The 115,343-nt window shown below is 45.0% G+C and carries 95 protein-coding genes, 2 tRNA genes, 3 rRNA genes and 1 pseudogene (2 of these 101 cut by a window edge); 58 read left to right on the top strand and 43 right to left on the bottom strand.

Features of this window, described 5'->3' with window-relative positions; genetic code table 11:
• The 12 genes in view from DX060_RS06445 to phnC are tightly spaced (at most 38 nt apart) and all read right to left on the bottom strand, a layout consistent with a single transcriptional unit that may run on beyond the window.
• Positions 1–894 carry the 5' portion of an MBL fold metallo-hydrolase gene (locus DX060_RS06445; protein WP_115011686.1) on the bottom strand. The gene continues 825 nt to the left of window position 1, outside the view, so only the first 894 of its 1,719 coding nucleotides appear in the window; the start codon lies at positions 892–894; the stop codon falls past the left edge of the window.
• Positions 895–2,043, bottom strand: a complete 1,149-nt coding sequence (locus DX060_RS06440; protein ID WP_115011685.1) for an alpha-D-ribose 1-methylphosphonate 5-triphosphate diphosphatase — start codon at positions 2,041–2,043, stop codon at positions 895–897.
• Positions 2,040–2,726: a phosphonate C-P lyase system protein PhnL gene (phnL, locus tag DX060_RS06435; RefSeq protein ID WP_115011684.1), complete on the bottom strand. Its 687-nt coding sequence runs from the start codon at positions 2,724–2,726 to the stop codon at positions 2,040–2,042. Before phnL ends, DX060_RS06440 begins: the two co-directional genes overlap by 4 nt.
• Before the next feature lie 10 nt (positions 2,727–2,736).
• Entirely contained in the window at positions 2,737–3,597 is an 861-nt protein-coding gene (locus DX060_RS06430; RefSeq protein ID WP_115011683.1) for an ATP-binding cassette domain-containing protein, read from the bottom strand.
• On the bottom strand, positions 3,594–4,424 hold the full coding sequence (locus DX060_RS06425) for an alpha-D-ribose 1-methylphosphonate 5-phosphate C-P-lyase PhnJ (RefSeq protein WP_115011682.1): 831 nt from the start codon (positions 4,422–4,424) through the stop codon (positions 3,594–3,596). Before DX060_RS06425 ends, DX060_RS06430 begins: the two co-directional genes overlap by 4 nt.
• A 24-nt stretch (positions 4,425–4,448) precedes the next feature.
• Complete coding sequence (locus DX060_RS06420) at positions 4,449–5,519, bottom strand: carbon-phosphorus lyase complex subunit PhnI (protein ID WP_115011681.1); 1,071 nt, start codon at positions 5,517–5,519, stop codon at positions 4,449–4,451.
• Positions 5,519–6,058, bottom strand: a complete 540-nt coding sequence (locus DX060_RS06415; protein WP_115011680.1) for a phosphonate C-P lyase system protein PhnH — start codon at positions 6,056–6,058, stop codon at positions 5,519–5,521. The genes DX060_RS06420 and DX060_RS06415 overlap by 1 nt, the downstream gene beginning before the upstream one ends.
• Positions 6,059–6,096: 38 nt before the next feature.
• The gene (locus tag DX060_RS06410; RefSeq protein WP_115011679.1) at positions 6,097–6,552 is read right to left on the bottom strand and encodes a phosphonate C-P lyase system protein PhnG; all 456 of its coding nucleotides are present in this window, start codon (positions 6,550–6,552) and stop codon (positions 6,097–6,099) included.
• Positions 6,553–6,561: 9 nt separating this feature from the next.
• On the bottom strand, positions 6,562–7,464 hold the full coding sequence (gene phnE, locus DX060_RS06405; RefSeq protein ID WP_115011678.1) for a phosphonate ABC transporter, permease protein PhnE: 903 nt from the start codon (positions 7,462–7,464) through the stop codon (positions 6,562–6,564).
• On the bottom strand, positions 7,461–8,312 hold the full coding sequence (phnD, locus tag DX060_RS06400) for a phosphonate ABC transporter substrate-binding protein (protein ID WP_115011677.1): 852 nt from the start codon (positions 8,310–8,312) through the stop codon (positions 7,461–7,463). The genes phnE and phnD overlap by 4 nt, the downstream gene beginning before the upstream one ends.
• 3 nt (positions 8,313–8,315) lie before the next feature.
• Positions 8,316–9,230 (bottom strand): hypothetical protein, encoded by a 915-nt coding sequence (locus DX060_RS06395; RefSeq protein ID WP_147278786.1) that lies wholly within the window; start codon positions 9,228–9,230, stop codon positions 8,316–8,318.
• A gap of 5 nt (positions 9,231–9,235) precedes the next feature.
• A complete protein-coding gene (gene phnC, locus DX060_RS06390; RefSeq protein WP_258552227.1) occupies positions 9,236–9,991 on the bottom strand; it encodes a phosphonate ABC transporter ATP-binding protein in 756 nt (251 codons plus the stop codon).
• Positions 9,992–10,141: 150 nt separating this feature from the next.
• Here phnC and DX060_RS06385 point away from each other — a divergent pair, with 150 nt between their 5' ends.
• The 6 genes from DX060_RS06385 to DX060_RS06355 all read left to right on the top strand — a co-directional run bounded on the left by DX060_RS06385 (position 10,142) and on the right by DX060_RS06355 (position 18,453).
• On the top strand, positions 10,142–11,071 hold the full coding sequence (locus DX060_RS06385) for a helix-turn-helix transcriptional regulator (protein WP_181814220.1): 930 nt from the start codon (positions 10,142–10,144) through the stop codon (positions 11,069–11,071).
• A 267-nt stretch (positions 11,072–11,338) separates the two neighbouring features.
• Positions 11,339–13,036: a dynamin family protein gene (locus DX060_RS06375; RefSeq protein WP_115011673.1), complete on the top strand. Its 1,698-nt coding sequence runs from the start codon at positions 11,339–11,341 to the stop codon at positions 13,034–13,036.
• Between the two features lie 9 nt (positions 13,037–13,045).
• Positions 13,046–15,283, top strand: coding sequence for a dynamin family protein (locus DX060_RS06370; protein ID WP_115011672.1), 2,238 nt, complete (start codon positions 13,046–13,048; stop codon positions 15,281–15,283).
• A 38-nt stretch (positions 15,284–15,321) separates the two neighbouring features.
• Positions 15,322–16,803 (top strand): dynamin family protein, encoded by a 1,482-nt coding sequence (locus tag DX060_RS06365; protein ID WP_115011671.1) that lies wholly within the window; start codon positions 15,322–15,324, stop codon positions 16,801–16,803.
• A 114-nt stretch (positions 16,804–16,917) separates the two neighbouring features.
• Positions 16,918–17,136: a hypothetical protein gene (locus tag DX060_RS06360; RefSeq protein ID WP_115011670.1), complete on the top strand. Its 219-nt coding sequence runs from the start codon at positions 16,918–16,920 to the stop codon at positions 17,134–17,136.
• Between the two features lie 18 nt (positions 17,137–17,154).
• On the top strand, positions 17,155–18,453 hold the full coding sequence (locus DX060_RS06355) for a hypothetical protein (RefSeq protein ID WP_115011669.1): 1,299 nt from the start codon (positions 17,155–17,157) through the stop codon (positions 18,451–18,453).
• A 17-nt stretch (positions 18,454–18,470) separates the two neighbouring features.
• Here DX060_RS06355 and DX060_RS12010 read toward each other — a convergent pair whose 3' ends face one another.
• On the bottom strand, positions 18,471–18,599 hold the full coding sequence (locus DX060_RS12010) for a hypothetical protein (protein ID WP_258552226.1): 129 nt from the start codon (positions 18,597–18,599) through the stop codon (positions 18,471–18,473).
• 30 nt (positions 18,600–18,629) lie between these two features.
• On the opposite strand from DX060_RS12010, the gene DX060_RS06350 reads away from it, so the two are divergent.
• From DX060_RS06350 to DX060_RS11355, 11 genes are all read left to right on the top strand, one after another.
• Entirely contained in the window at positions 18,630–20,105 is a 1,476-nt protein-coding gene (locus tag DX060_RS06350; RefSeq protein ID WP_115011668.1) for a hypothetical protein, read from the top strand.
• A 106-nt stretch (positions 20,106–20,211) separates the two neighbouring features.
• Entirely contained in the window at positions 20,212–20,880 is a 669-nt protein-coding gene (locus DX060_RS06345; protein WP_115011667.1) for a hypothetical protein, read from the top strand.
• Positions 20,871–21,404 (top strand): hypothetical protein, encoded by a 534-nt coding sequence (locus tag DX060_RS06340; protein ID WP_115011666.1) that lies wholly within the window; start codon positions 20,871–20,873, stop codon positions 21,402–21,404. Before DX060_RS06345 ends, DX060_RS06340 begins: the two co-directional genes overlap by 10 nt.
• Positions 21,379–22,227 carry a hypothetical protein gene (locus DX060_RS06335; protein WP_115011665.1) on the top strand — a complete coding sequence of 283 codons (849 nt, stop codon included), beginning with the start codon at positions 21,379–21,381 and terminating at the stop codon, positions 22,225–22,227. The genes DX060_RS06340 and DX060_RS06335 overlap by 26 nt, the downstream gene beginning before the upstream one ends.
• A gap of 273 nt (positions 22,228–22,500) precedes the next feature.
• A complete protein-coding gene (locus DX060_RS06330) occupies positions 22,501–22,797 on the top strand; it encodes a hypothetical protein (protein WP_115011664.1) in 297 nt (98 codons plus the stop codon).
• Between the two features lie 19 nt (positions 22,798–22,816).
• On the top strand, positions 22,817–23,056 hold the full coding sequence (locus DX060_RS06325; RefSeq protein ID WP_115011663.1) for a hypothetical protein: 240 nt from the start codon (positions 22,817–22,819) through the stop codon (positions 23,054–23,056).
• Positions 23,053–23,256: a hypothetical protein gene (locus tag DX060_RS06320; protein ID WP_115011662.1), complete on the top strand. Its 204-nt coding sequence runs from the start codon at positions 23,053–23,055 to the stop codon at positions 23,254–23,256. Before DX060_RS06325 ends, DX060_RS06320 begins: the two co-directional genes overlap by 4 nt.
• Positions 23,257–23,315: 59 nt before the next feature.
• Positions 23,316–24,563, top strand: coding sequence for an HP0729 family protein (locus DX060_RS06315; protein WP_258552225.1), 1,248 nt, complete (start codon positions 23,316–23,318; stop codon positions 24,561–24,563).
• Between the two features lie 310 nt (positions 24,564–24,873).
• On the top strand, positions 24,874–25,707 hold the full coding sequence (locus DX060_RS06310; protein WP_115011661.1) for a flagellar hook-basal body protein: 834 nt from the start codon (positions 24,874–24,876) through the stop codon (positions 25,705–25,707).
• A gap of 42 nt (positions 25,708–25,749) precedes the next feature.
• Positions 25,750–26,439, top strand: coding sequence for an MBL fold metallo-hydrolase (locus DX060_RS06305; protein ID WP_115011660.1), 690 nt, complete (start codon positions 25,750–25,752; stop codon positions 26,437–26,439).
• A gap of 226 nt (positions 26,440–26,665) precedes the next feature.
• On the top strand, positions 26,666–26,842 hold the full coding sequence (locus DX060_RS11355; protein ID WP_181814219.1) for a hypothetical protein: 177 nt from the start codon (positions 26,666–26,668) through the stop codon (positions 26,840–26,842).
• A gap of 389 nt (positions 26,843–27,231) precedes the next feature.
• Here the strand turns inward: DX060_RS11355 and rrf are convergent.
• The 6 genes from rrf to yaaA form a co-directional block, all read right to left on the bottom strand.
• Positions 27,232–27,347: ribosomal RNA gene (gene rrf, locus DX060_RS06300) — 5S ribosomal RNA — on the bottom strand.
• A gap of 311 nt (positions 27,348–27,658) precedes the next feature.
• Positions 27,659–30,713 (bottom strand): 23S ribosomal RNA (locus DX060_RS06295).
• A gap of 238 nt (positions 30,714–30,951) precedes the next feature.
• Positions 30,952–31,027 (bottom strand) — tRNA-Ala (locus DX060_RS06290).
• Between the two features lie 4 nt (positions 31,028–31,031).
• Positions 31,032–31,108, bottom strand: a tRNA-Ile gene (locus DX060_RS06285).
• A gap of 103 nt (positions 31,109–31,211) precedes the next feature.
• Positions 31,212–32,943, bottom strand: a 16S ribosomal RNA gene (locus DX060_RS06280).
• The 16S, 23S and 5S rRNA genes sit together here with 2 tRNA genes alongside, the layout of an rRNA operon.
• 582 nt (positions 32,944–33,525) lie before the next feature.
• On the bottom strand, positions 33,526–34,251 hold the full coding sequence (gene yaaA / locus DX060_RS06275) for a peroxide stress protein YaaA (RefSeq protein ID WP_181814218.1): 726 nt from the start codon (positions 34,249–34,251) through the stop codon (positions 33,526–33,528).
• 54 nt (positions 34,252–34,305) lie between these two features.
• On the opposite strand from yaaA, the gene DX060_RS06270 reads away from it, so the two are divergent.
• Positions 34,306–34,833, top strand: coding sequence for a DUF4149 domain-containing protein (locus DX060_RS06270; protein WP_115011658.1), 528 nt, complete (start codon positions 34,306–34,308; stop codon positions 34,831–34,833).
• Positions 34,834–35,261: 428 nt separating this feature from the next.
• Here DX060_RS06270 and DX060_RS11350 read toward each other — a convergent pair whose 3' ends face one another.
• Entirely contained in the window at positions 35,262–35,435 is a 174-nt protein-coding gene (locus tag DX060_RS11350) for a hypothetical protein (protein WP_181814217.1), read from the bottom strand.
• A 320-nt stretch (positions 35,436–35,755) separates the two neighbouring features.
• On the opposite strand from DX060_RS11350, the gene DX060_RS06260 reads away from it, so the two are divergent.
• Positions 35,756–39,523, top strand: coding sequence for an autotransporter outer membrane beta-barrel domain-containing protein (locus tag DX060_RS06260; RefSeq protein ID WP_115011656.1), 3,768 nt, complete (start codon positions 35,756–35,758; stop codon positions 39,521–39,523).
• A gap of 533 nt (positions 39,524–40,056) precedes the next feature.
• Here the strand turns inward: DX060_RS06260 and DX060_RS06255 are convergent.
• The 6 genes from DX060_RS06255 to DX060_RS06230 all read right to left on the bottom strand — a co-directional run bounded on the left by DX060_RS06255 (position 40,057) and on the right by DX060_RS06230 (position 45,755).
• Entirely contained in the window at positions 40,057–40,404 is a 348-nt protein-coding gene (locus tag DX060_RS06255; RefSeq protein ID WP_115011655.1) for a hypothetical protein, read from the bottom strand.
• A gap of 13 nt (positions 40,405–40,417) precedes the next feature.
• Positions 40,418–41,725: an RNA polymerase factor sigma-54 gene (locus DX060_RS06250; RefSeq protein WP_115011654.1), complete on the bottom strand. Its 1,308-nt coding sequence runs from the start codon at positions 41,723–41,725 to the stop codon at positions 40,418–40,420.
• A gap of 8 nt (positions 41,726–41,733) precedes the next feature.
• Complete coding sequence (gene lptB, locus DX060_RS06245) at positions 41,734–42,450, bottom strand: LPS export ABC transporter ATP-binding protein (RefSeq protein ID WP_115012328.1); 717 nt, start codon at positions 42,448–42,450, stop codon at positions 41,734–41,736.
• A 111-nt stretch (positions 42,451–42,561) separates the two neighbouring features.
• The gene (tsaE, locus tag DX060_RS06240) at positions 42,562–43,011 is read right to left on the bottom strand and encodes a tRNA (adenosine(37)-N6)-threonylcarbamoyltransferase complex ATPase subunit type 1 TsaE (RefSeq protein ID WP_258552224.1); all 450 of its coding nucleotides are present in this window, start codon (positions 43,009–43,011) and stop codon (positions 42,562–42,564) included.
• Complete coding sequence (locus DX060_RS06235; protein WP_115011653.1) at positions 43,008–45,251, bottom strand: DNA polymerase III subunit gamma/tau; 2,244 nt, start codon at positions 45,249–45,251, stop codon at positions 43,008–43,010. Before DX060_RS06235 ends, tsaE begins: the two co-directional genes overlap by 4 nt.
• Before the next feature lie 39 nt (positions 45,252–45,290).
• A complete protein-coding gene (locus DX060_RS06230; protein ID WP_408938835.1) occupies positions 45,291–45,755 on the bottom strand; it encodes a c-type cytochrome in 465 nt (154 codons plus the stop codon).
• Between the two features lie 75 nt (positions 45,756–45,830).
• On the opposite strand from DX060_RS06230, the gene folD reads away from it, so the two are divergent.
• The 9 genes and pseudogenes from folD to ychF all read left to right on the top strand — a co-directional run bounded on the left by folD (position 45,831) and on the right by ychF (position 53,060).
• Positions 45,831–46,685: a bifunctional methylenetetrahydrofolate dehydrogenase/methenyltetrahydrofolate cyclohydrolase FolD gene (gene folD / locus DX060_RS06225; protein WP_115011652.1), complete on the top strand. Its 855-nt coding sequence runs from the start codon at positions 45,831–45,833 to the stop codon at positions 46,683–46,685.
• Between the two features lie 9 nt (positions 46,686–46,694).
• A pseudogene (gene lepB / locus DX060_RS06220) lies at positions 46,695–47,597 on the top strand (signal peptidase I); the annotation flags it as partial.
• Positions 47,598–47,690: 93 nt separating this feature from the next.
• Positions 47,691–48,362, top strand: a complete 672-nt coding sequence (locus DX060_RS06215; protein WP_115012325.1) for a site-2 protease family protein — start codon at positions 47,691–47,693, stop codon at positions 48,360–48,362.
• Positions 48,363–48,373: 11 nt separating this feature from the next.
• Positions 48,374–48,805 (top strand): ribose 5-phosphate isomerase B, encoded by a 432-nt coding sequence (rpiB, locus tag DX060_RS06210; protein WP_115011650.1) that lies wholly within the window; start codon positions 48,374–48,376, stop codon positions 48,803–48,805.
• Between the two features lies 1 nt (position 48,806).
• Complete coding sequence (locus DX060_RS06205; RefSeq protein ID WP_115011649.1) at positions 48,807–49,145, top strand: hypothetical protein; 339 nt, start codon at positions 48,807–48,809, stop codon at positions 49,143–49,145.
• Positions 49,146–49,180: 35 nt separating this feature from the next.
• Entirely contained in the window at positions 49,181–49,741 is a 561-nt protein-coding gene (gene apt / locus DX060_RS06200; protein WP_115011648.1) for an adenine phosphoribosyltransferase, read from the top strand.
• Positions 49,742–49,824: 83 nt separating this feature from the next.
• On the top strand, positions 49,825–50,475 hold the full coding sequence (locus DX060_RS06195; protein WP_258552317.1) for a DedA family protein: 651 nt from the start codon (positions 49,825–49,827) through the stop codon (positions 50,473–50,475).
• Positions 50,475–51,959, top strand: a complete 1,485-nt coding sequence (locus DX060_RS06190) for a leucyl aminopeptidase (RefSeq protein WP_115011646.1) — start codon at positions 50,475–50,477, stop codon at positions 51,957–51,959. The genes DX060_RS06195 and DX060_RS06190 overlap by 1 nt, the downstream gene beginning before the upstream one ends.
• Positions 51,960–53,060 carry a redox-regulated ATPase YchF gene (ychF, locus tag DX060_RS06185; RefSeq protein ID WP_115011645.1) on the top strand — a complete coding sequence of 367 codons (1,101 nt, stop codon included), beginning with the start codon at positions 51,960–51,962 and terminating at the stop codon, positions 53,058–53,060.
• 126 nt (positions 53,061–53,186) lie between these two features.
• On the opposite strand, the gene DX060_RS06180 is transcribed toward ychF, so the two are convergent.
• Complete coding sequence (locus tag DX060_RS06180) at positions 53,187–56,621, bottom strand: proline dehydrogenase family protein (RefSeq protein WP_181814216.1); 3,435 nt, start codon at positions 56,619–56,621, stop codon at positions 53,187–53,189.
• Between the two features lie 10 nt (positions 56,622–56,631).
• Positions 56,632–58,116 (bottom strand): sodium-dependent transporter, encoded by a 1,485-nt coding sequence (locus tag DX060_RS06175; protein WP_115011643.1) that lies wholly within the window; start codon positions 58,114–58,116, stop codon positions 56,632–56,634.
• A gap of 109 nt (positions 58,117–58,225) precedes the next feature.
• Between DX060_RS06175 and DX060_RS06170 the strand changes: the two genes are divergently transcribed.
• The 6 genes from DX060_RS06170 to DX060_RS06145 all read left to right on the top strand — a co-directional run bounded on the left by DX060_RS06170 (position 58,226) and on the right by DX060_RS06145 (position 62,625).
• The gene (locus DX060_RS06170) at positions 58,226–59,299 is read left to right on the top strand and encodes a tyrosine-type recombinase/integrase (protein ID WP_115011642.1); all 1,074 of its coding nucleotides are present in this window, start codon (positions 58,226–58,228) and stop codon (positions 59,297–59,299) included.
• Positions 59,300–59,356: 57 nt separating this feature from the next.
• Complete coding sequence (gene ybeY / locus DX060_RS06165; RefSeq protein ID WP_115011641.1) at positions 59,357–59,998, top strand: rRNA maturation RNase YbeY; 642 nt, start codon at positions 59,357–59,359, stop codon at positions 59,996–59,998.
• Between the two features lie 252 nt (positions 59,999–60,250).
• Complete coding sequence (locus tag DX060_RS06155) at positions 60,251–61,444, top strand: acetate/propionate family kinase (protein WP_115011639.1); 1,194 nt, start codon at positions 60,251–60,253, stop codon at positions 61,442–61,444.
• A gap of 34 nt (positions 61,445–61,478) precedes the next feature.
• Positions 61,479–62,072 (top strand): isochorismatase family protein, encoded by a 594-nt coding sequence (locus DX060_RS06150; RefSeq protein ID WP_115011638.1) that lies wholly within the window; start codon positions 61,479–61,481, stop codon positions 62,070–62,072.
• Positions 62,073–62,290: 218 nt separating this feature from the next.
• A complete protein-coding gene (locus DX060_RS11345) occupies positions 62,291–62,431 on the top strand; it encodes a hypothetical protein (protein WP_181814215.1) in 141 nt (46 codons plus the stop codon).
• Positions 62,407–62,625: a hypothetical protein gene (locus DX060_RS06145; protein ID WP_115011637.1), complete on the top strand. Its 219-nt coding sequence runs from the start codon at positions 62,407–62,409 to the stop codon at positions 62,623–62,625. Before DX060_RS11345 ends, DX060_RS06145 begins: the two co-directional genes overlap by 25 nt.
• A gap of 23 nt (positions 62,626–62,648) precedes the next feature.
• Here the strand turns inward: DX060_RS06145 and DX060_RS06140 are convergent, their stop codons facing one another.
• The 3 genes from DX060_RS06140 to DX060_RS06130 all read right to left on the bottom strand — a co-directional run bounded on the left by DX060_RS06140 (position 62,649) and on the right by DX060_RS06130 (position 67,531).
• Positions 62,649–65,057: a TonB-dependent receptor domain-containing protein gene (locus DX060_RS06140; protein WP_115011636.1), complete on the bottom strand. Its 2,409-nt coding sequence runs from the start codon at positions 65,055–65,057 to the stop codon at positions 62,649–62,651.
• Between the two features lie 330 nt (positions 65,058–65,387).
• Complete coding sequence (locus DX060_RS06135) at positions 65,388–66,458, bottom strand: Cj0069 family protein (protein WP_115011635.1); 1,071 nt, start codon at positions 66,456–66,458, stop codon at positions 65,388–65,390.
• A gap of 83 nt (positions 66,459–66,541) precedes the next feature.
• Positions 66,542–67,531, bottom strand: a complete 990-nt coding sequence (locus tag DX060_RS06130; protein ID WP_115011634.1) for a hypothetical protein — start codon at positions 67,529–67,531, stop codon at positions 66,542–66,544.
• Between the two features lie 77 nt (positions 67,532–67,608).
• Between DX060_RS06130 and hemB the strand changes: the two genes are divergently transcribed.
• Both hemB and DX060_RS06120 read left to right on the top strand, forming a co-directional pair.
• On the top strand, positions 67,609–68,628 hold the full coding sequence (gene hemB / locus DX060_RS06125) for a porphobilinogen synthase (RefSeq protein WP_115011633.1): 1,020 nt from the start codon (positions 67,609–67,611) through the stop codon (positions 68,626–68,628).
• Positions 68,619–69,386 carry a pseudouridine synthase gene (locus tag DX060_RS06120; RefSeq protein ID WP_115011632.1) on the top strand — a complete coding sequence of 256 codons (768 nt, stop codon included), beginning with the start codon at positions 68,619–68,621 and terminating at the stop codon, positions 69,384–69,386. Before hemB ends, DX060_RS06120 begins: the two co-directional genes overlap by 10 nt.
• 261 nt (positions 69,387–69,647) lie before the next feature.
• Here the strand turns inward: DX060_RS06120 and DX060_RS06115 are convergent, their stop codons facing one another.
• Positions 69,648–71,315 carry a cation:proton antiporter domain-containing protein gene (locus DX060_RS06115; RefSeq protein WP_258552223.1) on the bottom strand — a complete coding sequence of 556 codons (1,668 nt, stop codon included), beginning with the start codon at positions 71,313–71,315 and terminating at the stop codon, positions 69,648–69,650.
• A 232-nt stretch (positions 71,316–71,547) separates the two neighbouring features.
• Between DX060_RS06115 and cheP the strand changes: the two genes are divergently transcribed.
• Both cheP and DX060_RS06105 read left to right on the top strand, forming a co-directional pair.
• Entirely contained in the window at positions 71,548–72,399 is an 852-nt protein-coding gene (cheP, locus tag DX060_RS06110) for a cheVAW transcriptional regulator CheP (protein WP_115011631.1), read from the top strand.
• Positions 72,335–73,327 (top strand): hypothetical protein, encoded by a 993-nt coding sequence (locus DX060_RS06105; RefSeq protein ID WP_181814213.1) that lies wholly within the window; start codon positions 72,335–72,337, stop codon positions 73,325–73,327. Before cheP ends, DX060_RS06105 begins: the two co-directional genes overlap by 65 nt.
• Before the next feature lie 123 nt (positions 73,328–73,450).
• On the opposite strand, the gene DX060_RS06100 is transcribed toward DX060_RS06105, so the two are convergent.
• The 5 genes from DX060_RS06100 to DX060_RS06080 form a co-directional block, all read right to left on the bottom strand.
• Positions 73,451–75,415 (bottom strand): methyl-accepting chemotaxis protein, encoded by a 1,965-nt coding sequence (locus DX060_RS06100; protein ID WP_115011629.1) that lies wholly within the window; start codon positions 75,413–75,415, stop codon positions 73,451–73,453.
• A gap of 368 nt (positions 75,416–75,783) precedes the next feature.
• On the bottom strand, positions 75,784–76,437 hold the full coding sequence (locus tag DX060_RS06095) for a response regulator (RefSeq protein ID WP_115011628.1): 654 nt from the start codon (positions 76,435–76,437) through the stop codon (positions 75,784–75,786).
• Positions 76,437–77,960, bottom strand: a complete 1,524-nt coding sequence (locus DX060_RS06090) for a sensor histidine kinase (RefSeq protein ID WP_115011627.1) — start codon at positions 77,958–77,960, stop codon at positions 76,437–76,439. Before DX060_RS06090 ends, DX060_RS06095 begins: the two co-directional genes overlap by 1 nt.
• Positions 77,953–79,404 carry a hypothetical protein gene (locus tag DX060_RS06085; RefSeq protein WP_115011626.1) on the bottom strand — a complete coding sequence of 484 codons (1,452 nt, stop codon included), beginning with the start codon at positions 79,402–79,404 and terminating at the stop codon, positions 77,953–77,955. Before DX060_RS06085 ends, DX060_RS06090 begins: the two co-directional genes overlap by 8 nt.
• Positions 79,405–79,413: 9 nt before the next feature.
• On the bottom strand, positions 79,414–82,632 hold the full coding sequence (locus tag DX060_RS06080; RefSeq protein WP_115011625.1) for a UvrD-helicase domain-containing protein: 3,219 nt from the start codon (positions 82,630–82,632) through the stop codon (positions 79,414–79,416).
• A gap of 118 nt (positions 82,633–82,750) precedes the next feature.
• On the opposite strand from DX060_RS06080, the gene DX060_RS06075 reads away from it, so the two are divergent.
• The 6 genes from DX060_RS06075 (at position 82,751) to dapE (ending at position 91,109) form a co-directional block, all read left to right on the top strand.
• Entirely contained in the window at positions 82,751–83,593 is an 843-nt protein-coding gene (locus DX060_RS06075; protein WP_115011624.1) for a hypothetical protein, read from the top strand.
• A 65-nt stretch (positions 83,594–83,658) separates the two neighbouring features.
• Positions 83,659–85,377 (top strand): OmpP1/FadL family transporter, encoded by a 1,719-nt coding sequence (locus DX060_RS06070; protein ID WP_115012324.1) that lies wholly within the window; start codon positions 83,659–83,661, stop codon positions 85,375–85,377.
• A gap of 47 nt (positions 85,378–85,424) precedes the next feature.
• A complete protein-coding gene (locus DX060_RS06065; protein ID WP_115011623.1) occupies positions 85,425–86,054 on the top strand; it encodes an ABC transporter C-terminal domain-containing protein in 630 nt (209 codons plus the stop codon).
• Positions 86,055–86,123: 69 nt separating this feature from the next.
• Positions 86,124–87,296, top strand: coding sequence for a pyridoxal phosphate-dependent aminotransferase (locus DX060_RS06060; protein WP_115011622.1), 1,173 nt, complete (start codon positions 86,124–86,126; stop codon positions 87,294–87,296).
• A 2-nt stretch (positions 87,297–87,298) separates the two neighbouring features.
• Positions 87,299–89,818, top strand: a complete 2,520-nt coding sequence (gene mnmG / locus DX060_RS12005; protein ID WP_258552221.1) for a tRNA uridine-5-carboxymethylaminomethyl(34) synthesis enzyme MnmG — start codon at positions 87,299–87,301, stop codon at positions 89,816–89,818.
• Positions 89,819–89,945: 127 nt separating this feature from the next.
• A complete protein-coding gene (gene dapE, locus DX060_RS06045) occupies positions 89,946–91,109 on the top strand; it encodes a succinyl-diaminopimelate desuccinylase (RefSeq protein ID WP_115011621.1) in 1,164 nt (387 codons plus the stop codon).
• Between the two features lie 122 nt (positions 91,110–91,231).
• Here dapE and DX060_RS06040 read toward each other — a convergent pair whose 3' ends face one another.
• Positions 91,232–92,401 carry a DUF354 domain-containing protein gene (locus DX060_RS06040; protein ID WP_258552220.1) on the bottom strand — a complete coding sequence of 390 codons (1,170 nt, stop codon included), beginning with the start codon at positions 92,399–92,401 and terminating at the stop codon, positions 91,232–91,234.
• A gap of 153 nt (positions 92,402–92,554) precedes the next feature.
• On the opposite strand from DX060_RS06040, the gene DX060_RS06035 reads away from it, so the two are divergent.
• A complete protein-coding gene (locus tag DX060_RS06035; protein WP_115011620.1) occupies positions 92,555–94,420 on the top strand; it encodes a hypothetical protein in 1,866 nt (621 codons plus the stop codon).
• 160 nt (positions 94,421–94,580) lie between these two features.
• Here DX060_RS06035 and DX060_RS06030 read toward each other — a convergent pair whose 3' ends face one another.
• Both DX060_RS06030 and DX060_RS06025 read right to left on the bottom strand, forming a co-directional pair.
• On the bottom strand, positions 94,581–95,399 hold the full coding sequence (locus tag DX060_RS06030) for a glycosyltransferase (protein ID WP_181814212.1): 819 nt from the start codon (positions 95,397–95,399) through the stop codon (positions 94,581–94,583).
• A gap of 124 nt (positions 95,400–95,523) precedes the next feature.
• Entirely contained in the window at positions 95,524–96,777 is a 1,254-nt protein-coding gene (locus DX060_RS06025) for a glycosyltransferase family 2 protein (protein WP_258552219.1), read from the bottom strand.
• Positions 96,778–97,123: 346 nt separating this feature from the next.
• On the opposite strand from DX060_RS06025, the gene DX060_RS12000 reads away from it, so the two are divergent.
• Positions 97,124–97,249, top strand: a complete 126-nt coding sequence (locus DX060_RS12000; RefSeq protein ID WP_258552218.1) for a hypothetical protein — start codon at positions 97,124–97,126, stop codon at positions 97,247–97,249.
• On the opposite strand, the gene gmd is transcribed toward DX060_RS12000, so the two are convergent.
• Complete coding sequence (gmd, locus tag DX060_RS06020) at positions 97,237–98,346, bottom strand: GDP-mannose 4,6-dehydratase (RefSeq protein ID WP_115011618.1); 1,110 nt, start codon at positions 98,344–98,346, stop codon at positions 97,237–97,239. The two genes, DX060_RS12000 and gmd, sit on opposite strands and share 13 nt — an antisense overlap.
• A gap of 327 nt (positions 98,347–98,673) precedes the next feature.
• On the opposite strand from gmd, the gene purD reads away from it, so the two are divergent.
• From purD to DX060_RS06000, 4 genes are all read left to right on the top strand, one after another.
• The gene (purD, locus tag DX060_RS06015; RefSeq protein ID WP_115011617.1) at positions 98,674–100,023 is read left to right on the top strand and encodes a phosphoribosylamine--glycine ligase; all 1,350 of its coding nucleotides are present in this window, start codon (positions 98,674–98,676) and stop codon (positions 100,021–100,023) included.
• A 1-nt stretch (position 100,024) separates the two neighbouring features.
• Positions 100,025–100,573 (top strand): RDD family protein, encoded by a 549-nt coding sequence (locus DX060_RS06010; RefSeq protein WP_115011616.1) that lies wholly within the window; start codon positions 100,025–100,027, stop codon positions 100,571–100,573.
• Between the two features lie 15 nt (positions 100,574–100,588).
• Complete coding sequence (locus DX060_RS06005; protein ID WP_115011615.1) at positions 100,589–103,162, top strand: LPS-assembly protein LptD; 2,574 nt, start codon at positions 100,589–100,591, stop codon at positions 103,160–103,162.
• Between the two features lie 64 nt (positions 103,163–103,226).
• Positions 103,227–103,940, top strand: coding sequence for a YebC/PmpR family DNA-binding transcriptional regulator (locus tag DX060_RS06000; protein WP_115011614.1), 714 nt, complete (start codon positions 103,227–103,229; stop codon positions 103,938–103,940).
• Between the two features lie 25 nt (positions 103,941–103,965).
• Here DX060_RS06000 and DX060_RS10860 read toward each other — a convergent pair whose 3' ends face one another.
• Positions 103,966–104,166, bottom strand: a complete 201-nt coding sequence (locus tag DX060_RS10860; RefSeq protein ID WP_147278785.1) for a hypothetical protein — start codon at positions 104,164–104,166, stop codon at positions 103,966–103,968.
• On the opposite strand from DX060_RS10860, the gene pheA reads away from it, so the two are divergent.
• Together pheA and DX060_RS05990 are read left to right on the top strand one after the other, a co-directional pair.
• A complete protein-coding gene (pheA, locus tag DX060_RS05995; protein ID WP_115011613.1) occupies positions 104,160–105,260 on the top strand; it encodes a chorismate mutase in 1,101 nt (366 codons plus the stop codon). The genes DX060_RS10860 and pheA overlap by 7 nt on opposite strands.
• Before the next feature lie 26 nt (positions 105,261–105,286).
• Positions 105,287–106,234, top strand: coding sequence for a DUF2156 domain-containing protein (locus DX060_RS05990; RefSeq protein WP_115011612.1), 948 nt, complete (start codon positions 105,287–105,289; stop codon positions 106,232–106,234).
• 323 nt (positions 106,235–106,557) lie between these two features.
• Here DX060_RS05990 and DX060_RS10855 read toward each other — a convergent pair whose 3' ends face one another.
• Entirely contained in the window at positions 106,558–106,809 is a 252-nt protein-coding gene (locus DX060_RS10855; protein ID WP_147278784.1) for a hypothetical protein, read from the bottom strand.
• A gap of 49 nt (positions 106,810–106,858) precedes the next feature.
• On the opposite strand from DX060_RS10855, the gene DX060_RS12385 reads away from it, so the two are divergent.
• The 6 genes from DX060_RS12385 to DX060_RS05955 form a co-directional block, all read left to right on the top strand.
• The gene (locus DX060_RS12385; protein WP_115011610.1) at positions 106,859–109,306 is read left to right on the top strand and encodes an aminotransferase class I/II-fold pyridoxal phosphate-dependent enzyme; all 2,448 of its coding nucleotides are present in this window, start codon (positions 106,859–106,861) and stop codon (positions 109,304–109,306) included.
• 117 nt (positions 109,307–109,423) lie between these two features.
• Entirely contained in the window at positions 109,424–111,412 is a 1,989-nt protein-coding gene (locus DX060_RS05975) for a methyl-accepting chemotaxis protein (protein ID WP_115011609.1), read from the top strand.
• 108 nt (positions 111,413–111,520) lie between these two features.
• Positions 111,521–112,432 carry a UbiA prenyltransferase family protein gene (locus DX060_RS05970; RefSeq protein ID WP_115011608.1) on the top strand — a complete coding sequence of 304 codons (912 nt, stop codon included), beginning with the start codon at positions 111,521–111,523 and terminating at the stop codon, positions 112,430–112,432.
• A gap of 2 nt (positions 112,433–112,434) precedes the next feature.
• A complete protein-coding gene (locus DX060_RS05965) occupies positions 112,435–113,889 on the top strand; it encodes an ArnT family glycosyltransferase (protein WP_115011607.1) in 1,455 nt (484 codons plus the stop codon).
• Positions 113,882–114,346 carry a hypothetical protein gene (locus tag DX060_RS05960; RefSeq protein WP_115011606.1) on the top strand — a complete coding sequence of 155 codons (465 nt, stop codon included), beginning with the start codon at positions 113,882–113,884 and terminating at the stop codon, positions 114,344–114,346. Before DX060_RS05965 ends, DX060_RS05960 begins: the two co-directional genes overlap by 8 nt.
• A gap of 2 nt (positions 114,347–114,348) precedes the next feature.
• Positions 114,349–115,343: the 5' portion of an ArnT family glycosyltransferase gene (locus DX060_RS05955; protein ID WP_115011605.1), read on the top strand. 232 nt of this gene lie beyond the right edge of the window; the window shows 995 of its 1,227 coding nt (coding positions 1–995); the start codon lies at positions 114,349–114,351; its stop codon lies off the right edge, out of view.

The raw sequence follows: 115,343 nt of genomic DNA, 5'->3' as shown, positions 1-115,343 counted from the left end.
GTTGTGAAAAATCCTAGAATCCACTTTTTGTAATTCTGCGTTTTTATCAAACACGATTTCAGCCCGTTCATTTTGCGATTTATCAAAAGTGGATTCTAGGGCGGTGGTAGATTTTTGTATGGATTGCCACGCCGACAAGTCGGCTCGCAATGACGATAAAAAAGCTTCATCACTAGAATCCACTTTTTTATTTGCGGTGGATTTTTCACACTCGGCTTGAATTTCTTCTTCAAGGATTCTAGGAATTGCGGTGGGGTTTTCAATGTCGGCGGTTTTTTCACTTGCAGTGGTTTTATTTTCAGCTTGTTCTGTAAAGCCGCTGCGGGATTCTAGCCCGTAAGCCGAATCCCCCACGCCAGAATCCACAATGCGTTCAACAAGACAAATAAACTCTTCCGCACTCTCTTCTATCGGCTTTACATTTTCAAAGCGATAAAGATTCTTCGCATAAGTCTTTTTGCCTGCATTTTCTAGTCTTTTTGCAATTTGGGCTTTGTCTTCTCGCCCTCTTTGCTCTAAGCGGTGTTGCAAAATATGCAGCGGCACAAAGACTTCTATCACGCTGACATTGTCGCAATAGGCTTCAAAGTCCTTTATAGCGGAGCGAGAGATAGAGATGATGTTAATGCCATCTTTGTGTAAGCAATGCTTGGCAATGCCGTAATTATGGCTATTTGCCCTCCATTTGCTGATGAAAAAGTCTTGTAAAATCTCAAAGCTCTGTGTGTCAATGTAGAAATTTGCTTCGTTTTGGTCTGGGATTCTATCAATATAGCGGGGGATAAAATGCACCTTTGGCTTCTTTTCACTACATTGCGTGAAATACGCTTTTGCAGCCTTTAGTAAGCTATCTTTACCCGCTCCACTTGCCCCCACAATAAGAATGCAGTGCATTTAGGCTATCTTGCTTAATTGTGCTAGGCTGCTATACACACTTCTGCCATTTTTGATACATACGCACACTTCAGGGATATAGCTATCATCAATGACTAAAATATCTGCTTTAAAGCCCTCTTTTAGCTCGCCTCTATCGTGTAGCCCCACGCTTCTTGCTGGTGTTGTAGTAACCATAGCAAAGGCTTGTGTTAATGGGATATGTGGATTATTTTTCGCAATCTCAAAGACTGCTAAAAGCATAGAGTTGGGGTGATAATCTGAGCAAAGATAGCTACAAGCCCCCTCTTTAATCAAATCTTGCGCACTCACATTGCCGCTTTGGCTGCCGCCACGCACGACATTTGGTGCACCCATACCTGTGATACTGCCCTTACTTAACGCATATTGTGCGACTTCTAGGCTTAAAGGAAATTCTGAGATATGAATGCCTAGACTAAGCAAGGTATCAAGCTTTTGTTTGCAGTCATCATCGTGGCTTAACAGGGCGATGTTTTTTGCCTTTGCTCTTTGTAGTAGCTTTTTTAATGCTTCCCAATCTTTTGCCTGCCCCCTTTTATCAAGTAGCTCTTGCACACTTTGCTCACTCCAGCCGTGGTGTTTGCGATAGTAGTTTGCTAGAGATTCTATGCTTTTAAACTGCCCTTGCCCCGGCGTGTGATCCATAATAGATAAAATATGCACGAGATTATTATCAAGGCAGTAGTAAAGCTCTTCTAAAGATTCTAGGGAGCTAATCTCAAATCGTGCGTGGATACAATTATCTACTAAAAAGAGATTGTTTGCCTGCATAGAGCTAAGAGTTTCAATCTGCTCTCTTGCTAATTTTGCGTTTCTATGCTTGTTTGGATTCTCTTCAAAGCCTATGGCGTGATACATTGTTGTAATCCCTGCCATTGCGAGTTTTCTATCTAAATTTCTACAAGCAAATTCTAGTGGAAAATGCGCGTTTGGACGCGGCTCGATCTCTTTTTCTAACGCATCAGAATGCAAATCCACAATGCCAGGTGTAACTAGCAAATCGCCCATATCAAGAGCCTTGCTATCACTGCCATATTCTGTGATATTTGCGATAATGCCATTTTCTATATGCAAACTTGCGGGGATAAACTCACCATTTATTAAAACTCTTTTACTCTGCAAAATCATTGTGCTACTCCCATAGTATAAATTGTGTCGCTTATAGCTTCCATACTCTCTTTATCGTGGAAAATACCTATCATACTAATGCCCTCTTGCTTTAATATGCGAAGTTTCTCTAAAACTTTTTGGCGATTGTCCTTATCAAGTGAAGCGGTAGGCTCATCAAGTAAAAGCAGCTTTTTAGGGGCGATAATGCCCTTTGCGATATTGACCCTTTGCTGCTCTCCACCGCTAAAAGTAAGTGGAGATAAATCAAACAGCGACTCTTTAATCCCAAAAAAACTCAGCATTTCTTTTGCTCTATCTTTTGCCTTTGTCTCACTCTCACCTTGTAAAATAAGCGGATTTGCCACGATATTTACCGCAGAAACCCTAGGCAGCACTTGCAAAAACTGCGATACATAGCCGATGTGAGATTCTCTTAAAGATAGAATCTCACTATCGCTAGAATCTGTGATAGAGGCGATAAATGTGCCATTATCATAGAGATTTATGCTCCCACTACTTGGCAAATATGAGCGATATAGCACCTTTAAGATAGATGATTTTCCACTCCCACTCTTACCTGCGATAGATAAAAACTGCCCCTTTTGTAGCGTGAAGCTGACATTATGAAAGCCGCTTACTTCAATGCCACCGCGTGTGTGGGCGATGAAATGTTTGCTTAGATTCTTTACTTCTAAAACCATCTTTACTCCCTTACAAAATGCTTGAGACTAAAAGCTGTGTATAGGCGTGCTGCGGGTCTTGCAAGATTTGATCGCTTAAGCCCTGCTCTACAATCTGCCCATTTTTCATCACAATACATAAATCTGTCAAATGTTTAATCACGCCTAAATCGTGGCTTACCACAATCATCGCAAAGCCGATGTGCTTTTGCAGGGCTTTGATTAAATCAAGGATTTTAGCCTGCACGGATAGATCAAGCCCCGTTGTTGGCTCATCAAGCAATAGAATCTTTGGGTGTGCAGCTAGGGCTTTGGCGATTTGGATTCGCTGCTGCTGTCCGCCGCTAAAGGCATCTGGGTAGTCATCAATGCGTTCTTTGGGGATTTCAGTCTGCTCTAGGAAAGATAATGCCCCACTTCGTATATCCTCATAATTTTTACAACCACTCATAATGATTTTTTCAGCGATATTGCCCCCGGCACTAAAGTAGTAGTTCAGCCCTAGTCGCGGGTTTTGATAAATCATAGATAAAATCTTATTTCGCAATAAAGAGAGTTCGCTTAAGTTGGATTCTAAGATATTTTTACTGCCATTGTAAAAATCTTGTAAAAATATCTCGCCACTACTTGCCTTGACATCTTGATAGAGTAGCTGCAAAAGTGTGCTTTTGCCACTGCCACTCTCGCCTACAATGCCTAGCACTTCACCATTTTTAAGACTAAGATTGACATTATTTACCCCCACGACACTGCCACACATAGAGCAAATTGATGAATGAAAATTTGCTCCACTTAAATCTAGGCAATGTCCGCACTCTCCCTTAGCCCCGCTAAAAATCTTGCTAAGATTTTTGATATTTACGACATTTTCCACACTTGCGACATTTTTCATAATGCCCCCTTTTGCTCTAAAGTCTTATCACAATAGGAAGTATCACTGCAAAAATACTGCTTCTTGCCTTGTGCGTCTAAAATCACATCAAGGAATACATCTCCCCTGCCACATCTCCCACACACATTCCCACCAAAACTCTCCACTCTAAATTCTCTATCTTCAAACTTCAGCGGCTCTACTTGTGTATAAGGCGGGATCGCATAGATCTTTTTCTCTCTCCCTGCGCCAAAAAGCTGCAATGCCTTGGCATTATGGAGCTTTGGCGTGTCATAGCGTGGGATAGGGCTAGGGTCCATCGCATAGCGATTATTCACAATCACAGGATAGCGGTTTGAGATCCTGCTATCACCAAGCACAGCGGTATCTTCATAGAGTAGCACCCATAGCTTTGCATAATCGGCGTGTGCGTGCATTTGCTTTGCTTTAGCAGTATCGGATTCTACGATTTCTAGCACATCAGGTGTAGGCACTTGAAAGATGAGAATCTGCCCTTCTTCTAGGCTTTCTTCTGGGATTCTATGACGGGTTTGTATGAGTGTAGCCTTTTTGGTATCAGTAGTCGTGCTTATATCAGTGGTCGCACAGATGAAGTTTTTGAGATTGATAGCATTCACGCTCTCATCACTGCCTTGGTCGATAACTTTTAGCGTGTCGCTTTCGTTGATTAAAGAGAGTGTAAGCTGCAGCCCACCTGTCCCCCAGCCCTTTGCCATAGGCATTTCCCTTGAGGCAAAAGAGACTAAATAGCCCGGAATGGCAATAGCCTTTAAAATACTTCTGCGGATTTCCTTTTTTGCTTCTTCATCTAAAAACGCATATTGCATAGTGTGTCCTTTTGTGCTTTAGTTTTAAGCTTGTGCTGTGTTTTGCTCTTTAGATTCTCTAAATCTTTTAGCGTTTTCAAATACCTGTAAAATCGCTTGGAATGTTACATAATGCGGCAGTTTGTAGTGATTGCTAAAGCCCATAGAATCCACGCCATCAATATGGTGCAAAATCATCTCACAGCTTGAGGCAAAATGCGTGGCATTCTCTCTGTGTTTCACCGCATAGAGATTTAAATCTAAAATCCCCATACAAATTGCCTTTGTTTCATTAAATCCAAAGCAAAAGCCAAAGCCTGTGTTTAGCTTCACACTGCCATCAAACTGCTTTTCCACTTCGCCTACGCATTCTACTGCACTCACTTCTATCTCGCCTACGATGACTTCTTTTTGCGTTAAGGGGTGAGTAAATTTCACCTCCACACTGCCTAGACGCAAATCTCCAATGGTTGGGTGTATATCGCCATAGCCTCGCATAGAAGTATAAGCAAAGCCTAGCATTGAGCCACTCTCGCCCCTTGCCATTGCCTGCATCATCGCACTGCGTGAGTAAGGTGGATTAGGAAAAACGCGTGTAATATCATCAGTTTTCGCATCTCTAGGCTGCGATTTGATAAAGCCTAGCTCCCTCAAAGGCTCAAGGGCGGATCGCATTTTTTTATCTTCTCCGCTTGTTTGCATATCTTCATCTTCGCATAAATGTAGCTTTATCTCCTGTAAGAGTTTTATTTGATAGTCATTGCTTGGTCCTAGAATCTGCCCACCTTCTATGTCTTTAAAGGCTGATGAGATTCTCCGCACAAGTCGCATATCATTAGTATCAATACACTTCGCATTGCCTATCCTTTGACACGAGCTTCTATGAGCGCGTAAGAAAAAGGCAGCATTCAGCGTATCGCCACTAGATTTCACTAATGCTTTTGCCGCTAACTTCTTGCTATATAAACTACCTTCGCCCATCACTCTATCCACGCCCAAACGCATAGATTTTAGAATCTGCTCTAGCTCTATTGTCTCATCTATAAAATCTTTGTCAAAAAGTTTTAGAGCATTTTTAATGGCGTTTTCACCGCCTTTTATCGCTACAAATCCCATTACAAAGCCTCCAAAATTGTCGTGCGAGATAGGGCTGTAATCTCACCTGTTTGTGTGTGTAGAAAGTAAATCTCAAAGCCCATAGGAAAATGTGTATTATGTGTGAGAAAGTCTTTTACCAATTCATTTGAGAGTGGGTAACTCTGCTCTATACTCCCATTTACTCCCGCACCTTGCAGTTTGTAGGGGTAAAGTGGGGCATTAGAATCATAGCAGTAAATCACGCTCGCACTAAATTCTGGATCTTTAAAGCTGCCCTTTTTCACATTTTCTAGTAGCTTAGAATCTAGGCTATCTGTGAAGATATAATCTGCATTGTGTGTGTTTTCATTTTTAGCATTACACAAAGAGTGCAGCACCCAAAAGTCTTCTTTTGTTAGGTTTATATAGCTTACTTCTGCGTATAAAAGCACACTCGCACAAGCAAGGATATAAGAGTCAAAAGCCTTTTGCAACGCGTGCGTGCTACCTGGCATTGCTAGGGCGTTGCACAGGACCCTAAAATTATGGCGATTAAGATAATCTAAATCTTTTTGCATTTGCTTCCTTTCACTTATTTAAATTTCACTTATTCAAACTACATAAGCTCAAAATTGACACGCGTTTTATCAACTTCGTGGTTTTTACGCATTTGTGCTTGTTTTTGTTTCTCTTGTGTGTTTAGAGCAAGGGCTTGGATCTCTTGTGTGATAGAATCTTGTAGGCTTAATTCTAAGCTTAGTCCATAATAGGCATCAATAATAGCAATAGATAAAGAATAGCTAGGATTATCATCAAGTACCATAGCAAAGCCTTGTGCCTTTTTACTAGGATCACTTTTATCAAGCAGGGCTACAAGGCTTGTCGTTACTAGCACTTCCCCTGCATAAAACTCCCCGCCGCTAATGGGGTCTTTGACCGGCAGCATTAGTGTTTGCTGCGTGGGATTTTGTAAAATCTCAAGTGTAAAATGCTCTTGAATTTTGCCAACTAGATTCTCTAGCTCATCTTGCAAGGCACTTTGTAAAATGAAGTTTAACTGCTCTCTTTGCATACATATCCTTTACATATATTTTTTGCGGATTATCGCACTAAGCTTATCCACGATAAACACAACGCCTACGATGATGATTAAAATCGTGCAGACACTGCCATTCTCAAAGCCCCTTATCTTGTCAAAGAGATAAAAGCCAATGCCCCCAGCCCCCACAAAGCCAAGTATAGAAGCAGAGCGGACATCACTTTCAAAGCGATAAAGTATCATAGAAACATAATGGGGCATTACTTGAGGCAAGATACCATACACTAGCACCTTAAAAAAGCCTATCCCCATACTCTCTAATGCCTTTATCGGTCCGCTATCAATATTTTCATTCCCTTCACTTAAAAGCTTTGCTAATGTGCCTGTGGTGTGAATCGCAAGGGCTAGAATCCCAGCCATAGGTCCTAATCCCACTGCCGATACAAAAATCAACGCCCAAATGATTTCATTGATAGAGCGGCAGATATTGGCAAAAAGCGTGGCACTAAAATATAGCCCCCTTTTTAGCAAAGTAAAAAATACGCCCTGCTGTGGGAACATAATGTCTAAAATATTGCGGGAGCAAAACCACGAGAGCGGCACAGCTAAAATGACAGAAATAAGCAGCGCAATCACTGCCATCTCTAAAGTCTCTAGCATTGCAAAAAGATAGGTCGCTATCTCACTAGAATCTAAACTAGGCTTAAAATATGAGCTATTGGCAATTTCTTCACTACCTGATAAATAGCCTATCATTCCCTCCCAGCCTTGCAGCAACGCACTAAAGCTCATCTGCGTATCTATCCAGCTTTGCGCGATGATATACAGCACAAGCAAGGATAGAATGATATTTTGTGCTTTAAAGGGTGAAGACTTTCTTTTAAGCTCGTGTATATCAAGCTTTTTGGATTCTAGTGTTTTAGAATCTTTTAGAGTTTCACTCATTTTTTGCCTTTTGCTTTTACAAGCTCTCGCACCGCGTCATAATCACTATCCTTAGCCGCTACAAAGCCACCAAGCTTCGCTGCTTTTAATAGCTCTTTTTTGTCATTTAGGGCTAAAAGTGATTGCTGAATCTTTTGCTTTAAATCCTGCGGTAAATCTCCGTGAGCGGCAATGGCTGCACCGACAATGAGATCTGAAGTCCATATCACATTAAAGTCATCTTCCTTCCAGCCCTTGCCTAAGCCTTTTTGGAAGTCTAGGTCATTTGTCGCTGCTGCATCAAGTCTGCCAGCTTTCACGCTTAAAATAGACGCTTCGTGTCCGCCAGAGTAAATCACTTTTGAGAAATATTTCTGCGGATCAATGCCTTGCTTTTTGAGATACACGCTTGGCACAAGTGTCCCTGAAGTAGAGTTTGGGTCAGTGAAAGCCCAAGTTTTGCCCTTTAAGCTTTGCAGCGTTGTGAGATTGCTGCTCTTTTTGGTAATAATAATGCCGTGATAGCCCGGCACTCCCTTATCATTTAGCTCGGTTACTAATGCTTGTGCCTTTGCCCTAGCGGCTGCTTGCACATAGGATTCTGGTCCAAAGTAGGCAATATCTATATGCTTATACTGCATACCTGTAATCACTGCGGCATAATCGCCCACAAACTTGAGATTAACCTTAATCCCCAAATCCCGCTCCAAATGCTTTGCCACTGGTCGCCACATAGCTTCCATTGAGCTAGATCCTGCCACTGGGATAACAGCTAGATTAAGCTGCTTTATCTCTTTAGCGTAAGCCGATATGCTAAAGAGCATACAAACAACAAGTCCTGTGATAAATGTAGAGAATGTCTTTTTCATAAGCTATCCTTTCAAGTTTTTCGATTCAGCTTTCGGGCTAGAATCGTGGATTTCATCGCCGCGCTTCGTCGATAGACACCCTAGTCTTATCTCCTTGCGCGGCTTGAAAACAAGCGAAGCGGTGCAAGGCGAAGCCGCAGCAGGTTTCTTTAGTAAAAACCCCAATTCTAGCCTCGAAATCTTGGAATCGCTTGGGCATCGTTGATACTCCTTTAAAAATCCTGCCGCCTGCGGCGTTTTTAAGCCTTGAGCGTTTTCCCTAGAATCCACTTTTTTATTTGCGGTGGATTTTTCTGTCATTGCGAGACACTGCGTAGCAGTGGCGTGGCAAAACAAGGGATACCGCTCGGCGTTAGCCGATGTTTCTTTAGAATCCATAGATTCTGTGGCAGCAAAAATGGCGGTGTTATGAAAAATCCTAGAATCCACTTTTTGTAATTCTGCGTTTTTATCAAACACGATTTCAGCCCGTTCATTTTGCGATTTATCAAAAGTGGATTCTAGGGCGGTGGTAGATTTTTGTATGGATTGCCGCGCGGACAAGTCCGCTCGCAATGACGCTAAAAAAGCTTCATCACTAGAATCCACTTTCACCGCTGCCCACGACTCACCTACACTTTGGGCGTTTTTATCAAAAGCGGATTCTGGGTTTTTTACATTTTCGGCGTTTTCCCTAGAATCCACTTTTTTATTTGCGGTGGATTTTTCACACAAAGCGCGATCATCTTCTTCAAGGATTCTAGGAGTTCTAAAGAAACCTGCTGCGGCTTCGCCTTGCACCGCTGTCGCTTGTTTTGCGGTGGGGCTTTCGTAGTTTTTAGCAAATTTTAGGGCAGAGCAAGAGTCTGCGGTTGCCCTAAAATTTGCTAAATCTGCGGAATGATTACCCAAAGCCGAATCCCCTTTAGAAAAAGCCAAATCCCTCACGCTAGCACCTCTTCACTATGATATATCCTATCAATCGCTTTTGAATCCAAATCCTTTGGCTTCCCATCAAACACAAGCTGCCCACCATTTACGCCAATAATACGGCTGCAATATTCTTTGGCATACTCTAAATGGTGTAAGTTTGTGATGACATTGACACCATAGGTTTCATTGACTTTTTTTAGGATCTCCATAACCTTTGTAGCACTTTTCACATCAAGGGCTGAAATTGGCTCATCGGCTAAAATAATCTTGGGATTTCCCATTAACGCCCTTGCGATAGCTACTCTCTGCCGCTGCCCGCCGCTTAGCTCATCACATCGTTTGAGTGAATATTTTTCAATATCCACAATCTCCATAAATTCCTTTGCTTTTTTGATCTCTTTGTCTTTGTAGTAGCGGATAAAGGCTCGCGGCATAGGCAGATCTTTTAGCATACCGCTAATGACATTATCTAGCACACTTAGCCTATCTACAAGGCAGTATCCCTGAAAGATGATGCCGATTTCTTGGCGGATTTGTGTAAGCTCCTTTTTCTTTAGCTTTTTCATATCGTGCTTTAGCACAGTAAAATGCCCATTAAAGACCTTAATCCCCCCAGCGATACTCATCAAAAGTGTGCTTTTCCCCGCTCCACTAGGACCGATGATCCCCACAAACTCACCTTTTTTAATTTTCAGGTTGAAGTGTTTTAGAATCTTTTCCTTGCGATAGCCAAGCGTCAAGTCTTTCATATCAATCATCGCGTGCATTGCTGTCCTTATGAGCTTAAAGCAGTTGTGGTGATATTATGCGTAGCGTATGTAAAATGCACAGATATTTCTGTAAGTCTTTGGTAAAACTCGTTTTTCACGCGTGCAGGCTGTGCTACAATGCCGCTTCATCTAGGCAGGAGGACGCTAATGAGCTATGATACAAAGACAATGCGGATCGTGCGGATTTTCCACGCGCTTGTAAATGGCGAGCATATCTCTATGAGAGAATGCGCTAAGGAATTTAATGTCGATTTGCGCACGATCCAGCGCGATATAAACCAGCGGCTAGGCTTCCTGCCAATCCAAAAAGACAAGGAGGGCAAATGCTTTTTGCAAGCAGAGTCCCTAGGCAAGCTTGGGTTTAAGGATATTAGAGAGTTTGCTAGAGTGAGTGGGATTTGGGGGCTTTTTCCAAGTCTTGATGATAAGTTTATCGGCGATTTGCTCCATATCCCGCTGCCAGATTATTGGGATAATCACAGCAAAGACCCCGCCCCGATAGCCTCCAAATCAAGCCCCTTTGCTATCAAAAATCAAGGCTTTGAAGATATTTCCTCGCATAAAGATATGTTTATGCTGCTTGCTAGAGCGATTTTGAAGCAGCACACCATACACTTTAGCTACAAATCCACACCGCGCCAAGCCAATCCCTACCGCCTGCTTAATAATAATGGTATATGGTATTTGCTCGCTGATGAGAGCGGCACGCTAAAGCACTTCACCTTTACTCATATCAAGCATTTGCGCCTAGAAGAAGCGCGCTTCAAACCTAGCCCAGCGATAGAATCCATCGTAGAAAAAAGCTCTGCAAAGTGGGTGAATCCCCACGCCAAATCCGCCACCTTGCAGATCCAAAACACCGCCAAAGAATACTTTATGCGCAAAGCCTTCATCTCCAATATCCGCCTAGATAGCCACGATGCCACGCATTTTTATATCACTTGCGAGTATAGCTATGATGATGAGATCTTAAATCTAGCGAAAATGTTTTTGCCCTTTATCATAATCCTAGAGCCAGCGCATTTGCAAAAGCAGCTTAATCAAATCTTGCAAGAGTATCTATCTACTACTTATTAAAGTGGATTCTAGCCCCCTCTCCACTAAATGACACCTGTCCTAGCCCACACGCACCTGCGCTGTGCTAGCAAGCTCCTAGGATCCATAGCCACAATACCTATCCAAGCAGCACAGCTAGCAATGCGCCACCACCTGACTGAGCACTTTTTCTATTTTTTAAGCTGTTTTTTTTTTTTGATTAGAATCGCTGCCTTGCGATCAATGCTGACACAATCTGTCATCTAGGCGCAGTAATATCGCACTTCATTTTAATCCTAAGGAGAGTTTATGCTACCAGTCCAAGCAAAATATGTGGAGTTTCTGCAATCATTGAAAGATGAGCTACAAAAATTAAGTGCGCTAGATATAGAGTCCTTTGGCATTGATAATGCCATTGCTAATATCACTAGCACAGAGCTGCTTATCCCTGTGATTGGCGGCTTTAGCGCGGGGAAATCAAGCCTGCTTAATTCCTTCTTGCAAGAAGAGATTTTAAGTGTCGCTGTAACGCCAGAGACCGCCCTAGCTACCGAGCTGCATTACAGCACGCAGGAGTATGTAGAAGCCATTACGCCAAGTGGGCAGAGCGTGAGATTTGAAAAATCGCAAATGGAGCAGCTGAAAAATAAGGCGAGTGAATTTAGCTATGCCAAGCTCTATCTCAATAAGCAGTGCTTAAAGGATATAGAGCCTTTGGTGCTTGTGGATATGCCCGGCTTTGAGTCCCCACTCGCCTCGCATAATAAAGCTATCTTTGAATACATTAGAAGAGGCGTGTATTTTGTGATACTCCAAAGTGTAGAGCACGGCAATATCACCGCAAGCGTTAGGAGAGAGATAGACAATCTCCTTACCTTTGAGCGTAAATTTAGCTTCTTTTTAAGCAAGAGTAATCTTAAGCCACAAAGCGAGCTAGATGAGATAAGGAGCTTTATCCAAGAGCAGTTGAGTGATTATTTTGACTATGAAGGGCAGGTGGAGTGTATCGGCAAAGATGGTGGCACAAGCCTAGCTAAAATCATTAGCACGCTTAATCCCAATGCGATTGTAGAGGATCTCTATCTCACAGGGCTAAAAGATCGCTTCAGCCAGATTAAGCAAACGATCAATACACATATCACCGCCCTTAGCCAAGACAAAGAGCAAAATGCCAAAGATATACAAGATCTAAAAAATGGGCTACAAAAGCTCGAGCAAGAGAGGGATAGCTTAATCGCACAAGTGCAAGAGAGATATGGCGATACCAATATCAATAAAATCATCAATGGTGTCAATAATGCACTCAATCGCGGACTTAATGAAATAGCACAAAGCTATATGAGCGGCGGCGATAGCGCGCTTGATTCTACGATTAACTCCATTGTGAAAACTACGCTTTCTCAAGAAGTAAAAACAAGTATGGAGCATATTGGCGAAGATGTGATCCACGCCTTTGGCAAGCAGCTTGAAGATAGCCTATCAATTATGCAAAGGCTCTCGCTAGGTGATACGATTTGCAATGTGATTGATGTCAAAAAGATAGGTAGCACGGCTACGACCCTATTCACAAATGCGACAGAATCTATGGCGAAATATGGCGGCATAGTCGGTGCGATAGGAAAAATAGGCGTGTTTATAGCACCTATTATCAATCCACTGCTTACAGCGATAGTATCGCTGCTGCCAACTCTTGTGCAGCTACTCTTTGGCGACACAGAGCAAAAGAAGCTTGAGAGTGTGAAAAATGCCCTGCTTACGCAAGTATTCCCACAAATTTTAGCCGAGCTTAGAGCCAAGCTTCCACCAGAGCTACAAGAGCAAACCACCAAGCTTATAGAATCCATTAGCCAAGAGTTTGAAGAGCAAATCGCGCAAAAATTACAGGCGATAGAGTCCGCTCAAGGTGAGCTAGAGGGCAAGAAGCAAGAGATAGAGCAGATGATAGCGACATATAAAGAGGCACTAGATTCTATCACTGCACTTGCAAATACCGCACTATACGCATAGGGAGCAACAATGGATACAAATCAAACAATAATACATAAGCTAGAATCCATAGATAGCATTGTGGCAAAAAATTTTGACAGACTTGAAAAGAGTGCTAGAGATAGCAAACGCGAGCTAGATCTTGGCACAGGAGCAGAGCTACAAGCAGAGATTGCTAAGATCAGCAATACAGAGCGATTGATGAAAATAGGCATTGTCGGGCGTGTGAAAGCCGGAAAATCATCGCTACTTAATGCCATAGTCTTTGATGGCAAAAATATCCTGCCAAAAGCAGCTACGCCTATGACTGCAGCACTCACAGAGCTAAAATGGGGGCAGAGCTATGGGGCGGAGATAGAGTTTTTCACCCCGCAAGATGTAGAAAATATCAAAAAAGAAGCCCAGCAGTATGACAGAGAGCTAGAGAGTGCCACAAAAGCTGAGATAGAAAACGCGAAGTCAAGGCTTCAATCTAAGTTGCTACCAGAAGCAGAGATAGAGAGCAAAGCGCGCCAAAAAGTAGAGCGCGAAATGTCAAAAAGCCCCCTTGCTGCGAGCAAAGATCAATACGCTAGAATCCAAGCTTGCGGTATCAATACTGCGGATTTACAAGCAAAAGAAATCACCTTTGATAGCCTTGAGATTTTGCAAAGCCAGCTTGAAGACTATGTAGGGGCTGATGGCAGATATATGCCTTTAACCAAAAGTGTGAAAATAAGCCTGCCGCTAGAATCCTTGCAAAATGTGGAGATTGTGGATACGCCCGGTGTGAATGACCCAGTAGTCTCAAGGGAAGAGCGCACAAGAAAGATCCTCAAAGAATGCGATGTTATCTTTATCGTCTCACCTGCTGGGCAGTTTATGAGCAGTGAAGATATGGAGCTTATGGATAGGATCACGCAGAAAAACGGCATACGAGAGCTATTTGTAGTCGCCTCTAAGGTGGATAGTGAGCTACACGGCAGTGAGAGAGATCGCGCAGGCGGCGTGATGACTAAGGCGTTAGATAATCTCAAAAATAGCTTAGGCACACATCTAAGCGATACGCTACAAAAGCTCAAAGCCGATAGACCAGAGATAGGCACAGCCTATGATAGCCTTATTACGCAAAAGCAAGAGCGAGTGCTGCATTCTGCTGGCATTGCCTTTAGTATCAAGGCAAATTTAGGCGATACCCACGATGAGAGCAAGCTTGATGAGAGTGAGGCACACGCACTCAAGCTTTTAAGAGAATCCTACCCTGATAATTTCTCTAGCCAAGCAAGCCTAGAGGCAAATCTCGATCTAATCTCTAATATCAAGACCATAGAATCCAAGCTTGCAGATGTGGCTATGCGTAAAGAAGAGATTGCTAGGGAGAAGATTGAGAGCTTCCTAGCGCAAAAAGCAGTCAATATTGATAAATATGCTAGCGATCTTATTCAAAATGTCAGCGATCATATCAAAGAGATAGAAGAAACAGATGTAGAGCAGCTAAAGCAGCAGCAAAAGCAAATCGCAAGGCTAAAAGATAATGCCATTAGCGATATTGATGAGTGCTTTGAAGATTTGCGGAGGGATTTTATCAATGAGCTTGAAAATGCCTTGCATAATGAGCTAGCGCAGTATTTTAGCAAGGCAAGAAATGCGACCAATGATGCAGAAGGCACAGAAACAGAAACCTGTGAAGTTAGCACTTCAAAATGGATTAAACCTTGGACTTGGGGTAGCTCTCGCACAGAGACTAGGACTTATACCACCGTGCGCGCTGGAGCGGTTAGATCTTCGCTTGATGATTTAGTAGCTATGGTAGAAAATAGCATACGCGATATGGGGCATAAAAGCATAAGAAGCTTTAAAGCCGAGCTTAATGGAAATCTTATCCGCACGCTGCGTGAGAGTGTGGAGCAAAATGGCGGCAGTGATGATGATATAAATATCAATAAGCTACGCTCAATCCTAAGGGGCATTATCAATGCTCTGCAATTCCCCGATATGACATATAGTGATAAGCCACTGCCTAGCGGAAGCGGGACGCTGAAAGACTACTCGGCAGAACGCTTCCTAGAAGAGGCACAAGAGTTTATCCAAAGCTTGCAGAAAACCACGCGAAGCGATATAAAAGAGCATTGCAAGCAAATGGCAAACAAGCTTGCAAACATCAATATAGGCAATGAGCTTTTTAGCGAGCTTCAAGCGCAGATCGCCCAGCTTGCTAAGGATATAGACTATAAGGCACTAGCTCTAAGTGAGCTTCAAGCGATCAAAAAACAATTACAGGAGATCTAAAATGGCACAAATTGATACATTGCAAAAGGTGGCAGTATATGATAGATAAGGAAGATATTGATTCATTGCTCACGCAAGCGGGGAAATTTTTCAACTTTAGTCGCGGTAAAGATATAGCCACATTGCGAGAGAGTATCTATCAAATGCTTGATGAGAGTGAGCTACTGCGACATATTGATGATAAAAACACAAAGCTACAATTTATCGGCAATACACTTAATGCTTCAAGTATAGATAATGAAATTTTTGGGAAGTTTGTATCGCTGGTAGAAAACGACTATGCGGCATTTGCTAATTCTGTAAGCTTAAAAGAAGAGGTGGAGGCTTATACCAAGCTACTCACCCTGCAAAAAGAGCTAGCCAGACTACTCTCACTCAAAGCCATTGCCAATAAATCTACCATAGCCGTGGGTGGGGGATTTAGCGCAGGGAAAAGCCAGTTTGTCTCTAGCTTTTTTGGGGATAATACCATTGCCCTGCCTATTGGCGTTACGCCTGTAACGGCGATCGCAAGCTACATTGTCCATGGAGATAGGCACATCATCAAAGGCTATACTTATCAAAATGGCGTTATAGATGTGCCGCTTGATTTATATGCGAATTTGAGCCATAACTTTATCAAAGAGCTTGGATTTAATCTAAAAAATATCCTACCTATGATGGTTATGGAGACGCCAATCCCAGCATACCAGCATATTTGCTTTATCGACACGCCCGGCTACAATCCTTCAGACTCTGGCTTTAGCGGTAAAGACAAGGATACTGCTAGTGAATACCTAGCAAATGCCAATGCGCTAATTTGGCTTATATCTGCTCAAGCTGGGACATTTCCTGCTTCGGATTTGGAGTTTTTAGACTCGCTAGATTTAGAGGGCAAAAAGCTCTATATCCTGCTAAACAAAGCCGATCTAAAGCCACAAAGTGAGCTTGAATCGATCCTTGATCATATACAAGAAGTGCTAGATGATAATTATATGGAGTATGAGGGCATAAGTGCCTATGACTCTAGGAATAAAAAGGAGCTAGCCCACCGCAAGCTTTCACTGCACGATTTCTTGCACTCTGTGGATAAGGACATCATCTCAAAAGAGCAGCTGAAAAATGAGCTAAATGGTGTGTTTGCTATGTATGAAAATGCCCTTGAAGCCGATAAACAAAGAGCAAAACAGATACGAAGTGTCATCACCTCTTTGGAGCTTGATATTTTGGAGAGTGGAGTGGATTTTGATGAGAGCAAAAAGGCGGATATAAAAGCGAAGTCAAAAGACAGCAAGAAAGAGTCGCAAAATCCACAAGACACTAAAAAACAAAATAAAGGTAAAAAGAAGAAAAATCCACAAGAAAGCGATGAGACAGATGAGACAGAGCTTATGAGCGAGCGTATCGCGCTGCGTTTTGAAGAGCTGCGAGAATTTGTGGGGGTAGCCGAGCTTGATAAGCAGATAAAAGAGCTGCATACGCTAAAGGGCAAAATGCAAGAAGCCCTTGATGAGTTGATCGCAGAGATTTTTGCAAGCTAGGCTGATCTTACCTCCTAGAATCCACTTTTTAACCCGCTGCCAGCGACTCTCTTATTTTCAAACTTTTTAATTTTTTAAACTTTTTCTTGTCATTGCGAGCCTTGCCCGCAAGGCGTGGCAAAGCGCAGCTTCTTTGGTAATCCATATCAAAAAGTGGATTCTAGTAAAGCCTATTTTGCTAGCGCAGAAGCTACGCTTGCCACGCAATCGCCACCGCGCTTGCTCACAATGACAGCAAACGCCGCTAACGCGGACTCAAATGAGCGGCGCAATGACAAAACCTGTCATAGCCCTTTTATACAATACCACCACGCAGAGTTTGCTCTGCGATGACATTACAAGGAGTAGCAAATGGAAGTAAATTGGAAAAATGTAGGGCTAGGCATAGCTGGTCTAGGTGGCTTGGGATATTTGGCGTATAAATACTACAACGCTAAGGAAGAGGAGAAAGAAGAGTATGCCTTCAAAAGGGCACAGAGAGCCAAAAAGCGCGCAAAAGAGGAGGCAAAACAAGAGCTTTTACAAGAGCGGCTGATCGAAGAGATAGAAGCACCCTTTGCGCGATATTGTGCGGATATGGGGGGCTTTAGTTTTGGGGCAGGGTTTTTGGAGCTTAGGGACAAGCTAGAGCAAGCAAGCCAAGAGAGTGGAAAAGTGGATTCTAGCGATGGAGAAACTCTAAGCAGCTCACAGGCGGAAGGATTTGCCGATGAAGCAAGCAGCGATACCAACGCAGGCGGCAGGATTGGCGAAAAAGTGGATTCTAGCACCGCAGAAACTCTAAGCGAGTTAGCACAGGATTCTAGGATTTGCGATGAGAAATCGGGGCTTTCAAGCGATTGGCAAGGGATTTACCTTAGCGGTAATGACCGCAGACAATCGCGTAGAATCCACGATTTATCGCGCAAAGCCGAATCCACCAGAAACGCTAAATTATCCCAAAAAATGCGTGAGATAAATGCGTATATTGAAAGCTTCTCCCCCACCCAAGATGAGCTACTAAAGGTGCTTTCACTAGGGCAGGAGATGTTTGATCACATAAGTAAGGCGAAGCCTTTTGCGCAATTTACGCAAGCAAGTAAGTCGAGTGGGGAGACCACACAGGAAGCGGAGAGCGAGCAAAACACGCCAAGCGATATGGCAAAGGAGCTTATCAGTCTCTATGCTGCAGTCATCACAAGCTTAAGCGGCGATAAGGAGCAAATTGTATGGGGTGGGGGCTGCATATTCCCAATAATCCCTAGCCCCATCTACGACAAATTGAGCGATACCAAGTGGCGACATCAATGGCTTTTCAACACAGGGCTGACACTGCCGCTGCAAGTGTGTATGATGAAGCATTTGCAGAGTGTTTTTGGCATAGAGCCTGCGAATTTCACCATCGCGCTAAGCAAGCTAGCAAAGGACGCGGCGTATAAATACCGCATAATCGGGTTAGATAAGGAAGCCCAGCCTAGTCCGGCTAGCTTTTTTGGCTTCTTTAATGTCCCCACACACCAAAGCCCAGAGTCGCCACTAAGTGGGGTGTATGGGCATATCTTGCGCGATATTGGTAGAGAGTATAGCAGGCTACTAGTAGAATCTAATGGCGATAAAGCCAAGCTAGAATCCAGTATAGAAGCGTGGGATAGCGCAGCACTCACTCTCTAAGCTTCCTTGAGCTTTGTCTAAGTGGATTCTAGCGATAGATTTTTACCACATTGCAAGCCACTGCTAGTGTAGTGGCGATAGCCTAGAATCCACTTTTTATAGCTGCGATTTTTACAGGCTTTAAAGGGTGCTTTATCTACTGCCATTGTTAGAGATATTGATAAGAAGGAGTCTATATGAGTGAGAAAGAGATTTTTGACTTTATCCACAAGCAAGTAAATGCACTATCACCGCTACTTTTTGAGTGTGATAAACAAAAGCTACAAGAGAGTAAAAGGCTCTTTGACACATTTGTAAGCACCTTGAGTGAGCAAACTAGAGAGCAAACCACGCAAAAAGACATTTTTACAATCGCTCTTTGCGCCCTTTGCAGCCAGAGTCATAAGGCTAAAGCCACCCTGCTAGAAGCACTTAGAATCCACTTTAAAGAGCCCTCTAAGCGCAAGCAGCAAGAGCAATTTATCAGTAGATACACTCATTTGCAAGAGCGTATAAAAGCGATGAAAGCACTAATGCAAAAAGCGCGCAAACAGCTAGAAGACATTCGCCTAGAGCTTGAGAATCTTACACAGCAATATATTTTAGAATGCGCTAGATTCTGGGGGAAGATGAAGTCATCTCTAGGCTTGAGTAAAACAAAAAAACTCATCATAAACACAGCGTGCAAGCAAGCCAGAGCACAGCGCGCGCTCTTATCCTTTGCGCAAATAGACATATACACCCAAGCAAGAAGAGTAGCACTCCCTGAGCTTATGCGCATTTGCGATGGGGCAAATATCACACTAGATTCTACACAAGAGACTGCCACTTATAGCACTACGCTTAATGGCAAAAATCTGCAGCTTATCGATATACCAAGCTTTATAGACGAAAAGAATCTAAGCAAAGAGACTGCACGCGCCTTGCAGCAAGCGCATTGTGTTTTACTCATAGTGAGCGATATTATTACAGATAGCACGCTAAAGGCGATCAAGCAAGGGCTAAATAAGCAATCACAAGTCTATGTGCTGCTTGATAAATCTGCTACCTCCAATACACTAAAGCCAATAGCCAATGGCACAAGCCCACAGGAAAAAGCAGTGATACAAAAGCTCAAAGACTCCCTTGCGCAAAGCTATGCTGGAGCTAGGAGTATCTACACACTGCCCGCACTGCTCTCGCAAGCCTCTTGCCTAATCGCAAGCCACGATCTAAATGCCGCCACACAGGGCAGAGATAATCTCCCTACACAAGAGATACAAGATCATTTTCTCTCCCCTTACAAAGATAGCTGCAACGATAGCAAGCCCTGCCAAAAGCAGCGATTAAGCGATGACTCTGGGTTTAGTGATTTGGCTGCTTTTTTGGCAAGTATTATAGATTCTAGGGCAAGCACACAGCAAGCTTGCGATAATGCCTACGCGCTTTTACAGGAGCTTGCCAAGGTGGTAGATAAGATCGCTAGCAATTATGAAGAGTTTTATATTGTATCAACCCACAGCGCACTTGATCAATCCTTTCTCCCACTACAAGAGGTCGATCGACTCTCGCGTATGATCTCTTATGGTTTGATAGCTCCTATCACACAAATACAAGAGCAAATACACAGCACAATAAGCAGCTATGCAAAGCAGCTACCCCCTAGCCCCACTCTCACAGCAAATAGCACTTAGGCTGGATTTTGGCGACTTTTGCCTAGCTTTAAGCTGTTTTTTTTTTTTTTGATTTAATGCCATCTCGCTTACTACAAGCAAATATTACATATCACAAGGAGACACAATGCCATTACCATTTATATTAGGAGGGATAGCGTTACTAGGAGCAATATGGGGTGGGAAAAAGATCTATGACCACCTTGATGAAAAAGCAGAAGCAGAGAGACAAGAGCAGGAGCGGAGAAATAAGTTTAATTTTGTCGGTTATGAGCGAGTTATTTGGCTGCAAGGCAAAGCTCTAGCTGGCAAAGATACGATGCTGCACATCATTCAAGGAGATGGATTTAAAAAATCTTATCCCACAACACACGGAGTAAATGAAAATTATGAAGCACAAATAGCAAATGAGAAATGGAAGCTCATCAATACCGGCGGAAGCTCTGCCAACAATGGCGAAAAAGAACAATGGCGCAACGAGAGACTAAAGACATTGCCACAAGAAGCTAAAAAGAAAGTATTGTGGCTCTATGTCTTTGATATGCAAGACTACGACAAAGACCACATAAAAGCAAATCACAGCACTTCTAAAGATTATGTTATCCCTACCTTTATCGCAGTGGGGACACATTTAGACAAGCTGCGAGCTGCTGGGCTAGACTCTAAGATAAAGCAGATACAAAGTGAGCTACAAGAGCTTGGTATCCACTATTTCTCCTATGATTTGTCAAAAAACCCTAGAGAAGAAATCATACAGATGATTCAATCAGTGCAAAAGGTGCAGCAATGGTTATAGCAACAATACAATCAAAAGAAACAGGTGGTAATTGCCACAATATCACCGCTGTAAATGGAGTGATAGTAGATAGCGATACAGCCCAGAGCTATGTCAATAAGCTCTATGCCCTTATACGCGATGTGCCTTCACATCTTGATACCGAAGAGATTTTGCCCCTTGCAGGGTATATGCTCTGTGTGCAATACCACCCCGAGAGAGATGAAGCAGGCAGGATCCGCCCAGCCCTTGTGCTATGGAGTGATGATGAGAGTCTAGAGTCTATCAAGCCTACCTTGCAGGCTATGGGGCTAGAAATCGCGCGATTTAGTGAGCTATATAGAGAGTATCAAGCAGCAGTGCAAGCAAGGGCTAAGGCACAAGCAAGGGCTAAGCAAAATAAGCGAGTGCTACTTGCAGCAGGCGTGGTGATTGTAATCGCGCTTGCTTATCAAGCCCTACGCCCAAGCACCCCTACCCAAGCACCCGCCCAACAAACATCAATCAAAGGAGAACACAATGAAGAAAATAATGCTAGTCGATAAAGTTACAGAAATAAGAATAAATGAAGAAAACCCAAGCACAAAGGCTATCATCTCCAATAATGGAGAGTTTGACATAGTAGCAAGTTATGAGCAGCTAGATGGCTACTATGTCAAGCCTTTTAGAGGAAATGCTAAAGGCAAGCTCGTGCCAATGGCTCAATATATCGCCCTGCAAGGTGGCGAATTTATCAAGCCCCTTGTCCCCTCAGAGCTATATGAAAATGTGTATTTTGAAGCAGAGAGCTTTGGGCAGCAGTATTGGGAAGAGTATGAAGCGATAGTAAAGCAATTTATCCTAAAGCTAGGCAATGGCTCAAGCTGGAAAGTATGCTATAGCAAAGAGGAGTTTGAAAGCTATAAAAAAGAGCAAAAAACACGCGCAGAAATTGACGGGAGATATAAGGTTGTTGGAGGTGAAGTCAAGGTGGATTCTAGCGATAAGCAAAGCCAAGAGAGTGCTAAATCTCACAGCAAAGAAGTGAATATGGCAAGCTTCCAGCCTAAATGCAGTGTCGATGAGATAGAGCGGTGGCTAGAGCAGGAGAAAATCAATGTAGAAGCCCCGCCAAATCAACTACAAATCATCATCAAAGAGTTTTTAGAGCGCGGCTGCCTCCAATATCGCTATGAAGAAAAAGAGAGCATTTCTATCAGTATTTCTGCCACGCAAACATCTATGTTCAATATGCAACTTAAATTAAACACCCTACCACTAAGCCTACAAGCAAGCCTTGAACGCTCTATCCAAGAAGCCAGCACACAAAGCACCAAAACAGAAGTCTATCTCTGTATCGAGTGCAAGCACGATGGCATAGAAAAGTAGCGATCCAAGCGACAAAACCTGTCATCACTCTTTGCTACAATGCCGCCTAGAATCCACTTTTAGACTTTGGCTTGTAGATTACAGAAGCTTGCGCTTGCCACGCGGATTTCACTCCGCGCGATGATACTCTGTCATCGCGAGCTTTGCGATAAGCAAGCGTGGCGATCCAATCCGCACAAATGGATTCTAGTGTGAAAGAATTGCCACGACTCTACTAGCGCAGAATCTCACGATGACAAAAAGTAGATTCTATCTCGTATGCAAGGAGTTACAATGCTATCCCTACTCAAAGAGCTACTCAAATTTCTATGGAGCCACCCAAGCTCTTGCGCCAAGCTCGGCAAGCTCATCTATGATCTAAGCGATGACTTCCCCAAGCTAAAATCCAGCAACACAGAGCAAAAAGTGGATTCTAGTGTGGCGATCGCCCAAAAGATCCTAGACTTTGCCAAAAGCGACCCGCAAGCCTTGCAGGACTCTGTGCAAGCCATTGAATCCCTGCTTGCTAGATACCGCACAGACCCAAGCTTTAGAGAGAAGATCATCAATCTAGCGAGCAAAAAGAGCTAGCAAGAAGCAAGGAGAGATTATGGCATTGATCTTGCTTGTATCGGCTATCATAGCCACCATTGTGTTGATATTTCAAGCGACTTTGACAATAGCCGTTATCACCATAGTCGCGCTGCTTTCAGTAAGCTATTTGGGCTTTGAAGCAATCTGGCTTTGGTATAATGGCACTCCGCATAGCACAGCGTGGTTTATAGCAGGCTGGTTTGTCGCGGCATTTTGGCTCTATGTCATCTACAAATTTCTAAGGAGAGAGCGATGATACCCCCTAGACCTAGGACTTATGTCTGTCAAAAATGCGGTTATATCAAGCACCACGCGCCCAAAAGCGATATGATCCGAGCAGAAGATATGCGTGCGGGGAGCTGCCCCAAATGCCACCTGCCGATGAAGCCCCATAGCAACCCTGTGAGTGCTGGGCTAGACTCTTTGCGCACACTAGGCAAAAAGATCTTTAAATAGCTGCGTGTGTAGCCTGCTTTGCGTAAATGTATCCTAGAATCCACACCTAAAGGCGTATAATGACTCACCCCACAAACCCCACCGCCCTACTCATACTCTACAACCCTTACTATGAAAGCAGCGTCATACAATCCCACCTAGAAATCCTAAAATCCCACGGCAGTGTCGCCTTTGGCAAGATTAAGTCCAAAATGCGCGCCCAAGAGCCAAAAGCCCAAGCAGAGCCTAGCGCGCCAGCGCAAATCCTAGAGCCGCCTAGCACCGCCTTTGCCAGCACCCAGTGGGAGCAGCTTATCACTAGCACTTCTAGGGAGAGTCCTTTGCAGCTCTTTTTAAGCGACTATGCCAATCTCTATGCCTGCAAAGTTACTGCCATATCCCGCGATCAAGTCGCTAAAGCCCCTGCCTACTATGAGCAAAAGGGGCTTGAAGTGGAGCTGTGGTTTGTAGTGAGTGATATGCGCGAGCTATTTCGCAATGACTTTGCCTCCGTGCGCGATAGCTTCCTAGCAGATTGCACTACCTTGCACAATAACCGCACCTTTGCCATCTATGGCAACGACTACACCTACCCGCTTTTCATCACACTAAAGTCCAATCAAAACTACTTCGCCCAAGAGCAAGCCCACTACCACAATATGTTTAAGACTCCTGAGCAAATCCAAGTGCGCCAGCGGCTTATCGACTATATCTTTGGCAGTAAGCTTGCTGGCACACTGCTGCCAGATACGATGGACAATCTCATAAACGCCGAGATAGAATACCTTGCCAACAGAGAAAATCCACTCTATGACTGCACAGGCATTGTCCTACTCTATGCTAAATCAATGGAGCAAGAGATTATGCGATTTTACCGCGCACTTTTTGCGACCCTAGTGGCATACCAAAGCACACTTGCCAATGTAGAATCCCCCTTATCCCAGCTTACTTACAGCGTGCAAGAGATAGAATCCAGCGTGCAAGAGTGGCTTGAAGACAGGGCGAAAAGGGCTCCAGCCCTTGGCACGACAAAGCACCTATTGCAGCACGCCAAGTCTCTCTTAGACTCGTGGCGATATGATCAAAATTGCAAGCTAAAAGGCGCGAAAAATAGCTTCTATAATGGCGACAAAAAGCGCGATCTATGCAGCTTTACTACTATTAAATTGCAGTCATTTATCAAATCTCTCCAAGCGATCCGCAACCCAGCCGCCCACGCCACGCAAGCTAGCATTGAGCAAGCTAGCACCTTGCGCGAGCAGATCCTAGGCATAGGGCGACAAAGCGTGCTTGTAGGCTTGCTACTATGGCAAGAAGCCTTAGCCTAGCTTGATAGGGCTTTAGTCTTAGATTGCAACTTCTTGCATAGGTTTGCTTTGTCATCGCAAGCCTTGTGCTATGCTACCCTTATTGTCATTGCGAGCAAGCAGGGTAGCGATGCGTGGCGATCCATAATTTTGCGCTAGCAAAATAATCTTTACTAGAATCCACTTTTTATTGTGTCTTTTATGGATTGCCACGCTTTGTCTTGCGCCAAAGCTCGCAATGACAGAAAAAGCGTTTAGGTTAAAAAGTGGATTCTAGGTGGAATACTACTTGCTTAGATTCTACAAACACTTTCAGCCCTAAGGATAGGATATGATAAATGGCTACTACTCTGCCACAGGCGGTATGATCACGCAGTTTAACCGCCTTGATGTCATCTCAAACAATCTTGCCAATCTCAACACCAATGGCTTTAAGCGCGATGATGTAGTCATCGGCGATTTCTTGCGACTCTACAAGCAGACTCAAGATACCTTGCCGCTAAAAGACCACACCCGCGCCGCCGCCCAATACCAAAACCGCAATCTAAACCGCGTGCCAATCATCAGCGAGGAATACACAGAGTTTGCAAGCGGCGCGATCGCCCAGACAGAAAACCCATTAGACTTCGCCCTGCAAAAGCCCAATGCCTACTTCGCTATACAAACACCAGATGGCGTGCGCTACACACGCGATGGGAGCTTCACTATTGATAATGAAGGCTATCTTAGCACCAAGCAAGGCTTCCGCGTGCTATCTCGCGTGGGTATCGATGGAGAAGGCGGGATCATCATAGGGCAAGGTATGCAAGTAGAAGCGGATAAAAATGGCAATCTCTTCTTCCGCTCTGGTGCTAATGAAGAGCAAAATGCCCCGGTAGATGGCGGTGCGCTAGCGATTGTGAGCTTTGATAATCCAAAATACCTCCAAAAAGTAGGGGACAATCTTTATAGCTACCCACAAGAGCGCATAGAAGATCGCGTGATGTCTATCAATGATGGCTCTCTTGCGCAAGGATTTATCGAAAAAAGCAATGTCAATGCGATCAAAGAAATGACCGCGCTTATTGAGACAAATCGCTTAGTGGATATGTATTCTAAAGCTATGCGCACCTTTGTCGATGACTTTGCGCCTGAGGCTATTGGCAAGCTTGCGGTTCGGGCTTAGGTGATAAAGCGTAATGTGTAGCAGTCGTGTAAGGAGTAGGCTATGAGTGTGCAAGAAAAAAAAGTGCTCAAAAGATTTCCGCATTTATGCAAGGCATTTGGTCCTTATGAGACAAACTGCTATATCGTGCAAACGCCACAGGGGGAGTTTATCATCGACCCAGGTATGGGAAGTGCGCAGTGGGTGCTAGAATCTAGCAAAAATCCTTTGGCGATCTTGCTTACACACGGGCATTTTGATCATATCTTTGATGTAGCCAAGCTTAAAGCCGCTCGCCCAGAGATCCCGCTGTATTGCCCTAGAGATGATGGCTTTATGCTGGAGAGCGATTGCTTTGAGACAGGGCTTACTCCCTATGAGTTTAGCGCAAATGATGTGCTTGTGAGCTGCGATAAGGGTAGAAGTGAGTTTGTGCTAGGTGGGGTGGAGATTTACTACTTGCATTTCCCCGGGCATACGCCGGGCTGCTCGGTGGTGTGCCTAAGAGATAGCACAGGTAGAATCTCTAGTATGTATAGTGGGGACTTTGTCTTTAAGCGCAGTATCGGGCGGTATGATTTTCCATACTCAAGCCCTAGTGATATGCGCGACTCCTTGCAGAGATTTAGTGCGCTGGGGGAGTTTGGGGGGCTTGGTGATGATGGCGATATAGAAATTTTCCCCGGACACGGAGATAGCACATATCTTAGCTATGAGCAAGGCAATGTCGCTCTATGGCTCCCTAGGATCTAGGCTAGCATTTGCCCTAGCGGATTTTCGTGGCGATCATAGAATCCACTTTTTACATTTATTGCGTTTTGCTGCCGTATTTTAAAGAAACCTGTTTCACTTTGTCTGCACCGCTGCGTTTTCTAAAGAAACCTGCTTCGGCTTCGCCTCGCACCGCTTCGCTTGTTTTCTAAAGAAACATCGGCTTGCGCCGAGCGGTGTCCCTTGTTTTCTAAAGAAACTTCGCGTTGTGGATTCTAGCCTTAATGCCTATTTTCTGTCATCGCGAGCCGTGTGCCAACACGGCGTGGCGATCCACTCTCTCCACCAGAATCCACTTTTAAAGGAGTTTGACTTTCAAAGTCTGTTTTACTTCAAAAAGCTTGGTTTGCTTCACAAAGTCCGTTTTACTACCGCACGATTCTAAGGATTGTGGCGGGGCTTTCAAAAGTGGATTCTAGGAAAACACCCAAACTCCGTCATCGCGAGCTTTGCTAGCGCAAAGCACGGCGATCCATAGCACAACCAGAATCTAGCTTGAAAAATGGATTCTAATATTGCCGCGCCTTTTTCAAGACTTTAGATGACAGAGTGGGAGTGCGTTACAATGCTTTGCCTTGTGCCAAAGCTCGCAATGACAAGTCAAAGCTGAAAAACTCGACAGGATTACAAAAGTGGATTCTAGGCATTCATAAAAAGTATTTATGAAGCAAGCCCACACCAACAAACTAAAAATATAATGAGTAATAAGAGCTATCTAACACTAAGTAAAAACAATAAGTAAAACACAAGAAGTCAAAAGAAGAATCTCCCTTATCCCTGCATCGACCTACATTCCCACACCTGAAAGATGCAGTATCATCGGCGAAGAGAAGCTTAACTGCCAGGTTCGGAATGGAGCTGGGTGTTGCCTTCTCTCTATAAACACAAGGAAAAGGGAAATAAAGACAATATCACTAGGGAGTAGAATCCACTTTAGACACTTTGGACATCTTGCTAGAATCCACTTTTAAAAGTGGATTCTAGGGCGGAGACTCTTAGCAATACTAAGTCCTAATGGCTCTAGTGGATTCTAGACTAGAATCCACTTTTTGCACATCGCCTAGCATTTGCCTCATCACTAAATCGGCGTGTATATTACACTTGCGATTGTCCTTATTTCCATTTTCCTAAGGGAGTCAAAGTCAATAGCCTATAATAAATACCCATACACTCAATAAGGCAGTGTCTCTTAGAATCATATAAACATAAGCCAAACGGTCTATTAGTAGTAGTCAGCTGAACATATTACTATGCTTACACATCTACCCTATCAAGCAGCTAGTCTTGCTGCGACCTTCAGGGAAAGTTCATCTTGGAGTTGGCTTCCCGCTTAGATGCTTTCAGCGGTTATCACATCCACGCGTAGCTACAGAGCGATGCTCTTGGCAGAACAACTCTTACACCAGTGGCGTGTCCATCCCGGTCCTCTCGTACTAGGGACAGCTCTCCTCAACTTTCCTACGCCCACGGCAGATAGGGACCGAACTGTCTCACGACGTTCTGAACCCAGCTCGCGTACCGCTTTAAATGGCGAACAGCCATACCCTTGGGACCTGCTCCAGCCCCAGGATGCGATGAGCCGACATCGAGGTGCCAAACCTCCCCGTCGATGTGAGCTCTTGGGGGAGATCAGCCTGTTATCCCCGGGGTACCTTTTATCCTTTGAGCGATGACCCTTCCACACAGAATCACCGGATCACTATGACCGACTTTCGTCTCTGCTCGACTTGTTTGTCTTACAGTCAGGCTGGCTTATGCCATTACACTCTACTTGCGATTTCCAACCGCAATGAGCCAACCTTTGCAAGCCTCCGTTACTTTTTAGGAGGCGACCGCCCCAGTCAAACTACCCACCAGGCATTGTCCTGCTAGAGGATAACTCTAGCCAGTTAGCAGACAGAAACATTAAGGGTGGTATCTCAAGGATGGCTCCATCTCCACCAGAGTGAAGACTTCAAAGCCTCCCACCTATCCTGCGCATAATGCTCCCATCGGCAGTGCCAAGCTGTAGTAAAGGTCCACGGGGTCTTTCCGTCTTGCCGCGGGTAGGAGGAATTTTCACCTCCACTACAATTTCACTGAATCCCTGGTTGAGACAGCTCCCATCTCGTTACGCCATTCATGCAGGTCGGTATTTAACCGACAAGGAATTTCGCTACCTTAGGACCGTTATAGTTACGGCCGCCGTTTACTCGGGCTTCAATTCAACGCTTCGCATTACTGCTAACGAATCCTCTTAACCTTCGAGCACCGGGCAGGCGTCACACCTTATACTTCCTCTTACGAGTTTGCAAAGTGCTGTGTTTTTGGTAAACAGTCGGGAGGGACTCTTTGCTGAGACCTACTTGCGTAGGCACACCTTATCGCGAACTTACGGTGCTAGTTTGCAGAGTTCCTTAACCAGAGTTCTTTCACGCGCCTTAGAATACTCATCTCATCTACCTGTGTCGGTTTGCGGTACGGGCAATATAAGCTAAACTTAGAAACTTTTCTTGGCACGACGGTATCAGTGATTCTCTCTTCCATCCGAAGACTTCAAAGAGCCTGTCAAGTTTCGAATACAGGGGCGGATTTGCCTATCCCCCAATCTACGCTCTTCGACCAACACTTCCATCCGTTGGCTCACCTAACCCTATGCGTCCTTCCATCGCACACTTATATTGGTATAGGAATATTAACCTATTTTCCATCGACTACCCATTTCTGACTTGTCTTAGGACCCGACTAACCCTACGATGACGAGCATCGCGTAGGAAACCTTAGACTTTCGGCGAAGTGGATTCTCACCACTTTTATCGCTACTCATTCCTGCATGCTCACTTCGCATCGCTCCAGCACTCCTTACCGGTATACCTTCAACGCTGATACGAACGCTCTTCTACCACTGCACAAAGTGCAATCTACAACTTCGGTGTCTATCTTAGCCCCGTTATATTTTCTGCGCAGAATCACTAGACCAGTGAGCTGTTACGCTTTCTTTAAAGGATGGCTGCTTCTAAGCCAACCTCCTGGTTGTCTGAGTAACTCCACATCATTTTCCACTTAGAATAGAACTTTGGGACCTTAGTTGGTAGTCTGGGTTGTTCCCCTTTAGACGATTGATTTTATCACCCACCGCCTGACTCCCAAGATACGGCAATAGGTATTCGAAGTTTGACAGGGGTTGGTACCGCGGTGAGCAGCCCTAGCCCAATCAGAGCTCTACCCCCTATTGCTATTACTTGAGGCTATACCTAAATATATTTCGAAGAGAACCAGCTATCACCAAGTTTGTTTGGCCTTTCACCCCTATCCACAGCTCATCCCAACCCGTTTCAATGGGTACGAGTTCAGTCCTCCATAAGTTGTTACACTTACTTCAACTTGGCCATGGATAGATCACTTGGCTTCGGGTCTGCAGCATCTGACTAAATCGCCCTTTCAGACTCGCTTTCGCTACGGCTACGCGTTTGCTTAACCTTGCCAGATACCACAACTCGCAGGATCATTATGCAAAAGGCAGTCCATCACCCTTGTGAGCCTCACTAAGAAATTAGGCTAAATTCGCCTTGTGGCAAGATTTGCGGGAGTTTGAAAAAATCTTGTGCGACAGACCTTAAGTCTAGTCTCCGCGATTTTTTCTGCACAACCCACAAATCTTGCTCACAATGCTAGAATTTCTTGGTATTCCCTTTAATTCCTTAATGAGACCCACAATAGGGCTCTGAATGATTGTAGGCAAATGGTTTCAGGTTCTATTTCACTCCGCTCACTGCGGTTCTTTTCACCTTTCCCTCACGGTACTTGTTCGCTATCGGTAAGAGAGTAGTATTTAGGGTTGGAGAGTGGTCTCCCCATCTTCAGTCCGGATTTCTCGTGTCCTGACCTACTCTGGATCCTGCTACCTAACAACAACCTTTCGCATACGGGACTATCACCCTCTATGATGTATTTTTCCAAATACTTCTGCTAGATTGTTGTAGTGGATATTGCAGTCCTAAACCCCAGTAGCAAGCTACTGGTTTGCCCTGTTCCCCGTTCGCTCGCCGCTACTAGGAGAATCTCTGTTGATTTCTTTTCCTCTAGCTACTGAGATGTTTCACTTCGCTAGGTTCGCTCCATATAGGTAATGCGCATCGCTACGCATTGGGTTGCCCCATTCGGAAATCTACGGATCAAAGCCTCTTGACAGCTCCCCGTAGCTTATCGCAGTCTAGCGCGTCCTTCATCGCCTCTCTCTTCCAAGGCATCCACCATTTGCCCTTAAAAGCTTATGTATAGAAACTAAGCCTTTGCTCTTAGTTTCAGCTTTTGGTAGTGCATATGTATTCTAAAGACACTGCCTTATTGAATGTATGTTGCCATCATTCTCTAAGACGAATGTATCGTAGTATTTACTATCTAGGCTATTGACAATGAATTGTTAAATAACATTTAGACAAAAGTCTAATAAGAATCCTAAGCTAGAACTCTTATTAAACTTTATACTAAAAATGCAAAGTTAGTCTATCTTGGTGGTGGAGAATAGCGGGATCGAACCGCTGACCTCCTGCGTGCAAAGCAGGCGCTCTCCCAGCTGAGCTAATTCCCCACAATGGTGGGCTTAAGAGGACTTGAACCTCTGACCTCACCCTTATCAGGGGTGCGCTCTAACCACCTGAGCTATAAGCCCATAAACCTTAGTGGCATAATCTCTGACAACTAAGCAAGAATCTTTACATACTACTGCAAAAGCGTGGATAGGATAGAAACAAATCTACCTATCATATCTCTAGAAAGGAGGTGATCCAACCGCAGGTTCACCTACGGTTACCTTGTTACGACTTCACCCCAGTCGCTGCATCCGCCGTGGGCGGTAACCAATTTAGTATCCCGACTTAAGGCGAATACAACTCCCATGGTGTGACGGGCGGTGAGTACAAGACCCGGGAACGTATTCACCGTGACATTGCTGATTCACGATTACTAGCGATTCCAGCTTTATGTAGTCGAGTTGCAGACTACAATCCGAACTGAGAGACATTTTAGAGATTTGCTCCACCTCGCGGTATTGCGTCTCATTGTATGCCCCATTGTAGCACGTGTGTAGCCCTAGGCGTAAGGGCCATGATGACTTGACGTCGTCCTCACCTTCCTCCTCCTTACGAAGGCAGTCTCCTTAGAGTGCTCAGCCGAACTGCTAGCAACTAAGGACGAGGGTTGCGCTCGTTGCGGGACTTAACCCAACATCTCACGACACGAGCTGACGACAGCCGTGCAGCACCTGTTTTCAAGGTCTAGCAAGCTAGACACTCCACTATCTCTAGCGGATTCTATCAATGTCAAGCCTAGGTAAGGTTCTTCGCGTATCTTCGAATTAAACCACATGCTCCACCGCTTGTGCGGGTCCCCGTCTATTCCTTTGAGTTTTAATCTTGCGACCGTACTCCCCAGGCGGAATGCTTAATGCGTTAGCTGCATTACTGCCCTGACAAGCAGGGCAACAACTAGCATTCATCGTTTAGGGCGTGGACTACCAGGGTATCTAATCCTGTTTGCTCCCCACGCTTTCGCGCATCAGCGTCAGTAATGTTCCAGCAGGTCGCCTTCGCAATGAGTATTCCTCTTGATCTCTACGGATTTTACCCCTACACCAAGAATTCCACCTACCTCTCCCATACTCTAGAAAAGTAGTTTCAAATGCAGTTCTGTAGTTAAGCTACAGGATTTCACATCTGACTTACTTTCCCGCCTACGCGCTCTTTACGCCCAGTGATTCCGAGTAACGCTTGCACCCTCCGTATTACCGCGGCTGCTGGCACGGAGTTAGCCGGTGCTTATTCGTAAGATACCGTCATAATCTTCTCTTACAAAAGGAGTTTACAATCCTAAAACCTTCATCCTCCACGCGGCGTTGCTGCTTCAGGGTTTCCCCCATTGAGCAATATTCCCTACTGCTGCCTCCCGTAGGAGTCTGGACCGTGTCTCAGTTCCAGTGTGTCCGATCACCCTCTCAGGCCGGATACCCGTCATAGCCTTGGTGAGCCATTACCTCACCAACAAGCTGATAGGACATAGGCTGATCCTTTAGCGAGAGCACTCAATAAAAAATTCATCTTAAATTCAGCTTTTGGAGTATTTTTGCGGATTCTACAAACAATGCTTCAGTCATTACCGCTTAAGGCAACTCCTTCGCATTGTGCTTGAAAACTACAAAAATACTCTCAAAATCTTAGAATTTACACTTTCTCATAGATTTCAATCCATTACAGACCTCTATGGCAAAAGTGGATTCTAGTTAGATTACAAGAGAATTCTTTATTGAGTGCTACTTTCCCCCGTAGGGAGTATCCAGTATTAATCACCGTTTCCAGTGGCTATCCCAGACTAAAGGGCACATAACCTATGCATTACTCACCCGTGCGCCACTAATCCACTTCTAGCAAGCTAGAAGCTTCATCGTTCGACTTGCATGTATTAGGCACGCCGCCAGCGTTCACTCTGAGCCAGGATCAAACTCTCCATAAGAATTATGGAAGTTTGTATCTATCAAATCAATAGTAGCAAACTCTCCATAAAAATATCCGCACTGCATTAGATCGCTTAATAGCCACCCAAACGCTAGCAGATATGGAAAAATTTGTCCCAATCTCTTTATAAATCACAAAGACTTACTCTAGCTTCTAAACATAATAAATAGTCTAGAAACAAGACATAGTCGAAGTTGTATAACATAAACAATGTTTAGTCAAAAGAGATTTAAGTCTAAATCTAAAAAAAGCAAAAATGCCTTTGCAGATTCCTTAAATCTTCTTGCTTAGATGTCAAAGATCACTGCCAATTCTTATCTAAGGTAAGATAAAAACCAAGCAAAAGAACACCCAGATCCAAAAACAAAGACCTAAACAATATCACGATCTAAACCATACGATAATCATATGATAAAGGCTGAGATAAGAAAGCTAAATGCTATGAATTTTGGGAAGCAGAATATTACAAATTCATTACTTAAATATAACTGAAGCGAGTGGAAAAATATGTGGGAGAGATGGGGGGAGTAGAGCAAGATATTCTCTATCAATCATTTTGCGCTCTTCTTTTACACTCTTCTTAGGGTGTGCAGTAGGTGCAATGTGTATCAAGATACTGCCTAAGCATATTGTGGCGACTTTTCACATCTTGTATGCTGGCACATAGCGCAAGCTCTCGCAAAGCTAGTCCGCGATGAAGCTTTGCTTGGTGGCTCACTTTGCTAGGGAGATTCAATACATAATGCCCTAGCTTAATAGGATATGCCTTGCTATATATCTGCGCACGCAAATCCACAATCACGCCATCTTGCTCTGTGGCTAAAAGCTTATCGATCTCTTCTTCTTGGGCTTGATACAATGCACGCAATGACAAGAGCTTGGATTTGTAGTTTTGATTGAGATGATAAAAAGGCAGCCTATCGCTTGCCCGCACCAGCCCAAAAAGATTGCTCATAATCAGCACAGACCCCAGCACAAACTCTTTCGCCCTAGAATCCATCTCCGCAAAATTCAGTGCCTTATAGGCTACACCATTATATAGCTCTATGGCACAGACCCTAGGAGAGTCCAAAATCTCACCACAACGCCGCAAGCTCTCTAGGCTCACCGATTTTGTGCCAAAGACCTTGCACAGCTCTGCATCACTTGCATTTTGCAAGATAGATAAATACGCGTGTATATTGGCATTTCTAGCGGCTTGCCCACCCCACATCACATCATCTATCAGCCTAGTATCACCCCCGCTACTCTCCCCCAAAACCACTGGATCCTGCTTGCTCTCACTCGGGCTTAGAAGTATTTTCATTTTGTAACTCTTTTTGTGTATGATTGCGCCCATTATATCGCATAAGGAATTATTATGAGAGTTTTTGCTTCCTGCATTACAAGTCTTTATCTGCTTGCTTTAGGGATCACTATCGGCGGGATCATCGCTTGCGGTGCGCTTAGTGCGCCTGTGATCTTTAATGCCTCCTCCTATCTCGCCGCCCTTGAGATCACAGATATGACCCGCTATGCCTCAGGGATTTTGATGACAGAGATTTTTGTCCGCTTTAATTACTTACTAAACGCTATGGCGATCTTTATCCTTGTTTATGAGCTGCTTGTGTTTAATATCTCATCAAAGAAGTCGTTGTTTCTCCTAGGGATTGGGATTTTTAGCGTGGTGCTTATCTTTCTTTTCACGATGTATTACACCCCGGCGATCATTGCCGCCCAAGCTGATGGCGCAGCCGCCACTGCCACGGAAGAGTTTGAGAGTATCCACACGCAAAGTGAGATGGTGTTTCAAATCCTGCTAATCTCGCTTAGTGCGTCATTTCTATGGCGTGTCTATTTGCTGCGCTTCAGCCTCCCAGCCCCCACAACCAAATCTCGCAAAAAGTAGCCCCCACTCCGTCATTGCGAGACACTGCGCTAGCAAGTCGTGGCAAAACAAGCGCAGCGAAGTTTCTTTAGTAATCCACAGATTCTGCGCTAGCAGAATCTATCTTTTCAATCGCGCCACAAGGCGCAACCGATTCTCGCCCGCTTCGTGGTGCGCGAGCGCGGGAGTAAGGCGGGCAGTAGTGTCCCGCCTCCGCGCGAGTGCTAGAAGCGGAAGTGCGAGGCTCTCCCCTTGATTGCAAAAAGAAAAAGCGGTCGCTGTTTCTAAAGAAGCTACGCTTTCTTTTTGGGTTAAGGGGAGCGGGGTGGGGATAAACCTTTTTCTAAAGAAACATCGGCTTTCGCCGAGCGGTGTCCCTTGTTTTCTTTTTGCGGCAGTGCTGGAGCAAGTTTCTTGCGCTGAGGGAGACTGAATCGTAGAGAGAGCTTTCACACTAGAATCCACTTTTTCAAAAAGTGGATTCTAGCAATAACGCCCTTTTTATAGTCATTGCGAGCGGTGCTTGCACCGTGTGGCAAAGCAAGGCGTAGCCGCAGCTTCTTTAGTAATCCATAAATACACAACAAACACAAAAAGTGGATTCTAAGCGAAATATCTCCCACACCTACTCCACCACCCTGCAAACTTTACCCCACTTTTACAATAACTACATATTTTTTACACACCTTTTACAAACTCTCCCAAACAATGCGCAAATTTATAATTAAATCATAAAAAGCCGTTTTTTTTTTTTTTTGATTTTGGCTACAATGTGGCTCTCATATTTTGACTATTTTTATCCAAGGAGATACTATGCAAACAGCTTCTAACGCTCATAATACCCATATAATCGGGGGGGGGGGGGAATAATCTCTCTTTAAATACTCCTAGTCAATCCGCTTTAGATTCTAGGGACACTACCCTTTCTCCGTCATCGCGAGACTTGCGCCAGCAAGTCGTGGTGATCCACAAATCCACGCAAGTGGATTCTAGCAATGACTATTCTGCTAGCGCAGAATGTATGGATTGCCACGCCACTGCTGCCGCAGTGTCTCACAACGACAGAAAGCCTACTCGCTTAAGCCTAAGCCTAGCGTGCTTTTTCGCCCTTAGCTCTATGGCAGCGGCAAGCACACCTACCATACCAGAAAATGACCCAAATAATTTCACTATTATGGACAATAGGAATGCGTATCAGGTTGTAAGGAAACAACACGGACAAGAAGGAATACTACGATCAACGCTTAAGGCATGGGGCGGTTCTAGCGGGCAGTGGCGAGACACTTCTGGTATATCTCACTATGATTATTACACATTTGCCTTTAAATACAGAGATGGAGGGCTACCCGGTGGTGTCAATTTATTGTTTAATGATGGCACAAAGTTTGATTACTATTCAGTTCATTATAAAAGAGAGGGCGGAGGTGGTAGTAGCCCTTGGGTGAATATGAATACAAGAGATAAATATTACAGTAATCACGGCAACTCAAATATTACTATCGGCACTTTTGATCTTAAAGGCGATGTGAAGTTTGAAATCAAACTAGGTGGCACAAGTAATATCACTACCTTAAACAATGAAGCCGAGCGTTTAAACATAAAAGTTAATAATGAAAATAATGATAAACTAAATATCACTACATTTAATCAAACCACTGCAAACGGCGACTCCCAAATTTTCAAAAATGTCAGCATAGAGAATTTCAATCTCTATGCTGGTAAATCCTATCAACGCGGTGGAAATATTACTAACCTAAACATTACAGGCGGTAGCTTTTATCAAGGCTATACAGATAATCTTACAGCAGGCGAGCACGATGGCACAATAGAAACAATCACTCTCCAAGATGGCATATTTCAGCAGGGCAAAGGCAGTGTAACTACACTCAATCAAAGTGGTGGTGGTGCTATCCAGCAAGGTGGCACAATTACCAATCTCAATCTCTCCGGCGGCACATTCACCCACAATGGCGGCACACTTAGCAATGTAGTGCTAAAAGCTGGTGGCAGTGGCTCTACATTTGTCAATGGCACAGATTCTGCCTTTGATAACATCACTCAAGAGGGTGGCAATCACACTATCATCGGTAAGGTTGCTAAATTTACTCTAGCGAGTGGTTCCTTTACCAACAACGGCTCTATCACCACACTCACTACCAACACCACCACAAAACAAGCTAGAAGTGGCACAAACTTCTACGCTGCCCAAGCCGCTGCTACCAACCACATCACTAACAACGGCACCATTGATAAACTAGAGCTCACCAAAGACGCTGATAGCGTAACCAATAATGCTGTGTATAACACAGGCGGTGGCTTAGCAAGTGGTATCATCAAAGAGCTAAGCGTAACAAAAGGCAGTGCCACCATCAACACCCTAAATGGTGTAGGACAAGGGACAGCAGGTAATGTAGAGCCTCATACACTCTCTAATATCAACATCACTAAAGACGCTAAACTCACCGTTGATACCCTAAGCGTAGGACTCAAAGGCAACCAAGCTATAGAGAGAGTAACGATAAATAACGATACAAGCACTCAAGGAACCAACAAAGAATTTGCCGTCAATAAAATCCAAGTAACCTACCTTGATGGCAACTTTGACCCTGCAAAAAGCATTAGCAAGAATCTTACAGACTATGTAACATCTGGTAGCCATAGCTATGTAGATGGAGCTAGCAAGCCCACCTTTGAATCAAGCCCAGAGCTCCAAGGTATAGGGGTGAAGTTTAATCCCGATGGCACCCCTATCTTTGATGTAGAAGCTTCTGTGGCTGCAAGTATGACAAGCGTAGTCGTGCGCCAATCTATGCGACGAAAAATGCTTATAGACACCTATCTCGCAGAACAAAACAGAAGAAGTTTGAAAAACAAAGAGCGCAGAACCAAGCAACGCATAGAAGCAGCCACCCTAGGAGATGCAAGAGCCCAGTATCAAAAAGACCTAGCCAAATACAAGCTAGACTTAGCCAAATGGGATAAACTCGCTAGCACCAAAGAAAACAAAGCTTTGATCGCTAAATACGAGCAAGAAGACAAAGCCTACCAAGCCGCCAAAGCTCAATACGACAAAGACAAAAAAGCCTATGAAGACAATCGCAAAAACCTAGAGCTACTCTCTAAAGCGCAAAAGATCAAAGCTCCCATAGAGCCTAAAGCTCCTGTAATGCCAAACCTAAAGCCAAGTGATAAACACTACAAAAAAGCTATGGCTAACTATGACAAAGCACAAAAAGCCTATGAAAAAGCAATGAGCAACTATGAGCAAGAGCTTAGAATCTATACAGAGGAGAACAACAAGCTAGAGACAATAGCAAGAGCAAGCAACCTCAAAGCGCCCATAGCTCCTAAAGCTCCTATAAGACCAAACCTCAAACCAAACCATAAAGACTATAAGCGAGTAATGGCAGCCTATGAGTCAAACCAAAGAGCCTACCAAGCAGCCCTCAAACAATATGAGCTTGATAAAAAGAGCTATGAAGAGAAGAGAAAGCGTCTAGAAGTGCTTGCAAAAACTAGTAAGTTTAATGCCAACCTCAAAGCTCCCACAGAGCCTAAAGCTCCTATGCGCCCAAATCTCAAGCCAAACCACAAAGACTATAAAAAAGCTATGAGCAAATACGAGCAAGAGCGCAAAGACTATCTAAAAGCCTTTAAGCAATACGAGCAAGATAAAAAAAGCTATGAGAGAGAGTATCAAAAGCTTATAGCCCTAGCTGATGCCCAGAGCAATAAGCTAAAAGCCCCTATACAGCCTAAAGCTCCTACTAAGCCTAAAATCCTAGCCAGCAAGCCAGAAATGCCACAAGAGCCAAAGCTTGGAGAGATAAGTGCAGAGCTACTAGCTAAGCATAAAGTCCAAGGGGATTTCTTTATCCGTGCCTATGGTGGGACAGGCTCACATAAAGCAACCAATGGCGCACAAACAAGCTCTTGGAGTGTGGGCACACTCTTTGGCTCGACTTGGGATCTAGCTCTTGGACAAACAAGTGGGAATATCGGCTTCTATGGTGGGTATGAGTATATCTACAATGGCTATAAGCAAGCCCATATCGATGCCCAAGGACACACAGGCTTCCTAGGGCTTAGATTCTCCCATATCTTTGCTAAGACTAAGCTAGCAGGATTCTACTATATGGCTGATGTCAATGGTGGCTATACAGATATATCTGTAGGGCAGGATATGAATGGTATGCGATTTGGCGCAAATGTGGGGAATATCAACTTTGGCTCTTCTATCCGCCTAGGCTCATCTATCTATATGGCTGGGGCTAAATCTATGCTTTTCCCATCAATTGGAGTAGGAGTAGAGGGCGGCTATCTAGGAGACTTTGAGATGAGGACACAACGCTCTGGTGAGCTACGCTATGGAGGACTAAGCCAAGGCTATGCAGTTACCTATGCCCAAGCAAACTTAAACTACTACCAAGAGTATGGCAAAAGGCTCTCTACTACACTAGGTGGTGGATTTAGGTATCTAATGAATACAGATATAAACATTATGCCAACACTTAATGGCAAGGCTTATACCATTGATGAAAAGACAGGTAGAGCAGCAGCAGTGCATGTAGCTCCATTTTTCTACCAAGGCACATTTATGGTAAATTACCACACAGACAAAGCAGGGAACTTCTCTGCTGGCTATGTGGTAGTAGGTGGGGAGCTTGGGATTACGCATAATGCTTCTGTAAGGTGGCATTATTTCTTTTAACCCATAGCGATTCAGCTTTGGGTATCCATAGTGGCGATTTTAAGGATTTTAGGGGAACCGCAGACCTCTAGTCTAGCTCCACCCTAAAATCCTTAAAAAGCCCCACTAGCAACACCGCAATTCTTAGAATCGTTTTACTCTCAAACTAACTTCAATCCTAGAATCCATTTTTTACACCTTTGGCATTTAACCCTAGAATCCACTTTTTGTAATCCTACCGCCGCGACTCTCTTAGTTTTTCAAGCTTTTTAATTTCAAGCTTTTTTCTCGTCATTGCGAGCGGACTTGTCCGCGCGGCAATCCATTAAAAATAAAGCGCAATTCTTTAGTAATCCACAAAAAACAAAACCAAAATCCTAGAATCCACTTTTTTAATTTTTCCCCTTACATTTTTAACATTTTCCTAGAATCCACTTTTTGATTGTGGATTGCCACGATTTGCCACGCAAATCTCGCAATGACAGAATTTGGGCTTCACTCCTAGAATCCACTTTTTCAAATAACGCTCTTTTTCTTAATCAATCATTCCCCTGTCATTGCGAGCGGATTGAAAATCCGCGTGGCAATCCATAAAAACACAAAAAGTGGATTCTAGTGGGAGAGTGGATCGCCACGCAATCGCTACCGCGCTTGCTCGCGATGACAAAAAATAGGCGTAAGGTGTAAAAAGTGGATTCTAGTATGGATCGCCACGCCGATACATCGGCTCGCGATGACAGAGGGGGTAGCGTAGCGCAAGGCTCGTAATGATAGAAAAGGCTATGGATATTAAGAAACTTCGCTTTGCCACGACTTGCTAGCGCAAGGCTCGCGATGATAAAATGGGCGATTTCTCCCTCACTCGCTTGCGATATAAAGGGGCTTGAAAGTCTTATATCCACCTATCCACTATGCCTACACGCTCATTTCATAGAGTCTTTTTCTCTCGCTTGAGCTGGCGATATTAAGCTGCTGGCGGTATTTGGTGATGGTGCGGCGCACGATTTTTAGCCCAAATCGCTCCTCAATCATCGATAAAATCTTCACATCACTTAAGGGCTTTTTCTTGTTCTCGCTCTTGATAATCTCTAGCAAAAAGTCCTTGATAGAAGCATTGCTCACATCGCCATCAATCGCCGTGGTAAAAAAGCTCTTAATCGCAAACACGCCGCGCGAGCATTCTAGGTATTTGTTGGAAATCGCGCGCGAAATGGTGCTTGGCGCGTAGCCTAGCTCCTGGGCAATGTCTTTAAGCTTCATAGGCTTCATCTCCCCACCGGTAAAAAAGTCATATTGATAATCCACAATCATAAGCCCTACCTTTTTGATCGTGGCTTTTCTCATCTCAAGCGCGTCAATGAGATCCTTTGCCTCTTTGACTTTAGATTTTATATATGCTTGACTATCATCTTGGGCACGAGCAAACTGCCGATCAAGCCGCTGCTGGTCTAGCATATTTCTATCCAAGGTGATGATGGGATAGCACTCATCATTTGTGCGCACAATGATATTGCCTTCTTCTTCAAAGATAAAAATATCAGGGATTTTGTAGGACTCTTCGTGGGCAAAATCTAGGGCGGGAGGGTTTTTAAAACTGCGTATAACGCGCATAGCTTCGTTGTATTTGGGGTGCTTCCTAAAAGTGTGATGCATATCAAGCTTGGTGATGATCTGCGCACAAAGCTCATAAGTCGCATTATCCACCTCGCTTGCCTCTAGCTGGAAGCAAAAGCTCTCTACCACATCTCTTGCCCCCACTCCGCGCGGCTCTAGGAAGCAAAATCGCTTGCGCACGCTCTCGTATTCTTCCACGCTTACTTCTAGCCGTTTAGCTGCTAGCTCGCTATCTTCTTGGAAGTAGCCCTCCGCGCTAATGCCCTCGATAATGTCAAAAGCGATCATCGCACTAAGCTCTGTGGGGAAGAGTGGGGGGCAGATCTGGCGGTAGAGATTGTCATACAAACTATCTTGGGCTATGGTTAGCTGCTCGATTTTATCACTGCTACTAGCTCTTGTGCTTTGCGGCAGTCTGCGAAATGCCGAGCTAAAGTCCTTGCTTAAAGGCGACTGCAATGCTATGAAAGGGTTTTCTTTCACATATTCTTTTAAAATATCTTCTACTTCAAACAAATCACTCTGCAAAATCGGCAGCCAGCTTTTGAGCGTTGTAGAGAGCTTGCCCTTAACGCTTTGCCGAAATCTTGTCCCACCAGCTACTGCCACGCCCTATCCTATGCCTTAAAATGCTCACCTAAATAATACTTCCTAACAAGCGCATTACCATAAATCTCTTCAGCATTGCCGCTTGCAAGCAAGGTGCCAGACTTTATCACATACGCGCGATCACACACAGAGAGTGTCTCGCGGACATTGTGGTCCGTGATAAGCACACCTATGCCCATATCTGTCAGCGTAGAAATGATCTTTTGTATATCAATCACCGCGATAGGATCAACGCCAGCAAATGGCTCATCAAGCAGGATAAACTTCGGCTCTTTGATAAGTGCGCGTGCGATCTCTACGCGCCGCCTTTCACCACCAGATAGACTAAGCCCCTTCCTCGCGCGAATAGGCTCGATATTAAATGCTTCTAGCATTTGCTCGATTTTATGCTCTCTTGCTTTAGCTGTGCGAAAAGTCGCTTCCGCGGCAAGGGCGAGATTATCCTCTACGCTTAAATCCTTAAAAATACTTGATTCTTGCGGTAGATAGCCTATGCCCATATTAGATCGCTTATGTAGGGGGTAGTTTGCTAGATTTTTACCATCAAGTAGCACTTCTCCGCTACTTGGCTGCAACAAGCCGCAAATCATATAAAAAGTCGTGGTCTTGCCTGCCCCATTTGGTCCAAGCAGCCCCACTACCTCCCCGCTTCTTACTTCAATGGAGACATCATTGACGATTTTTGTTTTTTTGATATGTTTGGCAAGGTGCTTGGCTTCTAGGATATGCTGCGCAAATCCACCCTGTGCTATATCTTGTGTAGGCACGCTTCCCCTTTGAGTTGGCTTTGGTATCGGCTTTGGGGCATTGTATAATCTCTTGTCTTAAACTTCAAACTACACAGAGATTTCATACACTCTCTCATCGCTTCTCGTGGTGCTTAGAATCCTTACTAGCACGCATTCAAAGCCGCATTCTAGCAGCAAAGGCAGTAGCTCCTCCCCCCACTCAATACAATGCACCCCACTCTCACTAAGCCAGTCTAAAAGCCCAAGCTGTAGCACTTCTTCATTTGTGCGGCGATACAAATCATAGTGATACATTCCGCCATAGTCGTGCATTAGGCTAAAGGTGGGCGAAGTAGCTTGCACACTAGAATCCACTTTTATAGATCCTACGCTAGAGTGTCTTAGGCTAGCAAGGAGGGCTTGTGTAAGTGTCGTTTTCCCGCTGCCTACCGCACCACTTAGGATAATCACATCTTTGCCCAAGCTTAGAATCTCTTGTACCACGGATCCTAGCTCACTGCACTTGGCGCGACACTGCATATAGGGCTGCAACATCATTTTGAGCTTGCTTCTATAATCATACTTTTCGCGCCAAAATGCTGCTTGATCCCGCCAATTAGGGCTTGATTATTGTGCTTAAATGCCTCTGTGATAGGGTCTGCAATAGGGTCGTTTGTAGGCGTGTCGCTAGGCGCGGTGGCTTCTTGTGGTGTGGCAGAGTCTTTAGAGGCACTTGTATTGTGGCTGGGGCTTGTGGTGTGGCAGCTTTCTTGTGTAGTCTTGGAGGTAGTAGAATCCACTTTTTGCTCCATAGCAAAGCTTGCAGGGAGATTTAGCGGCACTTCTTCTCTCTCCCAAGGCACCTCATCACACACAGCCTCGCTAATATGATCTGGTCTTATCTCGTGTGTGCTATACAAGATAAGATCACTAGGCTTTAGCTTTTTAGGCTCTTTGCTAGAATCTAGCTCTTGTGTGGCATTGCTCGCTTGCGTGGTATCACTAGCTACACTAGGGCTAGACTCTTGGGCTGGCTTAGGGGCTTGGCTAGATTCTGGTGTGCTTGCGTTTTTAATGACAATTGGCGTGTGGCTTTGAGGGGCAAATATATCTTGCACAAATCCACGGATAAGCCCAAAATGCTGGCGCAACAACGCCCTATCCTGCTCATCTCCACTACTTTGCCAAATCAATGTCCCACTCTGGCTTGGCTCACTTGCTGGGATAAACTGCTCAAACACAATGGATCGCCGAAATGCTTCGCCAAGCTCATAGGAGCGATCGGCGATTTTGCTTACAAGCTGGTGGAATGCCTGCTGATACATTTGGGGGTGCTTGGGGCTTGGACTAGAATCCACTTTTTGCGTTTCTAGCGTTGGCTTTGCCGCCTGCGGCGTTTTTACACTTTCAGCGGTTTCCCTAGAATCCACTTTTTCTAAAGAAACATCGCTTTGCTTGCTTTGTAATTCTGCGTTTTTATCAAAAGTGGATTCTAGGGATTGCGTTTTTGTGGATTGCCACGAAAATCCTTGCGGATTTTCTCGCAATGACGATGAAAAAGCTTCATTACTAGAATCCACTTTTTTACTAGCAGTGTTGTTTTCTGTCATTGCGAGCGGTGCTTGCACCGCGTGGCAATCCATAGATTCTGCGGAAGCAGAATCCACTTTTTCTAAAGAAGCTACGCTTTGCTTGCTTTGTAATTCTGCATTTTTATCAAAAGTGGATTCTAGAGCAATACTAGATTCTAGGTTTTTGATCGCTTCACTAATCTCTTGCAGCTTCATCGCCTCGCGCATTTTTAGACTCATTAGCAATAGCACAAACGCCCCATCTGGGTTAAGATTTAGCAAGCTCTTTGCCTGACTCAAAATCCCCAAAAATCGATCGATCACAAGCAGAGAAAACTCCTTGCTCCCGCCTAGCAACATATCTTTAAGAAAGAGCAGCATCTCATCGATAATCATCTCGCACTCATACTCGCCCAAAATCTCTAGCGCACGCACCACGCCCTGCTCATCATCGTGCATAATACTAGAGAAAAAATCGCGCAAACTCTTAGGATCAACAATGCCTAGCATTTGCGTTACTTGATCGATTGTCAAATATTTATCACAATAATTTATCGCTTGATCTGTGAGAGTGAGCGTATCTCGCAAGCTGCCCCCACCACTACGCGCGATAATATCAAGCGCGCCCTTTTCATAGCCCACGCCCTCTTTTTCTAAAATCATCTCCAAATGCGCGATAATGGCTTTGTGGGGGATTTTTTTAAAGCGGAAGTGCTGCGTGCGGCTTAGAATCGTAGCAGGGAGCTTGAGCGGATCAGTGGTCGCTAGGATAAATTTCACATACGCTGGGGGCTCTTCAAGTGTCTTTAGCAGGGCATTAAATGCTTCTTTTGTGAGCATATGCACCTCATCGATGATAAAAATCTTATACCTAGACATTGTGGGGACATATTTTGTCTGCTCAATCAAATCACGGATACTATCAATGCTTCTGTTTGAAGCAGCGTCCATTTCGATGATGTCGATGTTTTTCCCATCGAGTGTAGCCACACAAGTCGCGCACTCGCCACAAGGCGTGCTTGTCGGTCCTTTTTCACACTCTAGTGCGCGCGCAAAGATTCTAGCCGAGCTTGTCTTCCCGCTCCCACGCAAGCCACTAAACAAATACGCATGCACAATGCGATCTTTATCCAATGCCATAGAAAGCGTTTGCGAAATCGTCTCCTGCCCTACTAGATCGCTAAATACCTTTGGGCGATATTTCAATGCTAATGCCAATGACCCCATAACTCTCCTTTTTTACTGCGACTTTATCTCGCATATTTGCTAGCGAAATGTCTTATTGCGCGATGTGATGTAGAGATAAATCGCATTGATTTCTTCATCTGTGAGATTGTATTTAGGCATTACGCCGCTATCTTTACTAAGGGCGACTTTGAATGTCTCAAAGGCAAGATTATTGATCCGAGGGACGATGATATGCCGCTGCTTGCCCTTATGGACATAAGAAGCCAGCAGAGTCTCCTCGCCGTCTTTGCCGTGGCATTTTACGCAGCCAATGCCGCGCGGATTTTCATAGAGATTTGCGCCATATTCTTGCGGTGTGATGAAGCCATCTGCATCTTGAGTAGAATCCTGACTGCTATCTTGCACGCTAGATTCTACCTCTTGTGCGATGGATTCTAAAGCGGTTTGTGTGCTAGCAGATCCCGCGCTAGAATCCGCTAGGGCTAGAGTATGCCACGCCAAGAGCAAGGCACAAGCACGATAGAGATTTTTCATAGCAATCATTCTGCCTTTTAAGATTTTTCAAGTATAATAGCACACTTTTTCAAATCCGCCTCGCTCGGCATATAAAGGCATTTAATGACGCTTCTTGATGGCAAATCTCTCTCTGCTCATATCCAAGCAACCATACAATCCCAAGTGATGAACCTACCCAGAGCACCAAAGCTTGTCGTGATTCTCGTGGGCAATGATGCGCCATCGCTTGCGTATGTTACGATGAAAGCCAAAGCCTGCAAAAATGTCGGGATTGATGGCAGTGTGCTAAATCTCCCAGAATCCACACAAGAAAGCGAGCTACTAGCACATATCCGCACATTAAACACCGATGGTAATGTCGATGGGATCTTGGTGCAGCTCCCACTGCCAAAGCATATTGATACCGCTAAAATCCTAGAATCCATCACCCCAGAAAAAGATGTCGATGGCTTCCACCCGCTCAATGTCGGTAGAATCCAGACAAATACGCAAGTGGATTCTAGCTTCGCCCCTGCGACTCCGCTAGGCGTTATGCGGCTTTTAGAGCATTACAAAATCAACCCTAAAGGCAAAAATGTCGCCATCATCGGCGCGAGTAATATCGTCGGCAAGCCGCTTGCCGCGCTTATGCATAATGCTAATGCGACTATTAGTCTCTGCCATATCTACACACAAGATCTTAGCCTTTATACCAAACGCGCGGACATTGTATGTGTGGGCGTGGGCAAGCAAAATCTCTTGCGCGCAGAGATGATCCAAGAAGGCGCAGTGGTGATTGACATAGGCATAAACCGCCTAGAATCCGGCAAGCTTGTAGGCGATGTGGATTTTGACAATGTCGCTAAAAAGGCTAGCTTCATCACGCCTGTGCCCGGAGGTGTAGGACCTATGACTATCGCAAGTCTCTTAGAAAACACGCTAAAAGCCTATCGCTTGCGCACACTATCTCAACAATAAGGATTTATGATGAAAACTCTTTTTGCTACTTTAATGCGCTTTGTCTCCAGCTGGACAGGGACAATTATCATCGTGCTGTTGTTGATATTTTTTATCGCTCAAGCCTTTGTGATCCCCTCTCGCTCGATGGTCGGCACACTCTTTGAAGGAGATTTTTTGTTTGTCAAAAAATTTAGCTATGGTATCCCTATCCCTAGAATCCCGTGGGTAGAGCTACCCGTCTTCCCCGATCTTAAAGATAATGGACACATTATCGAAGGGCAACGCCCCAAACGAGGCGATATTGTGATCTTTATCCCACCACATAGCCCCAAGCAATACTATGTCAAGCGCACTTTCGCGGTAGGAGGCGATGAAGTAGTCTTCACGCCAAATGGGCTATATCTGCACCCAAAAGAGGGTAATGATTATGTGCTAGAGCATTATAAAGGCGAAAATCTCATAGAAGTGCAGGGCAAACTTTTTGTCTTTGATCCGTATTTTGCCACGCATTTTGGGGTCAATAATGATGGCGGGCATTCGGCGTTTTTTGAGATGAGCGCACTCTATCAAGGTGCTTTGCTTGCCAATAGATCGCCCTATCAATACACACCAAAAACGCGCGGAATCGCTATGGAGCCCATAATCCAAAATGGACAAATAGGCTTTTTCTACAAGAAAATCGCTGAAGATGAGTTTTTTATGATCGGGGATAATCGCAATAATAGTGAAGACTCGCGATTTTGGGGCAGTGTGCCATACAAAAACATCATCGGCAAGCCGTGGTTTATCTACTTTAGTATGAATCTCGCTGATAGCATAGAATCTGGGGCGACCTATGACCCTAAGCAGCGATATAGTATCCGCTGGGAGAGAATGTTTAAAGGCATAGATGGTATAGAAGAGCTAGCCAAAGAGTATGCAAACAGCCATAATCAAAATCTTTTGCCTATCGCCAATACCGCAAAGTCCGCTACGATAGATTCTAGGCATATCGTATCCAAATAGCTTTTTGTGGTGGATTCTATGCTAGATTCTCTATCCCAGCACGCTTTGCAAATCATCATAATGGCAGTAGCCCTGCTTATAAGCATTATAGGGCACGAGATTATGCACGGGCTTGTGGCTTACCACTATGGAGATCCTACTGCCAAGCACGCTGGGCGACTTAGCATAAATCCTATCAAGCATATCGATCTACTAGGCTCGATTATCGTCCCTGTTGTGCTCTTTATCGCGCAAGCTCCCTTTCTCTTTGGCTGGGCAAAGCCTGTGCCTATTGATATACGCTTCATTATCCATTCTCGTGGCTATGGAGCGGCTATCGGTGTGGCTCTAGCGGGTGTGAGCTACAATCTAGCCTTAGCCCTCTTTGCTTCTATGCTGCTTTTTAGCGATATACTTGATTTGAGTATGCAAAGCCTTGTTGGCAGCATTTCTGTGCTACTACTCTTATATCTTATCCAATACAATGTCGTGCTATGTGTCTTTAATCTCCTGCCAATCCCCCCTCTTGATGGCTCTCAAGCCCTGCTTTTTGCCGCGCTGAAATTTAGGCTCTACACATTTGCTAAATTCCTAGAATCCATCGCCCCTTATGGAATGCTTATTGTCTTTGTCATATTATTTATCCCAAGTTTATCTAGCATTTTATTTTATCCTGCTACAATGCTTCTGCGATTTTTGCTACCACTATAAGAGAGAAATAAATGATTTTTATAGCTTGCGATCACGCTGGATTCTCATTAAAGCATTTTATCAAGCAGTGGCTTTTACAAAATGGCTATGAAGTGTGCGATTTGGGGGTCGATAAGCAAGAGAGAGTGGATTATCCTGATTATGCCAAGCTACTTTGCGAGCGCGTGCTTGAAGCAGGCGAGCAAGCAAAGGGGATTTTGATCTGTGGCAGTGGCATAGGTATGAGTATGAGTGCCAATCGATTCTCCGGTATTCGCGCTGCACTTTGCACAAGCGCATATATGGCACAAATCACACGCAAGCACAATGACGCTAATGTCTTGTGTCTTGGGGCGCGCATAAGCGGTGAGGGCGAAGTAGAATCTATGCTTGAAGCATTTTTACACACAGAGTTTGAAGGCGGGCGACACACTTGCCGTGTGGGGAAACTCGATAGGAGCTAATATGGATCTAGCGTTAAAGTGGTTTGCTGGCACAATCTTTGTCCTTTTTGTGCTGTATATGGTCTCAAAAACGATGTTTTATAAATCCGTGGCGAGAAAAGCCGAGCATAATGCCGCAGCGATGAAACTCACACTCCAAGAAGCCGAAATCCTTATCCAAAAGCATCAATTACAACTACAACGCGCACTAGGAAATATCGATATTCTCACGCAAGAGATGAATTCCTTGCGCAATGAGATCAAAACGCTCAAGCAGCGTAATTCACAATATCGTGTCGAGACAGATAAATACCGCACGCGCATAAAAGACCTAGAGCAAAAAATCGAAGCCTTGTTGTAATCGCTATAATCTCAATCCACACGCAAAGGAACACTATGGCAAACGCACAAAACCTACAAGAGCTTAGCACACAAGTCCGCAATACTTTGCGAGAGATCCCAGACTATCCAAAGCCCGGAATCTTATTTTATGACATCACTACAATCTTAGAGAATGCAGAGTGCCTACACAAGATTATCGCCTTTTGGAAAGCTCGCTATGTGAATCAAAACATCACACATATTGTGGGGATAGAATCTAGGGGCTTTACTTTTGGATCTGCGCTAGCTTATGCCTTGGGGGTTGGCTTTATCCCCATTAGGAAAAAGGGCAAACTCCCATTTGCAACCTACTCGCAAGAATATGCCTTAGAATATGGCACAGATACGCTAGAAATCCACCAAGATGCCTTTGCAAGTGTGCAGGAGCGTGGAGAAAAGGCGCGAGTCGTGCTTGTCGATGATCTGCTCGCCACAGGTGGGACTGCTGCTGCAAGTATTAAGCTTATTGAAAAAGCTGGTGGAGAGTGCATAGAGGCGTGCTTCTTAATCCGCCTAGTTGAGCTAGAAGGACACAAAAAGCTTACAACAAACTTTATGAATATATTGGACTGCTGATGAAAGCACTCAAACAGCACTACAAAAGCATTATTATTGGCACATTTCTTCTTGTGCTAGTTGGTGGGCTTGTAACATATATGATGAAATCCGACTTCTCCTTAGAAGAAGCAATTGTAAATTTATGGGAAAATTATGTAGCAGATTGGGGCTATGTGATTTTGTTTTGCTGGAGTATTTTAGAAGGCGAACTTGGATTGATTTTTGCCGGTATTGCTAGCCACACGGGGCATTTAAATGTCTGGCTTGCGATTTTTATCGCTGGGCTTGGGGGATTTGTGGGCGATCAAATTTATTTCTACATCGGTCGCTGCAACAAAGGCTATATCCAAGCACATCTCTCAAAGCAAAGGCGCAAACTTGCCCTAGCACACTTGCTTTTGCAAAAATATGGCTGGAGTATTATCTTTATCCAGAGATATATGTATGGTATGCGCACCATTATCCCCATAAGCATAGGGCTCACACGCTACTCTGCGTTAAAATTTGCCATTATCAATCTTATCAGCGCGTGGGTGTGGGCGGCGATCACCATTTTGCTTGCTTGGGTCTTTGGCGATAAGATTCTAGAGTTTTTACAGCTATTTAAAGCCCATCCATATATTTTTGTTATTTTTGCTTGCGCATTTCTTGGTGGGGTGTGGTGGTTTTTCTCATCACGCACACAAAAAATCGATAAAAAAATCGATAAACTCCAAAGCCAAATCACCAAAACCACTTCAAAGGATCACTAATGCTAAAAATATCCGCACATAAAGAGTCTTTCACCTCTATCAAAGCCGATGTCGCTATCGTATTTGTCATAAATAAAAACACCAAACACAAATGGATTGATCAAAAATTCCTACACGATCTTGCCTACCAGCACAAATCCCCTGTGCTGCACCAGCAAGCAAAAACACTCTATATCCCACTAGGGTCGCTAGAAGTGGATTCTATGCGCGAAGCTGGAGCTACCGCTGTAAAAACACTAAAATCCTACCCCTTTAAAAGTGCCAAAATTGGATTCTACACACTGCCAAAGAGTAGCGATACAAGCATAATGGCAGCTTTCACGCTAGGAGCATTGCTTGGAGATTATAGCTTTGATACATTCTTAAGCAAAAAGCAGCCTAGCTCTTTGCGCGAGATTCTCATCAGCCTAGAATCCTATGATACAGATTCTGCAGGAGCTACAAAAGAGCGCGTGCAAGACTTCTCCAAACAACTCGATGAGATAAAAATCATCACTAAATCTGTCAATATCACGCGCGATTTAGTCAATACCCCTCCGCAAATCGCCACGCCAAAATATCTGGCAAACTACGCACAAGATCTCATTAAAGGCACAAATCTATCGTGCAAGATCCTAAAAAAGCAAGAGCTCAAAAAGGAAAAAATGGGCGCATATTTAGCCGTAGCTAAAGCCTCAAGTAAATCCCCGCGCCTAATCCACCTAAGCTATAAGCCTAAGAATCCACAGAAAAAAGTCGTGCTAGTAGGCAAGGGACTTACCTATGATAGTGGTGGGCTAAGCCTTAAGCCAAGTGATTATATGACAACAATGAAAGCAGATAAAAGTGGCGGCTGTGCAGTGCTAGGCATTATGCTTGCAGCAGAAAAGCTAGGGCTACCCCTAGAAATACACGGCATTATCGGCGCGTGTGAGAATATGATCGGCGGCAATGCGTATAAACCAGATGATGTGCTAATCTCCCGCGAGGGAAAAAGCATAGAAATAGGCAACACCGATGCTGAAGGGCGACTTGTGCTAGCAGACTGCCTAAGCTATGCACAGGATTTAGACCCTGATGTGCTTATTGATTTTGCGACACTTACAGGGGCTTGTGTCGTAGGGCTTGGGGAATATACAAGCGGTGTTATGGGCTATAATCAAAAGCTCCAGCTTGACTTCACCCAAAGCGCGCTCGATTCTGGCGAGCTAGTGGCTATCCTGCCCTTTAACCGCCACATCAAAAAGCTTATAGAATCCAAAATTGCTGATGTAAGCAATGTCAGCTCATCTCGCTATGGTGGGGCAATTAGTGCGGGAATGTTTTTAGGAGAGTTTATCCGCGAATCCTACAAGGACAAATGGCTACATATCGACATCGCTGGACCAGCGTTTGTGGCAAAAGAATGGGATATTAACCCATATGGAGCAAGTGGAGCAGGCGTGAGAATGGGGGTTAGATTCTTGCAAGATATAAGCAAGATAAGCAAAGCAAGGAAGCAGTAGATGGGACTCTCTGTCGGTATCGTAGGCTTGCCCAATGTGGGTAAATCCACCACTTTTAACGCCCTAACCAAAGCCCAAAACGCCCAAGCAGCAAACTACCCCTTTTGCACCATAGAGCCTAACAAGGCGATTGTAGAAGTGCCTGATCCTAGGCTTTTGGAGCTTGCTAAAATCGTGCAGCCAAAGCGCGTTATGCACTCTCAAGTGGAGTTTGTGGATATTGCGGGGCTTGTCAAGGGGGCAAGCAAGGGTGAGGGGCTAGGGAATCAATTTTTAGCCAACATCAAAGAAGCCGATGCGATTTTGCATATTGTGCGCTGCTTTGAAGATGATGATATAACCCATATAGAAAACCGCATAGACCCCATCGCAGATATTGAGATTATCGAGCTAGAGCTTGTGCTAGCTGATATTGCAAGCGTGCAAAAACGCATTGCAAAGCTTGAGAAAGAAAGCAAATCCCAAAAGGGAGCAAATGCTATGCTAGAGCTGGCTAGATCCCTGCTTGCCCACCTAGAATCCAGCCAACCAGCCAGCAACTTTGCACAAAAAGACACACAAGACTTCATCGCGCTTAATAAAGAGCTACGACTTCTTAGCGCAAAGCAAGTGATCTATGGCGCAAATGTTGATGAAAGCGCACTAGAAAGCGATAATGAGTTTGTCAAAAAAGTGCGAGATTTTGGTGCAAGCAAGGGATCGCCTGTCATTAAGCTCTGTGCCAAGCTTGAAGAAGAGATGATAGGCTTAGATGATGATGAGAGAAAGGAGCTGCTCGCTTCTGTGGGCTGTGCAGAATCTGGACTAGAGCAGATTATCCGCACGAGCTTCTACACACTAGGGCTTATTAGCTACTTTACTGCTGGGGTGCAAGAAGTGCGCTCTTGGACGATCAAAAATGGCACCAAAGCCCCACAAGCAGCCGCTGTGATACACAATGACTTTGAAAAGGGCTTTATCCGTGCAGAGACCATAGCCTATGAAGACTTCATCAAATATGGCGGTGAGAGCAAGGCTAAAGAATCTGGGGCTATGCGCGCTGAGGGCAAGGACTACATCGTTCAAGATGGCGATATTTTGCACTTTAGATTCAATGTCTAGAGCTTGTATGGACAATTTGCAAGATTTACTACTTGAAAGCCTTGTGTTTGCCCTAGTAGCCATAGGGCTGCTCATCTATCGTGCCACATTAAAAAAATAGCCTTTATATCACCACCACTCAAGCCACTATTCAAGCAATTTGGCAAGCTTGTTTTCAGCAAATACTCCATAGCGATGATGCACGATACTTATCACTCTCTCTCTGTAATACCAAAGCAGCTCAAACCTGCCGTTATCAAGAGGCTTATCAGGGATAATGCGCTTATGAGAAATAGCGGCTGCTTGATAGATAGAATCCATAGCACTAGCTTTTGTGTGGTAGCGGATAACATCATTTTGTGGGATTCTAGCGATGAAATCCTGCAAGGATTCTTGCACAAATTTCGCTATAAGCCCAAGCCCTGCTAGATTCTCACGCAAAAATGCCAAGTCTTCATCTATTGCTTCAAAGCTCACTATAAGCTCCACTTTGCACGCCTGCGCACCGATTATGACCCCTAGCACATCTTCTAAGCTATCATTGCTGCTGACTCGATAAGCAAGCGTGCTAATTGCTTTATAATCTAGCAAATGCTTCGCGCCATACTCAAGTGCGCAATCGTGTGATAGCATAAATTCTGTATTGCGGTAATACACATAACTCTTGGCTTTTTTGAGTGCGTTTTCCAACGCCTTGCGCCTAGAATCCACTATATCCCCGCTTGCCAAAAGCCGCTTAAACTTTGGCTCAATGATACTTGTAGCAAGGTTTTCATCACAAGCATTTGGCACAGGGCGCACAAAATGGATAATATCATTGTAAATGCCGATTGTATGCGACAAAGAGCCTGATGGGGTCGTGATGATCTTCGCGCTTGCTGTGTGGATTGTAGGCTCATTGATAAGCAAAGTGTGTGCTTTGGCATTCTTACGGAAATACACCCACTCATCTTCATCGCGCGATTCTAGGGCGCATATATTGCTATCTAGCGTGTTTGCTAGGGCTATGGCGTGCTTTATATCATCGGCTTTGATGATATAAAGCAGTGGCAGATCCCTATCTATCGCGCTAAGCTCATTGGCACTAGCATAGATAATACCAGCCCCCATATACTGCCCATCGCGCTGTGGCTTTAGGGCAAACGCCCCTTGTATCGCCTCTAATGTGTGATTAGAATCCAGCACCACACCTAGGGCATTTTGCAGTGCATAAGGCGTGCCATAGTGTAGGGATCTAGCACACGCAAGCACTCCTTGCATAAAGCCTGTATCATCAAGCACACTTTGCTCAATAATCAGCACCGATAGCTTCCTAACCCCCACCCCTCCATAAAAAAACGCCGAGCTAATCGCGTGTTTAATGGCTTGATCATAATCAGCTAATTGCGTGATGATCATTGCATTTGTGGCAGTAGGGTGGGCGATAAGCGGTAGCATAGGCTGTGCAGTGGCAATGGATTCTAGGCTTGATCTCTTCCCAAACCCAACGGCAAAGGCAAATAAATCTGTGCGCATATTTGCTAAAGCTTGCCTAAAATCCTCTCTTTGCATAGGGGCAAAACATAGCATATCTCGCGGGACTCCAGCCTCCCATAGGCATTCACACACCATATAGCTACTGCCAATCACAAGTGATGAGGGCTTAAACACCACTTGATCCCCACAGGCAAGGCTTGCAAGCACAGGGGCGAAGCTTATGCTTAAATGACTATGCGCACTCCCTATCACAAGCCCCCTACCCTTTGGCATAAATGATGTATGCGCGTGCGTATCACAGAGATCTTGTAATGACTTAGGATAAAAGCGTAGCAAAGTGATAAGCTCGCTTATCTCCATATCTGTCTGCATAGGGACTTTGCCAATCTCTAAGGCTGCGGTTGTGATTATTTGCCCTCGTTTTTCTTGCAAAAGATGCGTGGCTTTGCTAAAGATTGCTATGAGATTTTCTAGCCTACTCAATGAAGCTGGCACGATATTCTCATCAAACCCCTTAGCAAACGCCACTTTCCTAATCTCTCTCCCATCAAAGCCATAAAGCATTTGGGCTTCTTTGATGTATGCGGCTTGTATCGTGTCTTTGGGTAGCTCTTGGGCTAGTGCTTTGGTGAGCCATTGGTAATTTGCTTGGGTGAAAAACTCCGTATCAGTCTCATAGACACCATCGCTACTTTGCAGATCTAGCACTGCTGCTCGATCTTGCACAGCAATAGGTGCGCAAGAGAGCTTTGGGATATATGCCAAAGAGTCCAAAAACATCGCCTTTTGCGCCTGCCACGCACTATCACCCACGCGCATCGCATAGTAGCTTGCCATAAAGTTTTCTTCTCCGGTGTTTTCATCAAGGCGGCGCAATAAATAGGCGATAGCCTCCTTAAACGATGAAGTATCACATACAGGAGTATAGAGCATAAGCGTATGATACTCCCCTAGAATCCTACTTGCCTGCATACTAATGCCCATACTCATCTCAAAGACAAAATGCTCCCTATACTCTGGCTCCACGCAATGCTGCAAAAGCATATATGCATAGGCAAGCTCAAAGACATTATGGCTAGCCACCCCCAGCTTAGTATGGCGATAATGGGCATTATCTATGAGATAATGCAGCATTTTTTTGTAATTAGCATCAGTGCAAAGCTTTTGGCTAAACATCGGCAGCCTTCCATTATGCTTAGCGGCATAAAATTTTTCAGCTTGCATATTTGCGCCTTTGACCAAGCGGATATGCACGGGCTTACCCCCAGAATCCACCCTAGCCTTTGCATAAGCACAAAGCTGCATAAGATAGGAGAAAGATTCTGGTATATAAGCTTGCAGTGCGATCCCTGCTTCAAGCTCGCTATATCCACTAAGGGCTTCCATAAAGGCACTCACACTAAGCTGCAAAAATCGATGCTCCTCCATATCAAGTGTGATGATCTTTGGCAGATTCTGGGCTTGGCTTTGCTTGCTTGCATAGGCAAAAAGCTCTTTTAGACTCCTTGCTAGCTCATCTCTTGAGTGTATAAAGCTCCCTTCCCACATCTGGGTAAAAAACGCGCTAGGCTTGATAGAAATATGCGTGATATGGCTGTTGTCTAATGCCTTTTTACACATTGTGATATTGTCTTTAATGATCTCTTGACTTAGAGCCTTTTTGGCGATGAAGTAGTAATTAGCAATATGACTTTTTGGGCTAGATGTCGGCATACTAAAGCGCATCATCAAGCCTGCTTCTTTTCTAATTTGCTTGATAAAAAACGGCACACTAAGGCTAGGGGCATATCTCCCTACTTGCAAGAAGATATATAGCAACATCTTTTCATAGAGAGTGAAAAACTCCCCAAACTCATAGCGGCGCAATATGCGCTCGATAAGCTTGTGGCTATGTGCGGGATTATTGCTAAGCACACTAGAATCTAGCAATTCCATAAAAAGAGCTTTATATTCTGGATTCTCGATGATGTGCTGCATTTTGTAGTAGAAGCTCTTCTCGTGTGTAGCAATACTATCTTGCACGCGCTCTTGCAGACTTGCAGCAAACTCTATCGCGCGTTCTATGAGATCATTATGCTGCTTTTGTGTTAGAGATTGTAGTGTCATATTCCCTGCTTTAACTTGCGATTTGATATGGCTGGTGGTAGAAAGCACCGCGCTCATTATATGCTTGTGTGCTGGACTCTCGAGCTGGCTTTGTGGGCTTAAGGTCTAAAAGCCCTGCGATAAAAATGGCGATGATGATTGCAGGGATACCATAGCGCACATAATGCAGCCACCCTTTTAGCAGCCACCTTGGGGCATTGGTGCCATTAGATAGCTCTTGGATAGCCTCTTCTTTTAGCACAAAGCCCACAAAAACACTCGCCCCAAGGGCTGTGATGACAAAAAAGATATTCCCACTAAGGAAATCAAATGTATCAAACACACCCCTCCCCCAAAGCACCACATCTGCAAGCACAGAAGAGCTTAATGCACAAGGGATATTTCCTAGCACAAACACCCCTAAAAGCGTGGAGTTTATGGCGGCATTATGCGATAGGTGAAACTTCTCTTCTAATACGCTAATGATGACTTGATAGATCGTGATAGAAGTCGTAAGTGCCGCTACAATCAGCAGCACAAAAAACACAATAGCAAAAAGATTACCAAAGTGCATATGTGAAAATGCAATGGGCAAGACCTTAAACACAAGCGAAGGACCAGAATCTGGAGCGAGATTAGCACTAAAGAGTGAAGGGAAGATCATAAAGCCCGCTAGCACGGCAATGAGTGTGTTGATCACGCCGGTAAAAAGAGAGGTTTTAATCAAATTTTCCTGCTTATCAAGGTGAGAAGAGAGCGTGATCATCACGCCAAAGCCCAGCGAGAGCGCGAAAAACACCTGCCCTATCACATACAAGAAAAGTTCCGCGCTAATGGCATTAAAGTTTGGCACAAGGTAGAATCTAACGCCATCTATAGCCCCTTCTAGCGTGAGATTGCGCGCTACCATTATCACAAGACAGAGCAGCAAAAGAGGCATAAGATATTTCACTGATCGCTCAATCCCATCGATGACACCTTTACGCAAGATAAGCCAATTGATCGCCACAAACACAAAGGTAAAAAGACTTATCTGCCACGGAGCATTTTCTATATGCTCTTCATAAAATGCGATAGTCTGGGACTTTTGCAAAGGCGCACTTACATCAAGCCCTCCAAAAGCCAGCCCAAAGCCTTGTAAAACCCCTTGCACAATATGCACGATATATGAGATCACCCACCCACCAATCACCATATAATACGCCAAAATCCCAAAAGCCCCAAGCATACCCATATAGCCAAAGATCTTCCAAAATCTAGAAACAGGCTTTGTGGATTCTGGCACACTACCAAAGGCATCGACACAATTTGTATGCGCTCTTCTGCCGATGACATTTTCTACCAAGATAATGGGAATCCCCACAAAAAGCATCGCCAGCACAAACACAGCCACATACGCCCCTCCGCCATACTCGCCCACAAGATAAGGAAAACGCCAAGTCGCTCCAAAGCCTATGGTAGCTCCCGCTACTGTTAAAATATAAGTTAAACGATTTGACCAAATTTGTCTCTTCATCTCTACTCCTTAGCACAATTGCGCGTATTCTACTTATTTTAAGCTTTTATTTTATTGTATCTATTGATAGCGTAATGTTATAATGCCCAAATTTCTCACAAGGCTCTCTATGACCTACCCCTTGCGATCTCGCTCCACGCTGCTAGGCAATTATGTCTTTTGGCTTGGAAAATTCTTTATCCACAAAATCACCACTCTCTCCAACCGCCATATCCACGACTCAAGCACTCTAAGCAAAAGTCTAGATTCTATCCGTGATGCCACGAGCCTAGCCCACTTAACCGAGTCTATCAAGCAAGCCAGAAATAGCGGTATGACAGGGATCAACACCTACGCTCTGCCACTTTTGCGACTCGGGAGATTTTTGCAGGATTCTAGGATACAGGATTTAGAAGAGATTGATGAAGTTTTTTTAGCAGAGTTTATCACCCTAAGCACTGCTAGACTCTCTAATGCCACTAAACGCAACTACCGCATAGCACTAATCGGCTTTTTTGGCTTTATTGATAAGCATAATGAAGATGAATCAGGCAAATCCTATATCTTTAACATCGAGCTAAAAAACCTAGCCGGCACGCGTGGCAAAAGCGGCGTGAAGCTCCCGACCTTTTTAAAGACTGATGAGCTAGAGCGGTTTTTACACTCTATTGATACCACGCCCTTGCCTGCTAAAACCCAAGCTAGAGATCGCTTGATTGTAAAGTTTATCATCTACACCGGGATCCGCGTAAGCGAGGCGATCAATCTCCAAGCACAAAAGGTAATCCAAGAAAACGATGTCTTTATGCTAACCATTCAAGGCAAAGGCGATAAATACCGCGTGGTGATGATCAAAGCCTCGCATATCAAGCAGCTTTTGCACAGCTGGCTTACTCTGCGAGAAGAAATCCCAAATATCCAGAGCAACCTACTCTTTTGCAACAAAAAAGGCAAGCCCCTAAGCCAGCCCTATGTCTATGGGATCGTGCGTAAAATGCTCTTAAACATTGGGATAAAAAAGGAAAAAATGGGCGCACATATGTTGCGCCACTCCTTTGCCACCTTGCTCTATCAAAAGCACAAAGACTTAGTCCTAGTCCAAGAAGCCCTAGGACACGCAGATCTAAACACAAGTAGAATCTACACACACTTTGACAAAGACCGACTTATAAAAGCCGTGGATATTATGGATTCTCTACACTAGCTACAAATCCTAAAATCTACCTAGAATCCACTTTTTGCAGCATATTAAGGAGGCGCAATGATTGAGCTAACTGACTCGACAAACAAGCTAGATTCCATCTCGCTACAAACCTTGCACCAAAAGCTACACGACATAGTAGAAACACTCCAAGCCATCACTATCTCGCACGCGCCATCAAGCCAAGAGCTAATGCACGCTAGAATCCACCTAGAGCACACAGCCCCACTCTTGCAAAAAGACATTGAAGTCATTTTGGTGTGTCAAGAAGATATGCGCACGCTTAACCTAGAATCTATGGGCAAAGACTATGCCACAGATGTGCTAAGCTTCCCGCTTGCACCGCTAGATATGCCCAAGCAAGATCCTACAAGCCTAGATCATAAAGCCAGCGCAACAAGCGCGATTGCTACCGCTCCGCACATCCCAGAATCCAAAAAATCCCCACAACCCCCACCAATCCCACTAGGAAGTATTGTGATAAACCTACCCCTAGCCACAAGCATAAGCGATGAGCGCACCCATAGTCTCTGTGATGAATTATGCCTGCTCTTTTTGCACGGATTATTGCATTTACTAGGTTTTGACCACGAGAGCGACAATGGCGAGCAGCGCGCACTAGAATCTATGCTCCTTAGCGCACTTGCACTGCCAAGCAGTCTTATTGACCGCACACTTATGCCACCCATATCAACACAATAAATGCGTAGAATCTAAACATCTACCCACGATTGTATAACAAATATTCCCCAATCTTGCCTATGATCACAGGCACTTCTCCACTATACATAAAAATCCCATTATAAAATGTGTTAAAACTACACAAAATCCCAAATGCATTTTGTAAATTTTTGTGCATTAAGCCGAAATCCCCTACACTAGATTTGCGATTGCTTAAAGGCAGTCCCAATGCTAGGCTACACCACGCCATATCACAACTCACAAGGAGAGAGTATGAATGTTTTAGTTGTCAATTGCGGAAGCTCATCGTTGAAATTTCAGCTCATACAAACAAGCACGACCAAGGTGCTAGCTTCAGGGATATGCGATAGAATCGGTCTTGATGGAAGTGAGATAAACTACAAAAACGACAAGGGAGAAAAACTCAGCACAAAAACCCCCATAGAATCCCACGCCAAAGCCATACAGCTTGTCTTGCAGCACCTAGTCGATAAAGGCGCGGTAGGTTCATTAGCAGAGATTTCTGCCGTGGGACATAGACTTGTGCATGGTGGAGAGTATTTCAAAGAATCTGTGCTTATTGATGAAAAAGTCTTAAGCGAAGTTGCTGAATGCTCTATGCTAGCTCCACTGCACAATCCTGCTAATATCATCGGCGTGCGAGCGTGCCAAGAGCTTATGCCAAATGTCCCTATGGTCGGTGTCTTTGACACAGCTTTCCACCAAAGTATGCCGCCAAAAGCCTACACCTATGGCGTGCCTTATGAGTGGTATGAGAAGCATAAAGTGCGTAGATATGGCTTCCACGGCACAAGCCATAAATATGTCTCCCGTAGGACAGCGGAATTTCTTGGGCTAGATTATCATAGCTCCAAAATCATCGTATGCCACCTAGGCAATGGCTCTTCTATCTGTGCGGTGAAAAATGGCAAATCTGTGGATACAAGTATGGGGCTAACTCCGCTTGAAGGGTTGATTATGGGGACAAGAAGCGGGGATCTAGATCCAGCCATTTTAGAATATATCGCCGATAGAGAAAAACTAAGCACCAAAGAAATCGTGAATATTTTAAACAAAAAATCCGGTGTGCTTGGTATCTCTGGTCTATCAAGCGACTTTAGAGATCTCTTAGATGCAGATCTCAAGGGCGATGAGCGCGCCAAACTTGCACGCGCGGCATTTGCCTATCGTGTCTTAAAATACATCGGCTCTTATTGCGCGGTGCTTATTGGTGTAGATGCCATTAGCTTCTGTGGCGGTGTGGGTGAAAATGCCAAGTTTATCCGCGGAATGATTGTAGAGCATTTGGAGTTTTTAGGCGTGAAGCTCGATACTGAAGCCAACAATGCCTGCGGACAAGAAGCCATCATTTCAACCCCGGATTCTAAGGTCAAAGTATGCGTGATCCCAACAAATGAGGAGCTAATCATCGCTCAAGATACAGAAGCGATCGTCTCAAAGCTCTAGGCACACGACAAAGGGCATAATTTAAGGACATAAAATGGAGCATTTTTCTTATGGATTGTTTAGGCTAGATTCTAGTGCGCTTGTAGTTATTGATGTGCAAGAAAAGCTTGTGCCTGCGATGTGGGAGTCTTCTCGCATTATCCATAAGACAAACACCCTGCTTGCCGGAGCAGCCGCCCTGCAAATCCCAATCCTTATCACCGAGCAATATCCAAAAGGTCTAGGCAGCACCGATCCTAGAATCCACTTTCACCCCACCCTAGCACCGCACCCAGCGGAATCCAACACACCGCAAGCCCTTGTGCTAGAGAAAGTCTCTTTTAGCATTTTTGGCGATGAGCAAATTACTGCACATATACAATCCCTTGGCGTGCGAAATCTGCTTATTTGCGGCATAGAGAGCCATATCTGCGTGCTGCAAAGCGTCCTGCACGCACGCAAGCTCGGCTTTGAAGTATGGGTGGCAAATGACGCTCTAAGCTCACGCGATCCAGCCAATCACCACAATGCCCTGCAGCTTATGGCAGATTCTGGAGCAAAGATCACAAATGTAGAATCCATACTCTTTGGTGCTATGCACACCGCCAAGCACCCAAGCTTCAAAACACTAAGCGCACTTATCAAATAACCGCCCACGCTTTACTTCTCTCCCCCACATACACACAAACCACGCTAAAGCCTATCTATTTCATCTCCTTGCATTTATCTCAATCCCCACAACTTTCCTTTGTGTTTGTAGATTACTAAACAAGCGCGGTCTTTACTTGTTTTCTAAAGAAACATCGCTTCGCTTGTTTTCTAAAGAAACTGCGCTTTGCCACGCTTTGTCTTGCGCCAAAGCTCGCAATGACCATAAAAAGGGCGTTATTTGAAAAAGTGGATTCTAGTGTGAAAGCTCAAATTGTCATCGCGAGCCTTACGCTACGCTATCTCTTCTGTCATCGCGAGCGAGTGAAGCGAGCGTGGCGATCCATAGCACAAACCTAGAATCCACTTTTTCAAAAGTGGATTCTAGCATCGCCCCAATTCTAAACGAGCCAGCAAAGGATTCTAGGATTTCTAAAAACTTCGTTTGTGGATTACTAAAGAAGCTGCGGCTTCGCCTTGCTTTGCCGCGCCACTGCTGGCGCAGTATCTCGCAAGTGAGAGAAAAAGGGCATTATTTCAAAAGTGGATTCTAGGGCTGGCTAGCCCTAGCACGCCGCTAAAAGTCCATTTGCACAGAGATATAATATCTCCTACCTTCACGGATATAGTTGTAGGCATTAGCGTAGTTGTAGCTTGGTGCGCTAGTAGTGGTATAGCGTTGATAATCCACAAAATTGACATTAAAGAGATTATACACCGCGGCATTTATGCGTAAGCGGTCGCTCACGCGGTAGTATGCGCCCAAGTGGGTTAGGGCAATTGGCTTGTAGTATGCCCCAAGTGTCGCAGCTGCAGTCCCTGCGATATTAGGATCGCCACGATAAATCCCGGCTTTATACTCTTGGCGGATATACGCGCCAAAGTGCCTGCTATCATAGTTGATAGAGGCAGTGAAATTATGCAGCGGCACATTCTGCAAGCGCGTGCCAATCGCCTTTTTGTCTTGGGATTTGGTGATTTCTGTGAGGGTGAAAGTGTAGGCGGCATTTAGCCCTATCGTGCCATAGCCCACGCCAATTGGCTTAATAGCAAGCGAAGTCTCCGCGCCATAGCTTATAGCCTCATCGACATTAACATAGCTTGAGCAAGAGCTAGCTCCACAGGTAAAGCCATTAACCACCTGTCCTTGGCTCACACTTGGAGTGGTGGAGATCCTATCAGTAAAGTTAGTGTAAAAGCCCGTGATAGAAGCAGAGAAGTAGGGATTATCGCTTAGGGCGGATAATTCATAGTTGATACTAGATTCTGGCTTTAGGTTTGGATTGCCATAGGTGTGGGTTGATCCTTGTCCGCTTAGGTTGGCTATGCCATTGATGAGATTGGGCAGGGCTGGGGTTTTATACCCTGTGGAGATCCCACCTTTGAAAGCGAGCCACCCGCGCTTTATAGCATTATAAGAGAGATAGACTCTAGGGCTGGCATTACCCCCAAAGATAGAGTTGAAATTCCCTCGTATGCCTGCTGTCAAAAACAAGCGGTCATATACGCCTAGCTCGCCCTCGCCAAAGATCGCGCCGATATGCTGATCTTGGGTCGCGCTTTTGCCCCCTACTTGGAAGATTTTGTCCCTAAAGGTGTTATACCAATACCGCCCGCCTAGGCTTGCATTTAGCCCAATATGATCGCCAAAGGCAAAAAACGCATTGCTTTTGTGATCGATGATTATATCTTGGCTCTCTAGCTCTCTGCTATCGCCTGCACTCACGCCATTTGTCGGTGCTGCGGCAGCGGCTTTTGGCACATAGCGGTTGGGATTAGCAGTGAAGTTATACTGCAGACTTGAATCTGTGCTAAAGGTTTGAAAAGTGGATTCTAGGCTATCGCGGTAATGCCCCTTATGTGCGGCAACCACATTAAGCCGATAGAAATCCATCTCACTACCATAGCCATTTGCTGCTTGCTTGTCTTGCTCGCTGCCTGTGCCATCGGCTTTGTAAGTGCCTAGGAGTCCTTGAGAGTTGTCGTAATTTTGCTGTGAGTAGTCAATATCGAGATATGCGGAGTTTCTAGGCTTGCCCCCCACTTCTGCTAGCTCGCTCCAGCTTAGCCTGCCACCCACATTGTAGCTAGAAAATGGAGCTAGCCCTACGATAGTATTTCTACCAGCAGTTGCTTGAGACTCCTGCCCATTTGACACAGATGGGTATTTAGAGAGATTGGTGCTAGGGACAAACTCTCTGTTGTATTGCCGCCCTCGCAATGATAATCCCCAATTTTTCGCTTCATTCAAGGGACCTGCGGTGTAGAAATTAAACCCTTGCGTATTGCCAAAGGATTTATTCTCTTGGAAAGTATAGTCATAGCCAAAGCTAGCTCCCCATTTATCATATCTCTGCTTGGTGATGATATTGACCACACCGCCGATCGCATCGCTGCCATAGAGCGTGGAGGCAGGACCTCGCACGACTTCTATTTTTTCTATCATAGAAAGCGGGGGCATAAAGCTCGTGGTAGAGTCGCCAAAGCCATTGGGGAAAAGGCTAGAATCCGCATTTACGCGCTTGCCATCGATTAGCACAAGTGTATAGGAGCTTGGCATACCGCGGATAGAGATACCATAGCCCCCTGTTTTGCTCACACTAGCATCTATGCTCACACCCGGCACATTTGCCAAAGCCTCTGCTAGATCGCGCACAGGGCGAGAGGCGATGTCTTGGGGGCTTACTACAGAAATTGAAGCTGGGGCTAGCAAGTGGCTTTGGTGGAAACCACTTGCAGTAACGACCTGCTCGGCTAGCATTTTTGTCTCTAGGCTAGAGCTGCTTTGATCGTGTTGTGGTTTTGTGGATTCTTTGCGAGCTTTTTGGGCTACTTCTTGGGACATTGCTTGGGAGGCGTCTTGATATGGCTGCTTGGCTTCATCTGGCTGGGCTAGAAGTAGCAATGGAGCAAGCAGCAAAAAGCAAGGGCTCCTATGCGTTATTATCGTATAGAGTGGGCGATTGATTGGGGGTGGAGTTTTCATACATATCCTTTGTATTTGTGTAATAGCGTTTTATCACATTTACAATACTGCAAATGATTATCAAAAACTTTGGCATAGTAGTGAAGCAAAAATGAAATATAACTTAAAAAATAAAAGTTTTTCTTATTATTATAGTTGGTCCTGTGCCTAAGCCATATCACACCACGCCAAACTAAGCACGCCAGATTCTAGCGAGCCAAGCAAAGCCACAACAGCAAAACAAAAACCCAGCTTAAAAATACAAAAAATCACGACTAAAACAAGGATATAAGAATGTGCAATCAAAGAATCTAAAATATGCACAGAGCCGCTAGGGCAGCGGCTCTTGTATTACGCCTTTTTCTCGCTAACGATTTCTACGATATTATCGCCCACCATTACAGCGATTTTCTCCATAAACTCCGCTGGACTTGTGAAGCCCACACAAGAGCAGTTAATTTCACCTAGGACATATTTGTCCTTGCCGTTTGCATCAGTATCTAGGATAAAGTCTGCTGTCCAAATTAGTGGCAGATCATAGTTGCCAAGCTTTGTGCGGATCTCTGGAAGCTGGACTAAAAACCAATCAATGAGTGATTGCCAGTCTTTAGGCTCATCATAGCGGTATTTCGCGCCACTAAAGAGAGTCGCAGAGAAAGCATCGCCCCCTTCAGCAGGCTTTTTATGCACGACATATACAGGCGTTTTATAGAGCATTAGGATTCTAATCTCACCCTCTTTAATGCGCGGCAAAAAGGTCATATCCACAAGCATTCCATTATCACCGATGATGTATTGCTCGCAGAAATCCATAAACTCCCCAAGCTTGCGCGTTTCAGTGTGATTGTCTTTAGCCTCTGTGCAGATGATCGTCGTATCTAGCGGGAGAGAATCTAGCTTGCCATAATCGCTTGCGGATTCTAGCCGCACGCGCCAGATCCCCTCACCTGTGGAGCCGCGATTTTGCTTCAAAACACGCTCACCTTTGGCAAGGCTTTTTGGAAAAGTGCTTTTAAAAGTCGCAATATCATAGTAAGCATAAGTATCATCTGGCACAAGATCTGTGCTAGCTAGCTTTGTAAGCGCGTCTTTTGCCCCATAGCCAATCATCGCATCTGGGTGAGACATACCTACAAGCCCATCATTGCAAAGCTTGCGTAGCACATCAAAGTAGAGTTTCTCTTCTTTCAAATTCCCCGGATTTACGCGCGATACATAGCCATCAGCACTATCCCTAACGCGCTCATAAATCGCATTGCGCTCGCTCTCATTGCGCAAAATATCATCGGTGAAAAACACCACTTCCGCATTCCAGCCCTTTGCCTTGAGCGCATTGACCATAGGCATAGTGTCTTTTCTATATCCATCAGGACCCTTATCACTCCCGCCTTTTGCTTCAAAAAACACAATGTTCTTTTTCATCACAACTCCTTTACATAAAGTGGATTCTAGGATACCACAAAACAGCCAAAAACAAAATATCCCACCGCGCCAAATTTGCCACACTAAAACACAATTTGTAGATTCTGCATATCTTTATATTCTTTGCTTACATCACTAAAGCGTTGATGAAAATGCTTATAATGCCTGCTTAGCTCTGTGGCTAGCTCTTGGAATCTTGGGCGCGGAAGCTCGCTTGCTGCATCTAGGCAGACATTTGTGAAGTGCTGGTCATCTGGATCGTGCAAGGCTGCTTTAAATCTCTCAAAATACCTATCCACAAGTGCCTTTTGCTCGGCTTGCTCTTGTTCTTTTTCTTGTAGCTCTTTAAGCATTTCTTGTAGCTCTTTGATAGACATTCCTAGTAACGCTCCCTTGCTATATGCAGCCGTTAAAGCTAGGATACTTTGGATCACAGAGAGCTTTTCTGGGCTATGATCATAGAAGCTTTTGTAGTTGGATTCTAGCTCATCTGGCATATACTCTTTGATCATCGATAGCTTGATATGCGCAAGATCGCAGATCTCATCAAGATAGGCTGGGTCTTTGGACTTTTGATAAATATCCCTTAGCATAGGCAAGTCATCTTTACGCGCTAGATAATACTCCATAAGCGTGTCGCGCTCTTCTTCAGGGAGTGAGCTTAGATTGTCCTTTAGCTCTAATAGCCAGATTTCTTGTAGCTCACGGATTTTTATACGCACCATTTTTTCCACTTTAGCAAGCTTTACCCCGGGCAAAGCAGAGAGCAGGAGATTTGCTAGCTCACGCACAGAGTATAGATCGATATAATTATCTATCTCTTCATACAGCTTGCACAAATCCCGCCCGATCAGTGCGATGGTCTCTGGCATAATAGTCGTGCTTTTTTTGCGTAGATTCTCGTGCTCTGGGCTAGTCTCTAGCACATCTTGGGCTTGCAGGATAAACTCTCTTGCTATATCTTGATAGAGCTTCAAAATACGCTCATCGCTCATCGCTGATAGCTCATCTTGCTTATATCCTTTGTTTTTAAGGTATTGCAACATTAGCGATATATCAAACTGCGCATACATAGCCTAGCCCCAAATCTTTACAATATTTTTATAAAAGCAGTGCTATATTACCACATTTAATCTATGCAAGGCTCAATATGACACCACCACCTACATCCGCCAAACCCCACAGCCTAGAATCCACTTTTTTGCGTCCGCGCCGCTTGCGCTATAATCCCGCCTTACGCGCTCTTGTGCGTCAAAATCGCCTGCATAAAAGCGATTTTCTTCTGCCCTTGTTTGTGTGCGAGGGGAAGCAGATTAAGCGCGAGATTGCTTCTATGCCGGGCGTATATCAAATGAGTATCGACACGCTTGTAAAAGAGTGCGAGGAGGTGGCTAAGCTTGGGATTTTAGGCATAGTGCTTTTTGGTATCCCTAAGGACAAAGACGCTCAAGGTAGCCACGCCTTGCAGCCTGATAGCATTGTCTGCCGCGCTATTGCTGCGATTAAAATCGCCTGCCCAGAGCTGCTTGTGGTTGTGGATTTATGCTTTTGTGAATACACCAGCCACGGGCATTGTGGCATACTTGATGAAAGGCTAGGTAGCGTGGATAATGACGCGACTTTACGGATTCTAGCAAAGCAGGCTATCACTCTAGCCCAAGCAGGTGCAGATATGATCGCCCCAAGTGCCTCTATGGATCAAATGGTGCGAGCCATACGCGCGGCATTAGATTCTAGCGGCTTTGCGCATATCCCTATAATGAGCTACTCCACCAAATTTGCTAGCGCGTATTATGGACCATTCCGCGATGTAGCAGAATCTGCCCCAAGCTTTGGCGATCGCAGAAGCTATCAGCAAGATATTGCCAATGCCAAAGAAGCCCTGCTTGAGAGCCTGCTTGATGCGCAAGAAGGCGCGGATATTTTGATGGTAAAGCCCGCTTTAGCGTTTTTAGACATTGTGCGCGATATAGCACAAGCCACGCTAGCTCCCATTGCTATCTACAATGTCAGCGGAGAATATGCAATGCTAAAATGTGCGCAAAAAGCCGGAATTATCGATTATGAGCGTGTGCTAGAAGAAAATCTCCTAAGCTTCAAACGCGCGGGCGCAGACATCATCATAAGCTACCACGCCAAAGAAGCGATTCTACTAGGCTTATGCGACTAAATACCTTTATCGCGCACAATAGCGCACACTCACGCCGAGAAGCCGACTCGCTCATCGCCCAAGGGCGCGTGCGTATCAATCGCCAAAAAGCCCAGCTAGGCGCGATGATCACCAAAGATGACAAGATCTTCATCGATGGCAAGCAGCTAAAGCCCAAAAAGGCTGATGATTATACATTTATCATCTACCATAAGCCCAAAGGTGAGCTTGTAAGCAAGCGCGATGATCGCGCAAGGAGAGTGATCTATGATAGCCTAGAATCCAGATTTCGCGCATTTATCCCTGTGGGGCGGCTAGATTTTTCAAGTGAAGGGCTGCTTATCTTAGGGGATTCTAAGAGCATTGTTAGCGCGCTTATGCATAGCAACCTCGAGCGAGAATACATCATCAAAATCGACAAGCCCATAACTCAAGCAATGCTAGAAGCTATGGAAAATGGGCTTAAAGCCAGCGATGCTAGGCGCGGCGGGCATAGCCATAGTGAGATTGTGGCAATGGAGTTTGCGCCATTTATCTCGTGGCAGATTATCAAAAGCACCCCCACGCTATCGCGACTTAAGGTCGTGATCCAAGAAGGGCGCAATAGAGAGCTGCGGCGGTTTTTTGGCTATTTTAAGGCAAGCGTGCTTGATTTGCGCCGTGTGCGCTATGGCTTTGCTAGGCTTAATGCCCTGCCTGTGGGCAAATGGCGGTATTTTAGCAAAGATGAGTATAAAAGCTTGCGAGCATTTCTTAAAGACTCTCACCCTAATGTTTAAAGCCCTTTTTACAACTTGCAAGATGACTACCCAAAGATCGCAAGCTAAGATCACGCGTGTAGGACTAGAATCCACTTTTGCAAACTAGATTCTATGCTATGGATCATTACGCCTTTTCAATGCTCACAGCTCTAGCTGCGGTTGCTCTCCCAAGGATTCTAGGGCAAAGGGCGTGGATTTTGTGATTGCTAAAAAGCTATACCTTATCCGCAAAGTCGCACTAACTTCTCACAATGCCAAAGCGCGATACCAAAACGCAGTCTAGAACTCCACTGCCTTTTGCACTAGGAGCTTTGCGATCTCTGTGCGGGAGTTGAAGTTGATCACATCAATGGCATCTAAGCTTGCTTGCACTTCCCTAGAATCCACTTTTGCGATGATGGGGATATGTGGGTCAAAGTCTAGCACCTCATCGCAAATATCCTTAATTGTCTCTGCATCATCGATAGCTAGGATCATACATTGCGCATCTTTGGGCTTTAGCAGTTTGAGAAACTCCACTTGCTTGATATTGCCATAGACTACGCGATCTTGAAGCTTAAGCCCAAGCTCCACGCGCTCACCATCAGAATCCACTGCGACATAAGTCTTGCCCGCTTGCTTTAGCAAATCCACCACCTCTATCCCAAACTCCCCATAGCCCACCACGATAATATGCCCATTTTTCAAATCACTTGGGATTTGTGCAAGCTCATCACTTGCGTGAGATTGGGCTAGCTTTTGTTTAAGCACAAAGGCACAAATAGGATCTAAATACTTCAAGATAAATGGCGTGGCAATCATTGAAAAAGTTACCATAAGCACGAAAAACTGATAAATATCCCCATCACCAAAGCTAATGATCCCAGCATCTTCTAGCGCGCCAAATAGCCCGCCGCTAATGCGCTCGGCAAAGATATTTTCCCGATTTGCCATAAGAAAAATAGCGAAAGAAAACTCCCCGATTTGACAGAGCGAAAGAGCGGTTTTAAGCGCACTTTGATAGCTGCGAAACCACCGCAAAATCCAATACACAACCGCTGTTTTAAACACCATAACAAGAGCTAATGCCAACATAAGAGCAAAAAACTCCTGCATTAAAAAATCCACATCAATCTGCAAGCCCACGGTAACAAAAAACAACCCAAGAAAAATGTCTTTGAAATGCGACAAATCTGATTGCACTTGATAGCGGAATCGTGTCTTAGAAATACTCATACCAGCGATAAATGCGCCAAGTGACATAGAAAAGCCAAAGCTATGTGCCAAAAGCGCGGAGCCTAGCACTAGAAATAGCACGCTTGCCATAAATAGCTCATTGGTCTTAGCACGCGCAGCACGCGAGAGCATACGCACTGCCAGCCACCGCCCCGGGATTAGCAAAAGTGCTAGGACTAGCACGCCTGAAATGAAAGTTTTGATAAGCATATCTCCTAGCGATGCTTGAGAATCTGTCATAATGGCTAGAATCAGCAAAATCGGGATCACAGCAATATCTTGCATAATCAAAATCCCCACGGCATTTTTGCCAAATGATGTATCAAGCTGCCTATTTGCTTCATAGTGGCTAAGGACAATGGTCGTAGAAGACAGCGAGAAGCCCATACTCACCACAAGCGAGAAAACAAAGGAGAATCCAAGCACATAGTAATTAACAAGCAAAAAGGCACAAGTTGTGATGCATACTTGCAAGATCCCAAATGTCAGCACCTCTTGGCGCATAGATTTTAGGCGATCAAAGCTAAATTCTAGCCCGATCATAAACATCAAAAAAACAATCCCAAACTCCGCTACATCTGTAAGTATGTCATTACCACGAATGTCAAAGATATAGACAATCAACACGCCCGTAACAATATAGCCAATGATCGCTGGAATATCGAAGTATTTAAGCGCGAGATTAAGCATAATCGACAGCCCAAGCCCAGCGACAATAATAAGTGAAATCATCTCCATAAGAACAAACCAATATATTAAAATAGATTATAAAAGATACCTTTATTTAGCTTAGATTCTTATTTGATTCCTTGTAGTTTTAGTCGATTTACACTATAAGTATCGCAGCAAGGCTACCGCGCAAATATTTAGCGCATTAACCACAAACCAAATAAATTTTGGATAGAATGGAGACCGCAAACAAGGCTTCATTCTAGTGGAGTTTATACCCAATAAGGATATGTGAATGAATGATATACTTCTAACACTCATAGAGCAAAATCTCCCCCCCTTGCCTAACACAGTGATCAAATTGCGCGATTATATCGATGAAAAGGGATCAAAAATAGAGATAAAAGGTGTGGTGGATATTATCTCCAAAGACCCACTAGCTACTGCCAATCTGCTCAAAACTGCAAATTCTGCTTACTATGGATTCTCTCAAGAAATCTCCACGATCAACCAAGTCATCGCATTACTTGGGATAGAAAATGTCAAAAATATCGTAATGGCAGATTCTCTGCGCTCTAGGATCAAAATCAATGTCAGCCCCTATGGACTTGATACAAATATCTTCATAGGCACTTGCTCTAAAGAAGTAGATTTCATCTCAAATTGGCTCAATGAAGAAGACCGCAAGCTCTCTCAAACCTTGATCCCGTGCGCTATGCTCTTGCGGCTTGGTATGATCCTTTTCTCAAGTGTGCTTATTCGATCCAAAAAAGACAAAGAATTCCGCGATGCGCTTAAAGCAAATGACTTTAAAAATATCGCGCTAATCGAGCAAGAATTCTTCGGTGTCGATCATATTTCATTCCTAGCTTACTGCTTTGATCATTGGAAATTTGATGAAGTCTTGATCCAGACTGTTGTCTATGCGATCAATCCACACTCTGCACCGCCAAGTATCAAGAAAAATGCGTATGCCCTAGCGATTACTAATCGTATTTTTGAGCCTTATGAAGGGGGCAATGACTACAATACTAATGAAGCCCTAGCCCTTGTCAAAGAAGCCGCCCAGCAAGATGTGATCTTTGATGAAAAAAATCTTATCAAACATATTTCAAATTTCTCGCACCATATCCCAAATTCCAAATAGTCTGCCTAAGCTTTTTGCACTATGCTTGGCGTGTGGTCTCTATGCACACGCCAATCCTGCAAACAAGAAGCTAGATATAGATATAGAGCGAGAAGGCTGGCTAGTTGATCTAACGCGCGTTTCTGTCAATTTTTCTTCGACTAAAATCACCAATCAAGACCCCTATGCGCAATTTGCCAATAGTCGCCTTAGTGGTGATTCTCAGCTGATAATGCAATTTTATGGCTATGTGCTGGCGGATTACTACTCCAAACGCTTTGTGTTTTTTAACTCTCTCCTTGCAGAATACGGCGAGACAATGGTCTTTTTATCACCCAAAAAACGCTTAAAAAACAAAACACTTGATAGAATCCTATTTTCCACGGGATATACACAAAGGATCTGGAAGCTAGATAAAATCGGCGGTGGCGAGATTGGTCCTTATGCCCAGCTAAGCCTACAAGGTGAATTCACCCCATCGCCTAATCTCCCATATCGCAAGAAGTTTTTTCGCTTTGCCGCTGGGGTTAGGCTCTTTGATGGCAAATATGTTGAGAATCTCAAGCTCAATCTCTTTGGCGAAGAAGATTTTAGCGATGTGCATAATCTCATAGAATCTATGGGCGTGGAGACAGGACTATCGCTTAAGCGTATGCTACGCGAGGGCGTGCAGTTTAGCTCGCTGCTAAACTACCGCTACTATATTATCAACAACTACCCCAATCTACGCAACCCAGAGCACGAGCTAGAATGCAATCTCCGCCTTGATACAACCCTGTGGAACAGCTTCACCATTTCACCATTTATAAGCTTCTATCTCCTAAAAGGTCGCTATATCAACAAGCCAGCAAGCAATCTTTTCATCGGTGTATCCTTAAGCTATGGCAAAGTCCTAAAAAACAACAAAATCAAAGAGCCACAAGCTACCCCCACGCCAAATAGTAATTAGCCAAGCAGCAACTAGCGTGCGCTCGTGCGCTTTAGTCGGCTCACATTGCTAGCAACTATACGCACCTAGATAAATTTACCCACATCGCTTAATCTCCCATATCGCAATAGGATTACCTAGAATCTAAAATTTCTTTTTATTAGCATCTTGCAAAATATCTTGCGCGATCTCTTCGATCCCTAGGCTAATTTCTTGTGTTTTGCTTGCGGTTTGGGCATTGTGCTGGGTGGTCTCTTCTAGCTGGGCAATGCTATCGTTGATATGCTCGACACTATCCATCTGCGCTCGGATCGACTCGCCCATCTCATTGATACTTTGTGCCAGAAGATTCACACTAGCTCCGATCTCGCCTAGGCTTTTTTGCGTGCGTTCAGCGAGATTTCTTACTTCATCGGCAACGACTGCAAAGCCTCTGCCGTGCTCCCCTGCTCTTGCTGCTTCTATGGCAGCATTTAGGGCTAGCAAATTAGTCTGGTCGGCGATTTCAGCGATAAAGCCTAGAATCTTTTTGATATCCTCGCCTTGCTGGATTACTTCTTGGGCTTTGCTATCAATGCCCTGCATAGATTCTGTGATCTCTCTTACTACCTCTGTGGTCTTTCCTAGAGAATCCGCCTGCCGCTGTGTGCTTGTCGTTAGGGCTTGGACAGATTCTTCAAGATCTTTTGCCTTGCAGTTAAGCGATTTGGCAAAATCAAGACTTGTAAAAAGCATTTTCCGTATTTCTTCACCAAGATGATTTATGCCTTGATTCATCGCTTGTAGCTCTCCTGCAAGGGCTAGGTCCTTGCTTGATTGCCCATCTTGGAAGTCATTATCAGCATAGCGGTTAAGAATCTCTAGCACACGCGATACATTCATATCAAGCGATGCTAGCATTTCATTAAACAGCGCGCCAAGCTGCGTTAGCTGGGGATTGCTAGCATTGGTATGGAGCTGCAAGCGCAAATACCCCTGCTTGATACTCTCCACCGCTTTAAAAAAGTCGTCCAAAGACTGCGTGTCTTTTAGGATATTGGCTTGGATTGTTTTGACATTATCGCTAATGGCTTCTGCCATTTCTTGAAACTCATCGCCACTACGCAAGACAAGAGCCTGCACGCTTGGACGCTTGTGATTCAAAAAGTCAAAAAACTCTAGCAAGCTTTTTTTGATACGCTTAATGGGCTTTAGCAAATACGCAAGGATACAATACAAAACCACAACAAGAATAAGCGCAAAGATAAAGAGCATAATGAAAATGGGTTTGTTATTTTTACTTAGCGCATCGGCTATGCGAGATTCTGGGATAATGGAGCAAAGCAGCCATTGCGTTTGAGACTCTAGCCTGCAAGTTGCAATACTGGATTCTAGTCTAAAGGTCGGTTTATCAGCACTAAAGGCACTCTTTATCGCTTTGGCAAACTCATCACTTTGTAAAATCTTGCCCTCATCACTATGGCTGACATAATTGCCATTTGTATCTATGACAATAATCCCCTGACTACCTATCTTTTCATCTTGTGCGTGGATATAGGCATTAAGCGATTTTAGGGCGATGTCCGCACTTGCCACCCCTATAAAGCGACCATTTTCAATGATAGGAGAAGCAAAGCCAAAGACCGGAATCTTATAGGAGTTTTGGATCCAAGGCTCGCTTAGCACTTCATCTTGTAGGGATTTTTTAGGGATTTGAAACCAGCTTCGCGTGCGCGGATCATAGCCATCTTGTGGATATTGGTGCTTGCCATTGCCTCGTAGCATTCTGCCACTAGATTCTAAGCCGATATATGAGAGATTGAAGTCTCCTGCTTCTTGGATCAAACGGAGATTTTGGATCATTTGCGCTTCGTTTAAGCCACTTGCTAATGCCTCTTTGGCAAGCTTATTGATGAGTCGCTTTTTTTCATCGATATAGACATTGATGAGATTTTCTAGCTGCAAGACCTGCTTGCTTTGTGTCTCATACTCAATGAGCGTTATGGTCTTTTGCGCATTAAAATACACAAACCACGCCAAAACACTAAAGCTCACAAGCACCAAAAATGTCGTGCTAATTGATACCTTTGCGTTAATCCCCAATTGCAATTTGCCTACAATCTTGCTCATTCTTGCCCCCTTGTTTGCATATAGCTACATTATACACAAAAACACCACTTGCGACATAACTACACCAAATACAAATGCGCTAAAGCCTATCACTTAGCACAAATACGCTTGGCATTTAATCGCACAAACTCTAGCAAAAACACGCCAAGAGCGCATTGTATATGCAGATACACTATATAAAATCCAGATTGGAGAGATTATTTGCCTTTTAGCCAAGCTGTCCAAAATTGCTTAAGCAAAGACACACCCAAGCAAACGCCGAGCAAAGCCATCTAAAAACTTCAAATAAATACCTCATTCACAGATTTATTCTAAGCCTTTTTTGTTTATTGCCACATACGCCTATATAGATTCTAGCTTTTAGGATTCTAGCCCTGAGGCATATTGATACGATAGACTTTGTTGCGGATTTTGCTAAGTAGCCCTACTTCCATAAGCTGATGAAATGTCTTTACAATCGTGGGCTTGCTGACATTGAGCTGCTCGATAATGTCTTCATACGAGCCATAAAACATATTATCCTTATCGCAATGTGTGAAGAGAAATTGGATAATCTCTATCTTTTTGCCTCCCACAAATGTCGCAATCGCCCCTAGCAAGAGATTTTTATCGCGGATCTCTTGGGCTTGTAGGCGGGGTAAAATCGCCTTATGCAGTGTGGATAGCAGCTCTTTGACATCAAGGGGCTTTAAGATATAGCCTTCAACTTGCAAGCTTATAGCATCAAGCAAGTAGCTCACTTCTGTGTGTGCGGTGGCGATGATAATGGGGCATTTGGCATTATGAGGGCTTTGGCGCACAAGGCGTGCAAACTCTATGCCATTCATCTTTGGCATAAGAATATCTGTAAGGATAATATCAATATGATGAGTATTAAACAGCTCTAAAGCTTGTGCGCCATTTTTAGCAAGTAGCACTCTGCCCATATAGTCTTCTAGCACCATTGCTGTTACACGCGAGACATCATCATTGTCTTCAACATACAAAATACTCAAATCTCGCAATTCTGCAAACTCTTGCATTAACTATCCTGCTGAAAATATAATGGAAATCTTATCATAAAAATCGCGCCATACAATTCCTGCCCATTTTGCTCACACCGCCACGCACCATTGCGCGCTTCTATGCTTCCGCCCATTTGTCTCTCCACAATTTGCCTAACCATATATAGCCCTATGCCTGTGCCAATGGACTTATGCTTTGTGGTGAAATATGGCTCAAAGATTTTATCAATATCTGCAAGTGTGATACCACCGCCATTATCCATAATCTCTAGCAGAGCAAAAGGCGTAGAATCACAATTTTGCTCTAGCTGCTTTAAAGTGATTTGCACCACACCCGCAGGTGCATTATCTGTGGCATCTTCTTTGGTGAAAATATCTTGGGAGTTTTTGATGATATTTAGCACCACTTGGGCAAAGGCATTTTCATAGCCGACCATCTCCAACTCCTGCGTATAAGTGAAAAATACTTCGATATTGTTTTGCTCTAAAGTAGGCTGAATCAAGCGGATAGAATCCTGTATGCTTTGCGTGAGTGAAAATCTCTCTTTGGCGAGATTTGGGCGGAAAAAGTTGCGGAAATTTTCAATGGTATCAGACATATTTTTGGCAATCTGCAAGGCAAATTCTGTCTCTTTAGCGACAAAGTCATCGGTAAGCTTTTGCTGCTCATATTTAAGCTTGAAACTTTGAAAGAGAATAATGAGTGAGTTAAGCGGCTGCCGCCATTGGTGCGCGATATTTTGGATCATCTCACCCATTGAGGCAAGACGGGCTTGCTGATACATAATTTGATCTTTTTTGCGCGATTGCTCGATCTCATAGGCGATAGTTTTTTGTAGATTCTGGTTAGTAAGCTTAAGCTCACTTGTTTGGGCATCGATTGTCTGCTGGAGCTTGTGATTGACCCCGCGCACAAAGCCCAGCACAAGAGAGGCAAAATACAGCGTCCCAAAGCTCACCAAAAACGCAAAGACAAAAAGCAGCCATAGCGTGGCATTGTAGAGAGAATCTGCGATTTTAGTAGCAAGCAAAGCCCTAGCAATATCTGTCTGCACAAGCTTATCTAGTGTGGCGATGATCTGGGTGATCTCGTGTAGCAATTCTTTGGATTTTGTGCTTGTGCGATTGGGGGCTTTGTGTGCTAGCTGATTGTGGATTCTAGAATCCAGCTCTTCTATAAGCCCTAGCTGTCTTTGGCGCAAACTAGCCATTTTCTCAACTTCTTGGCGCAAAAATATCTGCTGATATAACTGCTTAAATTTAGCGATGATTGTGCGCTCGCGCGGCTCGCTTTTATACGCTGCCCAATGCTCTAGCACAATGCCTTGATCTAGGGGCTTGCTTGGGGCAAGTGCTAGCTCGTGGTAGTAGGCTTGGATTTGCTGCAAGGAGTGGGATTTTTGCAAGTGATTTGCTAGGTTTTTATCATACTCATCTTTTAGCCCAAGCAACGCCAAAAACGCGATAATGCACACAAGTAAGAATCCAAATGCGATAAAAAGCAGCAGGATTTTTGCTTGAGATTCAAAGCTTTTATGCATAGCTATCTAGCTCTATGATAAGGGCGCAAATGCGCCCGCCCAAAGCGTGTAAAAGATTGCCAAAGCGATAGATACTCTGCTTATTTTCTCTAGTGATGAGCGTGATTTCTGCTTGGGCGTTTTTTTGCGTATTTTGCATTGTGTATTTTTCTTCTTGCAAGGCGGTGTTTTTGCCCTTTAGCGAAGCGATTGTATCAAGTGTTTGGATCTTTTTTTGCAAGAGAGAGTTGATGATTTTTGTCATAGCATTGCGCGTTTCTATATCGGCTTTTTCATAGGCTAGGCTCTGGGTCTTTTTTTCTTCATATTCTTGGCTTAGGGTTTGGATCTGCTCTTGCTTTTCTTGGATTATCGCGTTATTATCGCGGACTTCTTGATCGATTGCAAGCAAGCGTTTTTGCGCATCGGCGATATTTTGTCGGTGCTTTTGCAAAGCTTGGTTAATGTCTCTTTCAGAATGCAAGATAAATTCAATATCACTAAGCCCCCAAATCTTAGAATCCACATCTTCAATCACAGGGACATAAAACTCCCTACCATTAAAGATCTTTTTCTTCCCGTCAAAAAACGCCACAAACTCCCTAGCATACACCTCCCCAGAATCTAGCCTATGCAGCACTTCTTGCGCGATTTCTTCACAAATTTGCTCTCTATTTTCTCGGTAAGATTCTGCGCCATAGCAGTTTAGCACGCGTGCGCCTAAGTGTAGCTCTAGCCCTTGAAGCTGCTTAACAAACTCTTGTATATAGAGGAAAGAAAATGCCCCCAAAAAATCCATAGCACGCATCACCGCTAGCTTGCTATCAATCAGCTCTTGCGTGATTTGCTTGATGACTAGCTCCATATTTTTCTCTTTTAATGCGCGATCAATATGCGCTTTTGTGGCTTCATCAAGCAGAGAATCTATACGAGCAGATTTTGTCATCTCGCGGATTTGGGCGTTATTTTGCACAAGCTCAAAGTCAAAGTTTTTGACCAATGGCTCCACATCGTGGAAAAACAGCCCATCTCTATCGCCAAGCCCTAGCACTCTCTTTAGCCCACCACGCACAATATCTTTGATAAGATCGCTTGATAGCTTTGTGTCTTGCAGTGATAAGAAAATCTCTTTCAAGCAGCTATTATCGCCACTTTTTAGCCGATCAATATAGCCTTTTTCATCAAGAAATCGCATAAGAAAATCCACATACGCGTTTTTATCGCGATTGATGATACTGCATTTAATGGTAATGTCATTTGCCCCAAACATCACAAGAGCTTTCATACCTCTTTGTGCCATAAAGTCCATAATCGCCTTGCGAATAGTATCTTTCTCCACTTCATTACGCGCCAAAAGCGTAGCAAACGCAGGCTTCACACTCGCGATAAACTCATCAAAAGACTTTTGGGCTAAAAATTCCTTTGTCATAATATTGATAGATTCTAGATAGAGTCCTTGATTCATCGCCAATCCTTACACTACGCTAACCACTTGTATAGGATCGCGGATATAAGCGACATAGCCCTGGCACTCTATCTGCTCTCCATACGCATAGCGCAAAGCCTGCATATACTCTTGCACCTGCTTTGTATGCTCGCTCCTTGGCGCACCGCTTTTATAATCAACCACGATAAACTCCTCTCTATCTTCGCACACGCAATGCACAAGCACATCAAGCCGCCTTAGTGTCCAATCTGTAAAAAGCGGCACTTCCACAAGCACCTTGCCACCGCCAGCACGCTCTAGCAATGCCAAAAATCTAGGATCACTCCTTAAGGCTTGTATGCGAGAATCTATCGCATCTAGCGCGCTGGATTCTAGCCCAAACTTATAGCGCAAAATCTCTCTTACGCGCTCTTTTGCCACCCCAAAGCCTACTTGATACTCTAGCCCTAGATGCAACGCCTCGCCAAAGCGCATACTAGCGATATGTGGCACAAAGCCATCTTGTGCTTGTGTGGTGGGGAATTCTTGCTTGCCAAAATGCTCTTGTTGCAAGATTTGTGGCGTGCTTTTGGGCTTTGGCTTTAATATCTGGCTTTGTATGATAGCCCCAGATTCTAGCACAATCTCTGGGTGATATAGCGACTCTTGCAAGATAGGATCGCTATCTTTAGCTTCTGTTGTTATAGGTGTATGTGCGTTATGTTTATGGGCTTTAGTCGATGAGGCTTTGGGGTCTTGCTGGGTGGATTCTAGCTGTGCGGGGAGATTATTGATAATTGGCAAAAGACTTGATTGCTCCTGTCTTGCTATGATGATAAGCCCCTTTTGTGCGCGTGTGCAAGCTACATATAAGACATTATTATCTTCTATGGTGCTTTGTGTGGCGCGTAGCTCTTGGGCTTGTTTATATCGCTCATCAAGCTCTTTGCGCCTTTTGTGTAGCTCTTGCAAATGTAGCAAGACTTTTTTATCTTGTGTGTGTAGAATCTGCGCATTATCATTAGGAGCTTTGCTAAATCGATCAAGCACCACCACATAGGGAAACTCTAAGCCCTTAGATTTATGGATAGTTAGGATCCGCAAGCCTTGCTGATCATCTTTGGGGGCATCGGGGATTTGCGCTTCTAGCTGTGTAAAAAGCTCTTCAATGCTGCTGGATTCTAGGCTATATTCTAAAAGCAGCTGCGCACTCTTATCCCCAAGCCCAAATGCTTTGATAAACGCTAGGAGATAGCGGCTTGGCTTTGTATCAATAGGACATCGCTCTAGGGCGTGCAAAAATGTCTGTGCTATCGCGCTTGGGCTAGGAGAGACAAACGCCTTGCCACCAAGGAGCTTTACTAGCTTATAGAGATAGAATCTCGCTTCATCGCTAGCAAGCAATGCGCTAGAATCCAGCCTAGATTCTAGCTTCGTGCGCACAAAGTTTGCTAGCTGCAAGGCACATAGCAGGGCTTTGACGCTTTTTTCATCAGTGATTTTCGCCCGCGCTTCTAGCACGATATTGATATGTGGGAAATGTGCTTTAATGGCATTGCGCAGGCTTTGTGCCTCTGTATTTTTAAAGCACAAAAAGGCTATATCTTGCGCATTGACACGAGATTCTAGCAACTCTCCTAGCGTTTGTATCGCATAATCAAGCATAGCCGGCTCTACTTCTTGCTTGCTCACTCTGCCGCTGCTTTTTTGACTTTTGATATGTAGCTTGCACACTCGCACAAAGCCGCCATTTTTATCACTCTCTTTGGGGAGCTGCTGGGGGATATAGTCGCTAAAGACTCTAGCAAACACCGCATTCACAAAGCCCACGATCTCACTATATGAGCGATAGTTATAGGGGAGATTTTGCACATTGAGCCTAAGCTCTCCTGCCACCTTGTCAAAAAACCCACTCTCACTCCCACGGAAGCGATAGATACTCTGCTTGCTATCCCCCACGATAAAAAAGCTCCTATGCTCCTTGCCGTGCGCTCCAAAGCCCGCGCATATTTCATCAATTAGTGGCTGTAAAATGCGGTATTGCATAGGGTTTGTATCTTGAAATTCATCGATTAAGATATGCGCGATTGTCGTATCTAGGCGAAAGTAGAAAAATAGCGGATCAATCACTAGCCTAGAATCCACCAAATCCCTAGAATCCACGCTAGGCTCTAAATTGGATTCTAGCTCTTGTGCTAGCAGGCTATATAGCTCTAGCATACAATCGCTAAAGCCTAGCATATTTCTTGCAGCTAGCACGCGCTTGTGGGCTAGGGAGTATTGTGTAATCATACGCGCGATTTGCGCGAGTGTCGCACGCTCTTTGCTAGCAAAAATCTCGCCCATACACTGCTTGATCTCTTCAATTCTCTCGCACACTTGGATATTGGTAACTTCATCTTTTGTAAGGATTTTTTTGAAGTATTGATACGCGCTTGGCTCTTGCATAAGCCAAGTTATCTTATCTTTATCAAGGAACTCTTCAAAGCTTGCAAAACTTAGCGCATTATAGCCTTGAGTGCTTAGGGGCATTTCTAGTCGCTCCCCAGCACTAGTAAGGATCTGTCGCACCTCTTGGAGCAAGATCATCACTCGCGCTTGCTTATCCCTAGAATGCGCAAGTAGTGTGTTTGTATCAAGCTCTCTATATCGCTTAAGCATAGCATTGGAAAAATGCAGCCTATCTTCAAATCCTGCTTGTATGAAAGAAAATAGCCTATCAAACTCCAGCCCAAGCGCAGCACAAGTTTTAGCAAGAGACTCTAGGCTAGAGCCTTTGGCACTGGATTCTAGGAAGCTCTCTTTGATAGATTCTAGCGCACTTTGCCCATCATCGATCATCGTAAAATCCGCGCGCAAGCCCGCAAAATAGGAAAATTTCTTCAATATCGTAGTAAAAAACGCATCAATTGTAAGGATACGCGCCCTATCGCGCAAAAATGCCTGATAGATTCTAGGGGCATTGTGGGCGATCTCTTGTGGGCTAAAGCCCTCTGCTAGCAAGCTTTGATAAAACGCCCCTTGCACACCTTGGGCTAGATCACACAGGGCGTTTTGTATGCGCTCTTGCATTTCCTTAGTCGCTTTTCTTGTGAAAGTGATCGCTAAGATCTCATGCGCCCTAGCTCCTTGAAAAAGCAAGATGATATAGCGCGTAGCAAGCGCGAAAGTCTTGCCGCTACCTGCTGAAGCCTTAAGGGCTAGCAGTGGGGTTTTAAGCGATATGGCTGGTGCATTTTGCGACACATCTTGCGTGGTAGCTCTCAATCAATCCCCTTTCATCGCTCCCTTTAGGCTTGCTAGAATCTCTTGCATATTTAATTACTAATTATTACTGCCGATTTGGTATCATAGCAAATTTAGAGTAATTGCAAAAGGAGTTACAATGCCAATCACCACACAAACCCCCACCAAATCCCTAGCTACAACCGCACTAGCTACGATCCTTGGAGCAAGCTTGCTATGTAGCCTAGCCTTTGGCGCAAAAGATCCCAACAAAACCTACAAATCCGTGAAAAGCCAGCAGAGCTCTTTTACCAAAAATTTCGCAAGCGGCTCTATCGTCTCTGGCTCCACCTATGGCAGCACAAGCAAAAACGCCGCACGCCGCTGGTATATATTCAACGAAGCAAGTGTTGGCGGCTCTTACACGACTTTAGGGCAGGCAAACTATGTCGCTGTCGATGTGGGCTACCACGCCTATCTCCGCACGATAGAATCCACTATCCTAGGGCTAAACTTCCTTATCGGTGCAGAGCTAAACTTCCCTATCTACTTGCAAGCAAATGGTAGATCAAACATCATCGCCGATAAATTCCTAGAGACAAAAGAAACCGCCCAAGCTGTGCAAGGCTTTGGGGTCGAGCTTCCAGCGATGATTGGCTTTGAGAAAAATGGATTCTACCTTGTGGGGCTTGTGGGCTATGCGTGGCAGTTTATGACAGATACTTATACGAGGGTGAATGGCAGAGGCGAGCACCCCACGATCAAAACTAGCTATGATGGGCTCATTTATGGAGCAGGTGTGGGCTACAAAGTGCGCAATGTGATCAACCTAGGCTTCCGCTGGACTATGGGCAATATGACAAACCGCAAAGATGGCACGGAGTTTTCCCAAGGGGCGATCACTGATGGACTAGATCAAAACGCCATCACCACCCAAACCGGGCGTGATATTTATAATATCAACTATATGAAGTTTATGGGATTTGTCTCGGTGGTGTTCTAATCTACTAGATTCTAAGGAGGCTATAAGGGGGTGAAGAGTTGAGCTGTGTCAATAAACTTTCTGCTATGCTTGCTCGCGCTTGTTTTTTGCCCCTCCTATCCCTATCTCACATCTATGCCAATGGCTTTAAAATCCAAGAGCAAAGCCTAAATGCCACTGCCCTTAGCTCTGCATATATCGCAGGGGCGCGCGGAGCAGATGCGAGCTACTACAATCCTGCGAATATGGGCTTTAGCAACGACTGGGGGGAGAATAAAAGTGAATTTGAGCTAGCCACAAGCCTTATCAATATCCCGGGCTTTAACTTTGATGTCGCTACGACAAATCAGGGGCTGTATTCTAAGACGACTTTGGAATTTAATAAAGGGGGTATGGTAGAGCAAATAACAGATCCAAATAATTTGCTAGGCAAAGTAGTTATGGGTATTTTGCCAGAGCTTGCAGATTTGAAAAACCCCATTATCCTAGAGCACTCCACCCCAGACTCTCAAATTGTAACCGGCGGCACCGGCGATACTGCCCTAGCTGTGCCAAAGATGTTTTATAAATCCCGCACGATGCATGGCGTAACCTTTGGCGGGAGCTTTGTGGCTAGCTCTGGGCTAGCTATGCAGTGGGCAGGGAAAGGCGGAGAGTTTCTACAAGATGTGTTTATTATGATGGTAGAAGCCAGCCCTAGCGTGTCTTGGACTATCAATGACCGCCTATCCTTTGGCTTTGGCTATCGGGTGATGTATGCAATGGGGAGCTTTAATAATGTCGTATATGTCCCATTAGATGAGGGGGGCACAGGGATCCAGCTTGATAAAGAGCAGATCAAAGATCTCTCCAAGCACCCAGAAGCCATCGAAGCCTTAATCCCAGAATCCATAAAAAAAGGCAATATAGGAAAGTTACTTAGCGATCCTGTTATATCAGCGATCGCACAAGCATTTGGCGTAAATCTCAAAGTAGAAAACTGCAATACAGGTGGCATAGAATGCGTAAATTGGGGTGCGCTAATGGGCGATGTCGTGAGTGAGAAAACAAACCTTTTTGGCACCTCTAAAGTCTATCAAAAATCTGAAGGCAAGGATCTCTCCACAGGATTCCGCCTAGCCGCTTCACTGCGTGTGTTTGATAATGGTATGGCAAGTGTGGTGTATAACTCCCCTGTCAAGTTTGATATGAAAGGCAAGGTTGAAGCTACCACCTATGTCGGCGGAGCGATGGGCAATGTGCTCACCATAGCAGATCTTAATATCGCCGTGCAAATGCCAGAGATTTTGACCCTAGCCTATGCGCACGAGTTTTTCAATAGGCGATTGCGCTTAGAGGGCGTGTATGAGCGGACATTTTGGAGTCGTGGGTTTAAGTTTAATGTCTCGCCAGATTTTGCCAATGCCACTTACAAGGGCTTAAGCGGACTTGTCGCGCTGCCTGATGTCTTTAATAGCGAAACGCTTAAAAATATGGTAGGCATTGCAAACTTTGGCGTGGTGAGCAATATGGGGGCTGGCTGGCGCGATACCAACACTTTCCGCATAGGCGCGACTTATAAGACGCCCTTTGTGCGCCTTATGGCGTCAGCTGCCTATGACGCAGCTCCAAGTGCGCAGGATAAAATTGGCATACCGGATTCTGATGGCTTTATGCTAGGCTGTGGGGCGAAAATCAATCTAAGGGGCTTTGATCTAGGGCTAGCTGGGAGCTGGACTTATAAGCAGAGTATGAGCTCACTCTATCATAGTGGGGGACTTGGGGGGCTCTTTATCTACACCGCATCGCTTGGCTATCGGTGGTAGGCTCACAAAACTCCTAGAATCCACTTTTCTTGCTAGGCGATTCAGTCTTGGGTGAGCAATGCGGCAGTGTTGGCGTTTTTGCGGAAGGCACGGACAGGGAGTCCGCTAACCTTCCACAAAAACGCCAAAGCTCCCACAGCCCCACCGCAAGTCCTAGAATCTTAGGAGAAGCAAATCAGGCTAAACGAGAAAATCAATCGTCATCGCGAGCCGATGAAGTCGGCGTGGCGATCCATAGCACAAAAGCGGATTCTAGGAGTGGTTATTCTGCTAGCGCAGAATGTATGGATTCTAAAGAAACATCGCTTAACGGCGAGCGGTATCCCTTGTTTTGCGATGATTTTGTGGGTTGTCAAGGCGGGGGCGAAGGGATTTACCTAAGCGGTAATGAGCAAGCCCCCGCCGCAGACTCCCGCAAAAGCGCGCAAAAGCCAACGCCCAAAAATAAAAAACTAAGCTACAACGAACAGCGCGAGCTAGATAGCCTACCAGATCGCATACAATCCCTAGAAGCACAAAAGCAGCTCATCGAGCAGCGACTTAGCGATGAGACAAGCCTAGCGCGCTATGGTGTGGTGGCATTGGCAAAGGAGCTAGAATCTATCACCAAAGAGCTAGATTCTAGCTATGAGCGATACTTTTTCCTAGAAGAAAAGCAAGAATCCCTAAAGCATTAGCCCACACGCCCAAAGTCAAAATCTGCTAAAATAGCGCACTGCAATCATCTCTTAAGTCAAGGAGCATTTATGACCTACTCTAGCCGCATTACCAATCTCCAAGAGTCCGCCACTATCGCTATCTCTACCCTTGCTACCACGCTCAAAGCACAAGGGCGTGATATTCTAAGCTTTTCTGCTGGGGAGCCAGACTTTGACACGCCAGAGCCTATTAAGCTTGCTGCAAAAGCCGCACTTGATGAAGGATTTACCAAATACACGCAAGTAGCAGGGATCCCAGAGCTAAAGCAAGCAATCGCCAATAAGCTAGAGCGAGAAAATGGCTTATGCTATGAGCCAAAGCAGATTCTAGTGAGTAATGGCGCGAAGCAGTCGCTTTTCAATGTGTTTCAAGCATTGATTGATAAAGGCGATGAAGTCATAATCCCATCACCTTATTGGGTAACCTACCCCGAGCTTGTAGCTTATAGCGGTGGGAGCAATGTTTTCATAGAGACAAATGAGCAAAATGGCTTTAAAATCACTGCTAAGTCCTTGCGCCAAGCAATCACGCCTAGGACAAAAGCCCTTGTGCTTACCACGCCATCAAACCCCACCGGTATGGTCTATACCAAGCAGGAGCTAGAGTCCATAGCACAAGTGCTGCACGGCAGCGATATTGTCGTAATCGCCGATGAGATGTATGAAAAGCTGCTCTATGATGGGGAGTTTGTCTCTGTGGGGAGCATTAGCCAAGATATGTTTGAGCGCACTATCACGATCAATGGGCTTAGCAAATCTGTGGCAATGACAGGCTGGCGTATGGGCTATTGCGCAAGTGCTGATACTACGCTTATCAAGCTTATGACAAATCTCCAATCCCAATGCACTTCAAATATCAACTCAATCACGCAAAAGGCTTCTATCATCGCCCTAGAAGGTGGTGTGGATACGCAGATAGAAGCAATGCGCCAAGCATTTTTAGCCCGCAGGGATCTAGCAGTATCTAGTATCAACGCGATTCAAGGGCTGCACACGCTTTCCCCTCAAGGTGCGTTCTATCTCTTTATCTCCATAGGGAGTGCTTGCGGTGGGGATTCTATGGAGTTTTGTAAGCAGCTCTTAGAGCAAGAGGGGATAGCTCTAGTGCCCGGCAGTGCCTTTGGGGCAGATGGCTTTGTGCGGCTAAGCTTTGCGTGTAGCACAGAGCAAATCACCGCTGGTATCGCGCGTATAGCGCATTTTATGCAAGGCTTGGTGTAAGTATGGTCTATGATGTTCTTGTCGTAGGTGGGGGGCACGCGGGCTTAGAGGCGGCTTGTATCGCTGCTAGAATGGGCGCACGAGTGTGTATGCTCACTATCTTAGTCGAAAATATCGCCCTAGCTAGCTGCAATCCTGCCATAGGCGGCTTAGGCAAGGGGCATTTGGTCAAAGAAGTCGATGCGCTAGGGGGCGTTATGGGGAAGATCACTGATAAATGCGGGATACAATACCGCATACTCAATGCCTCAAAAGGTCCTGCGGTGCGTGGCACAAGAGCGCAAATCGATATGGATTTATACAGGATCTATGCGCGCAATCTCGCCCTAAACACGCCCAATCTCACTATCTCTCAAGCGATGGTCAAAGAAATCCTGCTTGATAGCACAGGGCAGAAAGCCATAGGTGTGCGCACCAATATCGGCAAGGACTATTACGCACACAAGCTTATCATCACCACAGGGACATTTTTGCAAGGGCTTGTGCATATCGGCGAAAATCGTTTAGAAAATGGTCGCTTTGGCGAGAGTGCGAGCAATGATTTAAGCACATCATTGCGCGATTTGGGACTTACTCTTGGGCGGCTAAAGACAGGGACTTGCCCTAGGATTTTGGGATCTAGCATTGATTTTACGCATTTAGAGCAGCACTCTGGCGATGAGAATCCGCCGCACTTTAGCTACACGACAAGCGAATTTACCCCCACGCAGCTGCCCTGCTATATCACCTACACCACAGAGCGCACACACGAGCTTATCCGCGAGAATTTCCACCGCGCACCGCTCTTTACCGGACAGATCAATGGTGTAGGTCCGCGCTATTGCCCAAGTATTGAAGATAAAATCTCGCGCTTTGCCGATAAATCTCGCCACCAGCTGTTTTTAGAGCCGCAAACCACGCACGCCACGGAATACTATGTCAATGGTCTCTCCACCTCTCTGCCCTATGATGTGCAAGAGCAAGTGATCGCCTCTATCCCGGGGCTTGAAAATGCCATAATCACGCGCTATGGCTATGCCATAGAATACGACTATGTCTTGCCCACCCAGCTCCACCACACTCTAGAATCCAAAGCCATACACTCCCTCTACCTAGCCGGGCAGATCAATGGCACCACAGGCTATGAAGAAGCCGCCGCACTAGGGCTACTAGCTGGGATCAATGCCACGCTCTCCTTGCAAGACATCGCGCCAGATCGCTTCCACTTCCCTCGCAAAGAGCTTGTGTTGCGCCGAGATGAGAGCTATATCGGCGTGATGATTGATGATCTTGTAACCAAAGGCACAAATGAGCCTTACCGCGTCTTTACCTCTCGCGCAGAATATCGGCTGCTACTGCGCGAAGATAATGCGATCTATCGCTTGCTAGGCTATGCTAGAGAGCTTGGCACAATGAGTAGGGAGCATATCGAGCGTTTTGCGCGTGATAAGCAAGATATAGCACAAGCCCTAGCGTTTTTACACACGCACTTCATCACGCCAAACAAACGCGCCCAAAGCTTCCTAGCCCAGCTCAATCTCCCCCCCATCAACCAAAAAACCGCGCTACTACATATCGTAGGTAAAGATGGGTTTAGGGATTTTGACGCGCTAGAGGGGTTTTTACGCAGTGAGCAGGATTCTAAGGGGGATTCGGCTTTACTTGGTGGGGATTCGGCTTTGGGTAGGCATTCCGCAGATTTTGGGGATTTGGAGGCAACCGCAGACCATCAGTCTAGCTCTGCCCCCAAAACAAGCGAAGCGGTGCAAGGCGAAGCCGCAGCAGGTTTCTTTAGTAAATCCCCAAAAAACTACGAAAGCCCCACCGCAATGCCTAGAATCCTTGAAGAAGAAAAACAAGCCGAGTGTGAAAAATTCACCGCAAATAAAAATCAGCCGCAAAGTAAAAAAGTGGATTCTAGCGGCAACGCTCATTTATCGTCATTGCGAGAAAATCCGCAAGGATTTTCGTGGCAATCCATACAAACAAAGACGCAAAACCTAGAATCCACTTTTTTAAACAACGCACAAAAAAGTGGAAAAGTGGATTCTAGTGTGAAGTTGGATTCTAGTGATAACGCCTTATTTTCTGTCATTGCGAGCCACGATAGCGGCGTGGCAAAGCAAGGCGGGGGCACGCAAGCAGGTTTCTTTAGTAAAAAGCCAACACCAGAAACCAAAATCCCGGCGTTTTCACACTTCAGCTCCGCCGCAAAAGAGCAAATCCACATACAAGCAAAATACCACGACTATATCCAAAAGCAGCAAGCAAGTATTGATAATATGCACGCCCAGCTCCAAGCCACAATCCCGGAAGATTTTTGCTATCAAGGGATTTCTGGGCTATCGCTTGAAGTGGTGGAGAAGCTCTCAATCGCACGCCCTAAAACGCTCTTTGATGCCTCTAAAATTAGTGGCATAACGCCTGCTAGCCTTGATGTGCTGCATTTACACTTGCATTTGCAGGCAAAAAGAGCAAAAGTGGATTCTAGCAGCAATATAGCTTCAAGCAAGCAATGCAGCAGCCTAGAGTCATTATCCTAGATTCTACTAGGATCTATCTTTGTCATTGCGAGCCGACAACGGCAGCGTGGCAATCTATATTAGAATCTACTTGCAAAAGTGGATTCTAGTCTAAGCCACATTGACACAAACGCACACAGGAGACACAATGCAAGCGCAACAATGCGTAGATTTTCTGGCAAAACTACTCACCTACCCCACGATCACCCCACAAGAATGCGGTATTTATGAGCCTATCAAAGCCTTATTGCTAGAAGCTGGCTTTGAGTGCCTGCATATTGATAAACACGACACGCGCAATCTCTTTGCCCATATCACGCTAGGCAAAAGCCCTAAGCCAGCAAAGCATTTTTGCTTTATGGGGCATATTGATGTCGTGCCTGTGGGAGATGGCTGGAGTGTGGATCCCTTTGGCGCGGTGGTGGAAAATGGCTATATCTATGGGCGTGGAGCGCAGGATATGAAAGCAGGGGTCGCTGCTTGTATCTACGCGCTACTAGATTGTGCCAAAGCCGCTGCCACAGCCCCCATTATGCTCTCACTTTTGCTCACAAGCGATGAAGAAGGAGATGGCACTTATGGCACTGCCTATGCGCTACAAGAGCTAGCCAAGCGCGATCTACTGCCCACGCACGCCATAGTCGCCGAGCCTACTTGCTCTAGCATTCTAGGCGATACGATCAAAAATGGGCGCAGAGGCAGTATCAATGGCGTGCTAGAGATTTTTGGCAAGCAAGGACACGCCGCATACCCTAGCAAGTGCATAAACCCCATAGAAGCCCTAGGATCTAGCCTTGGCAAGCTTGCTGGAGTGGAGCTAGACTCTGGGGATAGGGATTTTGCCCCTACAAAGCTTGTCATCACCGATATGCGCGGCGGCTTAGAGGTGGTCAATGTAACGCCTAGCGCGCTAAAGATTATGTTTAATGTGCGCAATTCTCCTGCTACCCCTAAAGAACGCGTGCAAGAGTATGTAGAATCCATTATGCAAGCAGTGTGCGCAAAAAATGTCGGCATTTCCTACACGCTTAGCCTAAAGCAAAGTGCCAAGCCCTTTATCTGCAAGCAGGATTCTAGGCTGATACACACGCTTAGTGCAAGCATTCAAAAAGTATGTGGTATCACCCCAAAGTGCAGCACAAGCGGCGGGACAAGTGATGCGCGATTTTGCCAAGAGTTTGGCATAGAGGCGATAGAATTTGGCGTGTGCAATGACACAATCCACAGCATAGATGAGCGCGTGAAAATCACAGAAGTAGAGCAGCTCTATCGCGTATTTCGCGCATTTTTAGAGCGATTTGCGCAAGTCTAGCCACTATCTACACTAATGCCAAGCCACCGCTTAGGTTTGCTGCTTTTAGTGTTGGAGATTTGTGCGGGAATGAGTGCATAGACTTTTGGGGCTTAGTTCTTTGAAGCTTAGGTTTCTTGCCACTATAACAACGCCTTGATATGCGAGATAAACATATCTATATCTATGCCATTTTTCGCAAAAAGGCAATCTTGCCTTTTGTATAAACGCGGTTTGGATAGAATCTCTGCAATGCCCTCCACCGCTTCAGTGGCACTTTTAGCGTGTTTCATCAAAGCATTATCAAGCAAAAATCTATCGTGAAAAAGCAAGATCGAGCGAGTGGAAATCACAGGTATGCCAAGATAGCACGCCTCTAGATTCATAGTCCCACCCCCGCCTAAAAGCACATCAACAAAGGGATAAAAATCCTTTGGCTCTAGCTTATGGTGCAAAATCTTAAAGCGACTTTGTGCATCTTGTGGAAGCTCTGCAAGGCAAGATTCTAGCTCATCTTTACCATAGCGGGGCATACACAGCACATTGGCTTTAATCTTTTGTGCCAAAAGGGCAAAGCTCTCATAAATAATTGGCAATTTATGCTTGACATAATGAGCCTTATACTCCTCTTCACGCACCAAAATAATAGGCAAAGCAGAATCTAGCCCTAGATTCTCGCAAAATGCCTTTCTCTGCGGCGATTCTAGCTCATAATGCAAGGGGATAGAATCTAGCCATAATGCCACATCAATAAAGCCATATTCCACCACTTGAGTAGAATCTAGCCCCAAGCTTGTATAGCAAATCTCAGGCACGACAAAAGGGCGGAATACAAGATGAGAAAGCGGAAGCGTTAAGCGGGATAAAATCGTTACAGATTCTAAGCAAAACTTTTCATCAGCCACCGGCGTATCAGCAAAATGCACCACCGGTATCCCTAGCCCATACGCACACTGCACGCCATCAACACTAGCTCCGGTGATAAAAATCTTTGGCATTGCATTAAGCCTTGCAAAAAGCTCCAAAAAGCCCTTTTGACGATTGATTCTTGCTTCAAACTTGCCTAGTTTGCTTGCCCCGCCATAGCCGCCAACGCAATAATGCTCTATGTTAAAAAGCTCTAAAAGTCTCAAGCACTCATCATAGTCCTTACTCTCACGCGTGGTAACAATCACAGAACCTAAAGCCTTAAGCCTTGGTAAAATGGGCTTAAAAAACAGCACATATTTTGGGTCAATAATATCAAGCCAAATCATCTTTTGCCTTTGTGTTTTGCTTTGTGTATTTGTGTGGTTAAAAATGGATTCTAGCACAAGTAGAATCTAGCCTTGTAGGCTTTATGCCTTTATATGATTTTCTACACGCTTAAGATCGTGCCTTAAGCATATTTAGCTTTTATGCACCAAAAATTTTAATGTATAATCCACGCTCTACACTTTATATTTTCACATTTCTAAGGATCCTTGATGTTGGCTTTGAAGCAATATATTCTCTCCCCCTTTGTAGCTTTAGTAATGCTTTTTAGAGAGCTAAGATTTGAGCTAGATGAGCTTATAAGATGTAAAAGCCTTAGCCTTATGGAGAGTGAGAGATATTGGCGGGTGATTTTTGCTGAAGTGATTTTAGTGCTGCTTTTAGGTGGGGGCGTCTGGGCGATATTATCATTGCTTTTATCCGCACTCTTTAACATTGCAGATAGCATTCTTATCGTAATGATGATTATAGGCATTGTAGGTGGTTTGGTGCTTTTTGCACTCAATGTAAGAATCACAGCTAAAAGGCTAAAGACTTTGCACAAGGAGTTGCATAAGGAGTTGATAGAGCAACCAGCTCGCCCCATAGATTCTAGCTTGGCAGATTCTAAGCCCTCTTACTTTTCACGCTTTTTTATCCGCTTTATTACGCCAAAATATTTTTACATCTCTCTTGTGATTTGTGTGGGGTGTTTATGGGGTGCTTTGGCAGGGGAGATAAATGAATGGGAAAAGATTGCTACTATCTTTTTTGCTGTGGTTGGTGCTTTGATAGGCTTGTTTTATAGCATTATCCTTTTGCCAAATCTCACAAAAGTTTTAGACATAAGACAATTTAGTCTAAATTCTAAAAAAATGCTTCTAGGCATTGGGCTTATAAGTGCGGGATTTTTGCTTATAGGCTTTAGTCCTGTGGTAAATTTTATCTATGCTTATGGTGATTCTGTTTGCTTTCTTTATATGTTTTATGGTGGAATGGGGCTTGTGCTTTTGGGACTATGGCAATATAGCGGGACATATATGAAAATCTGGCTCTTTATAGCCGCATATGGTGTTTTGACATATTTGATTACAGCTTTAAGCGTATATCCATATCGCTTTGCAGATATTGAAAAAGAGGTAACGATTATACCCGCTATGCTCTGCTTTTTGCCGCTTTTAATATGGCATATAAGGCAAAAGGCGTTTGTGGGGGTTCTTGGCATAATATGGATATATGATTGTATAATGAGTGACTATTTTTTTGATAAAAGATATATGATTTTATATAGTGGTATTTTTAATGCTATTGCATTGTATATTTTTGCGATGATTGGCTTTTATTGCGTGAGATTTTTTGGTGAGAGTGAAAGCTTCTTTGGGAAGTTTATAAGGCTATTTTCTAAGCTATGGATATGCGGCAGTATCAGTGGGCTAATCTTTCTAGGCTTATTCTTTAATGGCATTGCATTTTTTGCGTTAGTCAAGGGCGTTGTAGCGTTACTTGGCTTCTCTCTTAGCTTAAGTTTGCAAAGGCTCAAAATAGAGCATTTTGCCTTGCTCTTGCTTTTGCTATTTAGCATATATGTGGGCATTCTCTTTTTTAAAAGTTTTAATTATTTGCACTTTTTTGGCGAGTTTGCACATAATCCTTCCTACACGACACTTGGTTTTGATTCTCTATTTGGCTTTTTTGTTATGTCCTTTGTTTTGCTGTTTTTGTTTCTTCTCACAAAACACACAGGAGCAGATTCTACATATCAAGGCTTTATGCATCTTAGGCTTTGTCTTGTGCTTTGTTTTAGTGCTATGATTTTATTTTGTATGCAATATCTCCATACAGCCCTAAATAGTTATGCTTATAGCCTTTGGGGGGTAATGGAAATCTCCGTGTTTTTTATCATTGCATTTAGCGTTGTGCTGTTGGGGCTATTTTGGCGGTATAATGTCTTATTTGCCCTAAGTTTTGTGGGCTTAATGGCGGATTTTATATTTTTCCCTAGATTTAGTGTGTTTTTTATCCTGCTCTCTTTTGGTGTGTTGTGGGAGGTGGCTAAGATTGTATTTTTTAATAGGCAAAAGATAGAATCTATAAGCTAGATTCTACTTCAAATCTCAAGCCACGCATAAACCTCAACGCCACTTTATTTGCATTGGATTGCCACGCGGATTTTCAATCCGCTCGCAATGACAGGAAAATGGGCGTTAATGTAAAAAGTGGATTCTAGGATTTGTTAGATTTGCTTCTATCTAGCTATTGTTACTGCAACACCTCCTGCCATTGTGGCATTACCGCTTGCTTGCTAAAGTTTTGTGCCACAAGCTCCCTAGCATTTGTGCCAAACTCCGCGCGCTTTGTCTCATCGCTCATTAGCTCACACAGCCTAGTAGCAAAGCTCTCTTTATCGCCATTTTCTATCAAATACCCACTTCTGCCTTGTGTAATAATATCGCTAGGACCAGCGGCAATGTCAAAGGCAATGCCCGCTAGCCCGTAGCTGCACGCCTCTGCTAGTGCCATACCAAAGCCCTCAAAGTAGCTACACATCGCATACACACTAGCCCCCAGATATACGCGCTCCATATCCTGCCTAAAGCCCACTAAACGCACGCTTTTTCTCAAGCCCTTTTGGAAGATAGTGGATTCTAGCTTTTCTCGCAGCTTCCCACTGCCTACGATATGTAGCTGCCACTGCGAAGTCTCCTTATAATGCTCTTTAGAGGGGTCTTGCACCATCGCCCAAATATCAAGCAGCCTATCAAAGCCCTTTTCTCCGCTTAGTCGCCCCACAGATAGCACGACTTTGGTGCTAGGATTAGCAAGCTTGCTAGAGATTTGTGGGAGGAAGTTTGGGATCACCCGCACGCATTTATGATAGCTCTGCCAAGTGGCTAGCTCTTTTTGTGAAAGCACGACTAAAGTATCAAAATTGGCTAGATTGCGAGCTTTGCGCGTGCTTAGGTGCTTTGGCGCGTTTAAATGCCACAGGCGCACATAGCGCACGCCCTTTATCTTGGTGCGTGGGATATACCAGCCATCATTACTTAGCACGATAGTGGGCTTATATGCGCATAGCACTCTCTCTACCTTGTGGGCAAGCAGGGGGCGTAAGAGCTTCTGCCAGAGTTTAGCGAGCTTGCTTAGGGGCTTGGTTTTAAGATTGTTGGGGTCTTGGCTTATGCGTTTGGCTAGTGTATGCGGCTTATGAGAGAGAGAGAGAGAGTAGCTCCGCCCTAGATTCTAGCGGATAGATTGGCGCATTATTGCTACTAAAAAGACTTATGACGCTAACCTTAAAGCCGCATTCTATAAAGGCATTAGCTAGATTGACCCCCACGCGCTCGCCTCCGCCTGCTTCTGTGATGTCTTTGGCGATGATGGCTATGCGCGGGCTTGCTTGGGGACTTGGCGAGCTTGTGGGGCGTGGCGGTGTCAAAGCCATAGAAGTATCTAGAAGCGTCTTGCCAAAGAGTATGATCGTCTTGCGGTTTTTAGTCAAATGCAAGCAGAATTTATCCGCCCTCCACTCTCTAAAGCTCCTAGTCCTAGCCATAAACTCATCTAGGCTTTTTGCTTGTAGCGCAAGCCTTAGGGGCTTGTTTTGCTCTAGCACACTTGGGCTAAGATCTAAAGAGCGTAAAAACTCCTGCAGCTGCGCCAAATAGCTAGAATCCACTTTTGCGAAGCGATTGGGGCGGAGCAAATCTGTGGGCAGGAGATAGGACTCTAGGTAGCCGTGCTTCTTAAAAAACTCATACACAAAGCCAAACACTTGGAAAAACTCTTGCGGCGGGTGGGTTGTGCTAGTGAGCGAGCCGCTACGCACGCGGTAAAAATAGCGCGCATTTTTGCTTAATGCCACCTTGCTAGCCAAAGCGTGCGCACACACGCTAAAGCCCACATCTTCAGCGAAGCGGTTGGTAGGGAAGCGCAAGTTTTGCAGCAATGCTCGCGTAAATACACTGCGCGGGGCTTCGATTTTATGCGCGATGTTTTTGCTTGTAACCTTGCGAGTAATGCCTCTAGTCTTAGGCTGCCTAAGTGCAAACATCGCGCTATCATAATGCTCATCGCTAAATCGCCATATATCGCGCGTGGTCGCCATCTGCGCGCGCCTAGATTCTAGCGTATAGATAAGATTAGCGTAGTAATCTACCCCCACCGCATCATCTGGGTCCATAAAGCCGATATATGCCACTTGGGGTAAAGCGTCATAGACATACCTAAGCCCTGTGTTTCTAGCAGCCCCTATGCCTTGATTGTCTTGCGTTAAGAGGATAAAGCGTGAGTCGCGCTTGGCATACTCAGCGATAATCTGCGCACTAGAATCACTGCTGCCATCATCGACACATATCGCTATAAACTCCCCATAGCTCTGCGCACTCAAAGACTCTAAACACTCCAGCAAATATTGCGCGACATTATAGATGGGGATAATTATGGCAAGGGGTTTCATTGGGTCTCCTTTGTTTTTGGATTTTGTCTTTTTGCGATAAATTGTAGATTCTGTGGCGCGGGCTTGCTCATTACCGACTAGGTAAATCCTTCGCCCGCGCCTTGAAAACAAGGGACACCACTCGGCGCAAGCCGATGTTTCTTTAGAAAGCTACAATTTCTCATCAAAAATCCTAAAATCCTGCGAGTTGGTATCATAAACATAATTTCTTGCGTTTCTTAGAATCCATTGTTTCAAAAGTGGATTCTAGGGTTTAAAGTTAGTTTTAGAGTCCCACGATTCTAAGGGTTGCGGTGGGGCTTTGTGCGTTTTGCGTGATTTTAGGGTAGGAGTTACCTTGTCGGTAATGACTATCCTAAAATCACGCAATCGCGCGAATCGCTCGCCCAAAGCTGAATCGCCTAAAGAAAAAGTGGATTCTAGGATTCAGGCTCGCTTGCAAGCGCGATCTAGCCCCTACTACTCAAAATAGCGCAAGATGTTATAGCCATTATCTTGCAAGAACTTTTCCTTTTGCATAAGCTTTATATCACTTTGCATCATATCTTTGACAAGCATTGCTAGATCATATTTAGGCTGCCAGCCTAAAAGCTTTTGCGCCTTGGTGGGATCACCTAGCAGCAGATCTACTTCTGTGGGGCGGAAGTAGCGAGAATCCACCGCGACCACTTCTTGCCCCTGTGGCAGCTGATATTCACCCCTGCACGCCTTGACTATGCCTACTTCATTTTCCCCCTCTCCGCGAAACTCCACCTCAATCCCAAGCTCCCCAAATGCCAGTGCCACAAAGTCTCGCACCTGCGTGGTAACGCCTGTGGCGATGACAAAGTCTTCTGCCTTTTGCTGCTGCAAGATAAGATACATCGCCTCTACATAGTCTTTGGCGTGTCCCCAATCGCGCTTGGCAGAGAGATTGCCCAGATAGAGCTTATCCTGCAAGCCTAGGGCGATCTTGCTCACTCCGCGCGTGATTTTGCGCGTGACAAATGTCTCGCCACGGATAGGGCTCTCGTGATTAAACAAAATCCCATTACACGCAAACATATTATATGCCTCTCGGTAGTTGATCGTGATCCAATAGGCATAGAGCTTGGCACAAGCATAGGGCGAGCGCGGATAAAATGGCGTGCTTTCACTTTGAGGCACCGCTTGGACTAGCCCATAGAGCTCACTTGTGGAGGCTTGGTAGATTTTGGTTGTCTCTATCAAATCAAGCAATCGCACGGCTTCTAGGATTCGTAGCGTGCCTATGCCATCGGCGTTGGCGGTGTATTCTGGCGTCTCAAAGCTTACATGAACATGGCTCATTGCCGCAAGATTGTAGATCTCATCTGGGCGCACTTCTTGGATAATGCGGATAAGATTTGTAGAATCTGTCAAATCCCCATAGTGGAGAAAAAAGTTGCGATTATCAATATGGGGGTCTTGGTAGAGATGATCGATCCTATCGGTATTAAACAGCGAGCTTCTGCGCTTAATGCCGTGCACCTCATAGCCGCGATTTAGGAGAAATTCTGCAAGATACGCACCATCTTGCCCGGTGATACCTGTGATAAGTGCCCTTTTCATAAGCTTCCTTAAAAGTAGAGTAGCACGCTAAGGGGCGTGCGTGTGAGGGACACATTATAGCAGACTTCGCATTTTCTAACCCAAATTTAAACCTAGAGAGCCTATAATAACGCCGCCTGAATAATTCGCGTTTCTTTTTTGGTAAGTCCGTTAAATTGTAAGTATTATAGGCTTGGTAGTGGTTTTTGTGTGTCGGTGTTTTTGCTTGAGCCTGCAAGGGTGAGAATCCGCCGCCTAAGAGAGCTCTCCTGCCTTATTTGTAGCTAGCATTTTGGGCTACACAACACAAGTAGCGGTTATTTGGGTAGTATCTTTTCAAGGGCTTTTATGCAGACACATAATCCACAAGAGAATTTGCACAAAGAGAATTTACACAAAGTTTTGCACAAGGTTTTAATTGTAGGGAATGGTGGGAGAGAATACGCCCTAGGCTTGCACTTAAAGCAGGATTCTAGGATAGAGCAGATATTTTTCACCCCCGGTAATGCCGGCACAGCACTGCTAGGCACAAACATCACACTTCCACACAATCAAGACATTGTAGAGTTTTGCCAAAAAGAGGGGATTTCTTGGGTCATCATCGGCGGCGAAAGCGCGCTTGTAGGTGGGCTTAGCGATGAGCTACGAGCAAGGGGCATTAGCACCTTTGGTCCAAGCCGTGCAGCCGCAGAGCTTGAAGGCTCAAAGGCATTTATGAAAGATTTTGTCGCCTCTTGTGGTATCCCCACCGCACGCTATATCCAAACAAGCGACCCACAAAAAGCCAAAGACTTCGCGCGATCACTCCCCCTGCCTGTGGTCATCAAAGCAAGCGGACTCTGTGCTGGCAAGGGCGTCATCATCGCACAAAGCTATGAAGAAGCAGAATCCACCATTGATAATATGCGCAAGGAATTTGGGCAGGCTGGAGAGTGCATAGTGGTAGAAGAGTTTCTATCCGGCTATGAGCTATCTGTCTTTGGGATTTGCGATGGGGAGAGCTTCACGCTTTTGCCCCCCTGCCAAGATCACAAGCAGCTTTATAACGGCGATAAGGGTCCAAACACCGGTGGTATGGGGGCTTATACGCCAAGTCCTTTGTGTGATGAAATGCTGCTAGAAAAGATTGCTTCAAGGATTTTTGCCCCTACACTTGCAGGTATGGAAAAGCGCGGCACGCCCTTTAGCGGGGTGCTGTTTGCGGGGATTATGGTCGTAGAGGGCGAGCCATATCTGCTAGAGTTTAATGTCCGCTTTGGCGATCCAGAGTGTGAAGTGCTACTGCCACTTTTGCAAACGCCTTTGCTTGATATTTGCCACGCCGTAGAATCCAAGCAAATCGCCGCACTTCCTATAACTTTCCGCCAAGGCTACTGCGTAGGAGTCGTGCTAGCAAGCCATAATTATCCCTTTGGCAGCTCTACGCCCCACCCTATCACAATCGCGCCTTTTGATAGCACACTTGGGCATATCTGCTATGCAGGTGTGAGCCCAAACAAAGTGGATTCTAGTAAAGGGGGTGAAAAAGTGGATTCTAGCAGCCCTCTACTAGCAAGCGGCGGGCGCGTGGCTCTAGCCATAGGAGTCGCCCCCACACTTGCTAAAGCCAAGCACAACGCCTACACAATCGCAAATTGCATAGCATTTGAAGGCAAGGTGCTGCGCACAGACATTGCCGACAAAGCTCTAAAGGCATAATATGGCAAAAGATGAAGCCCTACAAGACACACTTGATAGAGAGGATCTAACCTTAGCCCCACTTGATAAAAGGATTTATGCCTTTTTGATTGACGCGCTGCTGCTTAGCGCGCTTATGATGCTAATCAATCTCAACACCTTTCTTGCCCTAAGTGAGCCGCAAGCACTGCAAGAAATGCGCGATAGCAGCTCAAGTGCCATTATGCTAAAAGATAGTGCCAAAGCCCCACTAGAGCAAAGCATAGAGCAAAAGATACAAGAGCAAATCTCTTCACTCATTATGCAGATTTTCTTGCTAGAGATTATCTACCAAGGGCTTTTTACCTTCTGGTATGGGGCAAGCCTTGGGAAGATGTTGTGCAAAATCCAAGTAGTGAGCATTGATCTGCTGGATTCGCCGAGCTTTTTGGCAAGCTTTTTGCGTGCTGCCTTGCGCACCTTATCGCAAGCGGTGTATTACATACCCTTTGTTTTTGCCTTTAGCGATGTCTTGAAGCGCACACTCTATGACCGCGCCGCACGCACGATTGTCATTATGCAAAAACGCTAGGCAATAGGACAATATGTGTGCAAGCCATCTCCAAAAGACATAGCCAAAGGCACTCGCTACAACGCCCTATCCACAGGGCTTTGCGCATTTGCTTGCTTGCAGCTACTATGTGCTACTCTCATCGCCCAGCCACTAGAATCCACTTTTGAAAAAGTGGATTCTAGCACCGCGCAAAAAACGCACAATGAAGCCCCAAAAGCACAAAGCCTAGAATCCACCCACCAAGCAGACCCCTCCCTAGAATCTAGCAATCCCCCAAAAAAGCAAGCAAAATCCCAAAAAAGCAAGCAAACCACCCCAAAAGCAAATACACAAAAAGAAGGCATCGCTCAATACAACAAAGACAATCAAAAAGTCTTTGAGCTACTAGCAAACTCCCTTCATAGCGAGCAAAACACCATACACGCCATAGGCGATGCGATCCTTATCAATCAAGAGCTCTATGTGCTTGCTGATACTATCCGCTATGATATACAAGAGCGGCAAGTGCAAGCAAGCGGTGATGTGCGGATTTATCGCGATGGCAATTTGCTTGTGCGCACCAAAGAGACGCATTTCTCCCTAGATGATAAATACGGCATTATCGAGCCGCTTTATCTCCAAGATACAGAAAGCGGACTATGGGTAAGCTCTGCTCGCGCCACCACACAAGATACTTTCTACACTTTTAAAAAGGCAGTGCTATCTGGCTGCGCTGTGCCAAGCCCAATCTGGCGTATGGAGGCATCTTCTGGCTCCTACTCTGATAGCAAAAAAATCGTATCCCTGTGGAATCCGCGTGTGTATATCGGCGATGTCCCGATATTTTACTTCCCTTACTTTAGTGTCTCTACTAATATGTCAAGAAAGACAGGGCTACTTATGCCCTCTTTTGTAACCTCTAGCACAGAGGGCTTTGCCTTTTTCCTGCCCTACTACATCGCCCCAAAGACAAATTGGGACATCACACTAACGCCACAAGTGCGCACAGAGCGCGGTATAGGAGGGCTGATAGAATTTCGCGCGCTAGATTCTGGGCTAGATCGCACCTATGCAGAGCTTGGGTATTTATACAACTTTGATGAATATATGCAACGCTTTAATCTCAAAAACCAGCAAATCTACGGACTTCGGCTCTATCACCTAGGCAATCGCCCCTTGCAAAAATACTTCAAGCTAAACAGCGAGCTAGATAATGGTATCTATCTAAACCTTGTGCATATGAATGACCTAGACTACTACCGCTTGCGCCAGATCAATAAACGCGTCTATGATACGACCTACACCTCTAAGGCAAATGCCTTTATCCAAACGCAAAAGCACTACCTTGGACTAAACTTCAAGTATTTTCTAAACCTTGCCAAGCTTGATAATACAACCACTTTCCAATCTGTGCCAAATTTTCAATACCACAAATATATGGATTCTTTGTTTTTCAAAGAGCTTATGTATGCCATTGATTATCAGTTTAAAAACACCACGCGTCAAACAGGCTATGGCTACATAGAAAATGGCGTGCGTATCCCTGTGGGCTTGCAATTTTCTCTCTTTAAGCAATACTTATCGCTTGGCATTTGGAATGAATTTTATGCAGAAAATCTCTTCCTAACCAAAACACAAAACAGCTATATCCCAAGCAACGATGACACAAACAAAAATGGCAATATCTTTTCTGCCAACTACTCCATCTCGCTAAACTCCGATCTCTCCAAAAGCTATAATAAATTTTTCCACACGATCCAGTTTGAAGCCCTTTTCAGCGGTCCTTATCTCTTCTATCATAACGGACTTTTAAGCCAAGCCACCGGCGATCAAGCCGCCCAAATCCGCAAAAAATCTATCGACCTAAGAGAGCAGTTTGGCGCAGCAGCAGACTATCTCAACAAATTCCCCATAGAATCCCCAAGTGGGACGATATATTTCTATGATGATATTTGGGACCCTTCAGGCATTAGTGCCTACACTATTGTCAATCAAACCCTAGACTTAAAGCTCTCCCAATACTTCCTAACTAGCACCGGGCGCAATATTGTTGATTGGAAAATCTTTCAGCGGCTAAACTTCGATGAGCTTGCCTACGCGCTAAAAAGCTCACATATAGATTCTAGCGTGATAGCCAAGCGACCTTTGGAAAACAAATTTAGCTTCTCTCCCATAGCTGGGCTAAATTTTTCAGCAAGCTTTTTTTACTCCTTTTATGCTAAAAGAATGTCCGAGCTAGCCCTAGCTACAAGCTTTAGCCGTGGGGCATTTTCTGCTTCTGCAAGCTACTTTTTCAAAGATAAGCAAGCCTATGACTTCTTGTCAAATACCATTCTCTCGCAAACAGGTGCGCAGTATTTGCGCGCTAATGTTTCGCACGATTTTGGCGTGTTTGCTTTCTCGGCTTCTGCTGGCTATGATATTGAGAAAAACACCTTGCTTGATTGGGATATAGGGCTGTATAAAAATATCCGCTGCTTTGGGATCGGGCTGAAGTTTGTCAATCGCCGCCGACCAATTTTGACCAATGATATTAACAATCCTTTCTATGTCCAGCAAGACTACTTTGTGCGGCTTATTTTTAACTTCGCCCCGCTCACAAGCACGGGACTTACGACAAGATTCTAAGCTACCTTAGAATCTAATAAGGCTTTATGCCCTATAATCTCTCATCATTTTACAAAGGATACTTATGGGAAGAGCGTTTGAATACCGCCGAGCTGCCAAAGAGAAGCGATGGGATAAGATGAGCAAAGTTTTCCCCAAGCTGGCAAAAGCCATCACCGCTGCTGCTAAAGAGGGTGGCGGCGATCCAGCGAGCAATGCCAAGCTCCGCACGGCAATCGCCACTGCCAAAGCCCAAAATATGCCCAAAGACAATATCGATGCTGCCATTAAACGAGCAAGTGGGAAAGATGGGGCATTTAGCGAGCTAAGCTATGAGGGCAAGGCGGCAAATGGCGTGCTAATCTTCATAGAATGCACCACCGATAACCCCACGCGCACAATCGCCAATATCAAAAGCTACTTCAACAAAACCCCCGGAGCCTCGATTGTCCCTAATGGGAGCCTAGAGTTTATGTTTGCTAGAAAGAGTGTGTTTGCCTTTAGCAAGCCAGAATCTATGCCACTAGATGAGCTAGAGCTAGCCTTGATTGACTATGGGCTAGAGGAGCTAGAGTCCTTAGAAGATGGCAGTCTAATCGCCTATGGGGACTACACGGATTTTGGGGCATTAAGCGAGGGGCTAGAATCCTTGCAAATAACCCCCACAAGTGCCAAGCTCGCTAGAATCCCCACAAGCCCCATAACCCTAGATGAAACGCAAATACAAGAGCTAGAAAAGCTGCTTGATAAAATCGAAGATGATGATGATGTCCAAGCGGTTTATACCAACCTAGCCTAGATTTACTTTGGAGCATTGTTTGAGACTAGAATCCACTTTTTGCGTTTTTTGTCATTGCGAGCCTTGCGAGCCTTTTTTCATTGCGAGCGGACTTGTCGGCGTGGCAAAGCGCAGCTTCTTTAGTATCCATACGCCACGCCAACGCACGCCGCACAAGCCGAGCAAAGCACCAACGCCAAGCAGCACCCAGCCTAGAATCCACTTTTACCAAGGAGCAATATGCCACGCCCTGATACAACGCCTGATGAAGCCCTAATCGCACGCTTGCGGAAACAGATTGATAGCATTGATGAAAAGCTGCTTGCCCTGCTAGATTCTAGGCTAGAGATTGTCGCCCAAATCGGCACAGCAAAGCTTAAAAGCAATGCCAGCATTTACCGCCCAGAGCGCGAGCTAGCGATCATCGATCGCCTAAGCAGCCTGCCTGCAAAGCACCTAAGCAAAGATGCCATAGAAGCCATCTACCAAGAGATCTTTGCCATATCGCGCAACCTAGAGCTACCAGAGAAAGTCGCCTACCTAGGACCTGTGGGTAGCTACACCCACCAAGCCGCAGAATCGCGCTTTGGCGCGATGAGCGAATACCTCCCCATAAACACCATTAGCGCAGTCTTTGGCGCACTAGAATCCAAGCAAGCACGCTATGGCGTAGTCCCTATTGAAAACAACACCAACGGCATAGTCGGCGAGTGTATCGACAATCTCGCCAACTCCAGCGTGAAAATCATCGCAGAAATCATTCTGCCAATCCACCTAAGCTTTGCCTCACAATGTGAGCATTTATCCCAGATTGAGCGCATTTATAGCAAAGACATCGCCTTTGGGCAGTGTGGTGCATTCCTACACGCGCACAATCTCCTAAATATCCAGCAAATCCCGGTAGAATCCACCGCCAAAGCCGCCCAGCTAGCCACGCAAGACCCCAAAAGCGCGGCGATTTGCTCACACATTGCCGCCAAGCTCTACCACTTGCCGCTGATGTTTTCCCATATCCAAGACTCCCAAGGCAACAAAACGCGCTTTGTCATCTTAAGCGATTTTCACAACCCCCCAAGCGGCAGGGATAAAACCTCTATTTTCGCTAGGCTTCAGGGCTTTGAAAAGGCAGGGACACTTCTACGCTTTTTAGAGAGCTTCTCTCGTGCTAATATCAATCTCACCAAAATCGACTCCCGCCCGATCCGCTCTAAAAACAGCTTTGACTCTGGATTTTATATGGATTTTATGGGGCATAGAGATGATGAGAAAATCGCCAAAATCTTTGAAGAGTGGGGCGAGCAGATACAATGGCTAGGCAGCTACCCCCACATTGACTCCTAGAATCCACTTTTATGCAAGGACACATTATGTCGCTATCTTTCAAGCCCATAGCCTTAGAATCTAGGAGCGAGATTCTAGGATTTTTGCACAATGATCACTTTTCTATCGCGGATATTAGCTTTGGCAATCTTTTTATTTGGAAGCACGCAAGGGCGATTAGCTATGCGATTTGCGGCGACTCACTCATCATACAAACGCGTCAAACGCACAAAGAAGGGCAGAATCCTTACTTTTTCTTCCCCATTGCTGGCGATGAGTCCTCCAAGCTAGAAGCCTTAAAGACACTAGAATCCTACGCGCGTGAAAATGGCTTCCCCCTGCATTTTGAGCGACTAGAAACGCACAATCTCCCCCTTTTGCGCCAAGCTTTCCCCGCTATCTCCATAGAGGCTACGCCTGATAGGTTTGATTATGTGTATAGCATAGAGGAGCTTATCGCATTAAGCGGACGCAAATTCCATAAGAAAAAAAACCACCTAAACAGCTTTTTGCAACGCTATGAGTGGGAGATTGAGCCTATCACGCAGGCAAATGCAAGCGAGCTAGCCCAAGTAGCTAGAATCTGGCTTGATAGCAATCCTGCTAAAAATGATGACCTAGAGCTAGAGTATCTTGGCATTTGCGCGGCGTTAGAGAGCTTTGATAAGCTAGGGCTACAAGGCATAGCCGTGCGTGCTAGGGAGAAGCTCGCACTAGGCTCTGGCAATATAGATCCTGCGGAATCTGTGCTGCCTATCATCGCCTTTAGCTTTGGCGAGGTAATCAGCGATGAAATGGCAGTGATCCACATAGAAAAAGCCGCGCCAAACATCATCGGCGCGTATCAAATCATAAACCAGCAGCTCTTAGCTCGCTGCTTTTCATCGCTGCGCTATGCCAATCGCGAAGAGGATCTAGGCATAGCAGGGCTTAGGCAGGCGAAGAGGGGGTATAATCCTATCTTTATGGTAGAAAAACACCGGGCTGTGTTGTAAAGCGTTGGCTTTGCCGCGCTTTTGCGGGAGTCTGCGGCGGGGGCTTGCTCATTATCGCCTAGATAAATCCCTTCGCCCCCGCCTTGACAACCCCCAAAATCATCGGCAAATCCTTCCGCCTGCAAGTTGTTTAGAATCCACATTTGAGCTTTACTCTCCAAAATCCTAGAATCCTTTGCTGGCATTTTTAGAATTCTTACTTAATTTTAGAATCCTTGAAAAAGACAATCAGGGCGGTTTTGAAAAAACAACTTCATCGTCATTGCGAGACTTGCGGCAGCAAGTCGTGGCAATCCATTGCTCCACTCCTAGAATCCACTTTTTTAAATCCTGCCGCCTGTGTGTTGGTTTAGAATCCACATTTGAAACTTTACTCTCCAAAATCCTAGAATCCTTGCTGGCTCGCTTAGATTTGTGGCGTTATCAAAAGTGGATTCTAGGCTAGAATCCACTTTTGACACAAGACATTTTCTGTCATTGCGAGCCGACTTGTCCGCGTGGCAATCCACAGAAGCAAGGCGTAGCCGTAGCTTCTTTAGTAATCCATAATAAAAAATACAAATCCTAGAATCCACTTGTAAAAACGCTAAAATTCCACAATCTACATAACTTCTGGCGGTGCTAATGAATATGGACAAAAATAAAGATTCTAGGGCGTGTGATTCTGCTAGCGAGGTGGCTTGCAATGACAAACAAAACGCCGATAATCAAAAAGTGGATTCTAGGATTTTCACTCAAACCGCCCAAAGTTTAAGCCCTGCCCCCGCTCTGTCATTGCGAGCCTTGAAAAAAGGCGAAGCAATCCACAAAGCCACCGCGCAAAAAGTGGATTCTAGTGTAAAAGTGGATTCTATGGATTGCCACGCCGCCGCTCACGCAGCAGCTCGCAATGACGATAAAAAAGTGGATTCTAGGAGAAATGCTCAAAATTTAGAAACACCGCAGGTGGCAAAGCCAACGCCAAGCCCCTGCGATTCTAAGATTTTGGAGCTAGAATCCACTTTTGATAAAACCGCCCAAAACGCGTTTGATAGCCAAGCCATAGGCGGCAGGATTTTTGATGAAAAAGCGGGGTTGTGCAGCCTTTTGTGCGGAGATAAGACTGATGGTCTATCGCACAAACAAAAGGCAAACTCCCCGCTTTTTCGCAAAAAGCCAACGCCCCAAACAAAAATTCCGCTTATTGATTTACACGCCCAATACCACGCCCACAAACCCGAGCTAGACTCTGCTATCGCTAGCGTTTTGCGCTCCCAGCACTTCATTTTAGGCGAGCATTCTCAAGCATTAGAGAGTGAGCTGGCAAGCTTTGTGGGGAGGCGATTTTGTATCACTTGCTCTAGTGGGACAAGCGCACTGCTGCTAGCCCTACTCGCGCTTGATATAGGCGCAGGCGATGAGGTCATAACCCCTAGCTTTAGCTTCATCGCCGCGGCAGAAATGGTGGCATTCCTAGGGGCGAAGCCTGTGTTTGTGGATATTTGTCCGCACACCTACACACTCGATATAGCCCAAGTCAAGCACGCGATCAGCCCACGCACAAGGGCGATTATCCCTGTGAGTCTCTTTGGACAGCCTTATGATGTAGCAGGGCTAGAGAGTCTCGCCAAGCCCCACGCAATCCCCATCATCGAAGATGGCGCACAGAGCTTTGGGGCGGCGATTATGCTAGGCAATGGTGCTAAAAGTGCGCGATCTGGGAGCTTTGGGGATCTTAGTATCACAAGCTTTTTCCCCAGCAAGCCGCTTGGGGGCTATGGCGATGGCGGCGCGGTATTTTGCGATGATGAAAAGCTCGCTACTAAGCTTTATGCCTTGCGCAATCACGGGCAAGCCTCCAAATACCGCCACACTATGCTAGGGCTAAACGCTAGGCTCGATGAGCTGCAATGCGCGATTTTGCGCGTGAAGCTAAGGCACTTTGCCAGAGAGCTACACTTGCGCGAGCAAGTAGCAGCGCGGTATTGCACACTGCTAGCCCCACTGCAAAAGCACCTAGCCCTGCCATACATCGCGCCAAATCGCACCAGCGTGTTTGCGCAGTTTTGCCTACGCGTGAAAGATTCTAGGGGGGATTGGGTCGTAGGTAGGCATTTGCCTGATTTAGCGCAGCACAATCAATCCTCATCACAAGCCGCCCAAAGCAGCGTGGCGATCCATACAAAAAAAGTGGATTCTAGTGTAAAAGTGGATTCTAGGAGTGATTATTCTGCTAGCGCAGAATGTATGGATTCTAAAGAAACATCGCCTAGCGGCGAGCGGTATCCCTTGTTTTCTAAAGAAACATCGGCTAACGCCGAGCGGTATCCCTTGTTTTCTAAAGAAGCTGCGCTTTGCCACGCCGCCGCTAACGCAGCAGCTCGCAATGACGAGAAAAAAGTGGATTCTAGCCTAGAATCCACTTTTGATAACGCCACAAATCTAAACGAGTCGCAAGACAAAACCGCCCAAAGTTTAAGCCCTGCCCCCACTCTGTCATTGCGAGCCTTGAAAAAAGGCGAAGCAATCCACAAAGCCACCGCGCAAAAAGTGGATTCTAGTGTAGAAGTAGATTCTATGGATTGCCACGCCGCCGCTCACGCAGCGGCTCGCAATGACGATAAACACGCCACCGCGCAAAAAGTGGATTCTAGCACCACTGCAAATTTAAATGAGCTAGCCAAGGATTCTAAGATTTGCGATGAGAAATCTTTGCTTTGCGAGCGCGTGCAAGGGCGCATACTTGGCGTATGTAACTGCAGCACGCGCGAAGCAATCAAAGATTTATCGCGCAAAGCTGAATCCACCAACAAAGCTGAATCGCCACAGCAAAACGAGGATTCTAGCACTACTATAACCCGCACCCACATCATCTCCGCCCTAAACGCCCAAGGCATAGCCACTGCTATCCACTATCCTACGCCCTTGCATTTGCAAGAAGTCTTTAGCCACCTTGGCTACAAAAAGGGCGACTTCCCCATAAGCGAGCAAATCGCCCAAGAGATCTTCTCTATCCCCTTTAGCCCCTATCTCACCGAAGCTACCCAAGAGCATATCGCTAGGGTTTTATGCGAGATTTTTGCTCAAATTTAAGCAATCCCTGCAAAGCCCTATTTTACGCATTTTGCGGGGGGTTCGTTTTTTTTTTTTTGTTTTTTTTTTTTTTTTTTGTTAGGATACGCGCTCATTTTGTCTTTTCAAGGAGTGTGTATGGGGAGGAAAAGTATCTCACAAAAGATCGCCCTAATCATTATGGGATTATTAGTGGCTATTTTTGTAGCCTTTCAAATCATCGGCTACATCTTGGCTAAAAAGGCGATTTTAGAGAGTGTGAGCCACGGCAAGCAAGAGAGTGTGAAAAATGCCCTAAGCTTTATTGATACATATTTTGATGCTAGGCTTGATTTTGTGCAAAGGATTGTGGCAGATATAGGCGATGACCTATCGCAGCAAAATATCGCCCACTGGCTCCACTCAGCCTATACCTTTACTTCAATGGACGCACTCTACCTAGGCTATGCTGATAATGGCTTACTTATAAAAACAGATAAGCAATCTGGCAATAAGCCCTATATCCTAGATAAAAGCAAAGGCTTTGACTCGCGCACAAGAGAGTGGTTCAAAGGTGCGCTTGCCACAGGTAAGCCCGGCTTCACGCGACCTTTCCGCGATATTACGACCAATGAGCTTACTATCTCTGTGTATGCGCCCATTATCCGCGATGGCAAGATAGTCGCAGTCGTAGGGGCAAATATCTTCCTAAAAGATCTGCAAAAAGCCTTTATGAGTCTCAAGACCTCTCCTAGCAGCTCTGTCTTCTTAGTAGGCACAGATGATAGAGGCACTTATAATCTCCTGCATTCTGATGAAAAAGTCCTTTTCTCCGAAGATATGCAAAAATACGAAGTCTATGATGATCTCTATGCACGCACGCCCAAAGATCTCAATGTCATCTCCGGGATTTTGCACTATGAGTTTGAAGGTATCTCTAAAATCGCCGTATGTAATATCAACAAAAATGAATGGCTCCTATGCTCGGCAAACTCCGTTACAGACTTTGAAGAAGAGCTACATACCTATCTCATCTCACAAATTAGCTTTGCCACGATAGCGATTGTAATCACTGCTGTCTTGCTGTATTGGATCATCGTCTATCAGCTCCGCCATATCACGCCTATCACCAATGGGCTTATCCGGTTTTTTGACTTTCTTAATCACAAAGCCAGCGATGCGGCGTTGCTGGATATTAAAACCAACGATGAATTTGGCAGAATGGCTCAGGCGATCAATGACAATATTAAGCATACTAAAAAGACTCTAGCCCAAGACAAGCACGCCGTAGAATGCACGCTACAAGTGGTCAAAGCCATAGAAGCAGGCAATATAAGTGCGCGCATAGATGCAGACCCCATAAACCCACAAGTCAAAGAGCTAGTCATCGCGCTAAACAAAATGCTACAAGTCCTAGAATCCAAAATCGGCGCGGATATGAATGTCATTAGCGCGGTGTTTGCCTCCTACAATCAGCTAGACTTCACCAAGCAAATCCCCAATGCCAAGGGCAATGTCGAGATAACCGCAAACAAACTTGGCGATGAAATTATCCAAATGCTCAAAACCTCTTCAAGCTTTGCCGATGAGCTAACTAGCCAGAGCCAGAGCCTTGAAAGCTCTATGGGCAAGCTGCTTGATGGCACGCAGTCTCAAGCAAGCGCGCTAGAGCAGAGTGTAACAGCAGTGGGACAGATCAATGCCTCTATGCATAATGTCAGCGCACAGACAAACGAAGCCACCGCACAAGCACAGGATATTAAAAATATCGTTAGCGTGATCCAAGATATAGCCGAGCAGACAAATCTCCTAGCCCTAAATGCCGCTATCGAAGCCGCTAGAGCAGGGGAGCACGGCAGAGGCTTTGCCGTGGTGGCTGATGAAGTGAGAAAGCTGGCAGAGAAGACTAGCAAATCGCTTAATGAGATTGAGGCAAATATCTCTATCCTTGTGCAAAGTGTCAATGATATTTCCGAAGCGGTCAATGAGCAAACCGCAGGGCTTTCACAAATCAATGAAGCTATCAATCAAATCCAATCAATCACACAAGATAATGTCGGTATCGCTAATGATACTAGCACCATCACCCAGCGCGTGCATACAATCGCCTCTGCGATACAAGATGATGTGCAGAAGAAAAAGTTCTAACACAACAAGCTAGAATCCACTAGATTCTAGCCCACGCACCAAAGAAGCAGCATTTAAGCAATTATCCCCTATAATCCGCGCTTATCCCTAGCCACATAAAGAGAATCTATGCCCCTACTCACTCAAATTAACGCTTTTATCACGCTAATGCGCCCACACCAATACAGCAAAAATCTCTTCATTTTTGCACCTGCATTTTTTGGCTTTGGGCAGTATGAGCTAGGTGAAGTCGCGCTTGATTTATGTATCGCATTTTGTGGATTCTGCCTTGTGGCTAGCGGGATTTATGCCATAAATGACTGCCTTGATGCCAAGCTTGATGCCCTGCACCCTAGCAAAGCAGCCCGCCCCATAGCTAGCGGACTTATCTCACCTGCTCTAGGCTATGCCTTTGGCATAGCTCTTTTGCTCATAGGGGGGGGGGCATATATGATTGTGGGCAGAGATTTAGAGGCAAGCTCGCTGCTTCATCTCTACGCGCCACTGCTTATTTATATCATCATCAATCTCGCCTACTGCCTATATCTTAAGCATATTGCTATTGTCGATGTATTTTGCATAGCTAGTGGCTTTGTGCTGCGGCTTTGGGTGGGGGCTTGTGTGATTGCTATTGGGCTCTCACATTGGATTGTGATTACGACCTTTTTGCTAGCGGTGTTTCTCGCCCTTGCCAAAAGACGCGATGATATACTCCTGCTAGAGTCTGGCACAAAAGTGCGCAAAAATATCGATGGCTATAATCGCGTATTTTTGGACATTGCTATGGGGATTTCTGCCTCGCTTGTGATGGTGGCATATATCTTTTATAGTATCGATGAAAGCGTGAATGAACGACTCCACACACATAATCTCTACCTAACTTCTGTCTTTGTGCTACTAGGGATTTTCCGCTATATGCAAATCACCTTTGTTTTGCACAAATCCTCTAGCCCATCAAAGATCCTGCTAACCGATCGCTTCTTGCAGCTTGTGATCCTAGCGTGGCTAGCAAGCTTTATCATCATTGGATTTTGGAGGTAAGTATGAGAAATTTTAGAGACAATCTCGCACTCTATGCCCTTATGGCAGTGTGCTTTGCAGTCTTTTGCTATATGGGGTGGCGGTATGTCGATGTAGAGTTTCTAGCTCTAACTAATGGCGATGCTATGCCCCAATTTTTGCAACTACAAAAGATGTCCCAAGGACTTATCACGCTTAATATTAAGCAGTTTTTCGCCTTTGAGTTTTATAACTATGGCTTTTTCTACTATGTGCTAAATCTCCTTGCTGCCCTGCCCTTTATCATCACAGAAAATTACCCCTTGCAGATCTACGCCCCACGCGTGCTAAACGCGCTTTTTAGCATAGCCAATCTTTGGCTACTTTATCGTATAGCTAGAATCTATCTTAGCGCGTGTAACGCACTTTTGCTGGTGGGGGTATTTGTGGCTATGGCAGGATTCTGGCATTTAGGCTATGTGTTTAAGCCAGATGTTTTTCAAGGCTTTTTCGTGCTTGCTTGTGCCTACTATCTCTTGCGCGATAATTTTAGCTTTGGCAAGCATTATATGCTAGCGTGGGTAGCCCTTGGGCTAGGCATTGGGCTGGCGAAGTTTCAGGCGATTTTGTTTATCCCTATGATGTATGCCTATATCTGCCTACCTGCTCTCTCTATGCAAGCAGGGCAAATACTCCTAGCACTAAAACGGTGTGCGCTAGGCACGCTAGGGGTTGTCGCGCTATGGATTGCTAGCAATCCTTACCTCTTGCACAAAAGCGGCTTTAACGCGTGGCTTAGTATGTTTGAAGGCAATATGCGCTCAAATGCCACCAACCACGGCGCATATACGCAAGTGTCTTTAGGTGATAAGCTTGCGATGATTGATTTCTACTACTTTGAAATCATTGTGTTTATCGCACTGCTTGGGGTGTGTGGGTATCTTGTGTGGCTTGGACTTGTGCGCGTTTTTAGGGATTCGGCTTTTGGTGAGATACACAAACAAACAATAGGTCAAAACAAGGATTCTAGTAAAGACTATTCTGCTAGCGCAGGAACAATGGATTGCCACGCTAGCGCAGTGTCTCGCAATGACGATAAAAAAGTGGATTCTAGGGAAAACGCTCAAAACCTAGAATCCACTTTTGAAAAAACTCTGTCATCGCGAGCCGATGAAGTCGGCGCGGCGATCCATAAAGAAAAAGCGGATTCTAGCCCGAAACCCCAATCTCTCATATCATTCACACCCATTGCCGCTGGCTTCCTAGTCTCTCTTATTTATCTACTCTTTTTTGTCAATAAAGCGTGGGAAGCCTACTACTTTAGCACGATGGCTCTTGGCTGCGTGCTATATATCCCGCTTGCCCTAGCTTGTGCCAAAGCGTTTATGAAAACTTCTAAGGGGGGGGGGGCAGCACAATGCAAAGCGATCTACACGCTATCAAACCGCTGTGCTATCACTCTTGCTTGCATTGCAGATTCTAGGAGGGTTTATGTCTAGTGCTTATAAACAAGTCTTTACCAAATATCCTATCTCCCTAGATTCTGCGCACGCTCTAGCACAGGAGCTTACCGATCTCGCACGCCCTTTTATCACTGATCCAAATGCCACTATTTTTAGCGATAATGTGAATTTCTACTACCTATCACTTGGACTAAAGCCTACCCAAATCTATCAAATCTTTGGTCTGCCAAATGCTGATGGCTTTGTCTATGAGCAGTGGAGCAAGAAGCCCCACTCCCTGCCCTTTATCCCTAAAGACTTCATTATATTAAGCCAAAATTGGTGGCTAGAAAGCTACAAGAAGCGATCCCATAGCGATACAGACACGCAAGCCGTGCTAGAAAAGCTCTTTAGCGGGGCATATCCTTATAAGCAAGTCGCTAAAAGTGCGCATTTCATCATCTTTGCCAATACTGATGAGCAGCATAGCAATATCACTAAACCAAAGGAGTAGTTATGAACCCACAGAAATTTAGCCTTAGAGAATCTATCGTGCTATATGGCATTTTGCTTGGCTGCTTTGCGGTCTTTTGCTATATGGATTGGCGGTATGTCGATGTGGAGTTTCTAGGGCTCGCTAGAGGCGATGAAATGGAGCATTTTTTAGAGTTACAAAGTATTTATAATGGCTTTATCACGCTTAATATCAAAAAGATTTTCACCATTGGTGCATACAACTACGGCTTCCCCTACTATATGCTAAATCTCCTTGCTGCCCTGCCCTTTATCATCACAGAAAATTACCCCTTGCAGATCTACGCCCCACGCGTGCTAAACGCGCTTTTTAGCATAGCCAATCTTTGGCTACTCTATAAAATAGCTAGAATGTATCTCTCTGCTAGGCTTTGCGTGATTGTCATTGGTATTTTTATCGCGATGAGTGGATTCTGGCACCAAGGCTATATTTATAAGCCAGATGTGTTTCAAGGCTTTTTCGTGCTTGCTTGTGCCTACTATCTCTTGCGCGATAATTTTAGCTTTGGCAAGCATTACACGCTTGCGTGGATCGCCCTTGGGCTAGGTATGGGAGTGGCGAAGTTTCAGGCGATTTTGTTTATCCCTATGATTTACGCCTATATTTTTCTATGTGTGCGAGAGCAGGGCTTTTGGCGCAGTGTCAAGCGCGCGATTGTAGCGAGCTTTGGGGTCTTTGCTATTTGGATTCTCACAAATCCCTATCTCCTGCACCCAAGAGGCTTTAATGCGTGGTATGCAATGTTTGAAGGCAATATGAACTCTAATGCCACTAATCACGGCGCATATACGCAAGTGTCTTTAGGCGATAAGCTTGCGATGATTGATTTTTACTACTTTGAAATCATTGTGTTTATCGTGCTGCTTGCCGTTGTGGCGTATTATTGCTTCATCGCTGGCAAGCAGGCGTTTTTAGCCCCAAAACAAGCGAAGCGGTGCGGGCGTGAGCTCGCAGGTTTCTTTAGAAAGCCAACGCC

Source organism: Helicobacter canis, assembly GCF_900451095.1.
In the GTDB taxonomy this organism is placed as follows: domain Bacteria; phylum Campylobacterota; class Campylobacteria; order Campylobacterales; family Helicobacteraceae; genus Helicobacter_B; species Helicobacter_B zhangjianzhongii.
This window is presented reverse-complemented; position numbering and strand designations above follow the sequence as displayed.

Coding starts and splice junctions, on each gene's coding strand:
- DX060_RS06440 (WP_115011685.1), bottom strand. CDS start 2,043: ATGATTTTGCAGAGTAAAAGAGTTTTAATAAATGGTGAGTTTATCCCC.
- phnL (WP_115011684.1), bottom strand. CDS start 2,726: ATGGTTTTAGAAGTAAAGAATCTAAGCAAACATTTCATCGCCCACACA.
- DX060_RS06430 (WP_115011683.1), bottom strand. CDS start 3,597: ATGAAAAATGTCGCAAGTGTGGAAAATGTCGTAAATATCAAAAATCTT.
- DX060_RS06425 (WP_115011682.1), bottom strand. CDS start 4,424: ATGCAATATGCGTTTTTAGATGAAGAAGCAAAAAAGGAAATCCGCAGA.
- DX060_RS06420 (WP_115011681.1), bottom strand. CDS start 5,519: ATGGGATTTGTAGCGATAAAAGGCGGTGAAAACGCCATTAAAAATGCT.
- DX060_RS06415 (WP_115011680.1), bottom strand. CDS start 6,058: ATGCAAAAAGATTTAGATTATCTTAATCGCCATAATTTTAGGGTCCTG.
- DX060_RS06410 (WP_115011679.1), bottom strand. CDS start 6,552: ATGCAAAGAGAGCAGTTAAACTTCATTTTACAAAGTGCCTTGCAAGAT.
- phnE (WP_115011678.1), bottom strand. CDS start 7,464: ATGAGTGAAACTCTAAAAGATTCTAAAACACTAGAATCCAAAAAGCTT.
- phnD (WP_115011677.1), bottom strand. CDS start 8,312: ATGAAAAAGACATTCTCTACATTTATCACAGGACTTGTTGTTTGTATG.
- phnC (WP_258552227.1), bottom strand. CDS start 9,991: ATGCACGCGATGATTGATATGAAAGACTTGACGCTTGGCTATCGCAAG.
- DX060_RS06385 (WP_181814220.1), top strand. CDS start 10,142: ATGAGCTATGATACAAAGACAATGCGGATCGTGCGGATTTTCCACGCG.
- DX060_RS06375 (WP_115011673.1), top strand. CDS start 11,339: ATGCTACCAGTCCAAGCAAAATATGTGGAGTTTCTGCAATCATTGAAA.
- DX060_RS06370 (WP_115011672.1), top strand. CDS start 13,046: ATGGATACAAATCAAACAATAATACATAAGCTAGAATCCATAGATAGC.
- DX060_RS06365 (WP_115011671.1), top strand. CDS start 15,322: ATGATAGATAAGGAAGATATTGATTCATTGCTCACGCAAGCGGGGAAA.
- DX060_RS06355 (WP_115011669.1), top strand. CDS start 17,155: ATGGAAGTAAATTGGAAAAATGTAGGGCTAGGCATAGCTGGTCTAGGT.
- DX060_RS12010 (WP_258552226.1), bottom strand. CDS start 18,599: ATGGCAGTAGATAAAGCACCCTTTAAAGCCTGTAAAAATCGCAGCTAT.
- DX060_RS06350 (WP_115011668.1), top strand. CDS start 18,630: ATGAGTGAGAAAGAGATTTTTGACTTTATCCACAAGCAAGTAAATGCA.
- DX060_RS06345 (WP_115011667.1), top strand. CDS start 20,212: ATGCCATTACCATTTATATTAGGAGGGATAGCGTTACTAGGAGCAATA.
- DX060_RS06340 (WP_115011666.1), top strand. CDS start 20,871: ATGGTTATAGCAACAATACAATCAAAAGAAACAGGTGGTAATTGCCAC.
- DX060_RS06335 (WP_115011665.1), top strand. CDS start 21,379: ATGAAGAAAATAATGCTAGTCGATAAAGTTACAGAAATAAGAATAAAT.
- DX060_RS06330 (WP_115011664.1), top strand. CDS start 22,501: ATGCTATCCCTACTCAAAGAGCTACTCAAATTTCTATGGAGCCACCCA.
- DX060_RS06325 (WP_115011663.1), top strand. CDS start 22,817: ATGGCATTGATCTTGCTTGTATCGGCTATCATAGCCACCATTGTGTTG.
- DX060_RS06320 (WP_115011662.1), top strand. CDS start 23,053: ATGATACCCCCTAGACCTAGGACTTATGTCTGTCAAAAATGCGGTTAT.
- DX060_RS06315 (WP_258552225.1), top strand. CDS start 23,316: ATGACTCACCCCACAAACCCCACCGCCCTACTCATACTCTACAACCCT.
- DX060_RS06310 (WP_115011661.1), top strand. CDS start 24,874: ATGATAAATGGCTACTACTCTGCCACAGGCGGTATGATCACGCAGTTT.
- DX060_RS06305 (WP_115011660.1), top strand. CDS start 25,750: ATGAGTGTGCAAGAAAAAAAAGTGCTCAAAAGATTTCCGCATTTATGC.
- yaaA (WP_181814218.1), bottom strand. CDS start 34,251: ATGAAAATACTTCTAAGCCCGAGTGAGAGCAAGCAGGATCCAGTGGTT.
- DX060_RS06270 (WP_115011658.1), top strand. CDS start 34,306: ATGAGAGTTTTTGCTTCCTGCATTACAAGTCTTTATCTGCTTGCTTTA.
- tsaE (WP_258552224.1), bottom strand. CDS start 43,011: ATGATGTTGCAGCCCTATATGCAGTGTCGCGCCAAGTGCAGTGAGCTA.
- DX060_RS06235 (WP_115011653.1), bottom strand. CDS start 45,251: ATGGGGTCATTGGCATTAGCATTGAAATATCGCCCAAAGGTATTTAGC.
- DX060_RS06230 (WP_408938835.1), bottom strand. CDS start 45,755: ATGATTGCTATGAAAAATCTCTATCGTGCTTGTGCCTTGCTCTTGGCG.
- folD (WP_115011652.1), top strand. CDS start 45,831: ATGACGCTTCTTGATGGCAAATCTCTCTCTGCTCATATCCAAGCAACC.
- DX060_RS06215 (WP_115012325.1), top strand. CDS start 47,691: ATGCTAGATTCTCTATCCCAGCACGCTTTGCAAATCATCATAATGGCA.
- rpiB (WP_115011650.1), top strand. CDS start 48,374: ATGATTTTTATAGCTTGCGATCACGCTGGATTCTCATTAAAGCATTTT.
- DX060_RS06205 (WP_115011649.1), top strand. CDS start 48,807: ATGGATCTAGCGTTAAAGTGGTTTGCTGGCACAATCTTTGTCCTTTTT.
- apt (WP_115011648.1), top strand. CDS start 49,181: ATGGCAAACGCACAAAACCTACAAGAGCTTAGCACACAAGTCCGCAAT.
- DX060_RS06195 (WP_258552317.1), top strand. CDS start 49,825: ATGAAATCCGACTTCTCCTTAGAAGAAGCAATTGTAAATTTATGGGAA.
- DX060_RS06190 (WP_115011646.1), top strand. CDS start 50,475: ATGCTAAAAATATCCGCACATAAAGAGTCTTTCACCTCTATCAAAGCC.
- ychF (WP_115011645.1), top strand. CDS start 51,960: ATGGGACTCTCTGTCGGTATCGTAGGCTTGCCCAATGTGGGTAAATCC.
- DX060_RS06180 (WP_181814216.1), bottom strand. CDS start 56,621: ATGACACTACAATCTCTAACACAAAAGCAGCATAATGATCTCATAGAA.
- DX060_RS06175 (WP_115011643.1), bottom strand. CDS start 58,116: ATGAAGAGACAAATTTGGTCAAATCGTTTAACTTATATTTTAACAGTA.
- DX060_RS06170 (WP_115011642.1), top strand. CDS start 58,226: ATGACCTACCCCTTGCGATCTCGCTCCACGCTGCTAGGCAATTATGTC.
- ybeY (WP_115011641.1), top strand. CDS start 59,357: ATGATTGAGCTAACTGACTCGACAAACAAGCTAGATTCCATCTCGCTA.
- DX060_RS06155 (WP_115011639.1), top strand. CDS start 60,251: ATGAATGTTTTAGTTGTCAATTGCGGAAGCTCATCGTTGAAATTTCAG.
- DX060_RS06150 (WP_115011638.1), top strand. CDS start 61,479: ATGGAGCATTTTTCTTATGGATTGTTTAGGCTAGATTCTAGTGCGCTT.
- DX060_RS11345 (WP_181814215.1), top strand. CDS start 62,291: ATGACCATAAAAAGGGCGTTATTTGAAAAAGTGGATTCTAGTGTGAAA.
- DX060_RS06140 (WP_115011636.1), bottom strand. CDS start 65,057: ATGAAAACTCCACCCCCAATCAATCGCCCACTCTATACGATAATAACG.
- DX060_RS06135 (WP_115011635.1), bottom strand. CDS start 66,458: ATGAAAAAGAACATTGTGTTTTTTGAAGCAAAAGGCGGGAGTGATAAG.
- DX060_RS06130 (WP_115011634.1), bottom strand. CDS start 67,531: ATGTATGCGCAGTTTGATATATCGCTAATGTTGCAATACCTTAAAAAC.
- hemB (WP_115011633.1), top strand. CDS start 67,609: ATGACACCACCACCTACATCCGCCAAACCCCACAGCCTAGAATCCACT.
- DX060_RS06120 (WP_115011632.1), top strand. CDS start 68,619: ATGCGACTAAATACCTTTATCGCGCACAATAGCGCACACTCACGCCGA.
- DX060_RS06115 (WP_258552223.1), bottom strand. CDS start 71,315: ATGATTTCACTTATTATTGTCGCTGGGCTTGGGCTGTCGATTATGCTT.
- cheP (WP_115011631.1), top strand. CDS start 71,548: ATGAATGATATACTTCTAACACTCATAGAGCAAAATCTCCCCCCCTTG.
- DX060_RS06100 (WP_115011629.1), bottom strand. CDS start 75,415: ATGAGCAAGATTGTAGGCAAATTGCAATTGGGGATTAACGCAAAGGTA.
- DX060_RS06095 (WP_115011628.1), bottom strand. CDS start 76,437: ATGCAAGAGTTTGCAGAATTGCGAGATTTGAGTATTTTGTATGTTGAA.
- DX060_RS06090 (WP_115011627.1), bottom strand. CDS start 77,960: ATGCATAAAAGCTTTGAATCTCAAGCAAAAATCCTGCTGCTTTTTATC.
- DX060_RS06085 (WP_115011626.1), bottom strand. CDS start 79,404: ATGAATCAAGGACTCTATCTAGAATCTATCAATATTATGACAAAGGAA.
- DX060_RS06075 (WP_115011624.1), top strand. CDS start 82,751: ATGCCAATCACCACACAAACCCCCACCAAATCCCTAGCTACAACCGCA.
- DX060_RS06070 (WP_115012324.1), top strand. CDS start 83,659: ATGCTTGCTCGCGCTTGTTTTTTGCCCCTCCTATCCCTATCTCACATC.
- DX060_RS06060 (WP_115011622.1), top strand. CDS start 86,124: ATGACCTACTCTAGCCGCATTACCAATCTCCAAGAGTCCGCCACTATC.
- mnmG (WP_258552221.1), top strand. CDS start 87,299: ATGGTCTATGATGTTCTTGTCGTAGGTGGGGGGCACGCGGGCTTAGAG.
- dapE (WP_115011621.1), top strand. CDS start 89,946: ATGCAAGCGCAACAATGCGTAGATTTTCTGGCAAAACTACTCACCTAC.
- DX060_RS06035 (WP_115011620.1), top strand. CDS start 92,555: ATGTTGGCTTTGAAGCAATATATTCTCTCCCCCTTTGTAGCTTTAGTA.
- DX060_RS06025 (WP_258552219.1), bottom strand. CDS start 96,777: ATGAAACCCCTTGCCATAATTATCCCCATCTATAATGTCGCGCAATAT.
- DX060_RS12000 (WP_258552218.1), top strand. CDS start 97,124: ATGACTATCCTAAAATCACGCAATCGCGCGAATCGCTCGCCCAAAGCT.
- gmd (WP_115011618.1), bottom strand. CDS start 98,346: ATGAAAAGGGCACTTATCACAGGTATCACCGGGCAAGATGGTGCGTAT.
- purD (WP_115011617.1), top strand. CDS start 98,674: ATGCAGACACATAATCCACAAGAGAATTTGCACAAAGAGAATTTACAC.
- DX060_RS06010 (WP_115011616.1), top strand. CDS start 100,025: ATGGCAAAAGATGAAGCCCTACAAGACACACTTGATAGAGAGGATCTA.
- DX060_RS06000 (WP_115011614.1), top strand. CDS start 103,227: ATGGGAAGAGCGTTTGAATACCGCCGAGCTGCCAAAGAGAAGCGATGG.
- pheA (WP_115011613.1), top strand. CDS start 104,160: ATGCCACGCCCTGATACAACGCCTGATGAAGCCCTAATCGCACGCTTG.
- DX060_RS05990 (WP_115011612.1), top strand. CDS start 105,287: ATGTCGCTATCTTTCAAGCCCATAGCCTTAGAATCTAGGAGCGAGATT.
- DX060_RS12385 (WP_115011610.1), top strand. CDS start 106,859: ATGAATATGGACAAAAATAAAGATTCTAGGGCGTGTGATTCTGCTAGC.
- DX060_RS05975 (WP_115011609.1), top strand. CDS start 109,424: ATGGGGAGGAAAAGTATCTCACAAAAGATCGCCCTAATCATTATGGGA.
- DX060_RS05970 (WP_115011608.1), top strand. CDS start 111,521: ATGCCCCTACTCACTCAAATTAACGCTTTTATCACGCTAATGCGCCCA.
- DX060_RS05965 (WP_115011607.1), top strand. CDS start 112,435: ATGAGAAATTTTAGAGACAATCTCGCACTCTATGCCCTTATGGCAGTG.
- DX060_RS05960 (WP_115011606.1), top strand. CDS start 113,882: ATGTCTAGTGCTTATAAACAAGTCTTTACCAAATATCCTATCTCCCTA.